The sequence below is a fragment of the Stutzerimonas tarimensis genome (assembly GCF_042648805.1).
GTDB lineage: Bacteria > Pseudomonadota > Gammaproteobacteria > Pseudomonadales > Pseudomonadaceae > Azomonas > Azomonas tarimensis.
The window spans coordinates 53,813-167,518 of the sequence record NZ_JBHRXZ010000001.1 but is presented as its reverse complement, the minus strand read 5'-3'; the positions used below and the strand labels follow the sequence as shown (position 1 = coordinate 167,518).

General features: G+C 63.6%; 103 protein-coding genes, 2 tRNA genes, 1 other RNA gene and 1 riboswitch (2 of these 107 only partly in view). Of the genes, 45 read left to right on the top strand and 61 right to left on the bottom strand.

Annotated features, from left to right (window positions below; genetic code table 11):
• The 10 genes from ACFOMF_RS00825 to ACFOMF_RS00780 all read right to left on the bottom strand — a co-directional run.
• Positions 1-80: the start of a helix-turn-helix domain-containing protein gene (locus ACFOMF_RS00825; protein ID WP_386360279.1), read on the bottom strand. 430 nt of this gene lie to the left of the window's left edge; the window shows 80 of its 510 coding nt (coding positions 1-80); its start codon is at positions 78-80; its stop codon lies off the left edge, out of view.
• Positions 81-132: 52 nt separating this feature from the next.
• Positions 133-372: a helix-turn-helix transcriptional regulator gene (locus ACFOMF_RS00820; protein ID WP_255865654.1), complete on the bottom strand. Its 240-nt coding sequence runs from the start codon at positions 370-372 to the stop codon at positions 133-135.
• A 458-nt stretch (positions 373-830) separates the two neighbouring features.
• The gene (locus ACFOMF_RS00815) at positions 831-2,036 is read right to left on the bottom strand and encodes a tyrosine-type recombinase/integrase (protein ID WP_386360277.1); all 1,206 of its coding nucleotides are present in this window, start codon (positions 2,034-2,036) and stop codon (positions 831-833) included.
• Between the two features lie 173 nt (positions 2,037-2,209).
• Positions 2,210-2,588, bottom strand: a transfer-messenger RNA (tmRNA) gene (gene ssrA / locus ACFOMF_RS00810).
• A 136-nt stretch (positions 2,589-2,724) separates the two neighbouring features.
• Positions 2,725-3,033, bottom strand: a complete 309-nt coding sequence (locus ACFOMF_RS00805; protein ID WP_386360275.1) for a hypothetical protein — start codon at positions 3,031-3,033, stop codon at positions 2,725-2,727.
• Between the two features lie 163 nt (positions 3,034-3,196).
• The gene (locus ACFOMF_RS00800) at positions 3,197-6,043 is read right to left on the bottom strand and encodes an FAD-binding and (Fe-S)-binding domain-containing protein (protein ID WP_386360273.1); all 2,847 of its coding nucleotides are present in this window, start codon (positions 6,041-6,043) and stop codon (positions 3,197-3,199) included.
• Entirely contained in the window at positions 6,040-6,711 is a 672-nt protein-coding gene (locus tag ACFOMF_RS00795) for a LutC/YkgG family protein (protein WP_386360272.1), read from the bottom strand. The genes ACFOMF_RS00800 and ACFOMF_RS00795 overlap by 4 nt, the downstream gene beginning before the upstream one ends.
• A 301-nt stretch (positions 6,712-7,012) precedes the next feature.
• Positions 7,013-8,473, bottom strand: a complete 1,461-nt coding sequence (locus tag ACFOMF_RS00790) for a LutB/LldF family L-lactate oxidation iron-sulfur protein (protein ID WP_386360270.1) — start codon at positions 8,471-8,473, stop codon at positions 7,013-7,015.
• Positions 8,470-9,303, bottom strand: a complete 834-nt coding sequence (locus ACFOMF_RS00785; protein WP_386360268.1) for a (Fe-S)-binding protein — start codon at positions 9,301-9,303, stop codon at positions 8,470-8,472. Before ACFOMF_RS00785 ends, ACFOMF_RS00790 begins: the two co-directional genes overlap by 4 nt.
• Positions 9,304-9,392: 89 nt before the next feature.
• Positions 9,393-11,087 (bottom strand): L-lactate permease, encoded by a 1,695-nt coding sequence (locus ACFOMF_RS00780; RefSeq protein WP_386360266.1) that lies wholly within the window; start codon positions 11,085-11,087, stop codon positions 9,393-9,395.
• 272 nt (positions 11,088-11,359) lie between these two features.
• On the opposite strand from ACFOMF_RS00780, the gene ACFOMF_RS00775 reads away from it, so the two are divergent.
• Complete coding sequence (locus tag ACFOMF_RS00775) at positions 11,360-12,142, top strand: GntR family transcriptional regulator (protein WP_386360264.1); 783 nt, start codon at positions 11,360-11,362, stop codon at positions 12,140-12,142.
• Positions 12,143-12,266: 124 nt separating this feature from the next.
• Here the strand turns inward: ACFOMF_RS00775 and smpB are convergent, their stop codons facing one another.
• A complete protein-coding gene (gene smpB / locus ACFOMF_RS00770; protein WP_386360262.1) occupies positions 12,267-12,749 on the bottom strand; it encodes an SsrA-binding protein SmpB in 483 nt (160 codons plus the stop codon).
• 144 nt (positions 12,750-12,893) lie between these two features.
• On the opposite strand from smpB, the gene ACFOMF_RS00765 reads away from it, so the two are divergent.
• The 3 genes from ACFOMF_RS00765 to ACFOMF_RS00755 all read left to right on the top strand — a co-directional run bounded on the left by ACFOMF_RS00765 (position 12,894) and on the right by ACFOMF_RS00755 (position 14,172).
• Entirely contained in the window at positions 12,894-13,328 is a 435-nt protein-coding gene (locus ACFOMF_RS00765) for a type II toxin-antitoxin system RatA family toxin (RefSeq protein WP_386360260.1), read from the top strand.
• Entirely contained in the window at positions 13,321-13,629 is a 309-nt protein-coding gene (locus ACFOMF_RS00760; RefSeq protein ID WP_386360258.1) for an RnfH family protein, read from the top strand. The genes ACFOMF_RS00765 and ACFOMF_RS00760 overlap by 8 nt, the downstream gene beginning before the upstream one ends.
• Positions 13,630-13,779: 150 nt before the next feature.
• Complete coding sequence (locus ACFOMF_RS00755; RefSeq protein WP_386360256.1) at positions 13,780-14,172, top strand: PilZ domain-containing protein; 393 nt, start codon at positions 13,780-13,782, stop codon at positions 14,170-14,172.
• 9 nt (positions 14,173-14,181) lie between these two features.
• Here the strand turns inward: ACFOMF_RS00755 and ACFOMF_RS00750 are convergent, their stop codons facing one another.
• The 6 genes from ACFOMF_RS00750 to ACFOMF_RS00725 are packed head-to-tail and all read right to left on the bottom strand — an operon-like array spanning position 14,182 to position 20,799.
• Positions 14,182-15,504, bottom strand: coding sequence for a DUF58 domain-containing protein (locus ACFOMF_RS00750; RefSeq protein WP_386360254.1), 1,323 nt, complete (start codon positions 15,502-15,504; stop codon positions 14,182-14,184).
• Positions 15,501-16,487, bottom strand: a complete 987-nt coding sequence (locus ACFOMF_RS00745) for an AAA family ATPase (RefSeq protein WP_386360253.1) — start codon at positions 16,485-16,487, stop codon at positions 15,501-15,503. The genes ACFOMF_RS00750 and ACFOMF_RS00745 overlap by 4 nt, the downstream gene beginning before the upstream one ends.
• Positions 16,484-17,638 (bottom strand): DUF4350 domain-containing protein, encoded by a 1,155-nt coding sequence (locus ACFOMF_RS00740; protein WP_386360251.1) that lies wholly within the window; start codon positions 17,636-17,638, stop codon positions 16,484-16,486. The genes ACFOMF_RS00745 and ACFOMF_RS00740 overlap by 4 nt, the downstream gene beginning before the upstream one ends.
• Entirely contained in the window at positions 17,635-19,128 is a 1,494-nt protein-coding gene (locus ACFOMF_RS00735; RefSeq protein WP_386360249.1) for a DUF4129 domain-containing protein, read from the bottom strand. The genes ACFOMF_RS00740 and ACFOMF_RS00735 overlap by 4 nt, the downstream gene beginning before the upstream one ends.
• Positions 19,118-20,095: a stage II sporulation protein M gene (locus ACFOMF_RS00730; protein ID WP_386360247.1), complete on the bottom strand. Its 978-nt coding sequence runs from the start codon at positions 20,093-20,095 to the stop codon at positions 19,118-19,120. The genes ACFOMF_RS00735 and ACFOMF_RS00730 overlap by 11 nt, the downstream gene beginning before the upstream one ends.
• Positions 20,092-20,799, bottom strand: coding sequence for an RDD family protein (locus tag ACFOMF_RS00725; RefSeq protein ID WP_386360245.1), 708 nt, complete (start codon positions 20,797-20,799; stop codon positions 20,092-20,094). The genes ACFOMF_RS00730 and ACFOMF_RS00725 overlap by 4 nt, the downstream gene beginning before the upstream one ends.
• A 125-nt stretch (positions 20,800-20,924) precedes the next feature.
• Between ACFOMF_RS00725 and sbcB the strand changes: the two genes are divergently transcribed.
• Positions 20,925-22,367 carry an exodeoxyribonuclease I gene (gene sbcB / locus ACFOMF_RS00720; RefSeq protein ID WP_386360243.1) on the top strand — a complete coding sequence of 481 codons (1,443 nt, stop codon included), beginning with the start codon at positions 20,925-20,927 and terminating at the stop codon, positions 22,365-22,367.
• Between the two features lie 134 nt (positions 22,368-22,501).
• Here sbcB and mvaT read toward each other — a convergent pair whose 3' ends face one another.
• The 4 genes from mvaT to yaaA all read right to left on the bottom strand — a co-directional run bounded on the left by mvaT (position 22,502) and on the right by yaaA (position 26,338).
• Positions 22,502-22,879 (bottom strand): histone-like nucleoid-structuring protein MvaT, encoded by a 378-nt coding sequence (mvaT, locus tag ACFOMF_RS00715; RefSeq protein ID WP_386360241.1) that lies wholly within the window; start codon positions 22,877-22,879, stop codon positions 22,502-22,504.
• Positions 22,880-23,290: 411 nt separating this feature from the next.
• On the bottom strand, positions 23,291-23,503 hold the full coding sequence (locus tag ACFOMF_RS00710; RefSeq protein WP_386360239.1) for a hypothetical protein: 213 nt from the start codon (positions 23,501-23,503) through the stop codon (positions 23,291-23,293).
• 132 nt (positions 23,504-23,635) lie between these two features.
• The gene (locus tag ACFOMF_RS00705; protein ID WP_386360237.1) at positions 23,636-25,081 is read right to left on the bottom strand and encodes a mannose-1-phosphate guanylyltransferase/mannose-6-phosphate isomerase; all 1,446 of its coding nucleotides are present in this window, start codon (positions 25,079-25,081) and stop codon (positions 23,636-23,638) included.
• A 480-nt stretch (positions 25,082-25,561) separates the two neighbouring features.
• A complete protein-coding gene (gene yaaA, locus ACFOMF_RS00700) occupies positions 25,562-26,338 on the bottom strand; it encodes a peroxide stress protein YaaA (RefSeq protein WP_386360235.1) in 777 nt (258 codons plus the stop codon).
• A 483-nt stretch (positions 26,339-26,821) separates the two neighbouring features.
• Between yaaA and ACFOMF_RS00695 the strand changes: the two genes are divergently transcribed.
• The 4 genes from ACFOMF_RS00695 to moaE all read left to right on the top strand — a co-directional run bounded on the left by ACFOMF_RS00695 (position 26,822) and on the right by moaE (position 29,607).
• Positions 26,822-28,207 carry a PhoH family protein gene (locus tag ACFOMF_RS00695; RefSeq protein WP_386360233.1) on the top strand — a complete coding sequence of 462 codons (1,386 nt, stop codon included), beginning with the start codon at positions 26,822-26,824 and terminating at the stop codon, positions 28,205-28,207.
• Between the two features lie 224 nt (positions 28,208-28,431).
• The gene (gene moaC, locus ACFOMF_RS00690) at positions 28,432-28,902 is read left to right on the top strand and encodes a cyclic pyranopterin monophosphate synthase MoaC (protein WP_386360231.1); all 471 of its coding nucleotides are present in this window, start codon (positions 28,432-28,434) and stop codon (positions 28,900-28,902) included.
• Complete coding sequence (locus tag ACFOMF_RS00685) at positions 28,899-29,147, top strand: MoaD/ThiS family protein (protein WP_386360229.1); 249 nt, start codon at positions 28,899-28,901, stop codon at positions 29,145-29,147. Before moaC ends, ACFOMF_RS00685 begins: the two co-directional genes overlap by 4 nt.
• Position 29,148: 1 nt before the next feature.
• Complete coding sequence (gene moaE, locus ACFOMF_RS00680) at positions 29,149-29,607, top strand: molybdopterin synthase catalytic subunit MoaE (protein ID WP_386360227.1); 459 nt, start codon at positions 29,149-29,151, stop codon at positions 29,605-29,607.
• A 1-nt stretch (position 29,608) separates the two neighbouring features.
• Here the strand turns inward: moaE and ACFOMF_RS00675 are convergent, their stop codons facing one another.
• From ACFOMF_RS00675 to ACFOMF_RS00665, 3 genes are all read right to left on the bottom strand, one after another.
• A complete protein-coding gene (locus ACFOMF_RS00675) occupies positions 29,609-29,779 on the bottom strand; it encodes a hypothetical protein (protein ID WP_386360225.1) in 171 nt (56 codons plus the stop codon).
• 19 nt (positions 29,780-29,798) lie between these two features.
• Positions 29,799-31,214: an ATP-dependent RNA helicase RhlB gene (gene rhlB, locus ACFOMF_RS00670; RefSeq protein WP_386360223.1), complete on the bottom strand. Its 1,416-nt coding sequence runs from the start codon at positions 31,212-31,214 to the stop codon at positions 29,799-29,801.
• A gap of 93 nt (positions 31,215-31,307) precedes the next feature.
• Positions 31,308-31,964 (bottom strand): alpha/beta hydrolase, encoded by a 657-nt coding sequence (locus tag ACFOMF_RS00665; protein WP_386360221.1) that lies wholly within the window; start codon positions 31,962-31,964, stop codon positions 31,308-31,310.
• 156 nt (positions 31,965-32,120) lie between these two features.
• Between ACFOMF_RS00665 and purL the strand changes: the two genes are divergently transcribed.
• Together purL and ACFOMF_RS00655 are read left to right on the top strand one after the other, a co-directional pair.
• Positions 32,121-36,017: a phosphoribosylformylglycinamidine synthase gene (gene purL / locus ACFOMF_RS00660; RefSeq protein ID WP_386360219.1), complete on the top strand. Its 3,897-nt coding sequence runs from the start codon at positions 32,121-32,123 to the stop codon at positions 36,015-36,017.
• Between the two features lie 75 nt (positions 36,018-36,092).
• The gene (locus ACFOMF_RS00655) at positions 36,093-36,410 is read left to right on the top strand and encodes an NGG1p interacting factor NIF3 (protein WP_386360218.1); all 318 of its coding nucleotides are present in this window, start codon (positions 36,093-36,095) and stop codon (positions 36,408-36,410) included.
• A gap of 37 nt (positions 36,411-36,447) precedes the next feature.
• Here the strand turns inward: ACFOMF_RS00655 and ACFOMF_RS00650 are convergent, their stop codons facing one another.
• Complete coding sequence (locus ACFOMF_RS00650) at positions 36,448-36,948, bottom strand: outer membrane protein assembly factor BamE (RefSeq protein WP_386360216.1); 501 nt, start codon at positions 36,946-36,948, stop codon at positions 36,448-36,450.
• 95 nt (positions 36,949-37,043) lie between these two features.
• Here ACFOMF_RS00650 and fur point away from each other — a divergent pair, with 95 nt between their 5' ends.
• Entirely contained in the window at positions 37,044-37,448 is a 405-nt protein-coding gene (gene fur, locus ACFOMF_RS00645; protein ID WP_386360215.1) for a ferric iron uptake transcriptional regulator, read from the top strand.
• 53 nt (positions 37,449-37,501) lie between these two features.
• Here fur and recN read toward each other — a convergent pair whose 3' ends face one another.
• The gene (gene recN / locus ACFOMF_RS00640; protein WP_386360213.1) at positions 37,502-39,175 is read right to left on the bottom strand and encodes a DNA repair protein RecN; all 1,674 of its coding nucleotides are present in this window, start codon (positions 39,173-39,175) and stop codon (positions 37,502-37,504) included.
• 56 nt (positions 39,176-39,231) lie between these two features.
• Here recN and grpE point away from each other — a divergent pair, with 56 nt between their 5' ends.
• The 8 genes from grpE to ACFOMF_RS00600 all read left to right on the top strand — a co-directional run bounded on the left by grpE (position 39,232) and on the right by ACFOMF_RS00600 (position 49,784).
• Positions 39,232-39,960, top strand: coding sequence for a nucleotide exchange factor GrpE (grpE, locus tag ACFOMF_RS00635; protein WP_386360211.1), 729 nt, complete (start codon positions 39,232-39,234; stop codon positions 39,958-39,960).
• A gap of 88 nt (positions 39,961-40,048) precedes the next feature.
• Positions 40,049-41,962, top strand: coding sequence for a molecular chaperone DnaK (dnaK, locus tag ACFOMF_RS00630; protein ID WP_386360209.1), 1,914 nt, complete (start codon positions 40,049-40,051; stop codon positions 41,960-41,962).
• 234 nt (positions 41,963-42,196) lie between these two features.
• The gene (gene dnaJ / locus ACFOMF_RS00625; protein WP_386360207.1) at positions 42,197-43,321 is read left to right on the top strand and encodes a molecular chaperone DnaJ; all 1,125 of its coding nucleotides are present in this window, start codon (positions 42,197-42,199) and stop codon (positions 43,319-43,321) included.
• A gap of 118 nt (positions 43,322-43,439) precedes the next feature.
• Positions 43,440-44,243 carry a 4-hydroxy-tetrahydrodipicolinate reductase gene (gene dapB, locus ACFOMF_RS00620; protein ID WP_386360206.1) on the top strand — a complete coding sequence of 268 codons (804 nt, stop codon included), beginning with the start codon at positions 43,440-43,442 and terminating at the stop codon, positions 44,241-44,243.
• A gap of 265 nt (positions 44,244-44,508) precedes the next feature.
• Entirely contained in the window at positions 44,509-45,645 is a 1,137-nt protein-coding gene (carA, locus tag ACFOMF_RS00615; protein WP_386360204.1) for a glutamine-hydrolyzing carbamoyl-phosphate synthase small subunit, read from the top strand.
• 32 nt (positions 45,646-45,677) lie between these two features.
• On the top strand, positions 45,678-48,899 hold the full coding sequence (gene carB / locus ACFOMF_RS00610) for a carbamoyl-phosphate synthase large subunit (RefSeq protein WP_386360203.1): 3,222 nt from the start codon (positions 45,678-45,680) through the stop codon (positions 48,897-48,899).
• Positions 48,896-49,372, top strand: coding sequence for a transcription elongation factor GreA (greA, locus tag ACFOMF_RS00605; RefSeq protein WP_386360201.1), 477 nt, complete (start codon positions 48,896-48,898; stop codon positions 49,370-49,372). Before carB ends, greA begins: the two co-directional genes overlap by 4 nt.
• Positions 49,353-49,784: a DUF4149 domain-containing protein gene (locus ACFOMF_RS00600; RefSeq protein WP_386360199.1), complete on the top strand. Its 432-nt coding sequence runs from the start codon at positions 49,353-49,355 to the stop codon at positions 49,782-49,784. Before greA ends, ACFOMF_RS00600 begins: the two co-directional genes overlap by 20 nt.
• A 51-nt stretch (positions 49,785-49,835) precedes the next feature.
• Here the strand turns inward: ACFOMF_RS00600 and ACFOMF_RS00595 are convergent, their stop codons facing one another.
• The gene (locus ACFOMF_RS00595) at positions 49,836-50,147 is read right to left on the bottom strand and encodes a YhbY family RNA-binding protein (RefSeq protein ID WP_386360198.1); all 312 of its coding nucleotides are present in this window, start codon (positions 50,145-50,147) and stop codon (positions 49,836-49,838) included.
• A 478-nt stretch (positions 50,148-50,625) separates the two neighbouring features.
• Here ACFOMF_RS00595 and ftsH point away from each other — a divergent pair, with 478 nt between their 5' ends.
• The 15 genes from ftsH to ACFOMF_RS00520 all read left to right on the top strand — a co-directional run bounded on the left by ftsH (position 50,626) and on the right by ACFOMF_RS00520 (position 65,481).
• The gene (gene ftsH, locus ACFOMF_RS00590) at positions 50,626-52,539 is read left to right on the top strand and encodes an ATP-dependent zinc metalloprotease FtsH (RefSeq protein ID WP_386360195.1); all 1,914 of its coding nucleotides are present in this window, start codon (positions 50,626-50,628) and stop codon (positions 52,537-52,539) included.
• A gap of 7 nt (positions 52,540-52,546) precedes the next feature.
• Positions 52,547-53,398, top strand: a complete 852-nt coding sequence (folP, locus tag ACFOMF_RS00585; RefSeq protein WP_386360192.1) for a dihydropteroate synthase — start codon at positions 52,547-52,549, stop codon at positions 53,396-53,398.
• A 6-nt stretch (positions 53,399-53,404) separates the two neighbouring features.
• Positions 53,405-54,745, top strand: coding sequence for a phosphoglucosamine mutase (gene glmM / locus ACFOMF_RS00580; protein WP_386360301.1), 1,341 nt, complete (start codon positions 53,405-53,407; stop codon positions 54,743-54,745).
• Positions 54,746-54,807: 62 nt separating this feature from the next.
• A complete protein-coding gene (gene tpiA / locus ACFOMF_RS00575) occupies positions 54,808-55,563 on the top strand; it encodes a triose-phosphate isomerase (protein WP_386360189.1) in 756 nt (251 codons plus the stop codon).
• Between the two features lie 3 nt (positions 55,564-55,566).
• Positions 55,567-55,947 carry a preprotein translocase subunit SecG gene (gene secG / locus ACFOMF_RS00570; protein WP_386360186.1) on the top strand — a complete coding sequence of 127 codons (381 nt, stop codon included), beginning with the start codon at positions 55,567-55,569 and terminating at the stop codon, positions 55,945-55,947.
• 8 nt (positions 55,948-55,955) lie between these two features.
• Positions 55,956-56,041, top strand: a tRNA-Leu gene (locus ACFOMF_RS00565).
• Positions 56,042-56,132: 91 nt separating this feature from the next.
• Positions 56,133-56,209, top strand: a tRNA-Met gene (locus ACFOMF_RS00560).
• A gap of 127 nt (positions 56,210-56,336) precedes the next feature.
• Positions 56,337-56,795, top strand: a complete 459-nt coding sequence (rimP, locus tag ACFOMF_RS00555; protein ID WP_386360183.1) for a ribosome maturation factor RimP — start codon at positions 56,337-56,339, stop codon at positions 56,793-56,795.
• Between the two features lie 40 nt (positions 56,796-56,835).
• Entirely contained in the window at positions 56,836-58,317 is a 1,482-nt protein-coding gene (gene nusA, locus ACFOMF_RS00550; protein ID WP_386360180.1) for a transcription termination factor NusA, read from the top strand.
• Positions 58,318-58,338: 21 nt separating this feature from the next.
• On the top strand, positions 58,339-60,825 hold the full coding sequence (infB, locus tag ACFOMF_RS00545; RefSeq protein ID WP_386360177.1) for a translation initiation factor IF-2: 2,487 nt from the start codon (positions 58,339-58,341) through the stop codon (positions 60,823-60,825).
• Between the two features lie 148 nt (positions 60,826-60,973).
• Entirely contained in the window at positions 60,974-61,351 is a 378-nt protein-coding gene (gene rbfA / locus ACFOMF_RS00540) for a 30S ribosome-binding factor RbfA (protein WP_386360175.1), read from the top strand.
• A 3-nt stretch (positions 61,352-61,354) separates the two neighbouring features.
• Positions 61,355-62,272 (top strand): tRNA pseudouridine(55) synthase TruB, encoded by a 918-nt coding sequence (truB, locus tag ACFOMF_RS00535; RefSeq protein WP_386360172.1) that lies wholly within the window; start codon positions 61,355-61,357, stop codon positions 62,270-62,272.
• Positions 62,273-62,383: 111 nt separating this feature from the next.
• Positions 62,384-62,653 (top strand): 30S ribosomal protein S15, encoded by a 270-nt coding sequence (gene rpsO, locus ACFOMF_RS00530; RefSeq protein ID WP_386360169.1) that lies wholly within the window; start codon positions 62,384-62,386, stop codon positions 62,651-62,653.
• A gap of 160 nt (positions 62,654-62,813) precedes the next feature.
• The gene (pnp, locus tag ACFOMF_RS00525) at positions 62,814-64,922 is read left to right on the top strand and encodes a polyribonucleotide nucleotidyltransferase (RefSeq protein ID WP_386360166.1); all 2,109 of its coding nucleotides are present in this window, start codon (positions 62,814-62,816) and stop codon (positions 64,920-64,922) included.
• A 250-nt stretch (positions 64,923-65,172) separates the two neighbouring features.
• A complete protein-coding gene (locus ACFOMF_RS00520) occupies positions 65,173-65,481 on the top strand; it encodes a BON domain-containing protein (protein ID WP_386360163.1) in 309 nt (102 codons plus the stop codon).
• 154 nt (positions 65,482-65,635) lie between these two features.
• Here the strand turns inward: ACFOMF_RS00520 and ACFOMF_RS00515 are convergent, their stop codons facing one another.
• From ACFOMF_RS00515 to dksA, 12 genes are all read right to left on the bottom strand, one after another.
• Complete coding sequence (locus ACFOMF_RS00515) at positions 65,636-66,526, bottom strand: oxygenase MpaB family protein (RefSeq protein ID WP_386360160.1); 891 nt, start codon at positions 66,524-66,526, stop codon at positions 65,636-65,638.
• A 68-nt stretch (positions 66,527-66,594) separates the two neighbouring features.
• Positions 66,595-68,268, bottom strand: a complete 1,674-nt coding sequence (gene pgi, locus ACFOMF_RS00510; protein ID WP_386360157.1) for a glucose-6-phosphate isomerase — start codon at positions 68,266-68,268, stop codon at positions 66,595-66,597.
• A 277-nt stretch (positions 68,269-68,545) separates the two neighbouring features.
• A complete protein-coding gene (gene panD, locus ACFOMF_RS00505) occupies positions 68,546-68,926 on the bottom strand; it encodes an aspartate 1-decarboxylase (RefSeq protein ID WP_386360154.1) in 381 nt (126 codons plus the stop codon).
• 84 nt (positions 68,927-69,010) lie between these two features.
• A complete protein-coding gene (gene panC / locus ACFOMF_RS00500) occupies positions 69,011-69,871 on the bottom strand; it encodes a pantoate--beta-alanine ligase (protein ID WP_386360151.1) in 861 nt (286 codons plus the stop codon).
• Entirely contained in the window at positions 69,868-70,668 is an 801-nt protein-coding gene (panB, locus tag ACFOMF_RS00495) for a 3-methyl-2-oxobutanoate hydroxymethyltransferase (protein ID WP_386360148.1), read from the bottom strand. The genes panC and panB overlap by 4 nt, the downstream gene beginning before the upstream one ends.
• A gap of 150 nt (positions 70,669-70,818) precedes the next feature.
• Positions 70,819-71,349 carry a 2-amino-4-hydroxy-6-hydroxymethyldihydropteridine diphosphokinase gene (gene folK, locus ACFOMF_RS00490; RefSeq protein ID WP_386360145.1) on the bottom strand — a complete coding sequence of 177 codons (531 nt, stop codon included), beginning with the start codon at positions 71,347-71,349 and terminating at the stop codon, positions 70,819-70,821.
• 2 nt (positions 71,350-71,351) lie between these two features.
• A complete protein-coding gene (locus tag ACFOMF_RS00485; protein WP_386360143.1) occupies positions 71,352-72,725 on the bottom strand; it encodes a polynucleotide adenylyltransferase PcnB in 1,374 nt (457 codons plus the stop codon).
• 615 nt (positions 72,726-73,340) lie between these two features.
• On the bottom strand, positions 73,341-74,741 hold the full coding sequence (locus ACFOMF_RS00480) for a sigma-54-dependent transcriptional regulator (protein ID WP_386360140.1): 1,401 nt from the start codon (positions 74,739-74,741) through the stop codon (positions 73,341-73,343).
• A gap of 45 nt (positions 74,742-74,786) precedes the next feature.
• The gene (locus tag ACFOMF_RS00475) at positions 74,787-77,738 is read right to left on the bottom strand and encodes a sensor histidine kinase (RefSeq protein WP_386360137.1); all 2,952 of its coding nucleotides are present in this window, start codon (positions 77,736-77,738) and stop codon (positions 74,787-74,789) included.
• Positions 77,722-77,898 (bottom strand): hypothetical protein, encoded by a 177-nt coding sequence (locus tag ACFOMF_RS00470; RefSeq protein ID WP_386360134.1) that lies wholly within the window; start codon positions 77,896-77,898, stop codon positions 77,722-77,724. The genes ACFOMF_RS00475 and ACFOMF_RS00470 overlap by 17 nt, the downstream gene beginning before the upstream one ends.
• A gap of 79 nt (positions 77,899-77,977) precedes the next feature.
• Positions 77,978-78,886: a tRNA glutamyl-Q(34) synthetase GluQRS gene (gene gluQRS / locus ACFOMF_RS00465; RefSeq protein ID WP_386360132.1), complete on the bottom strand. Its 909-nt coding sequence runs from the start codon at positions 78,884-78,886 to the stop codon at positions 77,978-77,980.
• Between the two features lie 47 nt (positions 78,887-78,933).
• A complete protein-coding gene (gene dksA, locus ACFOMF_RS00460) occupies positions 78,934-79,380 on the bottom strand; it encodes an RNA polymerase-binding protein DksA (protein WP_386360129.1) in 447 nt (148 codons plus the stop codon).
• A 186-nt stretch (positions 79,381-79,566) separates the two neighbouring features.
• On the opposite strand from dksA, the gene ACFOMF_RS00455 reads away from it, so the two are divergent.
• Entirely contained in the window at positions 79,567-80,748 is a 1,182-nt protein-coding gene (locus ACFOMF_RS00455; RefSeq protein ID WP_386360126.1) for a pyridoxal phosphate-dependent aminotransferase, read from the top strand.
• Positions 80,738-81,442: a DNA/RNA nuclease SfsA gene (gene sfsA, locus ACFOMF_RS00450; protein WP_386360124.1), complete on the top strand. Its 705-nt coding sequence runs from the start codon at positions 80,738-80,740 to the stop codon at positions 81,440-81,442. Before ACFOMF_RS00455 ends, sfsA begins: the two co-directional genes overlap by 11 nt.
• Here the strand turns inward: sfsA and ACFOMF_RS00445 are convergent.
• The 3 genes from ACFOMF_RS00445 to dauA form a co-directional block, all read right to left on the bottom strand.
• The gene (locus ACFOMF_RS00445) at positions 81,439-81,990 is read right to left on the bottom strand and encodes an MgtC/SapB family protein (RefSeq protein WP_386360121.1); all 552 of its coding nucleotides are present in this window, start codon (positions 81,988-81,990) and stop codon (positions 81,439-81,441) included. The two genes, sfsA and ACFOMF_RS00445, sit on opposite strands and share 4 nt — an antisense overlap.
• Before the next feature lie 32 nt (positions 81,991-82,022).
• Positions 82,023-82,535 carry a DUF2726 domain-containing protein gene (locus ACFOMF_RS00440; protein WP_386360118.1) on the bottom strand — a complete coding sequence of 171 codons (513 nt, stop codon included), beginning with the start codon at positions 82,533-82,535 and terminating at the stop codon, positions 82,023-82,025.
• Positions 82,536-83,223: 688 nt separating this feature from the next.
• Complete coding sequence (dauA, locus tag ACFOMF_RS00435; protein ID WP_386360115.1) at positions 83,224-84,939, bottom strand: C4-dicarboxylic acid transporter DauA; 1,716 nt, start codon at positions 84,937-84,939, stop codon at positions 83,224-83,226.
• A 251-nt stretch (positions 84,940-85,190) separates the two neighbouring features.
• On the opposite strand from dauA, the gene ACFOMF_RS00430 reads away from it, so the two are divergent.
• The 3 genes from ACFOMF_RS00430 to ACFOMF_RS00420 all read left to right on the top strand — a co-directional run bounded on the left by ACFOMF_RS00430 (position 85,191) and on the right by ACFOMF_RS00420 (position 87,953).
• Positions 85,191-85,478, top strand: coding sequence for a PA4642 family protein (locus tag ACFOMF_RS00430; protein WP_386360113.1), 288 nt, complete (start codon positions 85,191-85,193; stop codon positions 85,476-85,478).
• A 271-nt stretch (positions 85,479-85,749) separates the two neighbouring features.
• The gene (gene mqo / locus ACFOMF_RS00425; protein WP_386360110.1) at positions 85,750-87,237 is read left to right on the top strand and encodes a malate dehydrogenase (quinone); all 1,488 of its coding nucleotides are present in this window, start codon (positions 85,750-85,752) and stop codon (positions 87,235-87,237) included.
• Between the two features lie 131 nt (positions 87,238-87,368).
• Positions 87,369-87,953 (top strand): YajG family lipoprotein, encoded by a 585-nt coding sequence (locus tag ACFOMF_RS00420; RefSeq protein WP_386360107.1) that lies wholly within the window; start codon positions 87,369-87,371, stop codon positions 87,951-87,953.
• Positions 87,954-87,992: 39 nt separating this feature from the next.
• Here ACFOMF_RS00420 and ACFOMF_RS00415 read toward each other — a convergent pair whose 3' ends face one another.
• Positions 87,993-89,159 carry a 1-acyl-sn-glycerol-3-phosphate acyltransferase gene (locus tag ACFOMF_RS00415; RefSeq protein WP_386360104.1) on the bottom strand — a complete coding sequence of 389 codons (1,167 nt, stop codon included), beginning with the start codon at positions 89,157-89,159 and terminating at the stop codon, positions 87,993-87,995.
• 88 nt (positions 89,160-89,247) lie between these two features.
• Here ACFOMF_RS00415 and ACFOMF_RS00410 point away from each other — a divergent pair, with 88 nt between their 5' ends.
• The 4 genes from ACFOMF_RS00410 (at position 89,248) to ACFOMF_RS00395 (ending at position 91,242) form a co-directional block, all read left to right on the top strand.
• On the top strand, positions 89,248-89,430 hold the full coding sequence (locus tag ACFOMF_RS00410) for a CPXCG motif-containing cysteine-rich protein (RefSeq protein WP_386360299.1): 183 nt from the start codon (positions 89,248-89,250) through the stop codon (positions 89,428-89,430).
• Complete coding sequence (locus ACFOMF_RS00405; RefSeq protein WP_386360101.1) at positions 89,430-89,690, top strand: putative signal transducing protein; 261 nt, start codon at positions 89,430-89,432, stop codon at positions 89,688-89,690. The genes ACFOMF_RS00410 and ACFOMF_RS00405 overlap by 1 nt, the downstream gene beginning before the upstream one ends.
• Positions 89,691-89,732: 42 nt before the next feature.
• Complete coding sequence (locus tag ACFOMF_RS00400; protein ID WP_386360098.1) at positions 89,733-90,350, top strand: SOS response-associated peptidase; 618 nt, start codon at positions 89,733-89,735, stop codon at positions 90,348-90,350.
• A 76-nt stretch (positions 90,351-90,426) separates the two neighbouring features.
• Positions 90,427-91,242 carry a M48 family metallopeptidase gene (locus tag ACFOMF_RS00395; protein WP_386360095.1) on the top strand — a complete coding sequence of 272 codons (816 nt, stop codon included), beginning with the start codon at positions 90,427-90,429 and terminating at the stop codon, positions 91,240-91,242.
• Positions 91,243-91,290: 48 nt separating this feature from the next.
• Here the strand turns inward: ACFOMF_RS00395 and ACFOMF_RS00390 are convergent, their stop codons facing one another.
• The 14 genes from ACFOMF_RS00390 to ACFOMF_RS00325 all read right to left on the bottom strand — a co-directional run bounded on the left by ACFOMF_RS00390 (position 91,291) and on the right by ACFOMF_RS00325 (position 109,052).
• Complete coding sequence (locus tag ACFOMF_RS00390; protein ID WP_386360092.1) at positions 91,291-91,869, bottom strand: TMEM165/GDT1 family protein; 579 nt, start codon at positions 91,867-91,869, stop codon at positions 91,291-91,293.
• Positions 91,870-91,885: 16 nt separating this feature from the next.
• Positions 91,886-92,066: riboswitch (yybP-ykoY riboswitch) on the bottom strand.
• Positions 92,067-92,120: 54 nt separating this feature from the next.
• Positions 92,121-93,122: a methyltransferase gene (locus ACFOMF_RS00385; protein ID WP_386360089.1), complete on the bottom strand. Its 1,002-nt coding sequence runs from the start codon at positions 93,120-93,122 to the stop codon at positions 92,121-92,123.
• A 60-nt stretch (positions 93,123-93,182) separates the two neighbouring features.
• The gene (locus ACFOMF_RS00380; protein ID WP_386360086.1) at positions 93,183-94,145 is read right to left on the bottom strand and encodes a 2-hydroxyacid dehydrogenase; all 963 of its coding nucleotides are present in this window, start codon (positions 94,143-94,145) and stop codon (positions 93,183-93,185) included.
• A 163-nt stretch (positions 94,146-94,308) separates the two neighbouring features.
• Positions 94,309-95,613, bottom strand: coding sequence for a guanine deaminase (gene guaD / locus ACFOMF_RS00375; RefSeq protein ID WP_386360083.1), 1,305 nt, complete (start codon positions 95,611-95,613; stop codon positions 94,309-94,311).
• Between the two features lie 116 nt (positions 95,614-95,729).
• A complete protein-coding gene (gene xdhC, locus ACFOMF_RS00370) occupies positions 95,730-96,563 on the bottom strand; it encodes a xanthine dehydrogenase accessory protein XdhC (RefSeq protein ID WP_386360080.1) in 834 nt (277 codons plus the stop codon).
• A gap of 190 nt (positions 96,564-96,753) precedes the next feature.
• Positions 96,754-99,138, bottom strand: a complete 2,385-nt coding sequence (xdhB, locus tag ACFOMF_RS00365) for a xanthine dehydrogenase molybdopterin binding subunit (RefSeq protein WP_386360077.1) — start codon at positions 99,136-99,138, stop codon at positions 96,754-96,756.
• Positions 99,131-100,582 carry a xanthine dehydrogenase small subunit gene (gene xdhA, locus ACFOMF_RS00360; RefSeq protein WP_386360074.1) on the bottom strand — a complete coding sequence of 484 codons (1,452 nt, stop codon included), beginning with the start codon at positions 100,580-100,582 and terminating at the stop codon, positions 99,131-99,133. Before xdhA ends, xdhB begins: the two co-directional genes overlap by 8 nt.
• Before the next feature lie 69 nt (positions 100,583-100,651).
• On the bottom strand, positions 100,652-101,623 hold the full coding sequence (locus tag ACFOMF_RS00355) for a 2-oxoglutarate and iron-dependent oxygenase domain-containing protein (RefSeq protein WP_386360071.1): 972 nt from the start codon (positions 101,621-101,623) through the stop codon (positions 100,652-100,654).
• A gap of 107 nt (positions 101,624-101,730) precedes the next feature.
• A complete protein-coding gene (locus tag ACFOMF_RS00350) occupies positions 101,731-102,813 on the bottom strand; it encodes a BMP family ABC transporter substrate-binding protein (RefSeq protein ID WP_386360068.1) in 1,083 nt (360 codons plus the stop codon).
• Positions 102,814-103,109: 296 nt separating this feature from the next.
• Positions 103,110-104,465, bottom strand: a complete 1,356-nt coding sequence (locus ACFOMF_RS00345; RefSeq protein ID WP_386360065.1) for an 8-oxoguanine deaminase — start codon at positions 104,463-104,465, stop codon at positions 103,110-103,112.
• Between the two features lie 148 nt (positions 104,466-104,613).
• Positions 104,614-105,291, bottom strand: a complete 678-nt coding sequence (locus ACFOMF_RS00340; protein WP_386360062.1) for an SDR family oxidoreductase — start codon at positions 105,289-105,291, stop codon at positions 104,614-104,616.
• Positions 105,292-105,410: 119 nt separating this feature from the next.
• Positions 105,411-106,337 carry an ABC transporter permease gene (locus ACFOMF_RS00335; RefSeq protein ID WP_386360059.1) on the bottom strand — a complete coding sequence of 309 codons (927 nt, stop codon included), beginning with the start codon at positions 106,335-106,337 and terminating at the stop codon, positions 105,411-105,413.
• Between the two features lie 50 nt (positions 106,338-106,387).
• A complete protein-coding gene (locus ACFOMF_RS00330) occupies positions 106,388-107,491 on the bottom strand; it encodes an ABC transporter permease (RefSeq protein WP_386360056.1) in 1,104 nt (367 codons plus the stop codon).
• 10 nt (positions 107,492-107,501) lie between these two features.
• On the bottom strand, positions 107,502-109,052 hold the full coding sequence (locus ACFOMF_RS00325) for an ABC transporter ATP-binding protein (RefSeq protein ID WP_386360054.1): 1,551 nt from the start codon (positions 109,050-109,052) through the stop codon (positions 107,502-107,504).
• 246 nt (positions 109,053-109,298) lie between these two features.
• Here ACFOMF_RS00325 and ACFOMF_RS00320 point away from each other — a divergent pair, with 246 nt between their 5' ends.
• Entirely contained in the window at positions 109,299-111,071 is a 1,773-nt protein-coding gene (locus ACFOMF_RS00320) for an acyl-CoA dehydrogenase (RefSeq protein ID WP_386360051.1), read from the top strand.
• A gap of 5 nt (positions 111,072-111,076) precedes the next feature.
• On the opposite strand, the gene ACFOMF_RS00315 is transcribed toward ACFOMF_RS00320, so the two are convergent.
• The 4 genes in view from ACFOMF_RS00315 to ACFOMF_RS00300 are tightly spaced (at most 25 nt apart) and all read right to left on the bottom strand, a layout consistent with a single transcriptional unit that may run on beyond the window.
• Complete coding sequence (locus ACFOMF_RS00315; RefSeq protein ID WP_386360049.1) at positions 111,077-111,547, bottom strand: nucleoside deaminase; 471 nt, start codon at positions 111,545-111,547, stop codon at positions 111,077-111,079.
• Between the two features lie 25 nt (positions 111,548-111,572).
• Positions 111,573-112,340: an ABC transporter permease gene (locus tag ACFOMF_RS00310; protein WP_386360046.1), complete on the bottom strand. Its 768-nt coding sequence runs from the start codon at positions 112,338-112,340 to the stop codon at positions 111,573-111,575.
• On the bottom strand, positions 112,330-113,127 hold the full coding sequence (locus ACFOMF_RS00305; protein ID WP_386360043.1) for an ABC transporter ATP-binding protein: 798 nt from the start codon (positions 113,125-113,127) through the stop codon (positions 112,330-112,332). Before ACFOMF_RS00305 ends, ACFOMF_RS00310 begins: the two co-directional genes overlap by 11 nt.
• 4 nt (positions 113,128-113,131) lie before the next feature.
• Positions 113,132-113,706: the 3' portion of an ABC transporter substrate-binding protein gene (locus ACFOMF_RS00300; RefSeq protein WP_386360040.1), read on the bottom strand. Its footprint extends 406 nt past the window's final position; the window shows 575 of its 981 coding nt (coding positions 407-981); its start codon lies beyond the right edge, outside the window — the gene reads right to left on this strand; its stop codon occupies positions 113,132-113,134.

Here is a 113,706-nt window from a genome sequence, read left to right as displayed (position 1 = left end):
TAATTGGCGTGTGCCTTAATGACGGCATAAACCGTAAACGCATGGGGCCCAATTCGGGCGACGTCGCCCTGATCAATCATTGCCCTGAAAACATGGAACCACTGGGTCTGCGCTCGCAGTGGGGCTGAGACATTAGTCATTGTTATGCCCCCCGCGGAGCTGCACGCGCGGTCTACTCAGAATCCAGGCAGATATCTCCGTGCTGAGCCAGCCGACCGATCTGCTGCTGCCTAGATCATATGGAGCAGGAAACTTTCCTGCGGCTATGTCGCGATAGATCGTGGATCTTTTTTTCCCGACAACGAGCTCAACCTCAGGGAGGCGAAGGAAGCGTGGTTCCTCTGGGCTTGGTGCAATAGTTCGTGCTGACATTTGATTGGTGCTCTGGCGGTGGCGCTGCAGCAGTCCTCGTGTGCTGCAATACGCGTATGTGTTGAGAGTGGCGCTCGGATTTTTCCTGCTGCGATGCAGGGGGCGTGAGCCAGACCGTCATGTGACGGGCCTCCGAGTTTTATTGCCGGCGACAGCTGATGGATGACAGCTGAAGCTGAGTCGTTGGCGTGGGGAGAGGAGCCCTGCTGGTACGGAATAGGGGGCCGTACGATTCTTTAGCAGCCTTGCTGCAGGCGAGCAGGTGCAAAAGACTCTGCGAGATGCTGGTGATACCCCTATGAGGTAGCCAGGAATTCCATTTGCTAACAGCAAATGGAATTCGGATTCTTAACGCCGTAACCGGGGCAGCGTGACGATCCCACGGAATCCTATGGGATTCCAAGAGATGCCAGATTTTTACCAAGCGGATATCTGTACTGCAAGCCCAATCTATGAGCTCAAGCCTTGATAGCATCTAGGTAATCTGACCAGCGCTGCATCATGTCGCGTCGCTCTGGCAGAAATGAGGTTCGGTCGTATGCACGTCCCAGCGGATTTTTTACCGTGTGAGCAAGCTGATGCTCCAGGAGGTCTGGGCGAAACCCCAGTACCTCAGCACCTATGGTTCTCGCGGTCGCACGAAAGCCATGCCCCGTCATCTCGTCGCCGCTGATATCCATGCGGCGTAACGCACTAAGTACGGCATTGTTGGACATCGGCCGGTCGCCTCCTCGTGCCGAGGGGAAGGCGTACCGATGTCTGCTGGTGAGTGGTTTCAGCTCGCGCAGAACAGCAATTGCTTGCTGGCTTAGGGGAACCAAGTGATCCGGGCGATCCTGTTTGGTGACAGTGAGCCCTTTCATCTTATGGCCGGGAATCAGCCATTCGCCAGCATCCAGATTGACCTCCGACCATTCCATGTGACGAAGGTCTCCGGGTCGGCAGAACAGCAACGGAGCCAGTTTTAACGCACAACAAACAGGCATCGTTCCGCTGTAGCTATCCAGTGCTTTAAGCAGAGCGCCGAGCTTTTCAGGGTCGGTCACGGCAGCAAAGTGTTTCACCCGCTTGGCTGGGAGAGTGCGCGCGAGATTCCCGATCTGGTTGGGTGGGGTGATGCCGGCAGCTTCGGCGAACTCGAAAATCTGTTTGTAGATCTGGGCAACACGACGCGCCGTCTCGCGAGCGCCGCGCTTGATGATGCGCTGCAGGTTTTCGACCAGCATGGGCGTGCTGATGCTGCTGATCGGGAGTTTTCCCAGCCAGGGGTAGGCATTGAGCTCAAGGCGCTGCCGCACCGTGCGGGTGTACTCCGGATCCCAGGATGACTCGCGAATACTCAGCCACTGCGTGGCAACCGACTCAAAGGTGTGCTGGTGATCAAGCTGGCTGACCACCTTGGCCATACGCCGTTGCAGCGAAGGGTCTTGGCCGCCGGCAAGCTGAACACGAGCGTCATCACGCTTGCGCCGGGCCTCCTGCAGGCCGACCTCAGGATAAACACCAAGCGCCAGGCGCTTTTCCTTTCCCAGAAAGCGGTACTTCAAGCGCCAGTAACGGCCTCCGTTGGGCTGCACTTCAAGGTACAAACCTTGTTCGTCGTACAGGCGGTATGGCTTGTCCTGGGGCTTGGCGTTACGGCAGTTGGTGTCTTTCAGGGGCATTGGGGGCACATCCTCTCCGAGCGAGCTGATGAGCGTTTTATGCCCCCATATATGCCCCCGTCAACCGTGGGATGTCCTGGGATTAGGTGGGAAAACGCGGGCAATAAAAAAGCCGTAAAGCTTTGATTTCTCTAGGCTTTACGGCTTTTCTGGGTCTTCCTGGGAAGACAAAATGGTGGAGCCGGGGGGATTTGAACCCCCGTCCGCCAGCTCTCCGCTATCGGTTCTACATGCGTAGCCATCTCTATTACGTTAACTCCGCGCCGCCCGAGTGGCAGGGTGCTTGGAGCGAGCTGCATGAGTTTTAGCCGTTACGTCTGCAGCGAACTTGGCGGCGATCCTGTTCTATCTGACGGTCTTTTCGGGTTTACAGGCATCCCCTAGAGACCGCTGGCGCCGAAGCGACCAGATGAAGGTTAGGCGGCTAGCGCGTACCCTTCGTAGTTGTCATCGTTGGCAACTGTAGGTTTGCAACAGTTTATTTACGAGTACTGTTACCTACTCGGCATGCCCCTCAAGTTTTGTAACCGGCGTCGAATCCTAATCGGCCCCTTCAGCACGTAGAGAACCGTGCTGAGATGTCAGGCAGTGTACGCCAAAGGTTGCCTGGCGTCGATTGCCTGTTTGTCAGATGGGGGCGGTCTGTCGGGTATCAAGGGGCAAGGGCAGCGCCTCGCCCCTCGAGTGTTTATTGACCGCCGCCCGAGGCGCCGCCTGCGGCGGAGCCGGCATCGGAGCCGCCTGGTCCCTTGAGGATCTGCAGGGCCATGGTGCTCTGGGCGATGCAGGTGTCGGTGTCGCCTGTGGCCTGGGCTTCTTCGGCTGTTTCGATATAACCCTCGACCTTGGTTCGTGCCGGCTCGCCCATGGTCGCCATGCTGGTGGTCATGTGTTGATCGACTTCGGCCATGTTGAGTTCGCACAGGTCCTGGTCCTGGGCAAAGGCAGCGGGGCTGGCTAGAAGGGCGGCAGCAGCAAAGAGAGCAAGTCGTTTCATGTGAGTCCTCCAGGCATTTGAGTTTCCCGGCGGGCCGATGAAGCGCAACCTGTGGCTTCGCCGAGTGAAGAGGGAGCCTTCTTGCGTCGGGCTCAGTAGTAGGGACTCCGTTTACGCTTGAGCGTTCTATGCCGATGCCGGGCGAGAGGCCCGGCATTCGGGCTCAGGCGGCGCCGGACGCTCTGGGACGGCTGACCCGGTCGAGCAGGTAGACGAGGCTGTGATAGTCGATGCCGCCGTGTTGGCTGAGGCCGATTTCGCAGGTGCGGCTGGTGGAAATGCCTTCCTCGCAATGCTGGACCGCATCCTTGAGCGTGCGCAGTGCGTTGGCGTTGAGCTCGGGGGTGGTAAAGCCCTTGTCTCCCGCGAAACCGCAGCACTGGATGCCTTCGGGCACGATCACCGTTTTGGCGCAGCGCCTGGCGATCTCGAGCAGGGCTGGGCCTTCGCCCAGGTGCTGGGTGCTGCAGGTGACGTGGACGGCGATGGGGGCGCTCTGCGGAATGATGTCGAGACGATCCAGCAGGTGGGTGCGGATGAAGCGGACCGGATCATGCACGTCCAGCCTCTCGTCGGCGAGGCTCTGCACCAGCCGCAGGGTGCAGGGACTGGTGTCGCAGTAGACCGGGTCGAGGCCACCGCGGCTGGCCTTGAGCAGGGCGTCGAGAGCCTGCTGGCGCTTGCGGTCGCCCTGTTCCAGGTAGCCTTTGGAGGTAAAGGGCTGGCCGCAGCAGAGCTCGTTCAAGCCTTCTGGAAACACGACCTGGTAGCCGGCCTTCTCCAGTAGCGCACGGGTCTTGTCGATCAGCGGTGTCTGCTCGCGGTCGGTGGCAGCCGGGCCGGTGGCGCGGGAGATGCAGGAAGCCAGATAGACGACCCGCGGGCGACCATCGGTGCCCGGCTTGGGCAGGCTGAGCCGGTGCAGCGGCTGTGGCATGGCGGGCGTCCATGCCGGCACGCGACCCTTGCTGGCGCGGGTCAGTACGGCGGAGGTCTTGCCGAGCACCCGATCACCGAGGATCAGGCGCGCGCCGTTGGCGAAGTGCAGCATCGCGCGCGCGCCGCCAAGGGCTGTCGCGAAATGGCCGCTCAGCCAGTTGGCGCTGCGGGTGTGGCTGGCGCTTGTACTGCGCAGCTTGCGAACCAGATCGCCGGTATTGATGCCCACCGGGCAGCGCAGCGCGCACAGACCCGTGGCGGCGCAGGTGTCCACGCCGCGGTAGGCGTAGTCCTGTTCCAGCTCCCGGGTGTCGCTGCCGGCACGGCGGCGGGCCTGGATGTCGCGCCACATGACGATACGCTGGCGCGGGGTGAGGGTCAGTCCATTGGAGGGGCAGACCGGCTCGCAGAAGCCACATTCGATGCACTTGTCGACGATCTCGTCGGCGGCCGGCATGGGCTTGAGGTTCTTCAGGTGGATCTCCGGATCTTCCGAGAGCACCACGTCGGGGTTGAGCAGGCCGTTGGGGTCGAGCAGGCGCTTGATCTTCCACATCAGTCCGTAGGCGTCGGCACCCCATTCCAGTTCGACGAAGGGCGCCATGTTTCGGCCAGTGCCGTGTTCGGCCTTGAGCGAGCCGCCGAATTCCACGGCGACCAGGTGCGCCACGTCCTGCATGAAGGCCTCGTAGCGGGCGACCTGCACCGGGTCCTCGAAGCCCTGGGTAAAGACAAAATGGAGATTGCCCTCCAGTGCATGGCCAAAGATGATCGCCTCGTCGTAGCGGTGCTTCTCGAACAGCTGCAGCAGGCGATTCACGCCTTCAGCGAGCTGTTCGACGGGAAAGGTCACGTCTTCGATGATCACCGTGGTGCCGGTGGGGCGGACCGCGCCGACGGCAGGAAAGGTGCCCTTGCGGATGGCCCAGAGCTGGCCATATACCACCGGGTCCTCGCTGAAATCGACTTCCTGCTCGACGGCAAAGCCGTTCAGTGACTCGCGGATCTGCCGAAGCTGTTCGTGGAGTAGGGCCTGGGTCGCGGCGCGCGACTCGATCAGCAGTGCACAGGCGGTATCCGAAAGCCCCTTGACCCAGGCCGGCAGGCCCGGCTTGTCCTCCACAGAGCGCAAGCTGCGACGGTCGAGCAGCTCCACCGCATCCACCGGCTGCTTTTTCAGCACCGGCACGGCGCGGCAGCAGGTTTCCACGTCAGGGAAGACGATCAGCGCGCTGGCCTTGTGCGGGTGCTCGGGAACGGTGTTGTAGGTCACCGCGCTGATGAAGCCAAGGGTGCCCTCGGAGCCGACCATCAGGTGGGTGAGGATGTCCAGCGGTTCGTCGTGGTCGACCAGGGCGTTGAGCGAAAGACCGGTGGTGTTTTTCAGGCGGTACTTGTGGCGGATTTTCGTGGCGAGTTCAGTGTCTGCGCGGGTGTCGCGAGCGAGTTCGGCCAGTTGCTCCAGCAGTGGCGCGTGGCTGTCACGGAAGGCGGCCACGCTCGAGGCGTCCTCGGTGTCGAGCACGCTGCCATCGGCGAGGATCAGGCGCATGCCGGCCAGGGTGTTGTAGCTGTTCTGTGCGGTGCCGCAGCACATGCCGCTGGCGTTGTTGGCGACGATGCCGCCGATCTTGCAGGTGGCGATCGATGCCGGGTCCGGGCCGATCTTGCGGCCCAGCGGTGCCAGCCAGGCGTTGGCCTGAGCGCCGATGACGCCCGGCTGCAGGCGGATCTGATCACCCTTGCGGCGGATGTCGCGATCGTTCCATCCGTCGCCGAGGACGATCAGTACCGAGTCGCTGACGGCCTGGCCGGACAGGCTGGTGCCGGCGGCGCGGAAGGTCACCGGGACCTTTTCCGCCTGGGCCAGTTTCAGCAGGGCCACGACCTCTGCCTCGGATTCGACGCGCACCACCAGTTTCGGAATGAGTCGATAGAAGCTGGCGTCAGTGCCGAAAGCCAGGGTCGACAGCGGGTCGTCGAATCGCCTGGCCTCGGGGATCAGTCGCTGCACTTCGCTGACGAAACCTGCCGGCAGTGCCGTGCGGCCGGTACTGGCGGGGTGGTTCATGCATCCTCCAGGATCAATACGATCAGATCCTTCGGGCCGTGGGCGCCGTAGGCGAGGACCTGTTCGATGTCTGCGGTCTTCGACGGGCCGGAGACCAGCAGCGCGTTGGTGGGCATGCCGGCGGCCCACTGCTGCTGCTGCTGGATCTGGTGGAAGTTGTCGCGGATTTCGCTGGCCTTGAGCAGGGCGAAATGCACCGGCGGCACCAGGCTCATCAGGCGGGGCTCTTCGCGTGTCGGCCAGAGGATCAGGCTGCCGGTGGAGGCGATGGCGCCCAGGGTGCTGGTGAGGCTGGCCGGGGTATCGTTGAACAGCTCGTCCTTCCAGTCTTCCACCGGACGGTCGTAGGCCTTGAGCATCGGGGCGTCGTCGCGATTGCCGAAGTGCTCGGTCACCTGCTGGCCGTGGGGCGTGGTCGGTGCAATGAGCAGGCTGCCGATGTTGCGGTCACGCAGCAATTGTTCCAGCAGGGTCGGCCAGCCGTTGCGGGTGGTCAGGTGAAGCTCGGTGTGTACCGCTTCCATCAACTGGCGCAGGCGGTCGATGCGCTCGGTCGGGGCATAGCTCCAGGGGCGGGTCACCAGGTCCACGTCATAGTCGTCGGGCACTGGGGTGGTGCCTTCGAGACTCCGGCGCAGCTTGGCAAGAATGTTGGCTTTGGCGCTCATGGGGCGACTCCGAAACGGCGGGTGGTAGGAGCGACCTTGCTCGCGGATGGGAGGTGCACGGGTTCGCGAGCAAGCTCGCTCCTACGGTATTGAGGGTGGCGATGCAGCAGGTGGCCGGGCAAGGACCGGGATGCCGCGGCCGGGACGCGCAGAGTGCGTGAGGCGTTAACGAGCTCTCCTGTAGGAGCGAGCTTGCTCGCGAACGGGACGCGGACATGGCTTGAGGCGTTAACCAAACCCCGTGTAGGAGCGGGCTCGCTCCCACGGGAAAGCGGGCGGCGTTGCAGCGGCTGCCGGTGGCTCATCGCTTGCCCTCCAGGTGCTCCCGAGCCAGATCATGCAGCGAGCGGGCGGCCGGTTTCGGTGCCGTGTGGTTCTGCGTCCAGGGGCCGACGTTCTTTGGCGTGAGCCCCCGCAGGCGAGTGGCGAAAAAGCTGAAGCCGCGATACAGCGCCGGGGTGCTATAGAGCAGGCGCCAGCCCTTCCAGATCAAGCGTTCCTTTGTCGAATACTTGCTGCCCTGGCCGCGCATGACCCTCGGGCTGTCATCCGGGGCCTTGATGTTTTCTTCCCGCAGCCTGCGCAACAGCGAAGGGATCGGGATCTTAACCGGGCAGACTTCACCGCAGGCGCCGCACAGCGACGAGGCGCTGGGGTGATCCGGCACGCGGTCGAGGCCGACCATGTGCGGCGTGATGATCTTGCCGATGGGCCCGGGATAGACCTCGCCATAGGCGTGCCCGCCGACCCGGGTGTAGACCGGGCAGTGGTTCATGCAGGCGCCGCAGCGGATGCAATTGAGGGTCTGGCGCAGTTCGCTGTCGGCAAAGGCCTGGCTGCGGCCGTTGTCCAACAGGATCAGGTGCACTTCCTGCGGGCCGTCGAGTTCGCCTTCCTGGCGCGGCCCGGAGATCATGTTGACGTAGGTGGTGATCGGCTGGCCGAGCGCCGAGCGGGTCAGCAGGGACAGCAGCGGAACCACGTCGCGCAGGTTCTCCACCACCTTCTCGATGCCGGTCACTGCGATATGTACGGGCGGCACGCCGGTGGACATGCGGCCGTTGCCCTCGTTTTCCACCAGGAGCAGGGTGCCGGTCTCGGCCACCGCGAAATTGACGCCGGAGACGCCGATGTCGGCCTCGTAGAATTTCTGCCGGAGGGTCTTGCGACCGATCTGGATCAGTTGGTCGACGTCCTCGGTGTAGTCCACGCCGAGCTTGTCCTCGAACAGCGAGGCGACCTGGCGGGCGTTCTTGTGGATCGCCGGCATGATGATGTGCGAGGGCTTCTCGTGGTCGAGCTGGACGATGTATTCGCCCATGTCCGACTCCAGACATTCAACGCCGTGGCCTTGGAGGAAATGGTTCATCTCCATCTCCTCGCTGACCATGGACTTGCCCTTGATCACCTGCTTGGCCTCACGGCTGCGGGCGATGTCGAGGACGATGCGGTTGGCTTCCTCGACGGTCTCGGCCCAGTGCACCTTCACCCCGTTGCGGGTCAGGTTGGTCTCCAGGCGCTCGAGCAGCTCGGGCAGCTTCGACAGGGCTCGGGCACGAATGTGATTGCCCATCTCGCGCAGGCGCTCGCGCTCGTCGGCGTCGCTGAAAGCGATGGCCCGCTTGGTCATCAGCGAGTCCATCGCGGTGCGGAAATTGCGACGTAGCTGCTCGTCCTTCAGCGCGCCGCGGGCACGGGCGCGGAAATCCGGATCGCCGGCGTTTTCGATCGGGGTCGCGGGGATGCGTTGGGCTGCGGTCATCGTGAGCCTCCGGTGCGTTGCCAGAGAAAGGAAGCCAGATGCTGGCCACTGAAGCGCGCCTGTTGCTTATCCAGTGCGCCGTTGATGTTGAGCAGGCAGCCGGCGTCGGCGGTCACCATCTGCGCAGCGCCCGAGTCCTGCAGCGAGCGGGTCTTGTCGGCGACCATGGCACCGGCAATGTCGGGCATGCGCACGCTGAAGGTACCGCCAAAGCCGCAGCACTCGCTCTCGTGATCGTGCTCGACGCGCTCCACCTTGGCCAGTTGTCCGAGTAGCTGGCGGGCATGCAGGTGGGTATTCATCTCGCGTCGCGCCGAGCAGGAAGTGTGCAGGGCTATCTTCGCCTGGGGGCCCTGGTCATGCAGCTGGACCTCGCACACATGCAGCAGGAACTCGGTGAGCTCGAAGGTGCGTTCGGCCAGCAGCTCAGCCTGGCGCAGGCATTCGGGGTCATCCTTGAACAGGTCCAGGTAATGGTGGCGCATCATCCCGGCGCAGGAGCCCGACGGCACCACCACCGGCCAGTCGGCCTTGAACAGCGCCAGCTGGGCGCGTGCCACTTTACGGGCTTCTTCGGTATAGCCGGTGGTGTAGGCCGGCTGCCCGCAACAGCTCTGGTCCTGGGGAAAGTGCACGCGGATGCCTTCGCGCTCCAGCAGGCGGATGGCATCCATGCCGGCTTCCGGAAAGAACAGGTCCACCACGCAGGTGCCGAACAGATACACCTGGGCGGGTTTGGCGGGGTACTGCCGAGGTTTCGGCAGTGGCGGCGCGACGCGGGTGGCGTTCGGCTTGCCGTTCGGCGCGGCGTTGTAGAAGAGTTCGCTCATGGCTTCACTCCGGGTTGGCCCCGTTGTCCGTAGGTAGCGGTGGAAAACGACTTTGCCCCGCACGAGCGGGGCAAAGTACTCAGACCGGGTTACTGCCCGACGAGCGGGTCGGTGACGCCCAGCACGTAGATCGCGATCATGCCGACCAGGCCGGTGGCGAGTACGTAGTACATCGTCGGCCAGATGGTCTTGCGCAGGATGCTGCCTTCGCGGCCCAGCAGGCCCACCGTGGCAGAGGCTGCGACCACGTTGTGGATCGCCACCATGTTGCCGGCCGCTGCGCCCACTGCCTGGATCGCCACGACCATGGCACTGGAAATGCCGAGGTTGGTAGCCACGCCAAACTGGAACTGGGCGAACATCATGTTGCTGACGGTGTTCGAGCCGGCCAGGAAGGCGCCAAGCGCACCGACTGTCGGGGCCAGCAGCGGGTAGACGTCGCCGACGCTGTCAGCCACGAAGCGCGCCATGGTGATGGGCATGCTCGCCAGTTCCCCGGCATTGACTCCGGAGTTGATGAGGATCCGCACCATCGGCACGGTGAACAGCAGGACGAAGCCGGCGCTGATCAGCACGCTGCTCGATTCCTTGATCGCGGCGCCAAGCTCGCGGGGCTTCATGCCGTGCAGGAAGAAGGTAAGCAGGACCACGATCACCAGGATGCCACCCGGCAGATACAGGGGCTCGATCCCCGCGCTGATGCCGGCCTCGCCAAGAATATTGGCAAACGAGACAGAGACCGATTTCAACGCTGCACCGACCTGTGGGAACACCCGGCTGATCACCAGCAGCGCACCGACCAGAACATAGGGCAGCCAGGCGCGGAAAGCGCTCATCGGGCGTGCGGCGAGGTCCTCGAGCTTCATTTCGATGGTGCCCAGCCATTCGCTCGGCCAGTCCTTGCGGTCTGCAAAGTCCCAATGGGTCTTGGGTACCAGGAAGTTAAAGCGTGCCGCGGTGGTGACGATGCCCAGGCCGATCAGGCCGCCCAGCAGCGACGGGAATTCCGGGCCGAGGAAAATGCCTGTGGCAACGTATGGCACGACAAAGGCAACGCCCGCGAACAGCGCGAACGGCAGGACTTCCAGGCCGGCCTTCCAGCTTTTCTCCTTGCCGAAGAAGCGGGTCAGCATCATCGCCATGACGACAGGCATGATCACGCCGACGATGGCGTGAGTGATGGCTACGCTACTGGTGATCTGCTGCAGGAACAGGTCCCAGGTGGAGCCCTGAGCCGCCAGTTGCTCACCGATGGTGGCTGTGTCCAGGCCGCTGTTGAGGCCCACGATGATCGGGGTCCCGACCGCGCCGAAGGATACCGGCGTGCTTTGCACCAGCATACCCATCAGCACTGCAGCCATGGCCGGGAAGCCGATCGCCACCAGCAGTGGCGCGGCAATGGCGGCGGGGGTACCGAAGCCGGATGCGCCTTCGATGAAGCAGCCGAACAGCCAGGCGATGATGATGGCCTGGATGCGCCGGTCAGGGCTGATGGTGGTAAAGCCCGCACGGATAGCCGCGATGCCGCCCGAATGCTTTAGGGTGTTCAGCAGCAGGATGGCGCCAAAGATGATCCAGAGCAGGCCAATGGTGATCACCAGGCCCTGCAGGGTCGAGGCGATCACCCGGTTGAAGCTCATGTCCCAGATGAACAGGGCAATGCCCGCGGTCACCAGGTAGACGATGGGCATGGCGCGCCGGGCTGGCCAGCGTAGGCCGATCAGCAGGATGGCGGCGAGAAGAATGGGGGAGAAGGCGAAAAACGCCAGCAAACCGGTAGACATAGCTTAGACCTCCACTGGCCGAAAGGGCGACGTGGCGCGCGGCTTGTGGCCGGCGGTTGGATTTATCGTTGTGGTCGACATGACGGGCCTCTTGTTCTGGTAGGCTTAGGCTTTGTAAATTGGTCTTACCAGTGTAGCGACAGCGCACTCAGCCTAAGAGCTGGCCAGGTGCGGGTCAATTCATACCATAGTTGTAGTGGTCTGTCCTGGCCACTACCAGATGGGCAATAATGGCCTGGAATCCTAATTGGTCGGACCAATAGAGGCGCCGTATGGAAGTGAAAATCGTGCGTCAGCGTCGTCTCGCCGACGAGATCGTGCTGCAGCTCGAGGCGATGATTCTCGAGGGCACCTTGAGGATCGGCGAACGCTTGCCAGCCGAGCGGGCGCTGGCCGAGCGTTTCGGCGTTTCGCGCCCTTCGCTACGCGAGGCCATCCAGAAGCTGGTGGCCAAGGGCCTGCTCGTCAGTCGCCAGGGAGGCGGCACCTATGTCGCCGAAGCGCTGGGAGCCACCTTCAGCGATCCCTTGGTGCATCTGCTTGAAGGCAGCAGTGAGGCCCAGCGCGATCTGCTGGAGTTTCGCCACACACTCGAGGGCGCCTGCGCCTTTTACGCCGCGCAACGCGCAACCGAACTGGACCATCAACGCCTGACCGAGGCCTATGACGCCTTGCAGGCCTGCTATTCGCACAACGGCGAAGTCAGCCGTGCAGAAGAGGGTGCCGCGGACGCCCGCTTTCATCTGGCAATCGCCGAGGCCAGCCACAACACCGTGCTGTTGCATACCATCCGCGGGCTGTTCGACCTCTTGCGGCGCAACGTGACCACCAATATCGGTGGCATGTACGCGCTGCGCATTGAAACGCGGCAGATGCTGATGGCTCAGCACCAGGAGCTCTACAGGGCGATCATCGAACGCCGCGCCGCCGAGGCGCGAGAGATCTCCGATCGCCACATTCATTACGTGCAGGAAGTGCTTGCCGAGGGTCAGCAGGAAGCGCAACGCGTGGCGCGCGCCCAGCGGCGCACGACTACTAGCGTAAAGGTTAAATAGGAACGCTGGAGGCTGGACGAGGTGGGCTGAAATCGGGAGCGCGCAGGGCGAAAAGTGGAGCGGCGTCGATCAGCGACCATGCGAAAGCGGCTGGCGGCCTTGAATGCTTCCATTCCAGCCTGCTTTACTCGTCCTTCCCCTTGCTGCGAATGGCGCGCTGCATTTCACGGTTGGAGTCGCGCACGCGTTCGGTGTCGCGCTTGTCGTATTCCTTCTTGCCCTTGCCCAGCGCAATCTCGCATTTGACCAGATGCTTTTTCCAGTACAGCGACAGGGCGATGCAGGCGTAGCCCTTTTGCTGCACGGCGCCGAACAGCTTGCCCAGCTCGCGCTGGTTCAGGAGCAGCTTGCGGGTGCGGGTCGGGTCGGCGATAACGTGAGTGCTGGCGGTGGTCAGCGGGGTGATATGACAGCCAAGCAGCCAGGCCTCACCGTCCTTGAGCAGGACGTAGCTGTCGACCAGTTGCGCCTTGCCGGCGCGAAGGCTTTTCACTTCCCAGCCGGCGAGCGCCACGCCAGCTTCGAACTTCTGTTCGATGAAGTAGTCGTGTAGCGCCTTCTTGTTGAGCGCGATGGTCCCGGAGGGATGTTTCTTCTGTTTTGCCATAGGGGGCGCATTATAGGGGCTCGCCAGCCCAGGCGATACGGTCCGTGCAGCGAAACTTGAGGGGGGCGGTCGAATCCCTGACAATGCCCCCTGACGACGAGGCGCCTCGGCTGCCTGTCACTGCCAGTTATAAGCGATTACTCAATGACGACGCATATTCACCGCTCGGCGCTGTTGCCTTATCCGGCTCGGTCCCTGTTCGACATGGTCAACGATGTGGCCCGCTATCCGGAGTTCCTGCCCTGGTGTTCGACGAGTCAGGTGCTGGCGGTCAGCGACACCCAGATGCGCGCCAGCATGACGGTGGCCAAGGGCGGAATCAGCCAGCGATTCCTCACCCGCAATGAGCTCGTACCGGGCGAGCGGATCGAGATGAATCTGGAAGAAGGGCCGTTTCGCCATCTGCACGGGATCTGGGAATTCAAGGCGCTCAATGACCAGGCGGCCAAGATCAGCCTTGATCTGTCGTTCGATTACGCGGGCCCCCTGGTGAAAATCACTCTGGGCCCCTTGTTCAACCATGCGGCCAATACGCTGGTCGACGCCTTCTGCGAGCGGGCCAGGCAGCTTTATGGATGACCTTGTTCGGGTGGAGGTGGCCTACGCGCTGCCTGACAAGCAGAAGCTACTGAGCCTGGAGGTGCCGCGCGGGACTTCGGTACGCGAGACGGCGCTGCGCTCGGGGATGGAGCTACACTTTCCGGGGCTCGATCTGGCGATCGCGCCGCTGGGTATCTTCGGCAAGGCGGTGGCCAAGCCCGAGGAGCGCCCCATCGAGGCCGGCGAACGGGTGGAGATCTACCGGCCGCTCCTGGCCGACCCCAAGGAAGTGCGCAAGCAGCGGGCAGACAAGGCCGCCAGGGCCAAGGCCAAGACTTGAAGCGTCACGTCCGCGGACCTATCAGGCGCCCGCGATAGCGTGTCGTAATAGATACAGGGACGTCCCCTCGGCCAGGATCAGGCTGAACCCTTATGCGGCAACGGGGTTGCCATGAACAGCAAAACGAGTACGGCCAGCAGTAGTGGGACGATGTCCAATCAACGCAGAATCGAGCGGCACCAGTTGCCGTATTATTTGAAGGTGTTCAACCGGAACACCGACAAGCCCCTGGGCTTTATCGGCAACATCTCCGAGCAGGGCCTGATGCTCATCAGTCCGTATCCGATGCTCCTGCACGCCCGCTTCGAGATGCGTCTGAAAATTCCCGCGAAGGACGGCAGCGTCCATTACGTCGATCTCCAGGCCACCTGCCAGTGGACCCGCGAAGATGTGACCCCGGGAAGCTATGATTCAGGCTTCAAGCTGATCGAGCCGCCCGAGGACATCAGGGAAATGGTCGACGCGCTGCAGCAGTATTTCAGCTTCCAGCCCTTCCAGGCTTCGCCCGAGCCCCGCGGTCCGGGCCTGAATGATTGCCGCTGAATCGTTTGGCTAGAAGCTGCCGGCACGCTTGAGCGCCAGATAGCGTTCGATCAACAGGGGCGCGAGCTCCCTCGGGCGTGCATCCAGCAGCGGCAGCCCGCGGGCCGTTAGACGGCGGTGCAGACGCTGCCGGGCGGCGCGGTAATCCACCAGCCCGCAATAGTCCAGAGCCTCGTCCAGGCCTGTGATCGGGGTCTGCGCCAGGTGATCGACGAATTCCTCCCTGAGGCTTACCAGCAGTACCCGGTGGCGTTGGCTCAGGTGGGCGAGGGCGGCATCCAGTTCATCGTCGTCTTCGTCGCGCAGGTTGGTCAGCACGATGACCAGCGCCCGGCGCCGCTGGCGCGCGAGCAGGGTTGCCGCGGCGCTGCTGTAGTCCGCCTGGGCACGGCTGCTGCGCAGGTCGTACATGGCATCGAGCAGGCTGGTCAGCTGCGCCGGTCCCTTGCCCGGCGCGACGAATCGCGGCTGCTCGGTGGCAAAGGTGGACAGGCCCACCGCATCGCCCTGGCGCAGTGCGACATGGCTCAGAAGCAGGCAGGCTTCCAGGCTGTGGTCGAAGTGCGACTTGCCGCCGTCCTGGCTGCGCATGCGGCGGCCTCCATCGAGGAGGAACAGGATGCGCTGGTCGCGTTCGTCCTGGTATTCCCTGACGATGGGGTGACGTACCCGGGCGGTGGCCTTCCAGTCCACTTGGCGCAGGGTGTCGCCGTCACGGTATTCGCGCAGTTGGCGAAACTCCTGCCCCGGACCGCGACGCGGTCGCTGGCGGATGCCCAGGCCGCCGAGCCAGTTTTCGACCGCCATCAGGCGGGCCCCGTGAAGCCGTGAAAAGTCCGGGTAAATGCGTATGTCGCCGGGCAGCGTCAGCAGCCGCCGGCTGTGCCACAGCCGCCACGGGCTGGGCAGCTGCACCTCGCAGTGCTCGAAATGGAACAGTCCGCGCTCTGTGGCGCAGAATAGGTAGCTCAGCGTGGCTGTTTCGCCAGGGGCCAGGCGCACGGCAACGGGGAGGCTGTCGACCTGCAGCGAGGCTGGCGCATGATCGAATACCTGGACCCGGACGCGCGAGCCGTGGCGCAGTTCCAGCCGCACCTCCTGCCAGCGTCCGACCGGGGCTTCGCCGGGCAGTTGGCGCTTTATCTCGGGTGAGGGCTGCCGCCGCAGGCGCAGCGCGTCGAGCAGGGCAATGCCGGCAGCGCCCAGCAGCAGACTCCACCAGAGTGTGGCCAGCCAGTCGGCGGGTGCGTAAAGAAGCCGAGAGATGCCCAGCAGCAAGGCGGACAAGAGCAAGCCTCCTGCCACTGCCAACAGGGCGCGGCCGGGTGTCATGGTCGCGGCGCCGGGGTCTGGTCGATCAGTTGCTGCAGCAGGGTATCGACCGTCAGGCCCTCGATTTCCAGGTCGGCGTTCAGCCGTACACGGTGCCGCAGCACCGGCAGGGCACAACCTTTGACGTCATCGGGCAGCACGAACTCGCCCCCGCGCAGCAATGCGCGGGCACGGCCGCCGCGTACCAGGGCAATGGAGGCGCGCGGCCCTGCACCCAGGCTAAGCCCCGGCCAGTCCCGTGTCGCCCGGGCAAGGCGCACGGCGTAGTCGAGCACCTGTTCGTCCACCGGCAGCTCGCTGGCGATCCTCTGCAGCGCCAGGGCGTCCTGCGGACGCATCAGCTGACGTAGCGGGGTCACATCGAGCATGTCCGAATGGGCGGAGCGGCTCACGCTGCGCACCAGGTCCACTTCGGCTTCGGCGGGCGGATAGTCCATGCGCAGCATGAGCATGAAGCGGTCGAGCTCTGCCTCCGGCAGCGGGTAGGTGCCCTCCTGTTCGATGGAGTTCTGCGTGGCCATCACCAGGAAGGGTTGAGGGACCTTCAGCGCTCGGCCTTCGAGGGTCACCTGATGTTCCTGCATCACTTCGAGCAGCGCCGATTGGGTCTTTGCCGGCGCGCGATTGATCTCATCGGCGAGCAGGAGGTGGGTGAACACCGGTCCCTTGCGCAGCTTGAACTGTTCGCTGGCGAGGTCGTAGACGGCATGCCCGGTGATGTCGCTGGGCATCAGATCGGGAGTGAACTGGATGCGGGCGAAGTCGCCACCGAAGCAGCGCGCCAGGGCCCGGACGAGCAGGGTCTTGCCGAGGCCCGGTACGCCTTCGATGAGTACGTGGCCGCCGGCGATCAGGGCGGTGAGCAGGCCCTCGATGACGTCCGGCTGGCCGATAACGGCCTTGTTCAATTCCTGGCGCAGGGCGTGAGCCAACTGGCCGGCTCGCTGGCGTGGCTCCCCGCGCTCGGCGGTCTGTTCGCTCATAGGGCGTTCCTGAGTGATTGCAGTAGGCCGACCTGTTCGGTGAAGTCGGCAAGGCTGAGTCGCGCATCCGGGGTCTGCATGGCCTGGTCGACCTGCGCGACGGGTTGTAGCGACAGACGTGCGAGCAGTTCGCTGCGTTCCACCGGCTCGAGGCTGCTAATGCCTGGATGATGGCGCTGGACCTGCTGCAGGATGTCCGCCTGCAGGTCCTCGATCAGCCTGTGTCGTCCGAGGCGGCGCATCCGGAAATCGGCGCTGGCGCGCAGATGCGTCAGTAACTGTCGCCGGCTGCTGGGCGTTGCAGGCAGCAAGGGGCCCCGCCGCCGGCTGGCGCGCCAGAGCCAGAGCGCCAGCAGCAGCGCGAGGCTTGTCGCGGCTTCGGTGAAGTGTTCGGTCACCAGCTTGACCAGGCTCAGCTGGCTTTCACGAAAGACCAGGGTGACGTCACGGTCCTGGCTGAGATACCAGAGCAGCCAGGCGTGATCGAGCTGGCCGATGCGCGAGTTCTGCCAGAGCCAGGCATCGGTCAGCACCGTCACCAGCCCCTCGCCGTGGCGCAGCTGCAGCATATGGGTGGCATGGCTGCTGTTGGCCCGGGCGTGGGCTTTCTGCTCCGGGTCATAGAGATGATAGCGGGTATCGAAGGCCAGGTAGGCGGGGGCGGACTCGTTTTCGACGAACAACCGGGTGAGTTCCGGGTGTGGGGCCGGGACCATGGGCGATTGCAGCGCGGGATGCTCGTCGCCGGTTTCGTGCTGCTGCAGGCCAAGTGCGTCGAGCAGCAGGTCGCCGCTTTGGCCGCGGGCTTCGTCCCACAGCCGTTCGGCGACGAACAGCAGGTGGCCGCCGGCCTGCGCCCACTCCAGCACCCGGCGGGTCTGGCCGGCCGACCAGCCGCCGCGATCTGCCAGCAGCATCAGGGTATGACCGCTCCCTGGCAACGCGGCCAGTCGCAGATCTTCGCTGCGCACCACAGACGAGCCGAGCCCCTTGAGAAACAGCTGCGCCGCCAGGTAGGGGTCGGCCTGGGCTTCAGGCGACGGGCCATGGTCCAGGGTTACCTGCTGACGCTCCAGTTGCCCGGCGACATAGAAGGCGATCGTCAGCGCCAGCAGCGCGGCGAATAGCAGAGGCCAGCGGGCGCGATTCATGCCGGACCTCTGGCATCGAACAAGCGCCGGTAGCCATCGACAAGTGTCGGCCCGGCCGCCTCGGGCGGGTGGCGGTGGCCGTAGGCATGGGCCTGCCAGTGCCGGGTCAGCTGTTCAGCGTAACGGCTCAGGTCCTCCTGCTGCAGGCTGGCGACGCGCTGCAGCACCTCGCTTTCGGTGAGCGAGGACTGCAGCGCGAGTCGGTCCTCGAGCTGGTTCAGCATGGCTCGGTAGAGCAGGCCCAGCGCCTGGCCCGGGTCACGTTGCCAGAGTTGTTCGGCTGTGGCGGCGATATCCTCGGGCAAGGGGGGCGGCTCGGGGTCGGGGATGGACGAGGCTGGCAGGAAAGAGCGTCGGCGCCGTCTGCGTTTGCGCCGCCTACCGAAGGTAGGCAGCCATTGGCGGTAGCGCCAGGCCAGGCTCAGCAGCAGCCCCAGCAGGCCGCTCCAGAGCAGTGCTTTCATGACTTGCGCTGGGCCTTCGGCGTGGCCCAGGGTGTCGCCAAGTGCTTCCAGCCAGCTCGACAGCCTGCTATCGGCCGCATCGGCGTCGCGCAGGCGCCAGCGGGTCACGGTTTCCTGATGGGTGAACGGCGGCTGCTGCAGCAGCGACTCGATCCGCTCGCGGGCCTCGCTGCCTGTCAATGGCTGGCTGCCCGATGGCTGTTCCGCGGTAGTTGAGGCCCAGCTGTGCTCGACGCCAAGCGGCGCCATCAGGAACAGTCCGGCGACCAGTAGCACACCGGCAAGGCGCGACAGGCGCTGGCCCAGCTGGCGGAAGCCGAGTTCGATATCCCAACCTTCGAGCCGGGTACGTCGATTCAGGTAGAGGCTGAAGCCGCAGGCGACATAGATGGGCTCCCAGAGGATCAGAACCAGCACGTATAGCGAATTGCTCAGGTGCTCCAGCCATAACCAGCCGTCGGCATCGTTTACCAGTTCGTACCAGGTCCAGTCTTCCAGGACCTGTTGCGGCAGCAGAAAATAGAAAAGCGCAATCAGGCCCAGTAACAGGGCCAGCTCCAGGTGAAACCCGACCACCGTGAGCCAGGACGCGGTGCCGCTGTCGCGCTGGCCCAGCAGGCCCAGGCGCTGCCGCCGGGCCTCCCCGCTGAGTCCTTCCAGCTGGACCACCGGCAGGTCGAAGCTGCGGGTCGGGCTGAGGCGACGCCAGGTCAGGCTGGCGAGCCACTGATGGCGGAGCTGGGCTGGAAACGCACGCAAGGCCTGCTGCGTGCTTGGCGTGGCACCGAACAGCGCTCGCGAGAGGATATACAGCGGCAGGCGCTCGTAGAGGGGCTTGAGCCACCAGAACAGGACCAGCGCCAGGCCAGGGTGGCGCCAGCACAGCAGGCTCAGCAGCAGGAACAAGGGCACCGTCAGCAGCGCCCAGGCGGCCATCAGTTGGGGCAGGTGCCGACGCGCCAGCAGGGTGCCCAGATCCAGCGCTTCCCAGGCGCTGCGCGGGCGCACGTCGAGTTCAGGAAGCATCGTGCTGGCGTCCGCCCAAGGTCAGGTAGAGCGCCACCAGCAACCACAGGGCAGCACCGACCAGATACTTCGCCAGGGGTGTAGCGAAGGTCATCGACGACCAGTAGGCCTCGACGAATGCCGCGATCAGCAACAGTAGCAGGGCGCCGCTCACCAGTTGCACCCCGACCGAGGAGGCCTGGCGCAGGGCATCGGCGCGGCGCAGTTGACCTGGTGCGATCAGTGCCCAGCCGATCCGCAGGCCCGCCGCCCCCGCCAGGCTGATGCCGGTCAGCTCGAAGGCGCCATGGCCGATGACGAAAGAATAGAACGGGTGGTGGTAGCCGATACCGGTCAGGTGGCCGGCGACCGCCCCGATGGTGAGCCCGTTGAACAGCAGGAAAAACAGCGTGCCAAGGCCGGCCAGAAGACCGCCGGCAAAGGTCTGAAAGGCGATGCCGACATTGTTCATGATGTAGTAGCCGAACATCATCCAGTCGGCAGCGGCCGTGCGCTCGCCGAAGCGACCCAGGCGCGCCCTGTCCGGATCGTACATCTGTTCCATCTGGGCGATCTGAGTCGCGCTGAGCAGCGCGCGGGCGAGTTCCGGTACGCCGAAGACCAGCAGGCCGGCCAGCAGCAGGCTGCCATAGAACAGCAGGCTGGCCACCAGCACGAAGCGCCATTCCTGGCGCACCAGCAGTGGCAGCCCGCCGAGCGTGAAGGCGATTATCCGCGCCAGCAGCAGGCTGCGGTGGCGGTAGAGCTGCAGGTGCCCTCGCTGCACCAGGTATTGCAGGTGATCGACCAGACCCTGGCTGTAGCCTCTGGACTGGGCCAGGGACAGGTGCTGGCACAGCCGGCGATAGGCGGCAGGAAAGCTGGCTGGGTCGACTGGCTGCCCGCGCGCCTGCTCGAGGGCTTCGAGCTGGATGCTGAACGCCTGCCAGGTATGCCGATGGCGCTGTTCGAAGGCCTGCTGCTTCATCCGCTCCTCAGCAGGCCGCGAGCGATGGCGAGCAGTGTTTGTTCCGCTTGCGCCGGAGCGGCTCCGATAGGTTCGGCGAGCAATGAGGCAAGTTCGCTCCGGCGTGCCGGCGAAAGGCTGTCGTGACGCTCGGCAAAGGCGATCAATGCCCGGCGCTCGACTTCGGCCAGGCCCTCTGGTGCCGCCTGGGCCGGTCCCTCGAGGGGCAGGGTACCGGGGCTGGCGGGTCGGAAACGATAGACCACCAGGGTGCCGGCGGCCAGGTCGCCGAGTCGCTTGAAGCCAGGATGCAGGAGGCAGCTCAGCGCGCCCAGAAAATAGGCGAAGGGCAGCAGGTCGACCACCCGCAGCAGGTTGCGAATCAGGGATGAGGCCCAGCCTACCGGTGTGCCGTCGTCATGCAGCACCTGCAGGCCAAGCCATTGTTTGCCAGGGGTACGTCCCTGGTTGAGCACCTCGAACAGCACCATGTACCACCACTGCACAAGGAACAGCAGAATCGCCGCCAGTCCCAGGCCGAACAGGCCCAGCAGACTGAAGGCGAACAGCAGAGTGGCAAACAGCGCACCACGAATCGCCAGGTCGATGGCGAAGGCCAGCGCGCGCGGCACCAGCCCCGCAGGCTGGAGGACAAGGTCTATGCCCTCGGGTGTCTCGACCCGGTAGCGGTTATCCAGCGGCGGGTAGGAAGTGGAGCTGGGCACCGGGCGGCCTCATGTGGGATGCGTCCTGCAGGTAGCCGATGCTATGCGCGTGACGCGGGCTGATCAACAAGGGTTGATGACTGTCGCTGGGGTAGACTGCGGCGACGAACAGCAAGGACCCATCCGTGACCGCGAGCATCTTCTGGTACGACTTCGAAACCACTGGTATCTCTCCCCGCTGCGATCGCCCCATGCAGGTCGCCGGCATCCGCACCAACGAGGCGCTGGAAGAGATCGGCACCCCGCTGAACCTCTATTGCAGGTTGTCCGATGACATCCTGCCGCATCCGGCGGCGTGCCTGGTGACTGGCATCACTCCCGCCCGGCTCGCAGAGAAGGGCCTGTGCGAGGCGGAGTTCATGACCCGGCTACATGCCGAGATGGCACTTCCCGGCACCTGCAGTGCGGGCTACAACAGCCTGCGCTTTGATGATGAGGTGACCCGCTACAGCCTGTACCGCAATTTCTTCGATCCCTATGCGCGCGAGTGGCAGGGCGGCAACAGCCGCTGGGACCTCATCGACCTGGTGCGCACCGCCTATGCCCTGCGGCCCGAGGGCATCTGCTGGCCGGAAGAGGATGGCCGGGTCAGTCTGAAGCTCGAGCGCCTGAGCGCCGCCAATGGGCTCGACCACCTGCAGGCTCATGATGCGCTTTCCGACGTGCGTGCGACCATCGGACTGGCGCGGCTGATCCGCGAGCGCCAGCCACGGCTCTATCAGTTTCTCTATGGGCTCAGACGCAAGTCACAGGTGCTGGACCAGGTACGCCTGCTGCAACCGTTGGTGCATGTCTCGGGGCGCTTCTCGGCCCAGCGTCACTTCCTTTCGCTAGTCCTGCCGTTGGGCTGGCATCCGGTCAACCGCAACGCGCTTATTGTGTGCGACCTGCGCAGTGACTGTTCGCCCTTGCTCGAGGAAGACGCGCAAACCTTGCGCGACAGGTTGTATACCCGGCACGACGACCTGAAGGGGGCCTTGCCTGTTCCCCTGAAGTTGGTGCATGTCAATCGTTGTCCGGTACTGGCGCCGATGAGTGTCCTCAGAGCCGAAGATGTTCAGCGTATCGGCCTTTCCCTGGACGATTGCCTGGCGCAGGCCGAACAGTTGCGCCTACAGCGCCCGCGATGGCAGGACAAACTTGCGCTGTTATATGCACAAGACCCGAGACCCGAGGAAGTAGAGGATCCCGAACAGCAACTCTACGCGGGCTTTATTGGCGATCGCGACCGTGCCATGTGCGAACGTTTCAGGACGGCCGATCCCATGGAAAGGCAGGTGAGCCCGTGGCCATTCGATGACAGCCGGCTCGCGCAACTCATGTTCCGTTATAGAGCGCGCAATTGCCCGGAATCTCTGACGGCCCAGGAGAAGCAGGATTGGCGAATCTTTTGCCAACAGCGCCTGACCGACCCGGCTTGCGGTGCGCCCAATACTTTGGCGCAGTTCGATGCGGAAGTGGCTCGCCTGCTCGCCGAACATTCCGGCCCGCAAGCACAACTGTTACAAGCCTGGAAGGCCCACGCCGATTCATTACGACACCGCTATGCGCTTGATCGATTCGATTGAGCCATGGGAACAACAGGTAGAAACAGCGAAGCTTCATGTCGTTTAAACGACATGAAGCCTCATGGTGCGGTGGCGAATCATGCAGGGGATTTCGCCGGCGGCTTCAGGCAGAGCGCTGAAGCTGTAAGGGGAGATCAGCCGAGCACGGTCGACCAGCTCTCTACCTCGTCCGATCCCCACTTGGCTTTCCACTCTTTCAGCGTCTTGTGATTGCCGCCCTTGGTTTCAATCACTTCGCCGGTATGCGGGTTCTTGTACTGCTTGACCCGGCGTGCGCGCTTGGTGGGAGCGGGCGCCTTGGCGGCGCGGGCCGGTTTGGCGGGGCGTGCGTCGGGGTCGAGAACCGCGATGATGTCGCGCAGCGACTTCTGGTATTCACCCATGAGTTCGCGCAACTTGCCTTCGAACTCAAGCTCTTTTTGCAGCTTGCCGTCTTCGGACAGGCTCTTGAGGCGCTCCTGAAGTTCTTTGATGGCTTCTTCAGTGGCGCGGTATTCGCTGATGAGGGACATATTATTACCTGGAATTCGGGGGTTCTGAGTGTGGGGGATGATAGTCAGGCATAATGGACAAGTAAATATAAATGAACATTCCAGCGAAAGATCTGCAGTGTGACTCTGTTCAAGTTATTTCAGGTGGTCTGCCAGGCGGCCAGTACGGCGTCGCGAACTGCAAGTCGCCGTGGGCGGTGCGCGGGAAGGCTCAATGGGCGTAGGGGTTTCGGTTGTTCCAGTTGCAAACTTCAATTCAAAGAAGCCCGGCACCGGAAGCGCGAAAGGGCGCAGGGAAACCAGCGTATGGCAAGTCGAGGAGTTTTCGAGGGCGGTGCGGTCTGCAGGGCTGGCGGCGCGAAGCCTTGTACATTGGCTTGGCTGTAAAGTGAAAGGCTCGCCAGTGGCGAGCCTTTTGAACAAGCCTGAAAGTCAGTCAGTTGCTGACGCTTCCCGCTTTTCTCGTTCTTTTTCTATTTTTTCCAGTTCCTTCTGGAAGGCCTGATCATGCACGCTGGCCTTTTTGCGCCAGGGTTTGCGTTCGGGGTCCGGTTGTGCGGCGTAAGTCACGACTTCGCCCCCATAAAGGTTCTGGAAACGCTGCGCTTGTCGCTCCAGTTCGCGACGCATCTCGTCTTTTGTCACTGCAAAGACCCGTGATTGAAAAAAATAACACCGGCGCCGGGAGGCGCAGGGTCCTCTATTGAAAGGCGCAGTCCGGTGTTTTTCAAGCTGCATTGAGAGTGCCCGCCCCCTGACGAAGGCGGGGTTAGCCGATCAGCGTGCGCTGCTGGTAGCGCTGGCGGCCTCGGCGCGACCATAGACGTCATCGTAACGCTCGATGTCGTCCTCGCCGAGGTAGCTGCCCGACTGTACCTCGATCAGCTCCAGCGGAATCTTGCCGGGGTTGGCGAGGCGGTGGACCGAAGTCACCGGAATATAGGTGGACTGGTTCTCGGTGAGCAGGAAGGTCTTGTCGTTGCAGGTCACCTGGGCAGTGCCGGATACCACGATCCAGTGCTCGGCCCGGTGGTGGTGCATCTGCAGCGACAGGCTGGCGCCCGGGTTCACGCAAATACGCTTGACCTGGAAGCGTCCGCCCATGTCCACCGAGTCGTACCAGCCCCAGGGGCGGTAGACAGCGCAATGGTTCTGGGTTTCCGAGCGGTTCTGGGCATCCATCCTGGCGACCAGCTTCTTGACGTCCTGCACCTTGTCCTTGTGAGCCACCATCATTGCGTCCTTGGTTTCGACCACGACGATGTCGTCCAGACCCAGGACGGTCACCAGCTTGCCGTTGCCGTGGACCAGGCAGTTACGGGAGTCCTCGGCGATCACGTCGCCCTTGATCACGTTGCCGTTCTCGTCCTTGTCATGCACTTCCCAGATCGAGGACCAGGAGCCGACGTCGTTCCAGCCGGCGCTCAGGGGCACCACGCAGGCGAGGCGGGTTTTTTCCATGACCGCATAGTCGATCGAGTCGTCCGGGCAGCAGGCAAAGGTAGCCGGGTCGATGAGCACTTCGTCACCGTTGCGATGGCTGCGCTCCAGCGTGGCCTGGCAGGTGTCGAAGATATCCAGGTCGTGCTTTTTCAGCTCTTCGAGGAAAACACTGGCGCGAAACAGGAACATTCCGCTGTTCCAGAAATAGTCGCCCGATTCTACGAACTGCTGGGCGCGCACCTCGTCGGGCTTCTCGACGAACTGCACGACGCGGTTGGCACCCTCTGGCAGATTGCCGCCGCCGCTCATGTCGCATCGGATGTAGCCGTAGCCGGTCTCCGGCCGGGTAGCGGGTATGCCGAACAGCACCATTTCGCCGCGTTCGGCCGCGTTGGTGGCCAGTGCCAGCGAGCGCTGGAAGGCTTTCTGGTCTTCGATGACGTGGTCCGCCGGCAGGATCAGCATCAGCTCGTCACGCCCTTCCTCGACCAGCTTCATTGCTGCCAGCGCCACCGCCGGTGCGGTGTTGCGCCCGAAGGGTTCGAGCAGCATGCCCTGCACGGCCAGTTTGCGTGCAGTCAGTTGCTCCTTGACGATGAAGCGATGTTCCTTGTTGCACACCAGCAGCGGCTGTTGCATGCCTTCGAAGGCCAGTCGCTCGACGGTCTGCTGGAACAGCGTCTGCTCCCCGGTCAGGGCGAGAAACTGTTTCGGGAACAGCTTGCGCGAGAGAGGCCAGAGCCGAGAGCCACTGCCGCCTGAAAGAATGACCGGAATCATCGAAGTTCTCCTGAATGCGTAGAGGTAAATTCCGCTCGGGCCATGTCGGGCCGGGCGCATTGATTCGTTGTTGCCATCCAGCCCCGCCTGAAAAAAAAACGAGGCCGCCGCGCCAGAGATCCTTCTGGTGCAGCATTGAAATCACGGTGCGGTTTTTTTTTCTTGAGGTCCGCTCGGGGCGGCTATCCGGTATCGCTTGCCGGTGGTCCCAGGGGCTGGAAAGACGCAACATCCTCAGATGGCATCGCCTGGGCGAGTACGGGCACTTCCGGTGGGCGTGATGGCACTGACCAAGCAGTGTTTGACAGGCTGTAGCGAGACGCTTCGCTTGGTCGCGTGGCCCGATGCACTTTCATGTGCCTTCCCTTTCCGATCCGGAATTGACATTACGGGCTTATGATTGCCGGGATCGGGGGATAGTTCCCCGCTCGACCACGACGGGGATCGGATCTGCCTCGCCCCTTGCGGGCGAGGCAGTTGTCAGGCCTGGGCGTCGCGTAGAAAGACCAGGCGATCTTCGGAAGAGCGTTCGGCGCTGAAGCGATAGCCCTCGGCATCGAACTGCCGGAGCGCCTGGAGATCGCGCACGCGATGTTTGATCACATGACGAGCCATGAGGCCGCGTGCCTTCTTGGCGTAAAAGCTGATGATCCTGTATTCACCGTTTTTCAGGTCGCGAAACTCGGTATCGATGACCCGTGCGCTCAGCGCCTGGCGCTTGACTGATCCAAAGTACTCATTGGAAGCCAGGTTGAGCAGCAGGTCGTCGCCCTGCGCCTGCAAGGCCGCGTTGAGCCATTTGCTGATGCGATCTCCCCAGAAGGCATAGAGGTCCTTGCCGCGGGAAGTCCGCAGTTTGGTACCCATCTCCAGCCGATAGGCCTGCATCAGGTCCAGCGGACGCAGCACTCCGTAGAGGCCTGACAGAATGCGCAGGTGCTGCTGGGCAAAGGTGAAATCTCCTTCGTCGAAGTCTTCCGCGGCAAGGCCGGTATAAACGTCGCCCTTGAACGCGAGCAGTGCCTGCTTGGCCTTGCCGGGCGAGCAGTTGGGGGTCCAGCCCGCGTAGCGTGCCATGTTGAGCCCCGCGAGCTTGTCGGATAGATGCATCAGCTCGGCGATCTGCTGGGGAGAATATTCGCGCAGTACTTCGATCAGTTGCTCGGCATGCTCGAGATGCTCGGGAAGGGTGTAGTGGGGCGTGACCGGCGGGGTGTCGTAATCCAGGGTCTTGGCCGGTGAAATCACCAACAGCATGGGCGGCTCTCCAATAAGGCTGCGCAATTCTAGTGGGGATCGCTTGCAGAGCTCCAGCCGAACGCTGTGCAACCTCTGGCCGTCCTCGCCGATACGCCTAAAATCCTTTACAGGATGAACCTGGCGCGCACTCTTCAGGTGCGGTCCGATTCTGGCAAGGGTTCATTATCATGCACTTTCTCGTGGGATCCCCAAGTTGGTGCGCTTAGCTTGGTTGGCCGGCTCTCAGCTGTGCGCTTGTTCATCGCTTCAGCGCCGCTGCTACTTCGTCAGGGATCTTCCGCTCAGCAGAAACTGTCCAACTGTCATGATTTTTGCTGTATTAAAAGTGACAGACCGCCGAACCCTGCAACACAGGTGGCGGCCTCGGGATGCTCCGAACCCACCAGCTTCCCAGCCCGCTCACGTGTTTTGCCAGGCGGTTTCAACGGTGCAAGCGCAGCTCGCTTCTACCGTCCGGCCCCAGCAGAAAGGTGATCGCGTATGGATGACTTCGGCAGCCGTAGTACCCAGCCCACCCTGTATGTCCTCGATACCAACGTCCTGATTCACGATCCCAACGCCCTCCTCAATTTCCAGGAGCATCACGTCGCCATCCCCATGCCGGTTCTGGAGGAACTGGACAAGCTCAAGGGCGGCAAGCTCACTGTTGCTGCAGAGTGTCGCCAGGCGATCCGCCTGATCGATCGGCTGCTGGGCGATGCGACGCCCGAGCAGGTGGAGCGGGGGGTGCCGATCCAGCGCGGGAAGAGTGGCGCTTGCGGTTGGCTTTCGATCCTGATGAGCAAGCGTCCCGAATCCCTGACATGGCTGTCGGAAGACCAGAACGACAACAAGATCATCAATCAGATGGTCGAGCTGAAAAGCTCGCGTGGAGGGAACGTCGTGCTGGTGACCAAGGACATCAATATGCGCCTGAAGGCGCGCGCCTGTGGCATTGCCACCGAGGATTACCAGACCGATCAGCTGGTCGACGACGTCGGCATGCTCTCGCGCGGGTATCACAACGTGGCAGGCTCGTTCTGGGACCGGGTCAGCAAGGTCGACACCCGCCAGGGGCATGGCCGCACCTGGCATCGCGTGCAGCTCACCGAGGATCTGCCTTCGGTCCATGTCAACGAATTCATTCTCGACGAGCAGGGTTTCGTGGGTTGGGTCAAGGGCATCAAGGAAGGCGAGTTGCTGGTGCTGGACATGCACCAGGAGCCGCTTCTCCATCAGGAGGCCTGGGGTCTGAATCCGCGCGACATCTACCAGGCGCTGGCGCTCTTCGCCTTGATGGAGCCTGACATCCATCTGGTCAACCTGTCCGGCGCGGCCGGCTCGGGCAAGACCATTCTGGCTCTGGCGGCAGCCATCGAGCAGACCATGGTCAGCAAGCGCTACCGTCGCATCATCGCTACACGCAGTGTTCAGGGGCTGGACGAGGATATCGGCTTTCTACCGGGCACCGAGGCGGAAAAGATGGAGCCCTGGCTTGGCGCCATTACCGACAACCTCGAAGCCCTGCACATGGATGACGAGAGCACCCACGGCAGTGTCGACTACATCCTGCAAAAGGTCCCGCTGCAATTCAAATCACTGAATTACATTCGCGGGCGCAGCTTCCAGCAGAGCCTGATCCTGATCGACGAGTGTCAGAACCTGACACCTCACCAGATGAAAACCATCATCACCCGAGCCGGTGCTGGATCCAAGGTGGTCTGCCTCGGCAACCTGGCGCAGATCGACACCCCCTACCTGTCGGCTACCAGTTCCGGGCTGACCTACCTGACCGAACGCTTCAAGGACTTCCCGCACGGCGTGCACATCACCCTGCAGGGTGTACCTCGCTCGGTGCTTGCCGAATATGCCGAAGCCAATATGTGAGGCCTCTGGAGCCGAGGGGTCGCTGGAGGCTGGCGCCCCGTTGGGGCGTTCGGCCTCCAGGTGTTTGTTTTCGAACGCCTTGGTTGTAAAAACCGGAGAGCGTTGTAGGCTGACGGCCGGACCAGAAAGGCAGCTTTTCTGTCCAGCCTTCAGTCTCTAGCCTTCCACGATGGGCTACCGGCCCATACACCTCCCATGCCTTCCAGTCCCGCGGAGTCGCCTGCATGCTCACTCACCTCGATACCCAGGGTCGCGCCAGTATGGTGGACGTCACCGACAAGGCAGTGACCTCGCGGGAGGCCGTTGCCGAGGCACGGGTGCGGATGCAGCCCGAAACCCTGAAGATGATTCAGGACGGAGGGCATCCCAAGGGCGACGTGTTCGCAGTGGCCAGGATTGCAGGGATCCAGGCCGCCAAAAAGACCCATGATCTGATACCTCTTTGTCATCCGCTGTTGCTTACCAGCATCAAGGTCGAGCTGGAGGCGCAAGGGCCTGATTGCGTGGTGATCCGCGCCCGCTGCAAGCTGGCCGGGCAGACCGGTGTCGAGATGGAGGCCTTGACGGCCGCCGCCGTCGCCGGGTTGACGCTGTACGACATGTGCAAGGCTGTCGATCGCGGGATGGTGATCGAGTCGGTGCGCCTTCTGGAAAAGCAGGGTGGCAAGACCGGACGCTGGGAGGCACCGCTGTGATCCGTATTCAGTTTTTCGCACGTTACCGCGAAGCGCTCGGCACCGATGGTGAGAGCCTGGAATGGTCCGCCGATCTGTCACGGGTGGAAGACATCCGCCAACGGTTGTCATCGCGCGGCGGCGTCTGGCTGGTGCTCGGCGATACCGGCCTGATGTGTGCGCGCAATGACGAGCTGTGCGGTCTGGACGAGCCGATCGCCGATGGCGACCAGGTCGCGTTTTTCCCCACCGTCACCGGGGGTTGAGATGAGGGTTCGTGTACAGCCGCAGCCGTTCGATCCGGGCGCAGAGCTCAACGCCCTGCATGCTGCCGATCGCGGCGTCGGTGCGGTGGCGAGCTTTGTCGGCTATGTTCGCGATTTCAATGAGGGTCGTGAAGTTTCCGGAATGTTTCTGGAGCACGCCCCGGGCATGACGGAAAAGGCCCTGTCGCGCATTGTCGACGAAGCCGCGCGGCGTTGGCCCCTGCTGCACATCGAATTGCTGCACCGGGTCGGGCGACTCGAGCCAGGCGAGCCCATCGTGTTCGTCGGGGTTACCAGCGCGCACCGTGAAGCTGCCTTCGAGGCTTGCCGCTTCGTGATGGATTACCTGAAGACCCGGGCGCCTTTCTGGAAGAAAGAGGATACCCCGGAGGGGTCGCGCTGGGTCGAGGGGCGCGACAGCGACCAGGAGGCCGCGGCGCGCTGGCGGCTGGAGCCCTGAATCAGTCGATGCTGAAAGTGATGTACATCTTGTAGGCAATCGACGACAGCATCACGGCACTGCCCAGCGCCAGCAGGCCGACTCCCCAGTTGTTGTCGCGGAAGCTGAAGCCTACGCCCATCAGGGCGAAGCCGGTGAAGATGAGCGTGATCATCCAGTTCAGGCTACTCAAGGGGGTTCTCCTTGTATCGTTAGCGCCGGACCGGCTTGAGCAGCTCGGCCGGAGGCATTTCGCAACTGATCTTGCGGCCGAGCAGCTCCTCGATGGGCGGCAGGGCGAAGGCGTCGTCCTCGCTGGCAAAGCTGACGGAGGTGCCCGACGTACCGGCCCGGCCGGTGCGTCCGATGCGGTGCACGTAATCGTCCGGGTCCTCCGGCAGGGTGTAGTTGACCACATGGCTGACGGCATCGACGTGGATGCCGCGACCGGCCACATCTGTTGCCACCAGAACCCGGATCTTACCTTCACGGAAGCCCTCGAGTACTCGGATGCGCTTTTGCTGAGGAACGTCACCGGACATCTGCGCAGCGCTGATGCCGTCCTTGGTCAGACGCTCTTCGATCCGGCGCACTTCGTCCTTGCGGTTGGCGAACACCATCACCCGTTCCCAGTCGTTCTGGCTGACCAGGTTGTAGAGCAGCCTGTACTTGTCGCTGCTGGCGACCGCATAGACATGCTGCTCGACCGTTTCGCTGGCGACGTTTTCCGGTTCGATTTCCACCACGGCGGGGTCGACCGTCCACTGCCTGGCCAGGTTCATCACGTCGTCCGTGAAGGTGGCGGAGAATAGCAGGGTCTGGCGCTCGCTCTTGGGTGGGGTCTGCCGGATGATCTGGCGAACCTGCGGAATGAAGCCCATGTCGAGCATGCGGTCGGCTTCGTCGAGCACCATTACCTCGACCATGTCCAGGTGCACTTCGCCGCGCTGGTTGAAGTCCAGCAGACGCCCGGGGGTCGCCACCAGGATGTCGCAGAAACGCGACTCGAGCGCCTTGAGTTGTTTGTCGAAGTCCATGCCGCCGACAAAGCTCATCACGTTGAGCGGTGCGTACTTGGTCAGTTCCTGGGCATCCTTGGCGATCTGCACCACCAACTCGCGGGTCGGGGCGATGATCAGCGCCCGCGGCTCACCCATGTAGCGTTCCTTTGGCGGCGGGGTCTGCAGCAACTGGGTGATGATGGAGATCAGGAATGCGGCGGTCTTGCCGGTGCCGGTCTGCGCGCGACCGATGGCGTCCTGGCCCTTGAGGGTGAAACCCATCACCTGGGCCTGGATCGGCGTGCAGTAGGTGAAGCCCAGGTCGTGTATGGCGTGCATCAGCTCCGGGGCCAGGTTGAAGTCGTGGAACCGGGTCTTGCCCTCCATCGGTTCGATGGCGAAGTCCTCGGGCTTCCAGCGGGGCGCCTCGGTGCGGGGTTTACGCGGCTTGCGGGGCCGCGATTCGCGTGTGGGAACGGGATCACGCTCTGAGGCCGTGTCGGGCTCGGGTCGCGGCTCTTGCGCATTTCGCTGCGCTTGCACCTCCGGTGCGGTGGGCTGGGGAGTCGCAGGAGTGTTCTGCTCGGCCGGGTCCAGGCCGAAAATCTTCTTGAGTGCCTTCAGCACGGTAATCTCATCGTCGTCAAGTGGGTATCACCGGAAGTGTAAAGCAAGTTAACGGTGCGGCGTAGTCTCGGCGTGGCGCCCGTGCCCGGCGGCTCAGCCGAGCCGCTTGCCTAGCCACTGGGCGATGTCCTGGATCTGCTCGGGCCTGACCTCATGGCGCATCGGGTAATCCTTCCAGGTGACATCGGCACCGCTTGCGGCCAGACATTCATAAGCGGCACGGCCCATGGCCGGAAGCACCACGTCGTCGTCGCGGCCGTGCAGGCAGAGGACGGGGCAGGCGCGCTGGTCATCGGAAAGGCTGAGCTGATCGGGGAAGGTTGGTGCGTAGGTGGACAGCGCCAGTACACCGCCGAGTGGGCCGCGCCAGCGCAGGAACGCGCTATGCAGTACCACCGCGCCGCCCTGGGAAAATCCTGCCAGAACGATGCGCCCAGGGTCGATGCCGAGCGCTCGCTGCGCTTCGATGAGGGCCACTACCGTCTGCGACGAACGCTCCAGCTGATTTTCGTCGATGTCGCGCTTGGCCGTCAGAGCGATGATGTCGTACCAGCTCGGCATCGCCCAGCCGCCATTGATGGTGACGGGCTGGGTCGGCGCCTGGGGCAGCACGAAGCGGGTGCTCGGCAGGCGCTGCTGCAGATATTCTGCGACCGATTGGAAGTCGTAGCGGTTGGCTCCCAATCCGTGCAGCCAGATCACGCAGGCATCGGCGGGGTGGGCTGGTTCCAGGATCAACGGCTCGGTCATGGCGGGCTCCGGCGAAATAGCCGAGGGTAGCGACAAGCCGGGCAGAAGAACAGGCCGGGGTGCGCCTGGTGTCCCGCTCATCGGCCTTAGCCTCGTCGCTTCCGATGGGCTAGAATGCTGGCCCCGAAAGCTCCCCTCCCAGAGGCTGTCCCGACGATGTTGATCCTGCGCGGCGCTCCCGCTCTTTCTGCCTTCCGTCATGCCAGGTTGCTGGCCCAACTGACCCAGAAGGTCTCCGCCGTCAGTGGGCTGTATGCCGAGTTCGCCCATTTCGCCGAGCTGAGCGAAACCCTGGAAGACCGGGAGCTGCAGGTGCTCGATCGTCTGCTCAGGTACGGTCCGAGTGTGCCGGTGCAAGAGCCCGCAGGCCGCCTGCTGCTGGTGGTGCCGCGCTTCGGCACCATATCGCCCTGGTCGAGCAAGGCCAGCGACATCGCGCATAACTGCGGCCTGGCCAAGGTCCAGCGGCTCGAGCGTGGCATCGCCTATTACGTGGCGGGCGAGCTCAGCGATGCCGAGGCGGAGCAGGTTGCCGCTTTCCTCCATGACCGCATGACCCAGGTGGTGCTCGGTGGTTTCGAGGAGGCCCAGGGGCTGTTCAGTCACGCGCAACCCAAGCCGCTGCAGGTGGTGGATGTGCTGGGCGGCGGGCGCGAGGCGCTGGTTCGGGCGAACCTGGAACTGGGCCTGGCCCTGGCCGAGGACGAGATCGACTATCTGGTGAGCAGCTTCACCGACCTGGGGCGCAACCCCCACGACGTCGAGCTGATGATGTTCGCCCAGGCCAACTCCGAACATTGTCGACACAAGATCTTCAACGCGACCTGGGACGTTGACGGCCAGGCTCGGGAGAAGTCCCTGTTCGGCATGATCAAGAACACCTATGAGATGCATCGCGAGGGCGTCCTGTCGGCCTACAAGGACAACGCCGCGGTCATCGAAGGTTTCACTGGCGGCCGCTTCTTTCCGCAGCCCGATACCGGTGAGTATGCCGCCAGCCAGGAGCCGATCCACATCCTGATGAAGGTGGAAACCCACAACCACCCCACCGCGATCGCCCCGTTCCCCGGTGCCTCCACCGGCTCGGGCGGCGAGATTCGCGATGAGGGCGCCACTGGCCGGGGCGGCAAGCCCAAGGCCGGTCTCACCGGATTCACCGTTTCCAACCTGAATATCCCGGGCTTCGAGCAGCCCTGGGAGCAGCCCTACGGCAAGCCGGAACGGATCGTCACCGCACTGGACATCATGATCGAGGGCCCGCTCGGGGGAGCGGCCTTCAACAACGAGTTCGGCCGCCCGGCCCTGACGGGCTATTTCCGTACCTTCGAGCAGCGGATCGATACCCCTCGTGGCGCGGAAGTGCGCGGTTACCACAAGCCGATCATGCTTGCCGGTGGCATGGGCAACATCCGCGCCGAGCACGTGCAGAAGGCTGAGATCAGCGTGGGCGCCAAGCTTATTGCGCTGGGTGGCCCGGCCATGCTGATCGGCCTCGGTGGGGGCGCGGCCTCGTCGATGGCCACCGGCGCCAGTTCGGCTGACCTCGATTTCGCCTCGGTGCAGCGCGACAACCCCGAGATGGAGCGTCGCTGCCAGGAAGTGATCGACCGCTGCTGGCAGCTTGGCGAGCGCAACCCGATCAAGTTCATCCATGACGTCGGTGCGGGAGGCCTGTCCAACGCTTTTCCCGAACTCATCAACGACGGTGGTCGCGGTGGGCGCTTCGAGCTGCGCAACGTGCCCAACGACGAACCGGGCATGAGTCCGCTGGAGATCTGGTGCAACGAGTCCCAGGAGCGCTACGTGCTATCGGTCGACGCGGCCGATTTCGAGCGTTTTAAGGCCATCTGCGAACGCGAGCGCTGTCCTTTTGCGGTAGTCGGCGAGGCGACCGAGGAGCGTCACCTGACCGTCAGCGACAGTCATTTCGGCAATGATCCGGTGGACATGCCGCTCGAGGTATTGCTGGGCAAGGCGCCGCGCATGCATCGCTCGGCTACCAGCGAGGCCGCCCTGGGGGACGATTTCGACGCCGCCACGGTGGCCCTTGATGACGCGGTCGCGCGGGTGCTCCGGCATCCGGCGGTGGCCAGCAAGAGCTTTCTAATCACCATCGGTGATCGCAGCATTACCGGCCTGGTGGCGCGTGACCAGATGGTCGGTCCCTGGCAGGTGCCGGTCGCCGATTGCGCCGTGACCGCCTCCAGCTTCGACGTCTACACCGGTGAAGCCATGGCGATGGGCGAGCGTACCCCGCTGGCGCTGCTGGACGCGCCGGCCTCGGGCCGCATGGCGATCGGTGAAACGCTCACCAACCTGGCGGCGGCGAGCATCGCGCGCATTTCCGACATCAAGCTGTCAGCCAACTGGATGGCCGCCGCCGGTCACCCCGGCGAAGACGCGCGGCTCTATGAAACGGTCGAGGCCGTCGGCATGGAGCTGTGCCCGGCGCTCGGCATCACCATTCCGGTGGGCAAGGACTCGATGTCCATGAAGACCCGCTGGACCGAGGGCAAGGAGGACAAGGCGGTCACCTCGCCGCTGTCCTTGATCGTCTCCGGTTTCGCCCCGGTTCAGGACGTGCGCCGCACCCTGACTCCGCAGTTGCGGCTCGACCAGGGGGACAGCGATCTGGTGCTGGTGGATCTGGGCCGTGGCCAGAGCCGCATGGGTGCTTCGATCCTCGCCCAGGTGTACGGTCGGATCGGCCGTGCGGCGCCGGACGTGGACGATGCCCGGGACCTCGCCGCGTTTTTCGATGTGATCCAGCAATTGAATGCCGACGGGCTGTTGCTCGCCTATCATGACCGTTCCGATGGCGGTCTCCTGGCAGCGGCGGCGGAGATGGTCTTTGCCGGGCATTGCGGCCTGTCACTGGATCTCGCGCCGCTCGTCGATGGGGCTTCCGATGTGGCGGGCGCCTTGTTCAACGAAGAGCTGGGTGCGCTGCTGCAGGTGCGTCGCGCCGACAGCGGCGAACTGCTCGCCCGTTTCGAGGCCGCGGGCCTGGCCGATTGCGTCGCGGTCGTGGGTGAGCCCCATGATGGCCATGAGCTGGTCATCCGGCTGGGCGAGCAGCATCTGTTCAAGGCTGCCCGCAGCGAATTGCAGCGCCTGTGGAGCGAGACGAGCTATCAGATCCAGCGCCTGCGCGACAACGCCGAGTGTGCCGATCAGGAATTTGCGACGTTGCTCGATGACAATGACCCCGGGCTGGGCGCGCGGCTGAGCTTCGACGTCGACGAAGACATCGCCGCGCCCTTCATCCAGACCGGCAAGCGTCCTCGGGTAGCCATCCTTCGCGAGCAGGGCGTCAATGGCCAGAGCGAAATGGCGGCTGCATTCGATCGCGCCGGTTTCGCCGCGGTGGATGTCCACATGAGCGACATTCTCGCGGGTCGCCTGACCCTCGATGAGTTCAAGGGCATGGTTGCCTGTGGCGGGTTCTCCTACGGTGACGTGCTCGGCGCCGGCGAAGGCTGGGCCAAGTCGATCCTGTTCAACAGCCGTGCCCGTGAAGCGTTCAGCCGCTTCTTCGAGCGCGACGACAGTTTCTCCCTGGGGATCTGCAACGGTTGCCAGATGCTCTCGAATTTGCACGAGCTGATTCCGGGAAGCGAGCTTTGGCCACATTTCGTCCGCAACCGCTCCGAGCAGTTCGAGGCGCGCGTGGCCATGGTCGAGGTACAGGACTCACCGTCGATCTTCCTGCAGGGGATGGCGGGCTCGCGCCTGCCCATCGCCATCGCCCATGGTGAAGGCCATGCCGAGTTCGCCAGCGCGCAGGCGTTGCAGGCGGCGGATGGCTCCGGCACGGTCGCCCTGCGTTACGTCGACAACCATGGCCGGGTGACCGAGAGCTACCCGGCCAACCCGAGCAGCTCACCGCGGGGCATCACCGGCCTGACCAGCCAGGACGGGCGCGTCACCATCATGATGCCGCACCCTGAGCGGGTGTTCCGCGCGGTACAGAACTCCTGGCACCCTGATGCGTGGAAGGAAGACGGCGGCTGGATGCGCATGTTCCGCAACGCCAGGGCCTGGATCGCCTGACATTCACGGGTGCTGGCGCTGCGCCGGCACCCCCTCGATCAGCCACTGTCGGGCTGCCTGCAGCCGGAGGCTCTGATGTACAAGCTGTGTTTCTATGTCCCGGAGAGTCATCTCGAGGCGGTCAAGCAGGCGTTGTTCGCGGTGGGGGCCGGGCGTATCGGGCGCTACGACCAGTGTTGCTGGCAGAGTCTGGGCAAGGGTCAGTTCCGTCCGCTCGAAGGTAGCCAGCCGCACGTGGGAGAAGTAGATCGCGTGGAGCGGCTCGCCGAATGGAAGGTGGAGCTGGTGGTGTCCGACGAGTTGATCCATGACAGCGTCAAGGCGCTGAAGGCGTCACACCCTTACGAAACGCCGGCATTCGACGTCTGGCGGCTCTCGGACATGGTGTTCTAAAAGCGCAGGGCGGCTCAGAGGGCCGCCCGGGGTGAAATCAGTTCGTATCCAGCGGACGGGGTGTCGGTACTACGTGGGGCTCTACCGCATCGATGTCGCGCTGGATCTCATCGAGCAGCGAACCCGGAGCTGGAGCGCTGGCAGGCACTTCGGCAGGGGTGCTCTGCGCGCGCGGGGCACCGAGGATGGCCTCGTCGCGGCTGACGCCAGGCATGAAGTCCCCGGATAGTCCGACCAACAGCTCGTTGTCGTCAAAGACCAGCGTCATGCGTTCCTGAACCCGCTGATGGCCGCCGGCCTGGAAGCTGTAGAGGTAGTCCCAGCGGTTGGGGTGAAAGGTGTCGGTAACGAGCGGGCTGCCCATGATAAACCGTACTTGTCGGTGGGTCATTCCAGGGCGCAGCTGGTCTATCATGTCTTGCGTAACGACATTGCCTTGCTGGATGTCTACCTTGTAGACCCCGGGGAAAGAACAACCGGCGAGCGCTGCCAGGCCTGTGAATGTCAGGCCGGCCAGCAGTAGCTTGGTGTTTTGCATCGGTGGGTGACTTCCACTATCTTGGCTGGGCAAATTAGTCCCGGATCATACCGCATCAAGGAGGCTGCGAAACAGCAGCAGCGAGAAACCCGACAATGGTTGAAAATCACGAACTTCGCAAAGCTGGCCTGAAAGTCACTTTGCCCCGTATCAAGATCCTGCAGATGCTGGATACCGCCGAGAACCGGCACATGAGTGCCGAGGAGGTATACAAGGCGCTGATGGATGCGGGCGAGGACGTCGGTCTGGCGACGGTATATCGCGTGTTGACGCAGTTCGAGTCAGCCGGTCTGGTGGTGCGGCACAATTTCGACAGCGGTCATGCGGTGTTCGAGCTGGCCGACAGCGGACATCACGATCACATGGTCTGCGTGGATTCGGGTGACGTGATCGAGTTTTTCGATCCTGAGATCGAAAAGCTGCAGCGCGAGATCGTGCGCCGTCATGGGTTCGAACTGGTGGAGCACAATCTGGTGCTCTACGTGCGCAAGAAGACCTGAGCTGCCGCACGTGCAACAGTAGAAGGGCGACCCGAGGGTCGCCCTTTCACGTTCTAGTCCTGGGCAGAATGGATCATCTGCTGCGCGTGGGCCAGGGACTGCTCGGTCAGGTCGACGCCGCCCAGCATCCGAGCGATTTCCTCCACGCGTGATGATCCCGCCAGCATCGCCACCGCCGTGCGGGTTTCGTCGCTGCCACGCGCTTTGTGCACGAACAGGTGATGATGGCCCTGGGCGGCGACCTGGGGAAGATGGGTCACCGTGAGCACCTGGCCACGGTCGCCGAGCCGGCGCAGCAACTGCCCGACGATCTCCGCGGTCGGGCCGCCGATGCCGACATCCACTTCGTCGAAGACCAGGGTCGGGACCCGCGATGTCTGTGCGGTGATCACCTGTATCGCCAGGCTGATGCGTGACAATTCACCGCCAGAAGCTACCTTGGCCAGCGGGCGCAGCGGTTGACCCGGGTTGGCGCTGACGAGAAACTCCACCTGCTCGAAACCCTGGGGCTGGGGGTCGCCGCTGCTGCCTGGTTTGAGAACGACGCTGAAACGGCCTCCGGGCATGCCCAGGCGCTGGATCTCGTGTTCCACCGCCCTGGCCAGATCGCCCGCTGCCTGCTGCCGGGCCTTGCTGAGTGCCTGGGCCTTGTCCTGATAATGGCGGGCGAAGGCAGCCAGTTCCTCGGTGAGCTTGTCGATGGCTTCGTCATCGGCGTTGAGGTTGTCCAGTTCGTGGGCTAGCTGCCGTTGCAGGTTGCCCAGCTCCTCGGGTTGCACGCGGTGTTTGCGGGCCAGGGTATAGAGCGTGTCCAGCCGTTCCTCGACCCTCTGCAGGCGGGCTGGGTCAGCGTCGAACTGGTCCATGAAGCGATTGAGTCCGCTCATGGCTTCCTCGACCTGGATCTGTGCGCTGGACAGGAGTTCGATGGCTTCCTCGAGGATGCCTGGCCCGCCTTGAAACGCTGTGAGCCGCTGGAGGCTGCCGGACAGCGCAGAAACCACGTTGCCCTGATCGCCCTCGCTGCAAAGGTCGACCACCTGGCGGCAAGCGCCAAGCAGCTGGGTGGCGTTGGCCAGCGTGCGCTGCTCCTGCTCGAGCTCGGCGAGTTCGTTCTCGCCCAGGGCGAGGTTGTCGAGCTCCTCGAGCTGATAGCTAAGCAACTGATGGCGGGCGCGCTGCTCGTCACCGTTGTTGCTCAATCGCTCGAGAGTCTGGCGAGTCTGCCGCCAGCGCTGCGCGGCCAGTTGAACCTGGCGCGCCAGCTCCTGGCAGTTGCCGAACTCGTCGAGCAGACGACGGTGGGTGTCCGGCTTGAGCAGCGATTGGTGCTCGTGCTGGCTATGGATGTCGATCAGCAGGCCGCCCAGGGTCTTGAGGTCGCCCAGCGGGCAGGGTGTTCCATTGATGTAGGCGCGCGAGCGGCCTTCAGCAGTGATGACTCGCCGAAGAATGCAGGGGCCGTCGTGGTCCAGATCCCGCTCGGTCAGCCAGCTGCGTGCGTCCGGGATTTCCTGGAGGTCGAAGCTTGCGAGGATGTCGGCCCGGCTTGCACCCGGGCGAACCACGCCGCTGTCGGCCCGGTCACCCAGCGCGAGGCTGAGTGCGCCCAGCATGATGGACTTGCCGGCGCCGGTTTCGCCTGTGATGACGCTCATGCCGCGGCGCAGCTCGAGATCGAGGTGGTCGACGATGGCAAAGTTGCGAATGGAGAGTTGAACCAGCATGAGCGGGTCTCCGCGACGAGATATGCTGTGTATTTATACAGTTGTCGCAAGGTGCGGTGCAAGAGATCGGCGAGGGACGGTGCGGCGGACCAGCCGGCGCCGACGACTCGCGCGTTGCAGGTAAATGGTCCCTGCCCTTGAAGCTTGCGCCAGCGTCCCCATATTGGCGGTCAAGCGAGGGCGAGCGCCCGCAAACCGATCCACAGGAGGAACCCATGGCTGACGAGCAGAACCTTGATAACCAGAACCTGGATGCCAGTGAAGAGGGCGGCGTCGAGCGCGGCGAGGATCTGGCTGCACGTGTCGAGGCTCTGGAGGAGCAATTGGCGACCGCCCAGGATCAGTCGCTGCGCATGGCGGCCGAGCTGCAGAACATACGCCGCCGCGCCGAGCAGGATATCGAGAAGGCACACAAGTTCGCGCTGGAGAAATTCGCTGGCGACCTGCTGGCGGTGGTCGACAGTCTCGAGCGCGGACTGGAGCTCTCCAATCCTGACGACGAGTCGATCAAGCCCATGCGCGAAGGTGTCGAGCTGACCCTCAAGCTGCTCCACGACACCCTGGGTCGCCATCAGCTGCAGGCGGTAGACCCGGTGGGCGAGCCCTTCAACCCCGAACATCATCAGGCCATGGCGATGGAAGAGAGCCATCAGGTCGAGCCCAACAGCGTGCTCAAGGTGTTTCAGAAAGGCTACCTGCTGAGCGGTCGCCTGTTGCGACCGGCTATGGTCGTGGTCAGCAAGGCGCCTTCGCAGCCTCAGCCTTCAATTGACGAGAAGGCTTGAAATTTTTCGCAACCCCCCCATCTGGTTGTCAAGCATTCGAATGATTCGCCAGTGCCTACGCGGCACGGCATGTTTTGGAGAGAGATAAATGGGCAAGATCATCGGTATCGACCTGGGCACCACCAATAGCTGTGTGGCGATCCTGGAGAACGGTAACGTCAAGGTGCTGGAAAACGCCGAAGGCGCGCGTACCACGCCTTCCATCATCGCCTACACCAACGACGGCGAGACCCTGGTGGGCCAGTCGGCCAAGCGCCAGGCGGTCACCAACCCGCAGAACACCCTCTACGCGGTCAAGCGCCTGATTGGCCGTCGCTTCGAGGAAGATGTGGTACAGAAGGACATCCAGATGGTGCCCTACACCATCGCCAAGGCCGGCAACGGTGACGCCTGGGTCGAGGTGAAGGGCGAAAAGATGGCCCCGCCGCAGATCAGCGCCGAAGTGTTGAAGAAGATGAAGAAGACCGCCGAGGATTATCTGGGTGAGTCCGTCACCGAGGCGGTGATCACCGTACCGGCCTATTTCAATGACAGCCAGCGCCAGGCCACCAAGGACGCCGGCCGCATCGCCGGCCTGGACGTCAAGCGGATCATCAACGAGCCGACCGCTGCGGCGCTGGCCTATGGCATGGACAAGGCCAAGGGCGACCACACCATCATCGTCTATGACCTGGGTGGCGGTACCTTCGACGTCTCTGTGATCGAGATCGCCGAAGTCGACGGTGAGCACCAGTTCGAAGTGCTGGCCACCAATGGCGACACCTTCCTTGGCGGCGAGGACTTCGACATTCGCCTGATCGACTACCTCGTCGACGAGTTCAAGAAGGAGAGCGGCATCAACCTCAAGGGCGATCCGCTGGCCATGCAGCGCCTGAAGGAAGCCGCCGAAAAGGCCAAGATCGAGCTGTCGTCCGCCCAGCAGACCGACGTCAACCTGCCGTACATCACCGCAGACGCGTCCGGTCCGAAGCACCTGAACGTGAAGATCTCCCGCGCCAAGCTGGAGTCGCTGGTCGAGGACCTGGTTGAGCGCACCATCGAGCCGTGCCGCATCGCGCTGAAGGATGCCGGCATCGACGTGGGCAAGATCGACGACGTGATCCTGGTCGGCGGCCAGACCCGCATGCCGCTGGTGCAGAAGCGCGTGGCCGAGTTCTTCGGCAAGGAGCCGCGCAAGGACGTCAACCCGGACGAAGCCGTGGCCATGGGTGCCGCCATCCAGGGCGCCGTGCTGGCCGGTGACGTCAAGGACGTGCTGCTGTTGGACGTCAGCCCGCTGACCCTGGGCATCGAGACCCTTGGTGGGGTGATGACCCCGCTGATCGAGAAGAACACCACCATCCCGACCAAGAAATCGCAGGTGTTCTCGACCGCCGACGACAACCAGGGCGCGGTGACCATCCACGTGCTGCAAGGCGAGCGCAAGCAGGCCGCGCAGAACAAGTCGCTGGGCCGCTTCGACCTGGCCGACATCCCGCCGGCGCCGCGCGGGGTGCCGCAGATCGAGGTCACCTTCGACATCGACGCCAACGGCATCCTGCACGTGTCCGCCAAGGACAAGGCCACCGGCAAGCAGCAGTCCATCGTCATCAAGGCCAACTCGGGTCTGTCCGAGGAGGAAATCCAGCAGATGGTGCGTGACGCCGAGGCCAATGCCGAGGAAGACCGCAAGTTCGAGGAGCTGGCTTCGGCTCGCAACCAGGGCGATCAGCTGGTGCATGCTTCGCGCAAGATGCTGACCGAGGCGGGCGACAAGGCCAGCGCCGACGAGAAGTCGGCCATCGAGGCGGCCATCGCTGCCTTGGAAGTGGCCATCAAAGGCGACGACAAGGAAGAAATCGATGCCAAGATGGCGGCTCTGTCCCAGGCCACCACGCCGCTGGCGCAGAAGATGTACGCCGAGCAGCCGCAGGGCGCCGAGGGTCAGGAAGCTGGCAAGAACGGGCAGGCCGGTGACGACGTGGTCGATGCCGAGTTCGAGGAAGTGAAGGACAACAAGTAAGGCTGTCCGGGAAGCCCTTGGCTTCCGCTCCCGTTCGTCACCCTGGTGGTGGCGGACCCGATACCTGACGCGGGGGCCTGCTCCCGCGTTGGCGTGTCTGGAGGGCTGATCTGGTAGGATTGCCGGCTTTTGAGCGCGGGCTGCTCCCATTCGATGTCTGGGGTGCGGCCTGCAGCGTTGGGAACGGGCAGCCTGTCGTCCCCGGGAGGCGACCAAACGAGGTTCAGGAAAGTTATGGCCAAACGCGATTATTACGAAGTGCTGGGTGTTGAGCGCGGCGCCAGCGAAGCGGAGCTGAAAAAGGCTTACCGCCGCCTCGCGATGAAATACCATCCCGATCGTAATCCTGGGGATAAGGAGGCGGAGGACAACTTCAAGGAAGCCAACGAGGCCTACGAAGTGCTCTCCGACGCTAGCAAGCGTACTGCGTACGATCAGTACGGCCACGCCGGAGTCGATCCGAGCATGGGCGGAGGCGGTGCCGGCTACGGCAATGCAAATTTTTCCGATATCTTCGGCGACGTATTCAGCGACTTCTTCGGCGGCGCTCGGGGCAATGCGCGTGGCGGTTCCCATCGGGGCAGCGACCTTCGTTACACCCTCGAGCTCGATCTGGAGGAAGCGGTTCGCGGCACCACCGTGACCATACGCGTACCTACCCTGGCCGAGTGCAAGACCTGCGATGGCACAGGCGCCAAGAAGGGCACGACGCCGGTCACCTGCACCACTTGCGGAGGTATTGGTCAGGTTCGCATGCAGCAGGGATTCTTCTCCGTGCAGCAGACCTGCCCGCGCTGCCAGGGTAGCGGCAAGATGATCACCGACCCCTGCGGGAGCTGCCATGGTCACGGCCGGGTCGAGGAGCAGAAGACGCTGTCGGTCAAGGTGCCCCCGGGTGTCGACACGGGTGACCGCATCCGGCTGTCGGGCGAGGGCGAGGCGGGCAGTCTGGGTGGGCCGGCCGGCGATCTGTATGTCGTGGTCAGCGTGCGTGAGCACCCCATTTTCCAGCGCGACGGCAAGCATTTGTATTGCGATGTGCCGATCTGTTTTACCGATGCGGCGCTGGGCGGAGAGCTGGAGGTGCCAACGCTCGATGGGCGGGTCAAGCTGAAAATCCCCGAGGGCACCCAGACCGGCAAGCTGTTCCGCTTGCGTGGCAAGGGTGTGGCGCCGGTTCGTGGCGGTGCGCCGGGTGATCTGATGTGTCGCGTCGCGGTCGAAACCCCAGTGAACCTGGACAAGCGCCAGCGGGACCTGCTCGAGGACTTCCGCAAGACCCTGCGCGACGATACCTCGCATTCACCCAAGGCCAGCGGTTGGTTTGAGGGTGTGAAGCGGTTTTTCGGCGATCTTTAATTCAGCGGCAAGCAGCAAGTTGGAAGCTGCGGGCTTCAGGCTACGGACCCGGCATGGGCTCTGGCTTGAGGCCTGGGCTTGTGCTTGAGGCTTGAGGCTTGAGGCTTGAGGCTGTTTGATGAGAAGAGTTGCAGTAATGGGCGCCGCTGGACGGATGGGCAAGACGCTGATCGAGGCGGTATGCCAGGCGGAAGGTGCGGGCTTGACCGCCGCGGTTGACCGGCCGGACAGTACCCTCGTGGGTGCCGACGCGGGCGAGCTGGCGGCACTTGGCCGCATCGGCGTACCGCTGATCGGCGACCTGGAGCGGGTGGTCGAGGATTTCGATGTGGTGATCGACTTCACCCATCCCAGCGTGACCCTCAGGAATGTGGAAGTCTGCCGCCGTGCCGGGCGCGCGATGGTGATCGGCACCACGGGATTCAGCGCCGAAGAGCGGCAGCGCCTCGCCGATGCGGCGCAGGACATCCCGATTGTCTTTGCGGCCAATTTCAGCGTTGGCGTCAATCTCTGCTTGAAGTTGCTGGATACCGCTGCGCGAGTGCTGGGTGACGAGGTGGATATCGAGATCATCGAGGCCCATCACCGGCACAAGGTGGATGCACCTTCGGGTACGGCGTTGCGCATGGGCGAGGTGGTCGCGCAGGCGCTCGGGCGCGACCTGCAGAAGGTGGCGGTCTATGGGCGTGAGGGTCAGACCGGCGCGCGCGCGCGTGAAACCATCGGTTTTGCCACCGTGCGCGCGGGCGACGTGGTGGGCGACCACACCGTACTGTTCGCCGCCGAAGGCGAGCGCGTCGAAATTACCCACAAGGCGTCCAGCCGCATGACCTTTGCCAGGGGCGCCGTTCGCGCCGCGCTGTGGTTGCAGGACCGGCCAGCGGGCCTGTACGACATGCAGGATGTGCTGGGTTTGAGGTAAGTCCGAGCGCGCTGGAAGGCTGAAGGTTGAACGGGCTGGTTTGCACTGGTCCGGCCTTGGGCCTCCAGCGGCTTTCTTGCTCGACGAGCCTTTTGTCCTGCCTTGCTGGCGGCCCGTTGAGGTTTTCTGTATATTGCCCGCTTTAGTGTGTCCACTAAAAGTTACGCAGAAATGGCTCTGATCAAACAAAAGCGGGATGACCTTCATACGTCATCCCGCTTTTTTACACTCTGCGTCTGCTTCAGCCTTGATCTACGGAGGTCTCTTGACTAAGCCAGCCATTCTCGCCCTTGCCGATGGCAGTATCTTTCGCGGCGAATCCATCGGCGCCGATGGGCATACCATTGGGGAGGTGGTGTTCAATACCGCCATGACCGGCTATCAGGAAATCCTCACTGATCCGTCGTATGCCAAGCAGATCGTCACCCTCACTTATCCGCACATCGGCAACACCGGTGTCAATCCGGACGACGCCGAGTCCTTCCAGGTGTGGGCGGCCGGCCTCATCATCCGCGACCTGCCGCTGCTGGCCAGTTCCTGGCGAAATCAGCAGTCGCTGCCGGATTACCTGAAGGAGAACGGCACGGTCGCCATCGCCGATATCGACACCCGTCGACTGACCCGCATTCTTCGCGAAAAGGGTTCGCAGAACGGTTGCATCCTGGTTGGTGACGACGCCACCGAGGAGAAGGCGCTGGAGCTGGCGCGTAGCTTCCCGGGGCTCAAGGGCATGGACCTGGCCAGGGAAGTCTCGGTCAAGGAGCGTTATGAGTGGCGCTCCAGCGTCTGGTGCCTCGAAACCAATCGCCACGACGAAGTGCCGGCCGAGCAGTTGCCGTATCACGTGGTCGTCTTCGACTATGGCGTCAAGTACAACATCCTGCGGATGCTGGTGGCTCGCGGCTGCCGTCTGACCGTCGTTCCGGCGCAGACCTCCGCCAGCGAAGTGCTGGCACTGAACCCTGACGGCGTGCTGCTCGCCAACGGCCCTGGCGACCCTGCACCCTGCGACTACGCGATCCGGGCAATCCAGGAGCTGCTGGAAACCGAGGTCCCGGTGTTCGGCATTTGCCTGGGACACCAGCTGCTTGCCCTGGCCTGCGGCGCGCGGACGGTGAAGATGAGCCACGGCCATCACGGCGCCAACCATCCCGTGCAGGACCTGGATACCGGCGTGGTGATGATCACCAGCCAGAACCATGGCTTTGCGGTGGAAGAAGACTCGCTGCCGGGCAACGTCCGGGCGACGCACAAGTCGCTGTTCGACGGCAGCCTGCAGGGCATCGAGCGTACCGACAAGGCGGCGTTCAGTTTCCAGGGACATCCCGAAGCCAGTCCCGGGCCCCATGATGTGGCGCCCCTGTTCGACCGCTTCATCGATGCCATGGCCAAGCGCCGCTAAGCCTGCAGCCGAATACAGAATTCGAGAGAACCATGCCAAAACGTACTGACATTCAAAGCATCCTCATTCTTGGCGCCGGTCCCATCGTCATCGGCCAGGCGTGCGAGTTCGATTACTCGGGCGCCCAGGCGTGCAAGGCCCTGCGCGAAGAAGGCTTCCGGGTGATCCTGGTGAACTCCAACCCGGCCACCATCATGACCGACCCGTCGATGGCCGACGCGACCTACATCGAGCCGATCAAATGGCAGACCGTGGCCAAGATCATCGAGAAGGAGCGCCCCGATGCGCTGCTGCCGACCATGGGCGGCCAGACTGCGCTGAACTGTGCGCTGGATCTCGAGCGGCACGGCGTCCTGCAGAAGTTCGGCGTCGAGATGATCGGTGCCAACGCCGATACCATCGACAAGGCCGAGGATCGTTCACGCTTCGACAGGGCCATGCGCGACATCGGCCTGGAATGCCCGCGCTCGGGCATCGCCCACAGCATGGACGAGGCCTACGGTGTACTCGACAAGGTCGGCTACCCCTGCATCATCCGGCCGTCCTTCACCATGGGCGGCACCGGTGGCGGCATCGCCTACAACCGCGAGGAGTTCGAGGAGATCTGCTCGCGCGGCCTCGATCTGTCTCCGACCAGCGAACTGCTGATCGATGAGTCGCTGATCGGCTGGAAGGAATACGAGATGGAGGTTGTCCGCGATAAGAAGGACAACTGCATCATCGTCTGCGCCATTGAAAACTTCGATCCGATGGGCGTGCACACCGGTGACTCCATCACCGTTGCACCGGCCCAGACGCTGACCGACAAGGAATACCAGATCATGCGTAACGCCTCGCTGGCGGTACTGCGTGAGATCGGCGTCGAAACCGGCGGATCGAACGTCCAGTTCGGTATCAATCCGGAAGACGGCCGGATGGTTGTCATCGAGATGAACCCGCGGGTGTCGCGCTCCTCGGCGCTGGCTTCGAAGGCAACGGGTTTCCCTATCGCCAAGATCGCCGCCAAGCTGGCCGTGGGTTATACCCTGGATGAGTTGTCCAACGACATCACCGGCGGACAGACACCGGCCTCATTCGAGCCGTCCATCGATTATGTCGTCACCAAGATCCCGCGTTTCGCCTTCGAGAAGTTCCCCAAGGCTGATGCCCGCCTGACCACGCAGATGAAGTCTGTCGGCGAAGTCATGGCCATCGGGCGCACCTTCCAGGAGTCGGTGCAAAAGGCGCTTCGCGGGCTCGAGGTTGGTGCGACGGGGTTCGACCCGAAGCTGAGTTTCGACGACAGCGAAGCGCAGAGCACCCTCAAGCGCGAGCTGACCGTGCCTGGCGCCGAGCGTATCTGGTACGTGGCGGACGCATTCCGTGCCGGCAAGACCATCGACGAAGTCTTCGCGCTGACCAAGATCGACCCCTGGTTCCTTGTCCAGATCGAAGACCTGGTGAAGGAGGAGGAGAAGGTCAAGACCCTGGGTCTGTCCTCCATCGATACGCGCCTGATGCGCAAACTCAAGCGCAAGGGGTTCTCTGACGCACGCCTGGCCAAGCTGCTTGGCGTAACGGAAAAGAACCTGCGCAGCCATCGCTACAAGCTCAAGGTGCTGCCGGTCTACAAGCGGGTGGATACCTGCGCGGCGGAGTTTGCCACCGATACCGCCTACATGTACTCGACCTATGAAGAAGAGTGCGAGGCCAACCCGTCCAGCCGTGAAAAGATCATGATTCTCGGCGGGGGCCCGAACCGGATCGGCCAGGGCATCGAGTTCGACTACTGCTGCGTGCATGCGGCGCTGGCGATGCGCGAAGATGGCTACGAAACCATCATGGTCAACTGCAACCCGGAGACCGTTTCCACCGACTATGACACCTCCGACCGCCTGTATTTCGAGCCGGTGACCCTGGAAGATGTGCTGGAAATCGTGCGCGTAGAACAGCCCAGGGGCGTGATCGTGCAGTACGGCGGCCAGACGCCGCTGAAGATCTGCCGCGCGCTGGAAGAGGCGGGCGTGCCGATTATCGGCACCAGTCCCGACGCCATCGACCGCGCCGAAGACCGTGAGCGCTTCCAGCAGATGGTCCAGCGCCTCGGCCTGCGTCAGCCTGAGAACGCGACCGCGCGTAGCGAAGACGAGGCCATCGCCGCCTCCAAGGCCATCGGCTACCCGCTGGTGGTTCGCCCTTCCTACGTGCTGGGTGGGCGGGCCATGGAAATCGTCTACGACGAGGAAGAGCTCCGGCGCTACATGCGCGAGGCGGTTCAGGTCTCCAATGACAGCCCGGTTCTGCTCGACCACTTCCTCAATTGCGCCATCGAGGTGGATGTCGATGCCATCAGCGACGGCGAAACCGTGGTCATCGGCGGGATCATGCAGCACATCGAACAGGCCGGCGTCCACTCCGGGGACTCGGCGTGCTCGCTGCCGGCCTACTCGCTGCCGCAGAACATTCAGGACGTGATTCGTGACCAGGTCATAAAGATGGCCCTGGAGCTCAACGTGGTCGGCCTGATGAACGTGCAGATGGCGGTTCAGGGCGAAGACATCTACGTCCTCGAGGTCAACCCGCGTGCCTCCCGTACGGTGCCCTTCGTCTCCAAGTGCGTCGGTGAGTCGCTGGCCAAGGTTGCCGCCCGGGTGATGGCCGGCAAGACCCTGGCAGAAGCCGGCTTTACCCGCGAACTGATCCCGGCTTATTTCAGCGTCAAGGAAGCAGTCTTCCCCTTTGCCAAGTTCCCTGGCGTGGACCCCATCCTTGGCCCGGAAATGAAGTCGACCGGCGAAGTCATGGGCATCGGCGACAGTTTTGCCGAGGCGTACGCCAAGGCGCAGCTGGGTGCCAGCGAAATCATGCCGACCAGTGGCGCAGCCTTCATCAGCGTGCGTGACGATGACAAGCCCATGGTGGCCGACGTCGCCAGGAGCCTGGTCGAACTCGGCTTCGATGTAGTCGCCACCAGCGGTACTGCGCGCCTGATCGAGGCGGCCGGTCTCCCTGTTCGTCGCGTGAACAAGGTGACCGAAGGTCGGCCGCACGTCGTCGACATGATCAAGAACGACGAAGTCAGCCTGATCATCAACACCACCGAAGGCCGGCAGTCCATCGCCGATTCCTACTCTATTCGTCGCAACGCCCTGCAGCACAAGATTCCCTGCACCACGACCATCGCAGGTGCTCAGGCAATCTGTGAGGCGATCAAATTCGGCCCCGAAAGGACCGTGCGCCGCCTGCAGGATCTTCATGCAGGAGTCACTACATGACCAAGTTCCCGATGACGGTCCAGGGCGCCCAGGCCCTGGAGGAAGAGCTCAAGCACCTCAAGTCGGTGCTCCGTCCGCAGATCACCCAGGCGATCGCCGAGGCGCGCGAACTGGGCGACCTGAAGGAGAATGCCGAATACCATGCGGCTCGCGAACAGCAGGGCATGGTCGAGGCGCGTATCCGCGATATCGAAGGCCGGCTGCAAAATGCCCAGGTCATCGATATCGCCTCGATTCCTCATACCGGCAAGGTCATCTTTGGTACCACGGTGGACATTGCCAACGTGGAAACCGATGAGACCGTCACCTATCAGATCGTCGGGGATGACGAATCGGACATCAAGCAGGGCAAGCTTTCCGTGAGCTCGCCCATCGCTCGGGCCCTGGTGGGCAAGGAAGAGGGTGATGTCGTGACAGTCAAGACGCCGAGTGGTGTGGTCGAGTACGAGATCGTTGAAGTCCGGCACGTTTGACTCGCCGCGCCCGGGAGCGGGTGCGATCAGCTGGCAGCTCGCGCAGACCTTCTGGGTCGGCGGGCTGTGGCTGCTGCAGTTCGTGATGCTTCCGGCGATCACTCAGCGGACCGGCCTGGCTCCGCTGCTGGTGGAGGACATCGCCAGCAGCCTGCGGCCCCTCATGGTGGGGCTGGCCGCCGCCTGCGCCGCGCTGCAGGCGATGGTGCTGGTACGGTCTCAGGGCGTGACGTCCTTGTGGAAGGATTTGCGTGGGCAGATCCTCGTGGCGGTGTCGGCGCTGGCCGCCCTCTATCTGCTGGCTGACGGCCTGCTACCCGGATACTGGACGTTGTTCAGCTATATGGCCATTGCCGTGCTCGGCCTGATGCTGGTCATCCAGCCGATACCCGGGACTGGGCGCGACGTCTAGAGGAACGCCTCTGGACGTTGTCGCGCCTGATGCAGGACGTGCCCGCAGGGGTCAGGCCTGGTGACGATGGACGTTGGACAGCTGCTTGTTGGGCTTGGCGTTGCGGCGATACACCAGCGCCACCTTGCCGATCGCCTGTACCAGTTCACAGCGGCCAGCCTGGCAGAGCTCTGCCATCAGCGCACGACGATCATCCCGTTCCGGCAGACGGAACTGAACCTTGATCAGCTCGTGATCGCTGAGCGCACGCTCGAGCTCGCCCAGCACGCCTTCGCTCAGGCCGTTTTCGGCCACTATCAGCACGGGCTTCAGATGATGGCCGATGGCGCGGTATTTCTTTTTCTGCTCCGTAGTGAGCGGCATAATTGACCCTTGCGTCGCAATTTCAAAAAAGTCGGCTAGTGTAACCGAGAGGTCGCGGGCCGCACAGGTAAGGAGTTGCGCATCGGACATTCTGGTGGCGTACAGCATTCCGGATGTGGCCCTTCGTACTGGACGATTTTACCGGCGGTGAGGTGTTGCCGCAGCTTCTCGAGGCAATCGGCGACGAGCCGGAGCCTTGTGATTTCAGATTTGGCACCCATGTAGGTAAACAGGGCTGACGTCGATCAGGTTGAGGCGATGGTCGCGAGGAGGCGAAGGGCGAATCGGAACTCGACGGCTGAGATCGAATCAGCCTTTTGTAGGGTCGAAGGGTTGGTCGTGACGATTGATGTAAGCTAATAAAGCGTTACAGACGATATATGAGCCGGGTGCCGGCAGCTGTAGTAACGTAGATTGCAAGTATGGCTGGCCGTAAAGCGGTTCGCCGCGCGCTCGAGAGGGTAGTTAATTGAACGATATGGCAAAGAATCTGATTTTATGGTTGATCATCGCCGCGGTGCTTGTCACGGTGATGAACAACTTCTCAAGCCCCGCCGAGCCGCAGAACCTGTTTTACTCGGATTTCATCGAGCAGGTGAAGGAAGGGCGCGTCGAGCGGGTAACCGTGGACGGCTTCGTGATAACCGGTCGCCGAACCGATGGCGAGTCGTTCCGTACCATTCGGCCCGCGATTCAGGATGGCGGGCTAATCGGCGACCTGATCAATAGCAACGTGCAGATCGAGGGCAAACAGCCTGAGCAGCAGAGCATCTGGACCCAGTTGCTGGTGGCGAGCTTCCCGATTTTGGTCATCATCGCGGTGTTCATGTTCTTCATGCGCCAGATGCAGGGCGGTATGGGCGGCAAGGGTGGTCCGATGAGCTTTGGCAAGAGCAAGGCACGCCTGCTCTCTGAAGACCAGGTCAAAACGACCTTCGCTGATGTCGCAGGTTGCGACGAAGCGAAGGAGGACGTGACAGAGCTCGTCGAATTCCTGCGTGATCCGGGCAAGTTCCAGCGTCTGGGTGGTCGCATCCCCCGGGGCGTTCTCATGGTCGGCCCGCCCGGCACCGGTAAGACGCTGCTGGCCAAGGCGGTGGCGGGTGAAGCGAAGGTGCCTTTCTTCACCATTTCCGGCTCCGACTTCGTCGAGATGTTCGTGGGCGTGGGCGCCTCCCGTGTGCGTGACATGTTCGATCAGGCCAAGAAGCATGCGCCCTGCATCATCTTCATCGACGAAATCGACGCCGTCGGTCGTCATCGCGGCGCGGGCATGGGGGGTGGCCATGACGAACGGGAGCAAACGCTGAACCAGTTGCTCGTCGAGATGGATGGATTCGAGATGAATGACGGCGTCATCGTCGTCGCTGCGACCAACCGCCCTGACGTGCTCGACCCGGCGCTGCTGCGTCCCGGTCGGTTTGATCGTCAGGTAGTGGTAGGGCTGCCGGACATTCGCGGTCGCGAGCAGATCCTCAAGGTGCACATGCGCAAGGTGCCGCTGGGTGACAACGTCAATCCCGCGCTGATTGCCCGGGGCACGCCCGGTTTTTCCGGGGCGGATCTGGCGAACCTGGTCAACGAGGCGTCGCTTTTCTCGGCCCGGTCCGGCAAGCGTATCGTCGACATGCGCGAGTTCGAACTGGCGAAGGACAAGATCATGATGGGCGCTGAGCGCAAGTCGATGGTCATGTCCGAGAAGGAAAAGTTGAACACCGCCTATCACGAAGCGGGCCATGCAATCATCGGTCGTCTGGTGCCTGAGCATGACCCGGTCTACAAGGTGTCGATCATTCCGCGTGGTCGAGCTCTCGGGGTCACCATGTTCCTCCCCGAAGAGGACCGCTACAGCCTGTCCAAGCGCGCACTTACCAGCCAGATCTGTTCGTTGTTCGGCGGTCGTATCGCCGAAGAGATGACGCTCGGCTTCGAGGGCGTCACCACCGGCGCTTCCAACGACATCATGCGTGCTACCCAGTTGGCTCGGAATATGGTGACCAAGTGGGGGCTTTCGGAAAAGCTCGGTCCGCTGATGTATGCCGAGGAAGAGAATGAAGTCTTCCTTGGTCGCGGCTCTGGCTCGCAGCATGGAAATGTTTCCGCTGAAACCGCTCGGGTCATCGACGAGGAAGTGAGGAGCATCATCGATCATTGCTACGGCACAGCCAAGCGCCTGCTGACTGAAAATCGCGACAAGCTGGACGTGATGGCGCAGGCCCTCATGAAGTACGAGACCATCGATGCCGATCAGATCGAGGACATCATGTCTGGGCGCGTGCCGCGAGAGCCGCGCGATTGGGAAGGTGGTACAGGCGCTTCCGGAACTTCGGCTCAGTCCGAAGGCGGAGAGCGTCCTGAGTCGCCTATCGGAGGCCCCGCGGGCGAGCATTGAATTGAACATGAGTGATGCGCTTCACCAGACCCGGTTGCCTTGCGGCAACCGGGTTCTTGATTTGTCCCGTCCGCAGGTGATGGGGATTCTCAACGTCACGCCAGACTCCTTCTCGGACGGCGGTCGCTTCTTTCAGCGCGATGCCGCGCTGCGTCATGCCGAGGCGATGCTTGCCGCCGGGGCGACACTCATAGACGTGGGGGGGGAGTCGACTCGCCCGGGCGCGCCTCCGGTTTCGGTGGACGAAGAGCTCGATCGGGTACTGCCCATCGTCGAAGCGATCAGCGCAGAGCTGGACGTCATAGTTTCAGTAGATACCTCCAGTCCGCAGGTCATGCTCGACAGTGCCCGTTGCGGCGCTGGACTGATCAATGACGTCCGTGCGCTGCGCCGGGACGGCGCGATCGAGGCTGCAGCACAGACAGGCCTGCCGGTCTGCCTGATGCACATGCTCGGGGAGCCTGGCGATATGCAAGAGGACCCTCGCTATGGCGATCTGATCAATGACGTGGTCGGGTTTCTGCAGGCGCGCATGGAGGCCTGCCAGGCAGGTGGTATCGCCCTGGAGCGTATCCTCATCGATCCCGGGTTCGGCTTTGCCAAGACGCTCGAGCACAACCTGAGTCTGTTCAAGCATCTCGAACGCTTGAGCGTGCTCGGTCGACCACTGCTTGTCGGCGTGTCGCGCAAAAGCATGATCGGCAGGGTCCTGGAGCGGGACGTTGGCGGTCGGCTCAGCGGCAGCCTTGCCCTGGCGACATTGGCCGTGGCCAAGGGGGCAAGGATAGTAAGAGTTCACGACGTCGCTGAAACGGTTGACGTGGTTCGAATGGTGGCTGCGATTGAGGCAGCGGACTAGGATGTTCTGATGACACGAAAGTATTTTGGTACCGACGGCATTCGCGGACGCGTCGGTCAGCATCCGATCACTCCGGAGTTCATGCTCAAATTGGGTTGGGCAGCTGGCAAAGCCTTCGCCGGCCAGGGCAAGTGCCGCATTCTGGTGGGCAAGGACACCCGTATCTCCGGCTACATGTTCGAATCCGCGCTCCAGGCTGGACTGTCAGCGGCCGGCGCCGACGTGCTGCTGCTGGGTCCAATGCCAACGCCTGCGGTGGCCTATCTCACCAGAACCTTCCACGCCAATGCCGGGATCGTGATCAGTGCGTCGCACAATCCCCATTACGACAATGGCATCAAGTTCTTCTCTGGCAAGGGCACCAAGCTTCCGGACGATATCGAGCTTCGCATCGAGGAGCTCATCGATACGCCCATGGAGGTCGTGGAGTCCGAGATGCTCGGCAAGGCATCGCGGATCAACGATGCGGCCGGACGCTATATCGAGTATTGCAAAAGCAGCGTGCCGACCAGTACGGACCTGGCGGGTCTCAAGCTGGTGCTCGACTGCGCCCACGGTGCGACCTACAAGGTGGCGCCAAGTGTCTTTCGCGAGCTTGGGGCCCAGGTGGTCACCATTGCCGCACAGCCCGATGGCCTCAACATCAACGCCGAGGTGGGTTCGACGCATGTCGTGCAGCTGCAGAAGGCGGTCCTCGAGCACGGTGCAGACATGGGTATCGCCTTTGATGGGGACGGCGATCGGGTAATGATGGTCGACCATGCCGGCTCCGTGGTCGATGGCGACGAGTTACTGTTCATCATCGCGGCGGACCTGCAGGAACGTGGTCTGCTCGAAGGTGGGGTGGTCGGGACTCTGATGAGTAACCTGGGGCTGGAGCTCGCACTCAAGGCGCGCGATATCCCTTTCGTCCGGGCGAAAGTCGGCGACCGTTACGTCATGTCCGAGATGCTCAAACGCAACTGGAGCCTGGGTGGCGAGAATTCCGGGCACATCGTCTGCGCCCAGCATGCCACCACGGGCGACGCCATCATCGCAGCGCTGCAGGTGGTCAGGGCGCTGCGACGTCGCGGTCAGACCCTGGCCGAAGAGCGCATGGCGCTGAAGAAGTGCCCTCAGGTGCTCATCAATGTGCGCTTGGAGGGAGGGGAAGACCCAGTGTCGCATCCGGATGTACAGGCTGCCAGTGATCAAATCACCGCTCAAATGGCCGGTCGCGGGCGGGTTTTGTTGCGTAAATCGGGTACCGAACCGCTGGTGCGTGTCATGGTCGAGGGCGACGATGCGGTCCTGGTGCGTGGCTATGCCGAGCAGCTCGCTGAAGTCGTAGCGAGAAGTTGCGTTTGAGGCTTGCCAGTCGAGATTTTGCAGATTAACATCTGCGCCCACTTTGACGGACGAGGTGATTCATGCGCCGACCACTGGTGGCTGGTAACTGGAAGATGAACGGTACCCGCTCAAGTGTCGCCGGGCTGGTTCAGGACCTCGCCGCGATGGATGTCCCGGAGGCTGTTCAGCTCGCTGTTTTCCCGAGCGCTGTGCACCTTGGGCAGGTCCATGAAGGATTGTTTCGCAGTACGATCGAGCTCGGCGCCCAGGACTGTGCTTTTGACGCGGGTTTCGGTGCGTTGACCGGCGAGGTTTCGCCGAAGCAGCTGGCAGACCTGGGTTGTGAGTGGGTTCTCGTCGGGCATTCCGAGCGGCGGTTGCTGCTCGGGGAGAGTGACGAGATTGTTCGGCGCAAGTTCGAAGCTGCACTTTCCTGTGGTCTCAAGCCGATACTCTGTGTAGGGGAAACGCTTGAGCAGCGCGAAAGCGGTAAGGCGTTCGAAGTTGTCGAGGCGCAGCTGACGGCGATATTGGGGCCGCTGGGTATTGGCGTGTTCGAGAAGGCTGTTGTCGCGTACGAGCCGGTCTGGGCCATTGGGACCGGGCTGACAGCTTCGCCGGAGCAGGCTCAGGAAGTGCACGCTGCCATTCGGGCGCGCCTGAACAAGGCGAACTCGCTGGTCGCGGCTGGCACCAGGATTCTTTACGGCGGTAGTGTCAAGCCGCAGAATGCGGCAGAGCTGTTTGCCATGCCGGATATTGATGGGGGCCTGATTGGAGGTGCCTCGTTGAGTGCAGAAGATTTCGGTGCGATCTGTCGTGCCGTTGGGAAATAACAGATGTTGCAGACCGTTATTATCGTAGTGCACTTGCTGGTCGCTCTTGCGGTGATCGGGTTGGTGCTGCTGCAGCAGGGTAAAGGGGCGGACGCTGGTGCCTCCTTTGGCGCGGGGGCTTCGGCCACCGTGTTTGGGAGCCAAGGTAGTGCTACCTTTCTGAGTCGCTTTACTGGTATACTGACGGCCGTTTTTTTCGTCACCAGTCTGGGTCTGGCCTACTTTGCCACGCGGCAAGCGGATCAGGTCTCCCGGGCTGGCTTGCCGGATCCTGCGGTGTTGGAGATTCCCGTCAGCCAGCCTGTCGAGGATGATGTTCCGGTGCTAGAATCTCGCGGTCCCGCAGGTTCGGGCGGAGATGTTCCGCAAGCCCCGGTACAGTAAGGGTTTTTGCCGAGGTGGTGGAATTGGTAGACACGCTACCTTGAGGTGGTAGTGGCCATAGGCTGTAGGGGTTCGAGTCCCCTCCTCGGTACCAAACAGGCAGGCCCGCGAAAGCGGGCTTTCTTGTTTTCAGGCATTGATTGACCTCGGCTTGAGGTTGCTTTATTATTCGTGCCCTACTTTGACGCGGGGTGGAGCAGTCTGGTAGCTCGTCGGGCTCATAACCCGAAGGTCGTTGGTTCAAATCCAGCCCCCGCAACCAGTTTTTCGAGAAGCCCCTACTACAGGGGCTTTTTGTTAGCTAAGCCAGGTCGCCGGCATTGACGGGTGACCCAAGGGATGGGCGTTTCGCCCATTTTTCGTTTCTAGATCAAGCGCGAGGAACTCCATTGTCCAGCAAGCTAGAACAGTTGCAGGCTTTACTGTCGCCAGTTGTCGAAGCCCTCGGGTATCAGTGCTGGGGCATCGAGTTTCTTCCCCAGGGACGGCATTCCCTGTTGCGTGTCTACATCGACCATGAGAACGGGATCCTCATCGAGGATTGCGAGAAGGTCAGCCGGCAACTCAGCGGCGTGCTCGATGTAGAGGATCCCATCAGTGCCGAATACACCCTGGAAGTGTCATCCCCGGGGATGGATCGGCCCTTGTTCACCCTCGAGCAGTTCGCGGCTCATGCCGGCGAGCAGGTGAAGATCAAGCTGCGCATGCCTTTCGAGGGGCGACGCAATTTTCAGGGCCTGCTTCGCGGGGTAGAGGAGCAGGAAGTGGTGGTGCTCGTTGAGGATCACGAATATCTCCTGCCGATCGATGCGATCGACAAGGCCAACATCATTCCCCGGTTTGAGTGAATTGCGGGTCTTAAAGGGACTGCAATAGGCGAGGCGTTCGATGAGCAAAGAAGTACTGCTGGTAGTTGAGTCGGTTTCCAATGAGAAAGGCGTGCCGCCTGGAGTAATATTCGAAGCGCTGGAAACCGCGCTGGCCACGGCAACCAAGAAACGTTACGACGACGAGGTCGACCTGCGGGTCGAGATCAATCGCGTCAGTGGCAGCTACGAGACCTTCCGCCGCTGGACCGTGGTTGAAGACATCATGTATCAGAATCCGTCGGCGGAGATCACTGTCGAGGATGCCCAGGAGCAGCACCCCGGCATCGAAGTGGGCGCGGTGATCGAAGAAAAGATCGAGTCCATCGAATTCGGTCGCATCGCGGCACAAACCGCCAAGCAGGTCATCGTGCAGAAAGTCCGCGAGGCCGAGCGCGCGCAGGTGGTTGATGCTTACCGCGATCGCGTCGGCGAGATCATCTCCGGCACAGTGAAGAAAGTGACCCGGGACAATGTGATCGTCGATCTGGGCAACAATGCCGAGGCGCTGCTGGCTCGCGAAGACATCATTCCTCGCGAGACTTTCCGGGTGGGTACCCGCATGCGCGCCCTGCTCAAGGAAATTCGCAGCGAGAACCGCGGTCCGCAACTGATCCTGTCGCGCACCGCGCCACAGATGCTCATCGAACTGTTCCGCATCGAGGTCCCGGAGATTGCCGAGGGTCTTATCGAAGTCATGGCGGCTTCGCGTGATCCCGGTTCGCGGGCCAAGATTGGCGTGCGCTCGAAAGACAAGCGAATCGATCCGCAGGGTGCGTGCATCGGCATGCGTGGTTCGCGAGTCCAAGCTGTATCGGGCGAGATCGGCGGTGAACGAGTGGATATCGTCCTGTGGGACGATAACCCGGCGCAGTTCGTCATCAACGCCATGGCACCGGCGGAGGTTGCGGCGATCATCGTCGACGAAGACGCTCACGCCATGGATATCGCCGTCGCCGAAGACAACCTGGCCCAGGCCATCGGTCGTGGTGGCCAGAACGTTCGCCTGGCCAGCCAGCTGACCGGCTGGACGCTGAACGTCATGACCGAGTCCGACATCCAGGCCAAGCAGGAAAAGGAAACCGGCGACATCATGCAGCGCTTCGTCGAGGAGCTGGAGGTCGACGAGGAGTTGGCCGAGGCCCTGGTCGACGAGGGCTTCACGACGCTGGAGGAAATTGCCTACGTCCCGATGGAGGAAATGCTCGGCATCGAAGGTTTCGACGAGGACATCGTCAACGAACTCAGAGCGCGGGCCAAGGACCGTCTGTTGACCAAGGCGATCGCAACCGAAGAAAAATTGGCCGACGCCCAGCCGGCAGAAGACCTGCTCGCGCTGGAAGGCATGGACAAGGAGCTGGCGGTCGAACTGGCGATACGCGGTGTCGTCACCCGCGAAGACCTGGCGGAGCAGTCGATCGACGACCTGCTTGAAGTGGATGGCATCGACGAAGAACGTGCCGGCAAGTTGATCATGGCTGCCCGAGCCCATTGGTTCGAGTAAGCGGCCCGAGGAGAAGAATGCATGACGCAAGTCACGGTGAAAGAACTGGCCCAGGTGGTCGACACACCGGTCGAGCGACTGCTGCAGCAGATGCGTGAGGCAGGACTGCCGCACAGCAACGCTGATCAAGTAGTGACCGATAGTGAAAAACAGGCGTTGCTGACGCACCTCAAGAGCAGTCATGGCGACCGTCACGAGGAGCCGCGCAAGATTACTTTGCAGCGCAAGACCACCACCAAGCTGAAGGTGGCAGGTAGCAAGACCATCAGCGTTGAGGTCCGCAAGAAGAAGACCTACATCAAGCGCAGCCCCGATGAGCTCGAGGCTGAAAAGCAGCGCGAGGCTGAAGCCCAGCGGGCGGCCGAAGAGGCTGCGCGCGCCAAGGCGGAAGAAGAGGCTCGTCAACGCGCCGAGGAAGAGGCGCGCCGCGCGGCCGAATCCCGGGCGGCGAGTGCTCCTGCGGCCGAGCCAGCTGTGGCGAAGGTGGAGCTTGCTCCAGCAGCGCCGCCGCCTCCGGCTGACGAGCGCAAGCGCGAAGAGCCCCGCCGGCTCCCGGAGAAGCGCACCGACGACGATGAGCGGCGTGATCGCAAGCACGCCCAGCATCGGCCGTCGCTCAAGGCCAAGGCTCCGGTTGGACGTACCACCCGTAGTGCCGACGACGACGCGGATGGTTTCGGTCGTCGTGGCGGTCGGGGCAAGGGCAAGTCGAAAAAGCGCAACCAGCATGGCTTCCAGAGCCCGACCGGCCCTGTGGTGCGTGAAGTTGCGCTCGGCGAGACCATCACTGTGGCCGAGCTGGCCCAGCAGATGTCGATCAAGGCTGCCGAAGTCATCAAGTTCATGTTCAAGATGGGCTCTCCGGTAACCATCAACCAGGTCCTGGATCAGGACACGGCTCTGCTGGTGGCTGAAGAGTTCGGTCACAAGGTGAAGCTGGTCAGCGACAACGCGCTGGAAGAACAGCTCGCCGAGCTGCTGAAGTTCGAGGGTGAATCCTTCACCCGCGCCCCCGTGGTAACGGTCATGGGTCACGTCGATCACGGCAAGACCTCGCTGCTGGACTACATCCGTCGTGCCAAGGTGGCCGCCGGCGAGGCCGGTGGCATTACCCAGCACATCGGTGCCTATCACGTGGACACCGATCGAGGTATGGTCACTTTCCTCGATACTCCCGGACACGCGGCCTTTACCGCGATGCGGGCACGGGGTGCCAAGGCGACCGACATCGTCATCCTGGTGGTGGCAGCGGACGACGGCGTGATGCCGCAGACCGAGGAAGCCGTGCAGCATGCCAAGGCGGCCGGGGTTCCGATCGTCGTTGCGGTGAACAAGATCGACAAGCCGGATGCTGATCCTGATCGCATCAAGCATGATCTCGCCGCACGTCAGGTAATCCCTGAAGAGTGGGGCGGCGATACCCAGTTCGTCCATGTTTCCGCCAAGGCGGGTTCGGGGGTCGAGGAGCTGCTCGAGGCGGTGCTGCTGCAGGCCGAAGTCCTGGAGCTCAAGGCTGTACCGGATGCACCCGGTCGTGGGGTGGTGGTCGAGTCGCGCCTGGACAAGGGGCGTGGACCTGTTGCTACCGTGCTGGTTCAGAACGGTACCCTGCGCCAGGGCGACATGGTGCTGTGCGGCGCCAACTTTGGTCGTGTCCGGGCGATGCTCGACGAGAACGGCAAGCCAGTGAAGAGCGCTGGTCCGTCCATCCCGGTCGAGATCCTCGGTCTCGATGGCACGCCGGAAGCGGGCGATGAACTCACCGTGGTCGCCGACGAGAAGAAGGCTCGTGAAGTCGCCTTGTTCCGCCAGGGCAAATTCCGCGAGGTCAAGCTGGCCCGACAGCAGTCGGCCAAGCTGGAGAACATCTTCGAGACCATGGGCCAGGATGAGAAGAAGACCCTCAACGTGGTCCTCAAATCCGATGTTCGCGGTTCGCTTGAAGCTCTTCAGGGTGCCCTGGGTGACCTGGGCAACGACGAAGTCCAGGTTCGTGTCATCGGCGGTGGCGTCGGTGGCATCACCGAAAGCGATGCCAACCTGGCCCTGGCTTCCAACGCGGTACTGTTCGGCTTCAACGTCCGTGCCGACGCTGGCGCACGCAAGATCGTCGAGCAGGAAGGCCTGGATCTGCGTTACTACAACGTGATCTATGACATCATCGATGACGTCAAGAAGGCCCTGTCGGGCATGCTCGGCAGCGATGTTCGCGAGAACATCCTGGGTGTCGCCGAGGTTCGCGATGTGTTCCGCTCGCCGAAATTCGGTGCGGTCGCTGGCTGTATGGTGATCGAGGGCAACGTCTATCGGAACCGCCCGATTCGCGTACTGCGCGATGACGTGGTGATCTTCGAGGGCGAACTGGAGTCGCTGCGTCGCTTCAAGGACGACGTCGCCGAGGTCCGTGCCGGCATGGAGTGCGGGATTGCCGTGAAGAGCTACAACGACGTCAAGGTCGGCGACAAGATCGAAGTCTTCGAGAAAGTCCAGGTCGCGCGTTCGCTTTAATCGCAGCGGCAAGGCGTCAACGGCAAGTTCGACAGGCGATTCGTCGCTGATCGAACTTGCCGTTTAGCTTTGCGGCCGCCCGAATTTCAAGCTTGCAGCTTGCAGCTTGCAGCTTGCAGCTTGCAGCTTGCAGCTTTGAGGCAGATCTATGGCCAAAGAATACAGCCGTACCCAACGTATCGGTGACCAGATCCAGCGCGAGTTGGCGATGCTGATCCAGCGTGAGATCAAGGATCCGCGGCTGGGCATGGTCACCATCACCTCGGTGGATGTCAGTCGTGACCTGTCCCATGCGAAGGTCTATCTGACTGTCATGGGGCAGGATGATTTCCAGCGCAGCCTGGATGTATTGCAGGACGCCGCCGGTTTCCTGCGCATGCAGTTGGGCAAGGGGATGAAGGTGCGCACCGTGCCGCAACTGCATTTTCTCTATGACGCCAGCGTGCGGCGCGGTGCTGAACTGACCGCGCTGATCGAGCGTGCCGTGGCCGAAGACCGCAAGCACCAGGACCCTTCCGAGGAGTAACGCGTGGCACAAGTGAAGCGTATTCGCCGCAAGGTGGACGGCATCCTGGTGCTGGACAAGCCCCGTGGGTTGACGTCCAACGCCGCCCTGCAGAAGGTGCGCTGGCTGCTCAACGCCGAAAAGGCCGGGCATACCGGTAGCCTCGATCCGTTGGCTACGGGTGTGCTGCCGCTGTGTTTTGGCGAGGCGACCAAGTTTTCCCAGTATCTGCTCGATGCCGACAAGGGCTATGAGACCTGTGCTCAGCTTGGTGTCACCACCACCACCGGCGATGCCGAAGGCGAGGTGATCGAGCGTCGGCCTGTCGCTGTCGGTGAGGAGCAGTTGAGCGATGCGCTTGGCCGTTTCCGAGGGAACATCCAGCAGATCCCTCCGATGTATTCGGCGCTCAAGCGCGATGGGCAGCCGCTGTACAAGTTGGCCCGGGCCGGAGAAGTAGTGGAGCGCGAGGCGCGTTCTGTTACCATTGCGCGCCTGGATCTGCTCGAGCTCGAGGGTGACCGCGCGCGGCTCGCAGTGGCCTGCAGCAAGGGCACCTATGTGCGGACCCTGGTGGAGGACATCGGCCAGACGCTTGGCTGCGGTGCCCATGTGGCGGAACTGCGGCGAACCCAGGCCGGTCCCTTCGGATTGGGCCAGGCGGTGTCTCTCGAAGCACTCGAGCAGGCCCATGCCGAGGGTGGTGCAGAGGCGCTGGATCGCTTTCTACAGCCAGTCGACAGTGGGCTGGAGCATTGGCCGCTGATCCGGCTGTCGGAGCACACCGCCTATTACTGGCTGCACGGACAGCCGGTATGGGCACCAGAGGCTCCAAAGTTCGGCATGTTGCGGGTCATTGATCACAACGGTCGCTTCATTGGTATCGGTGAAGTGAGCGATGACGGGCGGGTCGCTCCGCGTCGTCTGATTCGGTCGGAATGACCGATGGCGCCGTGCCCTGGTACGGCGTTTCGAGGGTGGCTGTTGGCAGGCACGGTCATACCTCCTTACTTACACGGGATTATCCCGGCCTGTTCATTGAAGGAGCCCATCATGGCACTCAGCGTTGAAGAAAAAGCCCAGATCGTTAACGAGTACAAGCAGGCCGAAGGCGACACCGGTTCGCCCGAAGTGCAGGTTGCGCTGTTGACCCACAACATCAACAAGCTGCAAGGCCACTTCAAGGCCAACGGCAAGGATCACCATTCCCGCCGCGGCCTGATCCGCATGGTCAACCAGCGCCGCAAGCTGCTGGACTACCTGAAAGGCAAGGACACCACTCGTTACAGCACCCTGATCGGTCGTCTGGGGCTGCGTCGCTAAGACGCAAGCTAGCTGGAAGCCAGAAGCTGGAAGTCCGAAGCGGAGAACCTCAGGGTTTTCTGCTTTGGCTTCCAGCTTTTAGCTTTGTGAAGGATCGGTTCGGGTCCGAGTCCCGCCGGTTCATCCGATTTCCCAAAGGCAACAAAGAGAAGGAAAAACCGTGAATCCGGTAATCAAGCAATTCAAGTTCGGTCAGTCGACCATCACCCTCGAGACGGGGCGCATCGCACGCCAGGCTTCGGGTGCCGTACTGGTCTCCGTCGATGACGACGTGAGCGTGCTGGTCACCGTCGTTGGTGCCAAGCAGGCCGACCCGGGCAAGGGCTTCTTCCCGCTGTCAGTGCACTACCAGGAAAAGACCTACGCCGCCGGACGCATCCCGGGTGGCTTCTTCAAGCGTGAGGGCCGTCCTTCGGAGAAGGAAACCCTGACCTCGCGTCTGATCGACCGGCCGATCCGCCCGTTGTTCGCCGAAGGCTTCATGAATGAAGTCCAGGTCGTCTGCACCGTGGTTTCCACCAGCAAGAAGACCGACCCGGACATCGCTGCGATGATCGGCACCTCGGCCGCGCTGGCCGTGTCCGGCATCCCGTTCAGCGGCCCGATCGGCGCGGCCCGTGTCGGCTTCCACGAGGAAACCGGTTACCTGCTGAACCCCACCTACGAGCAGCTCAAGGCATCGCGCCTGGACATGGTGGTAGCCGGCACCGAATCGGCCGTGTTGATGGTCGAGTCGGAAGCCGAAGAGCTCACCGAAGACCAGATGCTCGGCGGCGTGCTCTTCGCCCATGAAGAGTTCCAGACCGTTATCCAGGCCATCAAGGAATTCGCTGCCGAAGCAGGCAAGCCGGCCTGGAACTGGGAGCCGGCCCCGGAAAACACCTCGCTGCTCGAAGCCATCCGTGGCGAATTCGGCGAGGCGATGTCCGACGCCTATACCATCACTATCAAGCAGGATCGCTATGCGCGCCTGGACGAGCTCCGCGAGCAGGTGGTAGCTAAGCTCGCTGGTGAAGGCGAGGGTCAGCCGTCTGCCAGTGAGGTGAAGGATGCCTTTGGCGAGATCGAATACCGCATCGTTCGCGAGAACATCGTCAACGGCAAGCCGCGCATCGATGGTCGCGACACCCGCACCGTGCGCCCGCTTAAGATCGAAGTGGGTGTGCTGCCCAAGACTCACGGTTCGGCGCTGTTCACCCGTGGTGAAACCCAGGCGCTGGTAGTGGCTACTCTGGGTACTGCGCGCGACGCCCAGTTGCTCGATACCCTCGAAGGCGAACGCAAGGACAGCTTCATGCTGCACTACAACTTCCCGCCGTTCTCGGTGGGTGAGTGCGGTCGCATGGGCGGTGCCGGTCGTCGCGAGATCGGTCATGGACGCCTGGCGCGTCGTGGCGTGCAGGCCATGCTGCCGAAGGATGATGCCTTCCCCTATAGCATCCGCGTGGTCTCGGAAATCACCGAATCCAACGGCTCGAGCTCCATGGCCTCGGTTTGTGGCGCCTCGCTGGCTCTGATGGACGCCGGTGTTCCCATGAGGGCACCGGTGGCAGGTATCGCCATGGGCCTGGTCAAGGAAGGCGACAAGTTCGCGGTCCTGACCGACATCCTGGGTGACGAGGACCACCTGGGTGACATGGACTTCAAGGTGGCCGGCACCGCCGGTGGCATCACTGCCCTGCAGATGGATATCAAGATCCAAGGCATCACCGAAGAAATCATGGAGATTGCCCTGGATCAGGCGCTCGAAGCGCGCATGAACATCCTGGGTCAGATGAATGCCGTGATCGGGCAGTCGCGCGCTGAACTGTCGGCCAACGCGCCGACCATGCTGGCGATGAAGATCGACTCCGACAAGATCCGCGACGTCATTGGCAAGGGCGGCGCTACCATCCGTTCGATCTGTGAAGAGACCAAGGCTTCGATCGACATCGATGACAGCGGCGCGGTGAAAATCTTCGGCGAAACCAAGGAAGCCGCCGAAGCAGCCAAGCAGCGGGTACTGGCGATCACCGCCGAGGCGGAGATCGGCAAGATCTACCTGGGTCGGGTCGAGCGGATCGTGGATTTCGGTGCCTTCGTCAACATCCTGCCGGGCAAGGACGGCCTGGTGCACATTTCGCAGATCAGCGAACAGCGCATCGAGAAGGTCACCGATGTGCTCAAGGAAGGCGAAGAGGTCAAGGTACTGGTGCTGGACGTGGATAACCGCGGCCGCATCAAGCTGTCGATCAAGGACGTTGCGGCGGCTGAAGCCTCGGGCGTCTGAACACCGCAATGAAGAAAGGGGCCCGTTCGGGCCCTTTTTTTGCCTCTCTCCAAGCAGGGGCAGGTTATGCAACTTGCATACTACTTCTTCCGCCACTCATGCAGAACGCATTGCCCCGAGGTGGGGTTTTTGTCATAACTTCCTGATTTTTAATGGTTTTAAGATCTTGTAGAAGTTGGCATCCGAGTTGCTCTGAATTAGTAAATCGACCAGTGGTCTATTTTGAAGAGAAAATGAAGAGGAGCTCACCATGAAAATGCGCAAATCCATGACTGCCGCCGTAATCACCGCTGCACTGAGCCTGCCCCTGGCTGGTGCCGCTTTCGCTGATGCCGGTGACGCCGGCTCCGACACCTGGATCACCACCAAGGTCAAGACCGCCCTGCTGACTGAAGGCTCGACTCCGGGCATGGACATCACCGTAGAGACAGTCGACGGTGTGGTATCGCTGTCTGGCACCGTGGCCAGCGAAGCTGAAAAGGAAGCTGCAATTGCCGAGGCCCGCTCGGTAGATGGGGTTCGCGATGTGATGGCTGACGGTCTCGAAACCCTCAACTGACCAAGGCGTTGTACGAGCCCCCGTCCGGCCGGTCCGGGCGGGGGTTTTTTTGGCCTTGTCATGCTCCAGGGGGTGGGGCTCAGCGGTGCATTGCCTGTCTCCGGGACTCATCGGGCTCAGCCAGTCCTGACGCATGTCCGGTTGGTGTTCGCTCTCAATCGAGCGGCTGTCTCTCCGGTAATCCCATGCGGCGTCTGGCGCGGTGCACCGAGCCGTTGCGCACGGCCCAGCGCAGCACCGGCGTGCAACTCCTGACGCCGGCGCGGATCAGGCGCGACTCCAGTGCGCTCTTGCTCAGGTCCAGCTCCCGAGCGGCCCAGTCGGGTAACAGGTCGACGCCGGCGTGGCGCAACAGCATCCCGAATGGACGGGTTTGCGGGGAAGGCGCAGGCGCCTCCATGAGGATGCACACCAGTTCGCGGGTGCGCTCGTCACAGCACAGCGCCGGGCGCATGCCCTCGAAATACTCGGCCACTTCCCGACGGCTGCGCGGAATGTCGCGGGCACCCAGGCGTTCGGCAACCCGGGCGGTTTCCTCAAAGTAGCGATCCTGGTCAGGCTCCGGCAGGCGTGGATTGAGGTAACGCAGATGGGCGTTGAGAAAACTGCTCACCTCGGCCACGTGGATCCAGGTCAGCAGTGCAGGGTCGGAGGCCGCGTAAGGTCGGCCATCCGGGGCAAACCCCGTCACATGACAGTGGATCAGTTTGACTCGTTCGATCAGCCGTGCGGCGTCGGCTTCGGTTCCGTAGGTGGTGGCGGCTATGAACTGGCCGGTGCGGCGCAACCTGCCGAGCAGGTCTTCGCGGAAGTTGGAGTGATCCCAGACGCCTGCCAGCGCGAGCGGGTGCATCGCTTGCAGCAGCAAGGCCGAGATGCCGCCGATCATCATGCAGCTGAAATCGCCATGCACCTTCCAGCAGACCGAGTCCGGACCGAACAGGCCGGGCTCACCACGGGGATTTTCATAATCGATGCCGCCCAAGGCCAGGCCGGTCAGGCCCAGCACCTGGGATTCGATGTAGCGGCGGGGGGAAGGAAGCATGCGGCCACGCTAAGACGGTGCGCGGCGGCTTGCAAGCGGAAAGCTGAGGCTTCGCTTGCAAGCGAGCCTCAGCCGCGGTGACGGCCGCGGAAATAGTCGATCAGGCCCTGGGTGGAGGAGTCGTCGGCCGGTGGTGCGTCGTAGCTGACCAACCGGTTGTAGACGTTCTTGCCCAGCTCCTTGCCCAGCTCCACGCCCCACTGGTCGAAGGAATTGATACCCCAGATCACGCCTTGCACGAAGACCTTGTGTTCGTAGAGGGCGATCAGGGCGCCAAGTCGGCCGGGGCTGATGCTCTCCATCACGAGGGTGTTGCACGGACGATTCCCGGGAATGACCTTGTGTGGGGCCAGTCGCCTGACCTCGTCCTCGGGCAAGCCCTTGGCGCGGAGTTCGGCTTCGGCTTCCTCCCCGGTCTTGCCGCGCATCAGCGCCTGGCTCTGGGAGAGGCAGTTGGCATACAGCCACTCGTGATGATCGGAAACAGGATTGTGGCTGACCACGGGCACGATGAAGTCGACCGGAATCACCGGGGTGCCCTGGTGCAGCAACTGATGATAGGCATGCTGACCGTTGGCGCCAACGCCTCCCCAGATCACCGGGCCGGTGGTGCAGGACACTGGCGTACCGTCCTGGCGCACGCTTTTGCCGTTGGACTCCATGTCCATCTGCTGCAGGTGTTTGACGAAGTTGCGCAGGTAATGGTCGTAGGGCAGGAAAGCGTAGGTCTGGGCATCCCAGAAGTTGTGGTACCAGACTCCCAACATCGCCAGCAACACCGGCATGTTTCGCTCGAACGGCTCGTGCAGGAAATGACAATCCATGCTGTAAGCGCCTGACAGCAGGTCCTTGAAGTTGGACATGCCGATGGCAAGGGCGATGGGCAGACCGATCGCCGACCACAGCGAGTAACGACCGCCTACCCAGTCCCACATCGGGAAGATGTTCTTTTCCCGGATGCCAAATTCGATCGCTGCCTGCTTGTTGCTGGTGACTGCGATGAAATGCCGGTACAGCTTCTCCTCGGTGCCGCCCTTGCCCAGATACCAGGTGCGAGCTGCCTGGGCGTTCTTCAGGGTTTCCAGTGTGCCGAAGGTCTTGCTGGAGATGATGAACAGGGTGGTCTCGACGTTCAGCTTGGCGGTGACTTCGCGAAACTCGCTGCCGTCGATGTTGGCCAAGTAGTGGGTGCGTACGCCGCCCTGCTGCTGGGTGAAGGGCAGTAGCGCTTCGGAAACCAGCTGCGGGCCGAGAAAGGACCCACCGATGCCGATGTTCACCACGTCGGTGATGGTCTTGTCGCTGAAGCCGCGCCACAGATTGTTATGGATGCGCGAGACGATATCGGTCATCTGGGCCAGCGCGCCGTGGACATCACGCAGGATGTTGCGGCCGTCAATCTCCAGGCAATCGCCCATGGGCCGACGCAGGGCGGTATGCAAGGCGGGCCGGTGCTCGGATACGTTGACCGCTTCGCCGTTGAACATCGCGTGGGCCGCCTGCTCGACGCCGGCCTCGCGCGCAAGGTTCATCAGTAGCTGCAGGGTGTCCTTGTTGATCAGGTTCTTGGAATAGTCGAGAAACAGCCCGCAGCAGGCCGTGGAGAATTCGTCGAAGCGCTTGGGATCGGCCTCGAACGCCTCGCGCATGTGGAAATTCTGCATGCCCAGGCGATGTTCTTTTAGGGCCTTCCAAGAGGGCAGGGCCGTTACGTCGAGAGGTTGCTGGTAGTAAGAGGTCATGGGAATGCGGCTTCCTTTGCGTAGCGGGCCAGGGCCTGTTCCTATCGATGTCGATGGTGCCTGCCCGGATCGTGCTGAAACGTCCTGCGGTCGGTCCTGACCACAGGGAGCGTGGATCGCTCCGGTTTCACCAGAGGCGAAGACGGCGCCGTCCCGGCGCCGTCGACCTTGCTCAGACCGAGAACCGGTGCTCCGCGTTCCACGTTACCAACTATTTCACTGAACGCCGATATGAAAAAGCCCGGAAACCGGTCCGGGCTTCATCGGCGAGGGGCACTCAGGCGACCTGCACCGGGATGGCATTGCTCGTGTGGCTGAGCCCGCCATCTTCGCCCATGTAAAGGACATGCGGCTTGAAGCTTGCCAGCTCGGCTTCGCTGTAATGGGCATAAGCGCAGATGATCAGGCGATGCCCGACGCCGGCCTTGTGCGCGGCAGCACCATTGACCGAGATGATCCTCGAGCCTTCTTCACCGCGGATGGCGTAGGTGGTGAAGCGCTCACCGTTATCCACATTGTAGATCTGGATCTGCTCGTATTCGCGGATCCCGGCCAGGTCCAGCCAGTCGCCATCGATGGCACAGGAGCCTTCGTAGTCGAGGACCGCGTGGGTCACCTGGGCGCGGTGCAGTTTGGCCTTGAGCATGATGGCGTGCATGGCGGGTTATTCCTCTTCGGTGGCGCAAGCGCGCGAAGTGTGCCCGAAGCCTGCTGGGCTAGCAAGGCGATGGGCGACAAGGTGTCACTCGAGGCTGTCGAGGTCCAGCTGAAGGTTGTCTATCAGGCGCGTGCGGCCGATAAAGGCCGCCACCAGCAGCACCAGTTGGCGGCTCTCGGCGGTGGCCGTCTCCAGGCTCAGGGCATCGCGCAACTCTAGGTAATCCACCTGGAGGCCGGCGGCCTCGATCGAAGCCCGGCCCTCGGCCAGCAGGGCGGCGTGGTCGCGGCGACCCTGACGGATCTGGTCGGCCAGGGTCGTCAGTACTCGATAGAGGATCGGGGCGAGGTCGCGCTCGGCGGCGCTGAGATAGCCATTGCGTGATGAGAGCGCAAGGCCGTTCGCGGCACGCACGGTAGGCTCGCCGATGAGGCGTACCGGGATGTCGAGATCGCGGACCATGCGACGAATCACCGCTAACTGCTGGAAATCCTTCTGACCGAACACGGCGACATCCGGCTGCACCAGGTTGAACAGCTTGCAGACCACCGTGGCGACCCCTGTGAAATGACCGGGACGGCTCCCGCCACAGAGGCCTTCGGAAACTTGCGGCACACTGACACGGGTGAGCTGCTGCTGACCGTGGGGATACATCTGCTCGACTGTCGGAGCGAACAGCAGGTCACACCCGGCTGACTGGAGCTTTTCCTGGTCGGCCGCCAGCGTACGCGGATAACTGTCCAGATCCTCGTTGGCACCGAATTGCAGGGGATTGACGAAGACACTGGCCACCACCAGCCCGGCCTCGTCGCGAGCTCGCTTCACCAGGGCGATATGGCCGCTGTGCAGATTGCCCATGGTCGGTACCAGGGCAACGGATCGCCCTTTACCCCGAGCCGTTTCCAGCGCTGCGCGCAGCTCGGCAACGGTGGTCACTGTTCTCATGCGGTAAACTCATGTTCTTTGGCCGGGAAGGCACGGCTCTTGACCGCGCGGCTGTAGGCGGCGATGGCGGAGGATATGTCGTTCTGCCCCTGCATGAAGTCGCGCACGAACTTCGGCGTTCGGCCGCTGAGGGACAGGCCCAGCATATCGTGCATCACCAGCACCTGACCGTCGGTGCCGGCGCCGGCACCAATGCCGATCACCGGAATCTCCACGGCCTGGGCGATGCGCGCCCCGAGGTCGCTGGGCACGCATTCCACGAGCAGCATGGCCGCCCCGGCGGCTTCCAGCGCGCGGGCGTCGTCGAGCAATTGCTGCGCGGCCTCCTGTTGCCGGCCCTGGACCTTGTAACCGCCGAACAGATTGACCGACTGGGGTGTCAGGCCCAGGTGAGCACAAACGGGAATCCCGCGCTCGGTCAGCAGCCGAGTCGATTCGGCCAGCCAGGCCGCACCTTCGAGCTTGACCATCTGGGCTCCGGCCTGCATCAGGCGTGCGGCGCTGTGCAGGCACTGTTCCGTGGTGGCGTTAGCCATAAAGGGCATGTCGGCGACGATCATGGCGCCCCGGTTGCCGCGCTTCACGCAGGCCGTATGGTAGGCCATGTCGTCCAGGCTGACCGGCAGGGTGCTGTCGTGGCCCTGGAGTACCATTCCCAGCGAATCTCCCACCAACAGCATTTCGACGCCGGCCTCGCAGGCGGTCCTGGCGAAGATCGCGTCATAGCAGGTGAGCATGACGATCTTGCTGCCTTCACGCTTTTGCGCCTGCAGCGTGGTCAGGGTTACTTCGGACATGATGTCGTCCTCTCGTCACGGTGGCGCGGCGTAGCGCACTCTTTTTATGGTGATGGGCCGGAGCCCGTCTATCGGTGCGAAAAGCAGCGCAATGCCCCTGAGCATGCATTCGGGCAGGGGCGCTTATAGTCCCGATGGGTCGGATAGAAGTCAATCGCCGCGTGTTACCGGCGCTGTTACCAAGGCCGTTACCGGCTCGCTCAGACGCTCGAGGCCCTCGAAAGGGCAGGCTTTGAGCAGGTCGGGCAGTGTTCGGCCGTCAGCGAGGCGCAGGCTGGTCGGGGCGATATCTGCCAGTGGATAGAGCACGAAAGGCCGGGCCTGCAAGTGGTAGTGCGGCACCTTGAGCCCGGGTTCGTCGATGAGCTGGTCGCCGAACAGGAGTATGTCGAGGTCGAGGGTGCGTGGGCCCCAGCGCTCGGCCTTGCGCTCCCGGCCCTGGTCGCGCTCGATGGTCTGCAGGGCGTCGAGCAACTCCAGCGCGGCAAGGCTGGTGTCGAGCGCGGCGACCGCATTGACGTAGCGTGGCTGGTCGGGCGGACCCAGCGGGTCACTGATATAGAAGCTGGATACGGCGACCAGCCTGGAGGCGGGTATGCCTTCGAGAGCAGTCAGAGCGCTGCGCAGTTGCGCGAGCGGTTCGGCGAGATTGCTGCCGAGGCCGATGTAGGCGCGCTGCATGGCTATTCCGCCGCGCCGTCGCTGCGCCGCCGGCCACTGCGGCGGCGCTTGCGTGGCGCGCCTGCCGCTCCTTTATCGCCGCTGAGCTCGCGAATCATGGTGCGTCGGGTGCTCTCGTTGACCTCCTGATAGCGGGTCCACCAATCGCCAAGGCCGCCGGTCTGCTCGCCCGCGCTTTCGCGCAGCAGGAGGAAGTCGTAGCCAGCGCGGAAGCGCGGATTTTCCATCAGCTGGTCAGCGCGTCGACCCTGACGGCGCGGAAGCCGCTCCTGCATGTCCCAGATTTCCCGCATAGGAATCGAGAAGCGCTTGGGCAGGGCGGTGCGCTGGCACTGTTCCCAGAGAATGTCGTGGGCAGCCTCCTGCATCGCAGGAATCGGCGGCATGCCACTGTCCTGCAGTTCCTGTACCCGGGCGGGCAGGGCGGGCCAGAGAAGCGCGGCGTAGAGAAACGCCGGGGTGACCGGCTTGCCCTGTTCGATGCGCAGATCGGTGTTGATCATCGCCTGGCGAATCAATCGGTCGGTGTACTCGGGGTTGTCCTCGAGCGCCTCGGCCGTGGCGGGAAACAGGGGCGCGAACAGGTCGTAGTGACGCAAAAGGTCATAGGTGTGCTCGGCATTGCCGCCCAGGAACAGCTTGAGCGTCTCATCGAAAAGACGCGCCGCGGGAATGCCTTCGAGCAGAGGCGCCAGCTCCCGGATGGGTTCGGCACTGTGCCGCTCGACGTCGAAATCCAGCTTGGCTGCGAAACGCACCGCGCGCAGCATCCGGACCGGGTCTTCCTGATAACGCTGCTCGGGGTCGCCGATCAGGCGAATCAGCCGATTGCGGATATCCTGCATACCGTGGGTGTGATCGACGATGCGTTCGCTGCTCGGATCGTAGTACAGCGCGTTGATGGTGAAGTCACGGCGCTGGGCGTCATCGTCCAGGGTGCCGTAGATGTTGTCGCGTAACAGTCGACCACTTTCGTTGCGCGACGCAAGGTGATCATCCTCGTCGTCGACGGGATGCTCGGCGCGAAAGGTGGCGACTTCGATGATCTCCCGTCCGAAGTGGACATGCACGAGCTTGAAGCGCCGGCCGATCACGCGAGCGTTGCGGAACACCGCCCGCACCTGCTCAGGCGTGGCGCTGGTGGCCACGTCGTAATCCTTGGGCTCGATCTCCAGCAGCAAGTCCCGTACGCAGCCGCCAACGACATAGGCCTCGTACCCGGCCTGTTGCAATCGCTCCACCACGCTGACTGCGTTACGACTGATGTCCTGCCGGCGCAGGCTGTGCTGGCGGGCAGTGAGGGTTTCCGGCGCATGACGCTGGTGCGGCAGGCGACGCAGGGGCAAACGAAAGGACTGGAACAGCTTCTTCAGCATGAGGGATTCTGTGCAACGGAATGGGAGGCAGCCCGGACCGGTCGACATTGCTTCGATGCTTGCCAAGACGGTCCGGTTGTGCTGCAGGGCTCGATTCTAGCACTGCTGCGCAGGGATGTGGCGGGCAATGGCCCAGACGCAGCGAAGGGAGCCGAGGCTCCCTTCAAGTCTGTTGCGTGTCGTCTTCGAGTCTGTTGTTGTTATTGTCACTCGCCCTCGGGCCGGAGCCTCCGGGTCACCCCATATCGGGGCAAGAGCAAACGGATACCTTTGGACGCTGATGTTTCCTCATTCAACCAGATCAAGTGCTGCTCATGCAGTTTCTTGTTCTTCTCGGCCTGGCTGGAGGATGCTTCCTCTCCAAAAGAATCAGTTAGCCTCGTCTCCGCATTCTTGTCGTTATTGTGCTGGAGCCGTTACGTGTAGTTCTTATTATGTCTTCTGCTTTTATTGTTGTTGTTCCAGTTATAAGCAGGCACCGTGCCAACAGCAGATAATCCTTTTAAATCAATGCGTTGTGACTTTTTGACGGTATCCGGATCCGGCAGAGGCGGGATTTCTGTTACCGATGGCCCCGGCGTCGTTACGCTTCGGTAACAGAATGCGTGCGTTGCGTTACTCGCCAGTGCCGGTCTTGCGCCTCGGAATACCCAATCGCTGACGGCGCTCCCAGAGGCATTTGCGGCTGATGCCGAGCTTGCGGGCAAGCTCGGTTTCAGTCATGTGATCCTGGTGTTCAAGGACGAAGTGCTGAAAGTAATCTTCCAGCGACAGGTCCTCGGTCGGCTCGTTGCTGCTGCTGTCGCTGGTTGCCGGATGGCGCCCGCTGTCTTCGTAGGAGGCGTCCATTTCCTCCAGTTCGACATCGATGCCCAGGTGCTCGGCGGTGATCTCCGGCTTCTCGCAGAGGATGGCCGCCCGCTCGATGGCATTTTCCAGCTCGCGCACGTTACCGGGCCAGGAATAGCGGAGGATGGCCATCTGTGCATCCCGGGCGAAGCTGAGACGCTCCAGGCCGAGGCGTTCAGCCTGGCGGACCAGGAAGGCATCGGCGATTTCCAGGACATCGCTCTCGCGCTCGCGCAGCGCAGGCAGGCGTAGGGCGATGACGTTGAGGCGATAGTAGAGGTCTTCACGGAACTGCCCGGTCTTGGCCAGCGTCTTGAGGTCGCGGTGGGTCGCGGCGATCAGGCGGACATCGACCTTCTGCGACTGGATCGAGCCGACACGGCGGATCTCGCCTTCCTGAAGCACCCGTAGCAATCTTGCCTGGGCTTCGAGTGGCAGCTCACCGATCTCGTCGAGAAACAGCGTACCGCCGTGGGCGGCCTCGACCAGTCCGGTGCGTCCGGCGGTGGCGCCGGTGAAGGCACCCTTTTCATGGCCGAACAGTTCCGATTCGATGAGCGTATCGGGGATCGCAGCGCAGTTGACCGATACCATTGGAGACTTCGCCCGCCGCGACAGGTTGTGCAGCGCCCGCGCGACCAGTTCCTTGCCGGTGCCGGACTCACCGAGGATGAGCACGTTGGAGTCGGTCGGGGCCACCTTGCGAATCTTCACGAACAGATCCTGCATCGGCGCGCAGCGACCGATGATGCCCAGGTCCGTCTGCCCGGCGGTCGCGCTCTGCGGCACGGCGCTGGCGGTGGGCGCCTGGCCGCTGGGCTGTTCGCTGAGGATCCGCTCGATCGCCTGAAGCATCTCGTCGTGGTCGAACGGTTTGGCTATGTAATCCACCGCGCCCATGCGCATGGAGTCCACCGCCGAGCGCAGGCTGGCGTAACTGGTCATGATCAGCACCGGCCGCTCGCCAGCGTGCTGGATGAGCTCGGTGCCGGGTGCCCCGGGCAGGCGCAGGTCGCTGATGATCAGGTCGAACTCGGCCGGGGTGTGGCGCTCCAGCGCTTCCTGCACCGAACCGGCTTCGCTGACCTGATACTGGTGGCGCTCGAGCAGCCGGCGCAGGGCCGAGCGGATGATGGTTTCGTCTTCGACTATCAGGATATGGGACATCAGAACCTTCTCTCGACGATCTTCAGGAGCGGGCGCCAGGCGGCGTCATCCCTCAGCGGGTGTCGCGTCGACATACCGTGGGAGACTGATCCGGAAACGGGTGCCGCGCTGGCTGGCCGGGTCGGTCGGGCTGTCGATATCGATCCGGCCATAATGCTCTTCCACGATCGAATAGACCAGAGCCAGGCCCAGCCCGGTGCCTTTGCCCGGGTCCTTGGTGGTGAAGAACGGCTCGAACAGGCGGTCCTGGATCTCGCGGGAAATGCCGCTTCCCTCGTCCTCTACGCAAAGGAACACGCTCTGTTCGCCGGCTTCGCTGAGAACGCGGATGGTGCCGCCCGGAGGCGAGGCGTCGCGCGCATTCGACAGCAAATTGATCAGCACCTGGGCCAGGCGCTGGGAGTCGCCCTCGGCCAGATGAGCAGGGTCGCACAGGTTTACGAAGTGGACATCCGGACCCTGGCGATTCAGCGACAGCAGGGCGATGGCGTCCCGGGCCGCCTCGGCGAGGCTCACCGGATAGAGCTGACGCTGATGCGCCCCGGCATGAGCGAAGGTCATCAATGACTGAACGATGCGTGAGATCCGCTTGGTCTGCTCGACGATCTGGCTGCTGATTTCAGCGATGTCCTGATCGTCTTCGCGCTCCTCGCGCAGGTTCTGCGCCAGGCAGGCGATGCCGGTGACCGGATTGCCGATCTCGTGGGCCACACCCGCGGCCAGGCGGCCGATGCTGGCCAGGCGTTCGGAGTGGATCAGGCGGTCTTCGAGCAACTGGGTCTCGGTGCCGTCCTCGATCAGCAGGACCAGCCCGGTATTGCCGGGGCTCATGGGTTCATCAATGACTGCCTTGTGAAGGTTCAGCCAGCGCGTGGTGCCGTCCGGCGTCAGGCGCTGCTTGTGCGCATGTTCGTCGGGCTGCTCGATGAAACCTTCGAGCAGCCCGCGCCAGGGCTCTGGCAGGATCGTGATGCGCGAGCCGACCACCTGTTGCGCGGTAATGCCCGTCAGTTCCTCCATGGCGCGGTTCCACATCAGTACTTCGCGATCCTTGGCCAGCGAGCAGACGCCCATGGGCAGTTCCTGCAGGGTCTGGCGATGATAGCGCCGCAGGGCGTCAAGCTCGGCCGCCAGGCCGGTCAGACGGGAGCGGTATTCTTCCAGGCGGACTTCGATGAAGTGGATGTCCTCGCTGACGAATCCCTCGGTGCTGTCCTTGTAGGGCAGGAAATTCTTCATGATATCCTGCGCCACGCTGGGTCCCATCAGTCCCGACAGGTTCGCCTCGATGCGGTCGCGCAACCGTCGCAGCGCGTAGGGTCGGTACTCATCGAACGGCAGGTGCAACTCGCGCAGCGCCTGCTCGACCTCCTTCTGCGCGGTCCGGGCGCCGAGGGGTTTGGCCAGTTGAGCGGCAAACTCCTGCGGCGAGACGGCGACCAGTTCGCGGCGCTGGGTGGGGCGGATGTTTTCCACCGCGCAGGCTTCGGCTGCACGCACTTCTTCCGGGGTCGCCTGGGTGAACAGCGAAACGAGCGAGAAGACCAGCACGTTGATCGCCAGGGAGGCCACGGCGGTCAGGTGCCAGGTGGTTTCGTCGAGCACGTAGAGACTCTCGATCCACGGCAGATGGAGCATGTTGGTGTTGAACAACGGGATCAGCATGGTGAACAGCCAGACTCCGGTGCCCGCGCTGAGGCCGGCGATGTAGCCACGGCGGTTGGCTGTCGGCCAGTAGAGGGTGCAGAGCACGCCGGGCAGGAACTGCAGCATGCCGACGTAGGCCACGCTGCCCAGGTTGGTCAGGCTCTGCCGGCTGGCGAGCAGCAGGTAGAAGGCGTACCCGGCCACGATGATCGCCACGATCAGCCAACGGCGTGTCCATTTCAGCCAGCGGTAGATATTGCCTTCGGTCGGGGGCTGGTAGACCGGCAGGACGATGTGGTTGAGCACCATTCCAGAAAGCGCCAGGGTGCTGACGATGATCAGGCCGCTGGAGGCCGACAGCCCGCCGATGTAGGCCAGCAGCACCAGGGTTTCGCTCTGCACCCTCATGCCGATGCCGAGGCTGAAATATTCCGGTGAGGTGTTCACCCCGAGCTCCAGCCCGCTCCACAGGATCAAGGGCACCGCCAGGCTCATCAGCAGGAGGAAAAGTGGCAGGCTCCAGCTGGCTGTGAGCATGGTGCGTGGTTCGATGTTCTCGGTAAAGGTCATGTGGTACATGTGCGGCGTGACCAGCGCGGCGGCAAAGAACACCAGCAGCATGGTTCGCCAGGGCCCTTCCTGCAGCGGCGTGTGCAGTGCGTTGAGCACGGTCTGGTTGGTGGTCAGCCAGGTCTCCAGCCCGGAAGGCCCTTCAAAGACCACGAACAGGGCATAGAGGCCGATCGCGCCCAGGGCCAGCAATTTGACCAGCGACTCGAAAGCGATGGCGAACACGAGTCCTTCGTGTTTCTCCCGCGAGGCCACATGCCGGGCGCCAAACAGGACGGTGAACAGCATCACCATGACGCAGTACATCAGCGCCACCCGCTCGGGCTGAGGCTCCAGCGTAAGGATCCCGATGGAGTCGGCCACCGCCTGGATCTGCAGCGCCAGGAGCGGCAGCATGCCAAGCAGCATTACCACCGTGGTGAGGGTGCCGCTCCAGGTGCTGCGAAAGCGAAAGGCGAACAGATCCGCCAGGGACGACAGCTGGTAGGTGCGTGTCAGCCGCAGTATCGGCGCCAGTAGCACTGGCGCCAGCAGAAAGGCTCCGCTGACGCCGAGATAGGTAGCCAGGTAGCCATAGCCGTACTGGTAAGCCAGACCGACGGTGCCATAGAAGGCCCAGGCGCTGGCGTAGACGCCGATCGACAGGGTGTAGGTGAGCGGATGGCGGATCAGGCCGCGTGGGATCAGGCCGTGCTCGGCGCACCAGGCGATGCCAAACAGCAGGAAAAGGTAGGCGGCACTGATCAGAAGCAGGTCGCTGAGGTTAAAGCTGGTCAGCATCGCTTCTGCTCTGCAGGATGAAGGTGACGACGATGAGAATCAGCCACAACAGGTAGGGTCGATACCAGGCCGCGTCCGAAGTGATCCACCAATCCATGATCGCGGGAGAAAACAGGTAGATTCCCACCACCAGGATCAGCACCAGTCGATAGATATACATGGGGCACCCGTTGGCTCAGTGGCAGGATGGTAACGGAAAGCGCTTGTCGGCGGCAGGCGCAATGCGAGCCTGGGTCGGCTCAGGACAGCCGGGCTTCTTCCAGGGTCATGCACCGGGGGGTCAGCCCGGCGTCCCAGTGGCGGCTTGCCCAGGCGAGGATTTCCCTGGCTGATGCCTCGTCCAGTTCAATGGGTGTGGGCTGGCCCAGCGCGCGCAGCGCCCGCAGAAGCATCGGCGGCGCCTGGTCGGGACGTAACGGAGGCGAGCGATAGCGCTTGCCCAGCTTGTGCCCGTCCGGCTGGGTGATCAGGGGGACGTGCAGGTACCTGGGGCGCGGCAGGCCGAGGAGGTCCTGCAGATAGCACTGGCGTGGGGTGGAGTCGAGCAGGTCGGCGCCGCGCACCACATCGGTCACGCCTTGCCAGGCATCGTCGAGCACCACCGCCAACTGGTAGGCATGCAGCCCGTCACGCCGACGAATGACGAAGTCGCCCGCCTCCCGGCCGAGGTGCTGGGCGTAACGGCCCTGCACCCGGTCGATGAACCCATACTCAACGTCCGGTACGCGCAGGCGGATCGCGGCATTCTCCGGACTATGGTGCTGCTCCCGGCAAATTCCCGGATAGGCGCCGGGATAGGCCGCCAATTGCTTGCGCGAGCAGGTGCAGGAGTAGGCCAGCCCGCGCTCCAGCAAACTGTCGACCACGGCCGCGTAGGCCTCGTGGCGCCCGCTCTGGCAGAGGATCTCTGCGTCCCATTCGAAGCCATAGTTCTCCAGGCTGCGCAGGATTGCATCCTGGGCGCCGGGCATTTCCCGCGGGGGATCGAGGTCCTCCATCCGCACCAGCCAGGTTCCGCCGGCTGCACGGGCATCGAGGTAGGAGGCGAGTGCCGCCACCAGCGATCCGAAATGCAGATAGCCGCTCGGGGTTGGGGCGAAGCGGCCGAGGTAGCCGGACGAAGCAAGTGAGGAGGGAAGGGAGGGCATGGGCTGGCAACAAGCGAACGGGGCGCTCTCGCGCCCCGTGCGGAGGGTCAGGAACCGATCTGCTTTTCCTTGATCTCCGCCAGGGTCTTGCAGTCGATGCACAGGCTGGCGGTGGGGCGGGCTTCGAGGCGGCGGATGCCGATCTCGACGCCGCAGGAGTCGCACCAGCCGTATTCGTTATCTTCGATCAGCTGCAGCGTCTCGTCGATCTTCTTGATCAACTTGCGCTCGCGATCGCGCGCACGAAGTTCAAGGCTGAATTCCTCTTCCTGGCTGGCACGGTCGGCCGGGTCCGGGAAGTTGGCCGCTTCGTCCTGCATGTGGTGGACGGTGCGGTCTACCTCTTCCATCAGTTCCTGCTTCCATTCGTTGAGAATGGCAGTGAAGTGAGCGCGCATGGCGTCGCTCATGTATTCCTCACCCGCATTTTCCTTGTAGGGCTGGAAGCCGCGAACCAACTGTTTGCTCGTCTGAGTTTCTTTTGTGATGGGCATGGTGGCCGCCTCTTGCTAAATCCATGGCGCAGTTGGGAAATCTACCGCCAGCACGGCTGGCCCTGCGACCGCAAGCGCCCGAAATTACCAGAACCGATACGGACGCGCCACTACCGGATGTTCCACGGCTGCGGTGCCCGTGAAAGCTTCGGTAGAATCCGCCTTTTGGACTCCCGGAAGGCTTTTATGATCCCTCGTTACAGCGCGCGGAGCCGCGAGATCGAGCCATTCCATGTTATGGCGCTGCTGGCCAGGGCTCAGGCACTGCAGGCGCAGGGTCGCGATGTGATCCATCTGGAGATCGGAGAGCCGGATTTCCCCACCGCGGCGCCCATCATCGCCGCCGGGCAGGCCGCCCTGGCCGCGGGTCATACACGCTACACGGCGGCCTGTGGCCTGCCCGCGTTGCGCGAAAAGCTGGCAGGATTCTACGCACAGCGATACGGCGTTTCGCTGGACCCGCGCCGGATCCTGCTGACTCCGGGTGGGTCGGGAGCCCTGCTGCTCGCCAGCAGCCTGCTGGTCGACCCCGGCAGGCACTGGCTGCTGGCCGATCCAGGCTATCCCTGCAACCGGCACTTCCTGCGTCTGGTGGAGGGCGCGGCGAAGCTGGTACCGGTCGGGCCGGCCGAGCGTTATCAGCTCGGCGCCGAAGCGGTAGCGCATCACTGGGACGCCGACAGCGTCGGCGCGCTGGTCGCCTCACCATCGAACCCCACCGGCACGCTGCTCTCGCGCAAGGAGCTGGCGGGACTGTCGCAGGCAATCTGCAGCCGTGGCGGCCACTTGGTGGTCGACGAGATCTATCACGGCCTGACCTATGGGGTGCAGGCCACCAGCGCGCTGGAAGTGGATGACGGCGCTTTCGTGCTCAACAGCTTCTCCAAGTACTTCGGCATGACCGGGTGGCGGCTGGGCTGGCTGGTCGCGCCCCTGGACGCGGTGGGAGAGCTGGAGAAGCTTGCCCAGAATCTCTACATCAGTGCGCCGACCCTGGCCCAGCATGCGGCGCTGGCCTGCTTCGAGCCCGCCACCCTGGACATCCTGGAGGCGCGTCGTGCCGATTTTGCCAGGCGGCGGGATTTTCTGCTGCCGGCGCTTCGCGAACTGGGCTTTGTCATAGAGGTGGAGCCCGAGGGCGCCTTCTACCTCTACGCCGACATGTCTGCCTTTGGCGGGGATGCCTACGCCCTGTGCAACCACCTGCTGGAAACCCAGGCCGTTGCCATCACCCCGGGAGTCGACTTCGGCAGGCATCTGGCCAATCGTCATGTCCGTTTCGCCTATACCCAGGATCTGCCCCGTCTCGAGCAAGCGGTGGAGCGCCTGGCGGTGGGCTTGCGGCAGTGGGGTGGCGATGCGCTTTAGTCCAGCGCTTGAGGAGGGGCGGTTGGTGCGCCGCTACAAGAGGTTCCTGGCCGACATCATCACTGCCGACGGCGAGCCACTGTGTATCCACTGCCCGAATACCGGTTCGATGCACAATTGCATGGTCGAAGGCGGTCGCGTGTGGTTCCAGCGCTCGAGCGATCCGCGACGCAAGCTGCCGGGCACCTGGGAGCTGGCGGAAACCCCGCAGGGTCGCATCGCCTGCATCAATACCGCGCGCGCCAATCCATTGGTAGAAGAGGCTTTGCGGGCGGGAGTGATAGCCGAGCTGTCAGGCTTTACCGCGCTTAAACGGGAGGTGGCCTATGGCAGCGAACGCAGTCGGGTGGATTTTCGCCTTGAGTATCCAGGCGGCCCTGCCTACGTCGAGGTGAAAAGCGTGACCCTCGGATTCGATGGCTCGCCCATCGCGGCCTTTCCCGACGCCACTACCAGTCGCGGTGCCCGGCACTTGCGCGAGTTGGCCGCGCTGGCTCGCTCGGGGATCCGGGCGGTGCAGCTCTACTGCGTGGGGCTTTCGGGGGTCGAGGCGGTGCGTGCGGCGGCCGAAATCGATCCTGCCTATGCAAAGGCACTGTCCGCGGCGCGGCTCGCCGGGGTAGAGGTGCTGGCCTATGCAGCCGAGCTCTCCACTGATGAAATCCGCCTCCTGAAGCCTCTCGAGGTGATCTAGGCGTCTCGCGAGGCCTGCGCCTGCGCTTGTGCCTGTTTGCGGCGCTGGCGTTTGCGGTGTCGCGCGGCGCTTGCAGCGGCGTGCCGCTCCAGCGGCCGCATCACCATGAGCACCATCAGTGCCAGCAGCGTAGTGAGTACTGCGGTGGTTTCGTGGCCGAGCCCGGAGGCCACGCCGACAGCGGCCGTCAGCCAGATGCCGGCAGCGGTGGTCAGCCCTTGCACTTCGCGCCTTTCACCGCCCTTGAGAATCGTCCCGGCACCCAGAAAGCCGACACCGGTCACGACGCCCTGGATCACCCGGGACACATCGTCCTGCACGATACCTGCCTTGAGCGGCACCAGCACGAAGAGCGCTGCGCCAACGCATACCAGCATATGCGTGCGCAGCCCGGCGGCCTTGCCCTTGTACTCGCGTTCATAACCAAGCAGGCCACCTAGAATCATGGCAAGCGTCAGGCGAATGGCGACGCTGAACGCTTCCTCCAGGTCCGAGATATCGGAAAACTCGGTGGCCAGCGTACGGGTGAAGATGTCCCACCACTCCATTCAGCTCTCCCAAGGGCCTGACTCGGCTCGAATCAGGCGGTGAGTTTCGGTCCGTCGGTATCGCGCAGGGAAATGGCTCGCTCGATGAAGTCCTGTACCTCGCCAAAGGAGTTGGCCGCCTGCGCGGGCAGTCGTGCCAGCGGTAGGCCAACGATGCGGCAAAGTTCGTCCATGAAGGGGTCGCGGGCCACCTCGTCGCGATCCAGGATGACCGCGCAGGCGGGCGTCAGGTCACGTTTGCGGCAGAGGAGGAAATCGAAATGCTCGGAGGCGATGCGGTTGTAGGCGTGGTGCCAGTACGAGCGTCGCGGTACGGCGGTGATGTTCACGGCGTCAGGCAGCCGGATCTTGCTGAGAACATAGTATTCGTGTCCCACGGAGCGTTGCAGTTCTTCCAGCAACTGGCGTTCCTCCTCATCCATCAGCGGCGCCTTGAGCTGATAGGGGTACTTCAGGGTCGGGTGGCTGTATTGCTTCTGCTTGATGAAAAAAACCAGGGCAAAGCAGATGAAGGTGGCAATAACGGTCAGCAGTAACAGCTCCATCGGATTCCTCCTGCCCAAGCGGGCGGGTTCATGATCGGGGCCGCATGCCGCCGGCGCGAATCACCTGGCGCCACTGCTCCAATGGCACGCTTCGGTTATCGCTATGACCTGCTCGAGCCGCAGAAATCTCCCCGTGTAGCGGCTGCGGGTCAGCTGTCAGCCTCTGCGCGACCATCTGGCGAACAGGCGAGAGGCTCTCAAGGGCCCGTTCGTGAAGAATGCCGGAGCCGGCGGACTATTCCCATGAGCAGGGCATCGGCTGGAAAGCGCGGTCCGGTCATAACCTTGAGCAAAGCAGCGATGCGCCGATCGTGCTGCAGGAAATTACGACAAATCGCGTAACCGCTGACATGGCCGGGGAGACGAGTCGCCTGCTGCACGGGGCGGGAGCTCGTAGCTCAGTTATGCACGAAGACTGTGCGGCGATCTGTGGATAACCCGGGGAAACAAGCCTGGGAGCCAGGCAGGGCAAGGCTTGATGTCTTCTGATTGTTTTTTGATCAAACGATTTGTTGTTGTTTTTCTGATACTTGTCGCGTCGTGAATGATCAATCGGGCACTCTGAAGCACGAAGGGTTCTCCGAGATATCCACGGATGCTGTGGACTGCGCTGTGGATAAGCTGAGCAAGGCTGGCCAGACGCCCGGTCAGTCGGGGCACCTGGCTGTTCTGTTCAGAAAATGACCAGTCAGGCGGCGCGCTCGGCAAGCAGTTGCATGGCTCTTTCGCTGGCGCGCTGCAGGCTGGACACATGGATGAGGTGTCCCGGTTGCTGTCCCAGGCCGGCGCGACGCAGTTTCAGTCGCAGGCGCGGATTGACCCCGGAAAAGATCAACACCATGTCCCGCTTGCGGTAGTCCCTGGCCAGGCTTTCGAGAATTGCCAGGGCGGTCATGTCCAGCAATGGGACGGCGCTGAAGTCGACAATGACCACCCGGACTTCCGGGTTGAAACGGCGCAGCGTGTCCAGCGCCTTGTCGGCGGCACCAAAGAACAGCGGGCCGCGGATCGCGAAGGCAGCGGCCCCGGTGGGCACCGCGGGGAAGTCCACCCCCCTGGGGGACAGCGGGGCGGTATCGGTCAGCTCGCTCATGCGCTTGATGAACAGGCCGGCCGCCAGCAGCAGGCCGACGCCCACCGCCAGTACCATGTCGAACAGCACGGTCAGGGTCAGGCAGGTGAGCAGGACCAGCACGTCGCCACGAGGCGCAATGCGCAGGGTGTGCACCACATGCGGGGCCTCGCTCATGTTCCACGCCACCATCAGCAGCAGCGCGGCCAGCGCGGCCATGGGCAGGTAGCTGAACAGGGGGGCCAGCCAGAGAATGGCGGCCAGCACCACGCCGGCGTGGATCATGGCGGCGGCCGGTGAAAAGGCGCCGGCGCGAACATTGGCGGCGCTACGCGCGATAGCGGCGGTGGCCGTGATTCCGCCGAAGAGCGGCGCTACCAGGTTGCCGATGCCCTGGCCCATGAGTTCGGCATTGGGATCGTGATTGGTACCGGCCATGCCATCGGCTACCACGGCACAGAGCAGCGACTCGATGGCACCGAGCATGGCGATGGCGAAGGCAGGCGCCAGCAACTGGCGCAACAGGGCGAAGTTCAGCTCGAGCGGCTGACCGTCTGCGCCCGGCAGTCGCCAGGGCCAGGCGAACTCGGGAAGCATCGGCGGAATCCCGGGGCGCAGCTCGCCATCGAGTTCGTAGCTGAAACGTTCGCCCAGGGTCGCCACGGAAAGGCCCGCGCGCTCCAGCAGCATCGCCAGGCCTACCCCCACCAGCAGGGCGACCAGATGCCCCGGGACGCGAGGTACCCACCGTGGCCAGAGAATCAGCACCGCCAGGCAGGCCGCTGCCACCAGGGCGTCGCCGGGACTGAAGGCGGGAAGTGCGCGGGCCAGCAGCCCAAGCTGATCGAAGTAATGGCTCGGCGCTTCGCTCAGCGTCAATCCGAAGGCGTCCTTGATCTGCAAGGTGGCGATGACGATGCCAATGCCGGCGGTGAAGCCGAGGATGACAGGGTAGGGCACGAACGCAATCAGGCGGCCGGCGCGCAACAGACCCAGGGCAATGAGGATGAGCCCGGCCAGCATGGTACAGAGCAGTAGCCCGCCGAGACCGTGTTGCTGGGTAATGGGCAGCAGTATGACCACGAAGGCAGCCGTCGGGCCGGACACATTGAAGCGAGATCCGCCGAACAGGGCGATCAGCGGGGCGGCGATCAGCACCGTGTACAGACCGTTCTGCGGGGGCGCGCCGACCGCGATGGCTAGCGCCATGGCCAGGGGGATGGCGATGATCCCCACAGTCAGGCCGGCACTGATGTCGCCGCGCAGGGCCTGGCGGTCATAGCCCTGGCGCAGCGCCTGGCGCCAGCCAGCGAACAGGGGCGGGAGAGACATCCTTTTGCTCCAACCGTGGGTGTGACAGGCATTCTAACCAGTCCGGCGCGGCCTCCGGGGCCGGACTTTCGGAGGGGCGGCCTATGATCAGGCCTTCGATTGCGCTGCGGCGCGGTTTTCCTGCCTTCGGTAGAATTCCTGCTCGCTTTATGGCTCTACTACCTTGGTCGCAAGCGGCTCCGGCGCGTTGAGCCGATGGCGCCCCCGGAGTACACTTCCGGCCCCGTAAGTAGCCGTCATAAGGGACAATCATGCGCAAAGAGAAGAAACAAGTGATCGGCGGAGAGGTTTCCGATGAGTCGATCAAGCTGTTTCTCCTGCCCGAGCCGGCCGATGACACCCCGCCCGCACTGCACAAGCTGATCAAGGCTTACCGGGGTTTGCGCGTGGATGATTTCAAGCGCTTTCTCGAGTGCTTCGTCGAGGCTGGTCACGACCTTGGTGTCCGGAATGCAAAAGGTGAAGACTTTGTCGACCTGATCCGCGATCAGCGTCAGGCAGAGCCCTACATCGAAGCCGTGGAAGCGGCGCGTCGTTGAAAAGTTTCGCCCGCTGACGTGAGTCGGCGGCCCTGGCGACGGGGTAACTCGCGCCACAGTTTGGTATCACAGCGCATTTTGACCGAGGGCCATGGGCAAGGGCTCGCCTGCGGACAAAAGCGGCGTTGTGACAGGGGGGCCAAAAGCCGCCCAGCAGCTGAATCGGGGCTTGCCCCCCGACCGTCATGGCTTCGCACGCCGTGTCGACAGTTTCGCGCGTGCCGCGTATTGCGGCCGTGAAGTCTTTTGCTGCGTTCTGGAGAAGCGTTAAATGACGCAACATAGCGAAGCGCCGGATATGGTGCTGGTTGGCGCCGGTATCATGAGCGCCACACTTGCGGTACTGCTCAAGGAGCTCGATCCCAGCCTCAAGCTGGAAATCGTGGAGTTGCAGGAGGCCGGAGCAATTGAAAGCTCCAACCCCTGGAACAACGCGGGTACCGGACATGCCGGGCTATGCGAGTTGAACTACACACCGCAGGCCCAGGACGGCTCGATCGACATCAAGAAAGCGATCACCATCAACACCCAGTTCGAGGTCTCCAAGCAGTTCTGGGCCTACATGACGAGTCGTGAAGATTTCGGCAACACGCGCTCCTTCATCAGTCCGGTCCCGCACCTGAGTTTTCTGCGCGGCGACAAGGACATCGCCTTCCTGAAGAAGCGTCATGAACTGCTCAGTGCGCACCACACCTTCGAGCGCATGGTCTACAGTGAAGACCGTGCCACGCTGAACCAGTGGATGCCGCTGATGATGGACGGCCGCCCGGCCGACGAGCGCATCGCCGCGACCTATGCCGACAACGGCACCGACGTCAACTTCGGCGCCCTGACCAACCAGTTGCTCAAGTACCTCGCCGCGCAGCCCAGCGTGACGATCAGCTATTGCCAGAGGGTTACGGGTCTCAAGCGTCACGGCAAGGGCTGGCTGGTCGACGTGAAGAACGTGACCTCCCACCAGAGCCGTCAGCTCGAGGCCGGTTTCGTATTTCTTGGCGCGGGCGGCGCGGCACTCCCGCTGCTGCAGCTCTCGGGGATCGAGGAAGGCAAGGGCTACGGCGGTTTCCCGGTCAGCGGCCAGTGGCTGCGTTGCGACAATCCCGCGGTTGTCGAGCGCCATCAGGCCAAGGTCTACAGCCAGGCTGAAGTCGGTGCGCCGCCGATGTCGGTTCCGCACCTGGACACCCGCGTCGTCAATGGCAACAAGTCGCTGCTGTTCGGACCCTATGCGGGTTTCACCACCAAGTTTCTCAAGCACGGCTCGCTGTTCGACCTGCCCATGTCGATCCGACTTGGCAACATCATCCCGATGCTTGCCGTGGCCCGCGACAACATGGACCTGACCCGCTACCTGATCAAGGAAGTGCGTCAGTCCATGGACGAGCGGCTGCAGAGCCTGCGTCGCTTCTACCCGCAGGCGCGGGCAGAGGACTGGCGTCTCGAAATTGCCGGCCAGCGCGTGCAGATCATCAAGAAGGACACGAAGAAACGCGGCATCCTGCAGTTTGGCACCGAGCTGGTCGCCGCCCGAGATGGCAGCATCGCTGCCTTGCTTGGTGCTTCCCCGGGCGCATCGGTGACCGTCTCCATCATGCTCGAGCTGATCGAGCGCTGCTTCCCCGAGCAGGCCGCCTCCCAGGCCTGGGCAAGCAAGCTGGGTGATATCTTCCCGGCACGGGAAAAGCTGCTGCAGACCGACGCCGAGGTCTATCGTCGGGTCAGCACCGAGAGCGACAAGCGACTCGGCCTGGCAGGCTGATACGCCGCGTACCGTCACCGCCCCGTCCGGCCTTGCCGAGGCGGGGCGGTTTCGTTATGGGTGTCCGCCCCGCCAGCGGCCCGTTATACTGCGGGCCGTTTCATCCCCTCATGATCGTGGAGAAAGGCAGCATGCTGCAGCGCTTGTCGTTTGGTCTCGTCGTGGCCCTTTCGCTGGGCCTCGCCGGATGTGTCCATAGCCCCCAGCAACTCGATCCGACCCCCCGCCTGAACGAAACCGTGGCCCCTGTCGGTCAGGGCCAGCCGGTGGTGGTTCGGGTGGTCGACGGTCGACCGTCGCAGACGCTGGGGACCCGTGGTGGTCTCTACGCCGAAACGAGCGCGGTGAACGTGCCCGGCGCGCGGCTGATGCCCAAGTTGCAGGAGCAGGTGGAAGCCGGGGTGCGGCTGATGGGCTTTACCCCTTCGCCGAATGCCTACAACGCGCCGCAAATGACCGTCACCCTGGCGGAGCTCAAGTACCAGTCGCCCAAGGAAGGTCTCTACGTGACCGAGGCGGACATCGCCGCGACTTTCCGCGTCGAAGTGCAGGGCCCGACGCAGCGCTACACTGGCCGCTATGGCGCCTCGCTCAACCAGCGCTTCGGCATGGCGCCAAACGAGCAGACCAACACGCAGTTGGTCAGCGACGTGCTCAGCGATGCGCTGACCCGGATGTTCCGCGATCAGGCCATCGGCCAGACCCTGGCCCGCTGAAGCGCCCGCCCACTGGCGGGCCTTTCATGTGGATGAAAGTCAGAGCGGCAAGCCGGCCTTGATCCGGTACTGATTGCGCACCGGCATCGCGTACTGCAGGACCAGCCAGGGCTGCTGCACCGCCGGGCAGGCCGCCAGGCGCTTGCTCCACTCGGCTTCGGCGGTGGCGATCTCCTGGCGATCGAACATCGCCCGGGCATCGGGGACCTGCAGTTGCGGGTCGCGATCGGCCCACATGGCATACGCCAGGTAATGCACGGGGAACAACCGGTAACCCGCGAGGATGCGGCGGTCCAGCTCGGCTGCCAGCTGCTTGGCATCCTCGGAGGCCTGGCTGATCGGCTGGCCGAACTGGACGTGCACCCGGCCCTTGTAGCCGGTGATGCCCAGCGCGATGCTGGTATCGTCTTCTCCCGGTGCCTTGGTGTAGCTGCCGGTGCTGGCGCGGGTATAGAGTTCCCGCGCCTTGGCCTGGTCACAGGGGTCGTATTCATAGCTGATCGACACCGGCACCGGCCGCAGCGCGCTCAAAGCTTCGGCGAAGCTTTCGTCCTTGCGGCTCATGTGCATCATCTTGAGGATGGCCGAATCGGTCCGATCGTCGCCGTCCTTGGCCCGGCCTTCGGCCTGGGCGATCCATACCGACTCGTTGTCCTGGCGAATCGAGTGGTTGATGTAGGCCGACAGGACCTGGTAGGCCGCCAGTTTCTCTCGACGGCCGCTGATCGAGCGGTGCACGATGAAGCTCTTGTTCAGGCGCATCAGATCGCTGACAAAGGGCCGTTGCAGCAGGTTGTCGCCAATGGCGATGCGTGGGGTGCGCATGCCTGCGTGGTACACCGCATAGTTGACGAAGGCCGGATCCATCACGATGTCGCGGTGATTGGCGAGGAACAGGTAGGCGCGGTTTCGCTCCAATCGTTCAAGGCCTGCATAGGTAATGCCATCGGTGGCGCGCTCGACGGTCCGATCGACGTAGGGTTCGATCTTGTCCTGCAAGGCATCGACGCTGTTGATGCCGGAAAACTCCAGACGCAGGCGCTTGGCGATGATCGGCTTGAGCAGCCAGCCCATCGGTTCGGCGAGGCGCGGAAAACGGAAACGCGCCAGCACGTCCAGGAAAGCCTGGTCGCTGAGAAGGCGGGACATCACGGCAGGGACTTCAGCATCGGAATAAGGTCGGATGGCTTCGAATTCGTCCATCATGCTCTCTGGTAGGGAAACGGGCCCGAGCAGCCGGGCCGGAACAGGCGCAGATTATAGCGGTAAGTCCGAACAGGAGATGGGATCGATGATGTTGGAGACGGATGGCTACAACTGCCCCTATTGCGGGAAGCCGGGCGAGGCGTTGCTCGACCTGTCCGGCGGTGATCAATCCTATATCGAGGATTGCGCCGTATGCTGCCGGCCGATTCTGTTCGAGCTGCGCACCGACGGCGCCGAGTGGACGCTGGATGTGCGACGGGAGGACGACTGATGCGCAGGATCTACGAGCCACGTGATCTGCTTGAGGCCGAGATGCTGGTCGGCATGCTGGCGGCCGAACACATCGATTGCCACCTGCTGGGCGCCCATCTGATCGGTGCGCTGGGCGAGTTGCCGGTGGCGGGGCTGCTGGCGCTGGTGGTGGCCGACGAGGATGCTGATCGGGCGCGCTGGCTGATCGGCGAGTACAATGGCGCCGAACCCATGCCGGGCGACGAGCCGGAAAGCTACCCCGGTGACCTGATCTGCTGATGCGGGACGCTGGTCCAGCGCCCCTTGCCGAGTACGCAACCCATGTGTGGCCGCTTCGCCCTGTTTCGCTGGACGCCGGATTTCGCCGCGTTACCTGGATTCCCCGCTGACCAGGCGCCACACTGGAGCGTGGCACCCGGCGCCCAGGTGCTGCTGCTGCGCCAGCATGAAGGTGCGCAGCGCATCGATCGGGTGCGCTGGGGCCTTACCCCGGCCTGGCTCAAGGATCTGGCGCGAACGCCGGCCCATGCCCGCGCCGAGACTGTCGCCGAGCAGCCGATGTTTCGCGAGGCCTTTCAGCTGCGCCGCGGCCTGGTGGTCGCCAACGGCTTCTATGAGTGGCGAGGAAGTGCGCGCAAGCGGCCGCTGTGGATGAGTGGCGAGTCTGCCCTGATGTACTTCGCCGCGCTCTGGGAACCTTATCCGGTCCAGGGGTACACTTATCTCAGCACCGCGCTCATTACCCTGCCTGCTGCCGATCAGCGCCGTCCGCTGATTCTTGACGAGGCGAGTACGCAGGATTGGCTTTCGGCCGGGACTTCTGGCGATCAGCTGGCGGCGCTACTGCAGACACCGCAGCCGCAGTTGCGCGAGCGGCGCCTGGCGACCCTGGTCAACGATCCGCGCCTCGATGCTCCGGAATGCCTGACGCCCGCCTGAAAGTACGCTCACATCCGGCAGTTGCTGTGCCCGCGCGGCGCGCCTAGCATACGGGCTCGTTTTAAGGAGATTCGGCATGAGCAAAGTCGTCCACCTTGGTGCCCTTGCCGCAGCGCTGCTGCTGGCCGGCTGCCAGGCTGTCAACACCACCACCGGTGGGGCCGTAGGCGTCGAGCGCAGGCAGTACATGTTCAGCATGCTGTCCACCGACCAGGTCAATCAGATGTACGCGCAGTCCTACCAGCAGACGTTGGCTGCCGCTGCCGAGCAGGGCGTGCTGGAAAAGAACACGGCGATCTACACGCGCGTCAACGGCGTGGCCCAGCGATTGATTCCTCATGTGGGCGTATTCCGGCCCGACGCTACGCAATGGAACTGGGAGGTCAACGTCATCGACAGCCCGGACCTGAATGCCAATTGCGGCCCTGGCGGCAAGATCATCTTTTTCACCGGCTTGATCGAAAAGCTCAACCTGACCGATGCAGAGATCGCCGCGGTGATGGGGCACGAGATCGCGCATGCGTTGCGCGAGCACGGCCGCGAGGCCATGTCCAAGGCCTACGGCGTGGAAATGGCCAGCCAGGTGGGTTCGGTATTGGGAGTAGGCGCGGGCAGCATGAGCGTGGCCAACATGGGCGTGCAATATCTTATGACCCTGCCGAATAGCCGCAGCAACGAAGTCGAGGCGGATCTGATCGGCCTGGAGCTGGCGGCGCGCGCTGGATATGACCCCAACGCGGCCATTACCCTCTGGCAGAAGATGGGCCAGGCCGGCGGCGCGGCTCCGCCGGAATTCCTGAGCACTCATCCCTCTCCGGCCAATCGCATGCAGGTATTGCACGACACCATTCCCAAGGTGATGCCGCTCTACGAGCAGGCCCGCCAGCGCTAGCTAGGCCTGTTGAAGGCGGGCCGCTGGCCTGCCATTCAGGTTGGGAGCCTAGAGGCTTCCGATCTGCCAGGCCTGATAGCCGGCATAGAGCGCCATCAGCAGAAACGAGAGGGCCGCCAGGCGACGAATCAGCGTCAGAGGCAGTCGGTTGGCAGCAAAGTTGCCGGCAAGGACCACTGGGATGTTGGCCAACAGCATGCCCAGGGTGGTGCCCAGGATCACCAGCACGAAGGCGTCATACTGGGCTGCCAGCATCACCGTGGCGATCTGCGTCTTGTCGCCAATCTCGGCGATGAAGAATGCGATCAGCGTGGCCACGAAGGGACCATAGCGACGGCCAAGCCTGGCCTCGTCCTCGTCGAGCTTGTCGGGTATGAGCGCCCAGGCGGCTACCGCGACGAAACTGGCGGCCAGTATCCAGGCGAGCGTGGCGGGGGAGAGCAGTTCCGAAACGAGATGACCAAGAAAACCTGCGGCGAGGTGGTTGGCGAGGGTGGCAACCGTGATGCCGAGAATGATCGGCCAGGGTTTTCGGTAACGGGCGGCCAGTACCAATGCCAGCAGTTGCGTCTTGTCGCCAATCTCGGCGAGCGCGACGATCAGGGTGGGAACGACGAAAGCTTCCAAGCAGCATCCTGTAAGGGCGGGTCTGAGCAAGCATGACACGTACCGCCTGCCCGCCCCGGGTCAGGTGATGCGTGTCATGGGTCTTGTCAAACCAGCGGTGGTCGCCTGCGCCAGGATCTACCGATCCAGTATGTTGACGCATGCCTGATGAGCTTATCGCTCATCGGAGACTACTCCCCCAGGACGCGCGCAGTTTGCCGAACCGGTCGCCAGGGCGCAAGCCCGGCAGGCAAAGCGACCGGTCCGGCAGCTCAGCTGCGGCGTTGGGCTGAATAGACGCGAAAGCCGCCACCCTCGGCAAGCGTGGCGCAGGGTCCGAGGTGCCTCTCGATCAAGGCCGGATAGCGGAGGAAGGCATTGGCGACCAGACGCAGTTCACCGCCGGCGCGCAGGTGGTGGCGAGCCTGGGCAATGAGATGTTCGCTGGCCTGGTAGTCGGTGCGGACACCCTGGTGGAACGGCGGATTGCTGAGAATTCCATCCAGCGAACCAGGTGCGGCGTCGATGCCGTCCCCGGCCAGCACCTCGGCCTGCAGACCATTGGCCTCGAGGGTCAGCTGGCTGCTCTGCAGGGCGAAGGCATCCACGTCGAGCAGAAACACCTCGGCGGCGGCGTAGCGACGTTTCAAGGTGGCGCCGATCACCCCGGCGCCGCAACCAAAGTCCAGCAGGCGACCCGGTGTCAGGCCGTCGAGGTGCGAGAGAAGAAGTTCGCTGCCAGCGTCCAGGCGACCATGGCTGAACACGCCAGGCAGGCTGACCACGGTCAGCGGACCCTCGGCCAGATCCAGGCTGAAGCGCTGCGCGAGCGCCAGGAGGTCCGGCCGTTTGGGCACCTTGTCGATCGCTACCTGCCAGAGCTGGCTGTGCCGGGCACTGTCGAGCTTGCGCGGCGTGCCGTACAGGCTCAACTGGCGGGCGGCGCGCTCGATGCCGCCGCGCTTTTCGCCGACGAGGTAGAGCGGCAGACCGGGCAGCCGAGCGGCCAGGCTCTGCAGCAGGTAGTCGGCCAGTTCCCGCGATTTGGGCAGAAACAGCACGGCGGCGTCGAAGCGGCGTTCGGGCGGCTCGGTGCCGAAGTGGCTGCGCTGGGGAAAGCGTGCCGCAAGGCGTTGCTGTTCGCCCTGATGCCAGGACCAGCCGTGGGCGGCGGGCAACTGGCCGAGCAGGTCGTCCGCTGGCAGACCGGCAAGCAGCAGCTCACCATGGAACAGCTCGGCCTGACGCAGCAGGACTTGGCTTCGAGGGTCCATGGCGTGCTCCTTGAAAAAGCGCGGAGCTTAGCAAAAGCCCGCGGTCAGCGGGATGCCCGACTAGTTCGCCTGGCGCATGGGCTGGCCGGCAAAGAAGGCCCGGGCGTTTTCGGCGACCTGATTGACGATCCGCTGCCGGGCCTCGCGGCTGCCCCAGGCGCTGTGCGGCGTGACGATCAGGCGTGGTATGTCACCGGCGAGCAGCGGATTGCCATGCACTGGCGGCTCTTCGATCAGTACGTCGGTGGCCGCGCCGCCCAGATGACCGCTGCGCAGCGCATCGGCCAGCGCCTGTTCGTCGATCAGCCCGCCCCGGGCGGCATTGATGACGAACGCACCAGGCTTCATCAGGGCCAGTTGCCTGGCGCCGATCAGGTTGCGCGTCGCCTCGGTGAGCGGGCAGTGCAGGGTCAGGGCGTCCACCTGCGGCAACAATTCCTCCAGCGGCAGGCGACCTTCCTGCGCCGGACGGCCGGGCAGTTCGCCGACCAGTATGCGCATGCCGAGGGCTTCGGCCAGTTTTGCCACGGCGCTGCCCAGGGTTCCCAGGCCGAGCACCCCGAGGGTCTTGCCGTCGAGTTCGACGATGGGGAAGTCAAGCAGGCAGAAGTGCGGGGTCAGGCCCCATTTGCCTTCGTTCACTGCTGTCTGGTAGTCCACCAGGCGGGTCGCCAGCGCCAGCAGCAGGGCGAGGGTGTGCTGGGCCACCGATGCGGTGCCGTAGCCCTGGCAGTTGCAGACCAGGATGCCATGCCGGCGTGCAGCTTCGAGGTCGACATTGTTCAAACCGGTGGCCGAGACCAGGACGAGCGCAAGGTCGGGACAGGCCTGGAACACCTGCTCGGTCAGCCGGACCTTGTTGATGATGGCGACCTGGGCGCCCTGCAGGCGCTCGATGACCTGTTCGGGCAGGCTGTGAGAATGCACGACAAGCTCATCGAAGGCCTGCTCCAGCGGGTTCAGGTCGAGGTCGCCCTGGTCCAGCGGAACCAGGTCGAGAAAGACAGCGCGGCGGGAGGGCATAAGGGTTTTACCTGTTCGAGTCTGAATGAATGAGGCCAGGAGAGTGTACTGGACCGAGGGTAAGACCGTGGCGCTGGTGCATTTGCTGGCGGGCCGGGTGCTGATCGGCTCGGGCAGGCCTGCGGCTGCCGGGAGCGGTCAGCCGCAGGCAGGAACGCGCATGTCAGGCGGCGCGGTGGTGGACGCGGTTGCCGGCCGCATAGGTCGCCTTCACCGTACGGTCGTCGCCGAGGATCATCAGGGCGAAGAGCTTTTCCCGGAGACTGCTGGCGCCTGCCAGACGGCGGGCGATAAGCGGGGTTGCCTGGTAGTCGAGGACGACGAAATCGGCATCCTTGCCCGGTTGCAGATTGCCGATGCGGTCCTCCAGGTAGAGCGCCCGCGCGCCGCCCAGGGTCGCCAGATACAAGGCCTTGAACGGGTCCAGCTTCTGGCCCTGCAATTGCAGGATCTTGTAGGCCTCGTTCAGGGATTGCAGTTGCGAGAAGCTGGTGCCGCCGCCGACGTCGGTACCCAGGCCGACCCGCACCCCATGGCCTTCCAGCTTGGCCAGATCGAACAGGCCACTGCCGAGGAACAGGTTGGAGGTCGGACAGAAGGCCACCGCCGAGCCGGTCTCGCCCAGGCGTCGGCATTCGTCGTCGCAGAGGTGGATGCCGTGGGCGAACACCGAGCGAGCGCCGATCAGGCCGTGGTGGTCGTAGACGTCCAGATAGTTTTTTCGCTCCGGGAATAGCGACTTGACCCAGGCCACTTCGTCGCGGTTCTCGGAAATGTGGGTGTGCATGTACAGCCCGGAGAACTCCTGAAACAGCTTGCCGGCCAGGGCGAGCTGTTCCGGTGTACTGGTCGGGGCGAACCGCGGGGTGACGGCGTAGTGCAGCCGCCCGCGGCCATGCCAGCGCTCGATCAGCGCGCGGCTTTCGGCGTAGCCGGAGTCGGCAGTGTCGGTGAGGTAGTCCGGCGCGTTACGGTCCATCAGCACCTTGCCGGCGATCATCCGCAGGTTCAGGGACAGGGCTTCCTCGAAGAAGGCATCCACCGACTGCGGATGCACGGTGCCGAACACCAGGGCGGTTGTGGTGCCGTTGCGCAGCAGCTCCCCCAGGAAGAAGCGGGCCTGCTCGCGGGCGTGCTCGGCATCAGCGAAGCGGCCTTCGGCCGGGAAAGTGTAGGTTTCCAGCCAGTCCAGCAACTGGGTGCCGTAGGAACCGATCACCCCCACCTGGGGATAGTGGATGTGGGTGTCGATGAAGCCGGGGGTGATCAAGGCATCGGGGTAGTGGGTCACCTCGGTGTCGGGCGAAAGCCGACCGAGCAAGGCGTCGGCAGCGCCGATCCGCACGATGCGGCCGTCCTCGACGACCAGCAAGCCGTCTTCGAAGAATTCGTAGGATGCCTCTTCGCCGACTTCTCGAGGGTCGGCCAGGCAATGGAGGAGGGCGGCACGGTAGGCTTTTGCAGGCATGTTCGACTCAGGACAAAGGGGTTGGGCCCGTAGGAGCGAGCTTGCTCGCGAACGGGGCAAGGGCTTCGCGAGCAAGCTCGCTCCTACGGGGCGGGGTGTGTTCGGTTGATCTCGCGTCAGCTCCGGCGCGAGGTCGGCAGCAGCTGGCTGACCGGCTGCTCGCCCACCTTCTCGCCAAAGCGGGCGTTGTAGATGGCGATGATTTCGGCGGCCACCGACACAGCGATCTCCATCGGCAATTTGCCTTTCACTTCTGGCAAACCCATGGGGCAGCGCATGCGGGCGATGATCTCAGGGGCGAAGCCGCGGTCGCGTAGGCGATGCTCGAACCGGGCGCGCTTGCTCTTCGAGCCGATCAGGCCGAACCAGGCGAAATCGCCGCGGGAGAGGATCCCCCGGCTCAGCTGCAAATCCAGCGCATGGTCATGGGTCATGACGATGAACCAGCTGCCGGCGGGCATGCGCCCGACTTCTTCGACCGGATCGTCGTTGACGACCTGCTCCACGCCGGCCGGTAGCCTCTCGGGAAACTCCGCCTCACGCGCGTCGATCCAGCGCACCCGGCAGGGCAGCGCGGCCAGCAGGGGGACCAGCGCACGGCCTACATGGCCGGCGCCAAACACCGCTATATGGGCCTGTGGCTGGCCCATGGGCTCGAACAGCACCACCGTCGCCCCGCCGCAGCACTGGCCGAGGCTGGCGCCAAGCGAGAAGCGCTCCAGCCGCGATTCACGGGTGCGGCTTTCCAGCATCTCGCGGGCGATCTGCATGGACTTGAACTCCAGGTGGCCGCCGCCGATGGTGTCGAACAGCCTGTCGGGGCTGACCACCATCTTCGAGCCGGCATTGCGCGGTGTGGAGCCGCGCTCCTCGATGATGGTCACCAGCACACAGGGCTCGCCCTGTTGCTTGAGAGTGGCGAGGGCGTCGATCCAGGTGGTGGGTGTCATCTTGGTTTCCGCTCTATTTGTAGGAGCGAGCTTGCTCGCGAACGGGGTGGGTGTCATGAAAGGCTTCGCGAGCAAGCTCGCTCCTACGGGTTCGGGTCGGGTTCGGCCATGTGGATGTTCGCTCTAGTCGTAGGAGCGAGCTTGCTCGCGAATGGGGCGGACGTCATAAAGCTCGCGAGCGAGCTCGTTGCTACAGCGGTGGGCTTTCGGGTGGCGGCGGGTCGGTCTCTAGCCACGCCTTCATCTGCTCCACCCCCCACAACACCCGTTCCGGCGTGGCCGGGGCATCGATCTCTGGTTGCACGCGATAATCCGCCACGCTCGCCACCGCATCCTTGATGGCGCACCACACCGAGATGCCGAGCATGAACGGTGGTTCGCCCACGGCCTTGGAGTGGAACACTGTGTCTTCGGGGTTCTTGCGGTTCTCCACCAGCTTCACGCGCAGGTCCAGTGGCACGTCGGCCACCGCCGGGATCTTGTAGCTGGCCGGGCCGGCGGTCATCAACTTGCCGCCATCGTTCCACACCAGCTCCTCGGTGGTGAGCCAGCCCATGCCCTGGACAAAGCCGCCTTCCACCTGGCCGATGTCGATGGCCGGGTTCAGCGAGGCGCCCACGTCGTGGAGGATATCGGCACGCAGCAATCTGTACTCTCCGGTGAGAGTGTCGACCACCACTTCGGAGCAGGCCACGCCAAAGGCGAAATAATAGAACGGCCGGCCGCGCGCCCGGCTGCGGTCGTAATGGATCTTCGGCGTCTTGTAGAAGCCGGTGGCCGAAAGCGATACCTGGCCGACGTAGGCCAGGGTGATCAGTTGCTCGAAGGTGATGTACTTGTCACCGGCGCGTACCTGGCCGTTGCGGAACTGTATGTCGCTTTCCGCTACGTCGAAGTGTCCGGCGGCAAAGCTCACCAGCCTGTCCTTGATCTTCTCGGCGGCGTTCTGCGCCGCCTTGCCGTTGAGGTCGGTGCCGCTGGATGCCGCCGTGGGCGAGGTGTTGGGCACCTTGTCGGTGTTGGTCGCGGTGATCTGGATGCGACCGATGTCGACCTGGAACACCTCGGCTACCACTTGCGCCACCTTGGTATTCAGGCCCTGGCCCATCTCGGTGCCGCCATGGTTCAGGTGGATACTGCCGTCGGTATAGATGTGTACCAGCGCGCCGCCCTGGTTGAGAAAGCTGGAAGTGAAGCTGATGCCGAACTTCACCGGTGTCAGCGCCAGGCCGCGCTTGAGGATCGGGCTGGAGGCGTTGAACCTGCGGATCTCCTCGCGACGACCTGTGTATTCACTGCTGGCCTCGAGCTCGGCGGTCATTTCCTCGAGCAGGTTGTGTTCGACGGTCTGGTAGTAGTGGGTCTCGTTGCGCTCGGTCTTGCCGTAGTAGTTGAGCTTGCGGATTTCCAGCGGGTCCTTGCCCAGGGACCGGGCGATGGCGTCCATGATTTCCTCGATGGCCATCATCCCCTGGGGACCGCCGAAGCCGCGGAAGGCGGTGTTGGAGGCGGTGTTGGTCTTGCAGCGGTGACCTTCGATCAGCGCATCGCCCAGATAGTAGGCATTGTCGGCATGGAACATGGCGCGGTCGACGATGGCCCCGGAAAGATCCGGCGAGTAGCCGCAATTACCGGCGTAGACGATGTGCACACCCTGAAGGCGGCCTTCGTCGTCATGGCCCACGTCATAATCGATGAGAAAGGGGTGGCGCTTGCCGGTGATGGCCATGTCGTCGGCGCGGGCCAGGCGCATCTTGGTCGGGCGCCCGGTCAGGCGCGCGACCACCGCGCACAGGCAGGCGGGAAAGGACGCCTGGGTCTCCTTGCCGCCAAAGCCACCGCCCATCCGGCGCATGTCGACGACGATGCGGTTCATCGGCACGCCTAGCACTTCACCGACCAGCTTCTGAATCTCGGTGGGGTTCTGCGTCGAGCAGTAGACAATCATCCCCCCGTCCTCGGTGGGCAGCACGGCCGACACCTGGGTCTCGAGATAGAAATGCTCCTGACCGCCCACTTCGAGGCTGCCCTTGAGGCGATGGCGGGCATGACCATGGGCGTTGGCCAGGTTGCCGCGCTGTTGCACATGGCTGTCGAGCACGAAGTGCTTGCGCCTGAGCGCTTCTCTTACATCCAGCACGGGCTCCAGATCCTCGTACTCGATGATTGCGGCCATGGCCGCCCGACGCGCCGCCTCGGGTGTATTCGCGGCGACCGCCAGCACCGGCTGGCCCACATACTGCACGGTTTCGTCGGCCAGCAGCGGGTCGCCGGCGAACACCGGGCCGATATCCAGTTGGCCGGGCACGTCGGCGGCGGTGACGGCGATGGCTACGCCGGCAATGGCGTAGCAGGGCGTGGTATCGATTCTCAAAATCCGTGCATGGGCGCGCTCGGACAGTCGTGCGTGAACATGGAGCTGGTTGGGAAATTCCAGTCGGTCGTCGATGTACTGTGCTTCGCCGGTGACGTGTTTGGCCGCGCTTTCATGCTTTACGCTGCGTCCGACACCGGTGACCAGATCCTGCCGATACAGCTCGGCAACTTCTTCCTCGGTCATGCGTGGTTTAAGCATAGGCGGTCACCCGGGTCGCCAGATCAGGCGTGGTCAGTTCGATGAAGCACTTGCGCAGCAGGTTCTGCGCGGTGAGCAGGCGGTACTCGCGGCTGGCGCGAAAATCCGTCAGTGGGGTGAAGTCGTTGGCCAGCGCGGCGCAAGCGCTCTCGACGCAGGCCTCGCTGAACGGCTGGCCTATCAATGCGGCCTCGCAGGAGGCGGCCCGCTTCGGAATCGCCGCCATGCCGCCGAAGGCGATGCGGGCATCGGTCACCGTGCCGCTCTCAAGGGTCAGGTTGAAGGCGGCGCAGACGGCCGAGATGTCATCGTCGAGGCGCTTGGAAATCTTGTAGGCACGGAAGGCGCCGTTGCCGGCAGGGCGCGGGACGCGGATGCGCTCGATGAACTCGCCGCTCTGCCGGGCGGTGACGCGATAGTCGACGAAATAGTCCTCGAGCGGCAGTGTCCGGGTGTCCTTGCCCTTGCGCAGGACGATTTCGCTGCCCAGGGCGATCAGCAGTGGCGGCGCGTCGCCGATGGGCGAGGCGTTGCCGATATTGCCGCCGAGGGTGCCCTGGTTGCGGATCTGCTGGGAGGCGAAGCGGTGCAGCAGTTCGCCGAAATCCGGATACTCGGCGCTGAGGGCGGCGTAGCAGTCGGTCAGCGAGGTGGCGGAGCCGATCTCCAGGTGCGTGTCGGTGGTGGTGATGCCCTTCATGTCAGCGACATGGCCGACATAGATCATCAGCGGCAGCGGGCGATGGAACTGAGTCACCTCGAGCGCCAGGTCGGTGCCGCCAGCCAGCAGCCGGGCGTCAGGATGCGCGGCGTAGAGGTCGGCCAGATCGGCCACGGTCATCGGCAGATGGCACTGATTTGCGCCAGCGCCTAAAGCGGTGGACTCGCGCGGCAGAATCTCCTTCAGCCGCGTCACCGTCTCGGCCTCGAATGCATCGAAGGCGTCGCTTTCGCGTCGGCCGCAGGCCTGCTCGGCTGCCTCCATGATCGGCCGGTAGCCGGTGCAGCGACACAGGTTGCCGGCCAGCGCTTCCAGGGTGCGCTCACGGTCGTAGCCATCGACATTCTTTTGCAGGGCGAACAGGCTCATCACGAAGCCGGGCGTGCAGAAGCCGCATTGCGAGCCGTGGCAGTCGACCATGGCGCTCTGCACGCTGTGCAGGCGGCCCTGGTGAGAGAGGTCTTCGACGCTAATGAGCTGCCGGCCATGCAGGGCGGCGACAAAGGTGAGGCAGCTATTCAGCGTGCGATAGCGCACCCGTTCGGCGCCGTCACGCACTTCCAGCTCGCCAAGTACCACAGTACAGGCGCCGCAGTCGCCCGAGGCGCAACCTTCCTTGGTGCCGGTACGGCCCAGATGGCGGCGCAGGTACTCCAGTACCGTCAGGTTGGGGTCGAGGTCACGCTCGGTGCGCAGCTCGCGGTTCAGGAGAAACTGGATCAAGGAGCCTCCGCAGTCTCGTATTGTCTGGTCCGAACGGCCCTTTCAGCATAACCGTCCGCTGATGTCGGGTCAGCCGGCGGTGGCCTGCTCTGCCCGGCGGTAGGCATAGGTGTCGGCGAAGCGCGACAGCAGATAATCGCTGGCGGTCACCGGGGCGTATTTCGGTGGATTGTCGGGGGTGTGGCAGCCGGGCAGGCAGCTGATCAGGGTATCCGGGTGCGGTTCGGCGAAGAACGGCATCGAGTAGCGATCCACGCCCAGCGGACTGATGACCCGATGCGGCGTCGACTTGTAACGGTCGTTGCTCCAGCGTGCCATCATGTCGCCGATGTTCACCACGAAGGTGCCCTCGAGAGGCGGCGCGTCGATCCATTCGCCGCGCACATTCTGCACTTGCAGGCCGCCGGCCGCGTCCTGGTGCAGCAACGTCACGCAACCATAGTCGGTATGGGCGCCGGCGCCCTTCTGGTCGATGCTGCTGGCGGTGCTGCGCGGCGGGTAGTGGATCATGCGGAACACACTGATGGGCTCGACGAAGCGCTTGTCGAAAAAGTCGCGCTCGATGCCCAAAGCCAGGGTGACGGCCCGCAGCAGGGTGCAGGCCAGCTCGTGCATGTCGCGGTAATGGGTTTCCATCAGCTCGGCCCAGCCGTCCAGATCGGGGTGCCGGTTCGGCCCGCGCAGGGGCTGGCCGGCGAGTACCTGCGGATGATCGGCGCTCATGTGAAAACCCATGTCGAAGGTTTCCTTGAGGTCGCAGGGCTCGTTGGGGTCGAGTTGTTCTGTGGCGACCGCGCCGTAGCCGCGATGATGGGCACTGCGGGTGATGTCGATCGCCAGCTTGCGCTCGGCAGGCTGGCCGAAAAAGCGTCGGGCGTAGTCGCTCAGCTGCGCGAGTCGTTCGGCGCTGATCGAATGCCCTTGAATGTAGAAAAAACCCCACTCGCGACAGGCCGCATCGATTTGCCGCGCCACTTCGAGGTGGCCGGCTTCGTCGGTCTGGTAGAGCGGGGCGATGTCGATGAGAGGGAGAGTGGTCATTCTGCGGGCTCGTGCATTTGGTTTTCGATAACAGCGCCGGAGGCTGGAGGCTGTACGAACAAGGTTCCGTTCAGCTTTCCGGCCTTCAGCCTCCAGCGGTTCTTGCCTTATCTGGGCAGCTCGGCTTTCACGTTCTGCACGTAGTAGTCCATTGAGGCCAGTTCGGCGTTGGTGGCCGAGACGCCCTCGGCGAGGCGCTCTTGCCCGCTCTGGTCAACAATGGGGCCGGTGAAGGGGTGGAACTCGCCGCTGCGGATGCTGGCGATGATCTCTTCGGCTTCGGCTTTCACCTCAGCCGGGACCAGGTTGCTGATCGGCAGCTGCACGGTGTCTTCAGCGATGCCACCCCAGTAGTCCTGCGGCTCCCAGTTGCCGTCGATTACCGCCTGGGTGGACTTGACGTAGTGCGGCCCCCAGTTGTTGACGATGGAGGTGAGCACCGACTTCGGCCCGAAATGCTGCATGTCGGAGGCGTAACCCACCGCATAGACGCCACGGCGCTCGGCGGTCTGGATCGGCGCGGGACTGTCGGTGTGCTGGAAGATCACGTCCACGCCCTGGTCGATCAGCGCGTTGGCGGCATCGGATTCCTTGCCCGGATCGAACCAGGAGTTGACCCACACCACACGCATCTCGGTGCCCGGGTTGTACTTGTCCAGGGCCAGCTGGATGGCGTTGATATCGCGGATCACTTCCGGAATCGGGAAAGAAGCGACATAGCCGACCTTCTTGCTCTTGGTCATCTTCGCCGCGAGGAAGCCGCCGACGTAGCGGCCTTCATAGGTACGCGACAGGTAGGTGCCGACATTGTCGGTCTGCTTGTAGCCGGTGGCGTGCTCGAAGGTCACCTCGGGAAACTGGCTGGCGACCTTGACGGTGGGGTTCATGTAGCCAAAGGAGGTGGTGAAGATCAGCTCGTGGCCACCTCGGGCCATGTTGCGAATCACCCGCTCGGCATCTGCACCCTCGGCCACGTTCTCGACAAAGCTGGTCTGGATCTTGTCACCCAGCTCCTTTTCCAGCATCAGCCGGCCCTGGTCGTGCTGGTAGGTCCAGCCATGGTCGCCTATCGGCCCGACGTAGACGAAGCCGACCTTGAGCGGATCGGCGGCGACGGCGGTCAGGGCAGTGCTCAGGCCGATGGCGGCGGCCAGGGTACGCAGCAGCATATTGCGAGGTTTCTTCTGCATTTCGGGTGACGCTCCAGTTGTCGGTTATACGGGGCCGTGTCGGCTGCCCTGATTCTGCAAAAAGCTGACCAACTGGACAGAATCTACAGAAACTGCGGAAAACGTGCCAGCGCCCATGTTGTGTGGCTTCGGCAGGGGCCCGCGGCTGGTGCGCGAAGGGGTGAGCGTGCCTGATTCTGGTGCGCACAAAGAGCCGCTGGAGGCTGAACGGGGATGGGAACGCCCTCATCGCTGCTTGGAAGTTGCGCCAAGCCCGGATTGCCTTTCGTTCAGCCTCGAGCTGCCAGCCGCTGGCGTCAGACTCCGAGTAAGGTGCGTGCCGCCTGGCTGTGATCGGCGATCAAGCCCTGCAGGTCCAGCCCCTCGATCTGCCCATCCACCACCCGCCAGCGTCCGCCTATCATCACTCGGTCGGCCTTGTCCGCGCCGCAGAGCAGCAGCGCCGAGAGCGGGTCGTGGCTGCCGGAGAAGCGCAGCTCGTCGAGCTTGAACAGAGCGAGATCCGCCTGCTTGCCCACCGCCAGCTCGCCCAGGTCGGAGCGGCCCAGCAAGTGCGCCGAGCCGCGAGTGGCCCAGCCCAGCGCCCGCTGTGGCGTGATTTCCCGGGCGCCGTAGCGCAGGCGCTGCAGGTACAGGGCCTGGCGCGCTTCGAGGATCAGGTTCGAGCCGTCGTTCGACGCCGAGCCGTCGACGCCCAGCCCGATGGGCGCGCCGGCGAGCTCCAGGTCGACCGTGGGGCAAATGCCCGAGGCCAGGCGCATGTTGGAGCTGGGACAGTGGCAGATGCCGGTGCCGGCAGCGCCGAGCCGGGCGATTTCCGCTTCGTCGAAATGGATGCCATGGGCCAGCCAGGTACGCGGGCCAAGCCAGCCGACGCTTTCGAGATAGTCCACGGTGCGCATGCCGAAGCGCTGAAGGCAGAAGGCTTCCTCGTCGAGGGTTTCGGCCAGATGGGTATGCAGACGCACGTCCAGCTGCTCGGCCAGCTGCGCACTGGCGCGCATGATGTCCGGCGTCACTGAGAAGGGCGAGCAGGGTGCCAGGGCGATCTGGATCCTTGCGCCCTCGCCGCGCTGGTGATAACGCTCGATCAGGCGCCGGCTGTCTTCGAGAATGGCCTCGCCGCTCTGCACCGTCTGCTGGGGTGGCAAGCCGCCGTCGGCTTCGCCCAGGCTCATGGAGCCGCGCGTCAGCAGGGCGCGCATGCCCAGCGCCTGGACTTCCTCTACCTGCACATCAATGGCCTGCTCCATGCCACCGGGGAACAGGTAGTGGTGGTCCGCCGCCGTGGTACAGCCCGAAAGCAGCAGTTCGGCCAGGGCGACCCGGGTGGCCAGCGCCAGCTGTTCAGGGGTCAGCCGTGCCCAGACCGGGTAAAGTGTCGTCAGCCAGGGAAACAGCGGCTCGTTCACCACCGGCGCCCAGGCGCGGGTGAGGGTCTGGTAGAAATGATGGTGGGTGTTGATCAGCCCCGGCAGGACGACATGCTCCCGCGCATCGAAGCTGTGATCGACCGGGCTGGCCGGCGACTGTCCGACGCCGAGCAGCTCGACGATACGGTCGTTTTCGATGACCAGCCCGCCGGCGGCGTCTTGATCGTTGGCGGTGAAAAGGGCGAGCGGATTCTTGATCCAGAGGCGGGACGCGGGCATGGCCGGCTCTCCTAAGGTTATGGAAGAAAAGCCAGCTCAGTTATGCCCTGTCTGCTGATCCAGGGGCGCCGAAGCGCGGCGGAAAGATAGCGAAGCCAGGCGCGGCTGTCATGGCTTTTTCAGGCCGGGGCCGCGCCTGCAAGGCGCTTTACAGGGGCAACGTCTGGCCTTGCCAGTCGACGAAGCGCACGCCGCCTCCGGATGCCTGGCTCACCTGGTCGACTAAACCGCGGCAACTGGTCTGCACATCCAGCGGGGCTTCGGCGCCGCCCATATTGGTTTTCACCCAGCCCGGGTGCATGAGCAGGACGGTGAGCGGGGTGCCTTCCAGGCCGCGCGCGAAGTTGCGGGCCAGATGGTTGAGAGCGGCCTTGCTCGCCCCGTACAGCGGCATGCCCATGCCAGGGCCAAGCTCGACGCTGCCCATCACCGAACTCATGAAGACGATCACGCCCGTCTGCGGATCCACCAGCGGCAAGAGCTGTTCGGCGGTCTGGATCGGCGCCACGGCATTGGTGAGAAACAGCTCGCCGAGCTCGTCACGGGTGGCCTGGGCGGGCTGGTGATGGCCGGGGCCGGAGATGCCTGCATTGATGTAGAGCAGGTCGAAACGACGACCCGCCAGGCGTCCCGCCAGTGCTTCGCGGCTGGCCGGGTCGGTGATGTCCAGCGTCTCCACTATAACGCCCGGCAATGCACGCAGTTCGTCGGCGTGGGCGGGGTTGCGCACGGTCGCGGTCAGCTCCCAGCCCTGGGCGTGAAACTCCTTCGCCAGGCCGAGACCGAGACCCCGCGAGGCGCCGATGATCAGTGCGGTTCGTGTCATGGATGCGCTCCGATGAGGATGGTTGGGGCGCTAGCATAGCGCGCCAGAGACGGGCAGGCGGATCTGCCCTGCCTCATGGCGGAACAGACGCACCGGCACCCGCTTGCCTGCTGGGAACTTCAATGCCCGGCCTTCCATGGCTGGCCCAGCGATACCGGGGCGTACAGCCGGGTGCGGACCGCGTCGCGCGAGAGCAGCACCAGCACCAGGATGGTTGCCGCATAGGGCAGCATAGCCATCAGGTTGCCCGGGATCGCCAGGCCGATGCCCTGGGAAACCAGATGCAGGATGCTGGCGAGGCCGAACAGCCAGGCGCCGAGCAGCACCCGGCCGACCCGCCAACTGGCGAAAACCACCAGCGCGAGGGCAATCCAGCCGCGACCGGCAGTCATGTTCTCCGCCCACATCGGCGTGTAGGCCAGCGACAGATAGCCCCCGGCCAGCCCGGCCATGGCCCCGCCGAACATCACCGCCAGGGTACGCACCCGCATCACCGGCAGGCCCATGGCGCTGGCGGCGTTGGGGTTTTCCCCGACCGCCTGAATGATCAGGCCGATGCGGCTCTTGAGCAGCACCCAGGCCACCAGGCCGAAGAGGATGAACGACAGGTAGACCAGCAGATCCTGGCCGAACAGCATGCGGCCGATCAGCGGAATGTCGCTGAGCAGTGGGATGGCCACCGGCTCGAAGCCGTTCAGCGGCCGGCCGACCCAACTGGCACCGACAAAGGACGACAGCCCCACGCCAAAGATAGTCAGCGCCAGCCCGGTGGCCACCTGGTTGGCGGTGAAACCCAGCGCCACCAGGGCGAACAGCAGTGACAGTGCCATGCCTGCCAGGCAGGCCATCAGCACGCCGAGCCAGAGGTTGCCGGTGGCGAAGGCGGCGATGAAGCCGATCACCGCGCCGAACAGCATCATGCCTTCCTGGCCGAGGTTGAGTACGCCGGTCTTCTCGCAGACCAGCTCGCCCAGCGCGACCAGCAGCAAGGGTGTGCCGGTACGGACCATGGCGAAGAGGATGTTGGTTAAGAGGTCGAGGTCCATGGGAATCCCTTAGCTGGAAGCCAGAAGCTGGAAGCTGGAAGAAAAGACGTTCATGGCTGCACCACCGGCTTCAAGCTTCCGGCTTTCAGCTTCAGGCTCCGCGCAAGGCGCGGCCGATAATGGATCAGCACATCGCACGCCAGCAGGAAGAACAGCACCATCCCCTGGAACAGCTGGGTGATGGACTGGGGCAGGTTGGCGGCCATTTGGGCGTTTTCACCGCCGAGGTAGAGCAGGGCCATGAGCAGGCTGGCGAAGACGATGCCGATGGGGTTGAGGCGACCGAGAAAGGCCACGGTGATGGCGGCATAGCCATAGCCCGGCGAGACCTGGGGCACCAGCTGGCCGATCGGCCCGGTGACTTCGGCGACACCGGCCAGGCCGGCCAGGGCGCCGCTGATCAGCAGGGCGATCCAGGTCAGGCGCTTTTCGCGGAAGCCGACGAAGCCGGCGGCCTTCTTGTCCAGGCCCAGTACCTTCACCTGAAAGCCGAGAAAGCTGCGCTGCAGGATCACCCAGACTGCCACCAGGGCGAACAGGGCGAAGTAGAAGCCCGCATGCACCCGCAGTTCGCCGAGGATTTCCGGCAGCCGGGTGGCGTCGCCGAACATCGCCGACTGCGGGAAGTTGAAGCCCATCGGGTCCTTCAGTGGACCGTGTACCGCATAGAGCAGCAGGTTCAGCGCGATGTAGTTCAGCATGATGCTGGTGAGGATCACGTTGGCGTTGAACTGGGTGCGCAGCCAGGCGCAGAGCCCAGCCCAGGCGGCGCCGCCCAGGGTGCCCGCCATCAACGTCAGCACCAGCGCCCAGCGCGACTCCCAGTCGATGAGGTTGATCGCCAGGGCGCTGCCTACAAGCGCGCCCATCAGCAACTGGCCTTCGGCGCCGATGTTCCAGATGCGGGCGTTGTAGACCACCGCCAGGCCCAGGGCACAGAGCAGGATCGGCAACGCCTTCACCAGCAGTTCGGAGACGCCATAGAGGTCGCGCACCGGGTCTATGAGCAGCACCCGCAGGGTTTCCAGCGGTGGGTGGCCGAGCAGGGCGAACAGCAGCGCGCCGCTGGCCAGGGTGAGCAGGGCGGCCAGCAGCGGCGAGAGCCAGAGCATGGCGCGGGATTCCTGCCCGCGGGGTTCAAGGGAAAGCAGCATGTCGGGGCTCTCAGGCGTCGGACGGGGTGGGGTGGGCGTCGAACTGGCCGGCCATCCAGCGGCCGACATCGCTCGGGGTGCATTCGGTGGTGCGGCGCGGCGAAGACAACCGGCCGTCGCTGAGCGCGGCGAGCCGGTCGCTGATATGGAACAGCTCTTCCAGGTCTTCGGAAATCACCAGGATTGCCGCGCCGGCATCGCGCAGTTCGATCAGGGCCCGGTGGATGGCCGCGGCGGCGCCCACGTCGACGCCCCAGGTGGGGTGCGCGGCGATCAGCAGCTTCGGCCGTTGCAGGATTTCCCGGCCGAGGATGAACTTCTGCAGGTTGCCGCCCGAAAGGCTCCGGGCCGCGGCATGGGGGCCGGGGGTTTTTACCGCGAACTCGCGGATCACCCGCTCGGCGAACTGCCGGACCTTGCCGCCCCGGACCATGCCGTTGCCCACCAAATCCTCGTGCAGGTAACCCGTGAGCAGCCCGTTGTCAGCCAGTGACATGTCCGGCACTGCGCCATGGCCGAGGCGTTCGGCCGGGACGAAAGCCAGTCCACGGCGACGGCGGGCGTCCGGGCGAAGATGGGCGACCGGCTCGTCCTGATAACGGATGCAGGCGGCCTCGGCGCTGCGCAGTCTCTGTTCGCCCGAGAGCAGGGCGAGCAGTTCGTCCTGGCCGTTGCCGGCGACGCCCGCGACGCCAAGGATTTCGCCGGCACGTACCCTGAGATCCACCTCCTTGAGCGAGACGCCAAAGGGGTCGGCGTTGTGCCAGGACAGCCCCTTCACCTGCAGAAAGGGCGCACCGCCCTCGGCCTTGGGATAGTCGGCCTCCAGGCCTTCGGCGTCGCCCACCATCAATCGCGCCAGCTCCAGGTCGCTGCATTCGGCGGGAATGCAGTCCCCGGACACCTTGCCGTGACGCAGCACCGTGGCGGTCTCGCAGAGCGCGCGCACTTCGTTCAGCTTGTGGCTGATGAACAGGATGCTGCAGCCCTCGCTCGCCAGGCGCCGCAGTACTACGAACAGATCGTCCGCTTCCTGCGGGGTCAGTACCGAGGTGGGCTCGTCGAGGATCAGCAACTTGATGTCCTGCATCAGGCAACGAACGATCTCCACCCGCTGGCGCTCGCCGATGGACAGGCTGTGCACCAGTCGCCGGGGCTCAAGAGGCATGCCGTAGCGTTGCGAAACTTCGCGGATCTTCGCCTCCAGCTGCTTTGGTGTGCCGGCGGCGACACCCAGCGCCAGGGCGATGTTTTCCGCCACGTCGAGGGTTTCGAACAGCGAAAAGTGCTGGAACACCATGCCGATGCCGCGATCCCTCGCCTGGGCCGGGTCACGCATGGCCACCTGTTCGCCCTCCCAGGTGATGCTGCCTTCGTCCGGCTGGGTCACCCCGTAGATGATCTTCATCAGGGTACTCTTGCCGGCCCCGTTCTCGCCCAGCAGCGCATGGATCTCGCCTGGGGCGATGGCAAGATCGATGCGGTCGTTGGCGACAGTACCGGGGTAGCGTTTGGTAATACCGCGCAGCTGAAGGCGTGCGGGCTGGCGAGGCTCGGACATGAAAAGGCATCCGGTTGGTTTGCGGTGGACCGGATTAAAGCAAAAAGCTGGCCAAGTGGTCAGGAAAATATCGAAGCTCCGGCGTTTGGGCCGATGCGGCCGGGCATCGGAGCCGAACCCTGCTGCCGGTGCGTTGAGATGGTGCGCCTTTGGCGGGCTGGGAACCAGTATGGAGCAGCCGCGCCAACCCGGCTGGGCTACAGTTACAGTAAGGCTAAGCCGCTTTCGCCACCCGAGGTTGCAGCCATGAGCGAGTACCTGCCCCCGCTGTCCGACACCCGCTTCGTGCTCGAGGAAGTGGTCTGCCTCGAGGACCTCTGCCAGGGGTTGGACCTGGGCGAGTTCGATCTGGAGATGGCCACGCAGATTCTCGCCGAGGCCGGCAGGCTGGCGGCCGATGTTCTTGCTCCGCTGAACGCGGCGGGTGACCGCGACGGCGCGCGACTTGGCGAAGCGGGGGTGCAGGAAACGCCGGGCTTCGCCAAGGCCTACCGACTGTTTTGCGCGGGCGGCTGGAGCGCCTTGAGTGCACAGCCCGAGATCGGTGGCCAGGGTCTGCCGCAGGTGCTCGCGACGGCGGTAAACGAGCTTTGGCATTCAGCGAACATGGCCTTTGCGCTCTGTCCGTTGCTGAGCCTGGGCGCCATCGAGGCGTTGCGTCACCACGCTTCGCCCGCCTTGCAGGCGCGTTACCTGCCAAAGCTGGTCAGCGGCGAATGGACCGGCACGATGAACCTTACCGAACCGGATGCCGGTTCCGACCTGGCCGCGGTGAAGACCCGGGCCGTGCCCGAGGGCGAGCACTATCGGCTCAGCGGGCAGAAGATCTTCATCACCTGGGGCGAGCACGGCATGAGCGACAATATCCTGCACCTGGTCCTGGCCAGGCTGCCGGAGGCGCCGGCCGGGGTGAAGGGCCTGTCGCTGTTTCTGGTGCCGCGCTTCATTCCTGGTGACGAAGGCACCCCGGGACCCAACGAGGTGCGCTGCCTGTCGCTGGAGCACAAGCTCGGCATCCACGGCAGCCCCACCTGCGTGATGAATCTTGGGGGCGACAGGGGGGCGCTGGGCTATCTGATCGGCGAGCCACATGCCGGGCTGGCCTGCATGTTCACCATGATGAACCACGCCCGCCAGGCGGTGGGCATGCAGGGCCTGGCCATCGCCGAGCGGGCCTACCAGGCAGCGCGCGGTTACGCCCGCCAGCGCCTGCAAGGCACGGCGCGCGACGGTAGCCGTTTTGCGATCATTCGCTTTCCCGATGTGCGCCGCATGCTGATGCAGATGAAGGCAGCGGTGGAGGCTATGCGCGCCCTGGCGCTGATCGCGGCGGCAGAAGTGGACCGCGCAGAGCATGGCGACCAGGCCAGCGCCCGCGCCCACCAGCGCCGGGTGGATCTCTACACGCCCATCGTCAAGGGGTGGATGACCGAGCTGGCGCAGGAGGTGACTTCGTTGGCGGTTCAGGTTCACGGCGGCGCCGGTTATATCGAGGAGACCGGTGTGGCGCGGCATTTTCGCGATGCCCGGATCCTGCCGATCTACGAGGGCACCAATGGCATCCAGGCGCTGGACCTGGTGGGGCGCAAGACGCTGGCCGATGGCGGCGAAACCCTCGCAGCCTTGTTCGACGAGATCGAGGGCACGCTCGGCGCGCTTGTTTGCGAGCCACGCTGTGGTGTGTTGGCCGAGGCGTTGGGTGCCGCGCTGGAGGCCGCTCGCGCCGCCTGGCAGCGGCTATTGAAAGGCGCCGGGGATGACCCGGCGCTGGCCGGCAGCGTCAGCTTCAATTTCATGCAGCTGATGGGCTATCTCTGCGGCGGCTGGGCAATTGCCCGATCGGCGCTGGCCGCGGCGCTGATGCTCGGTGCCGGGCGTGGCGATCCGGCGTTCCTCGAAGCCAAGCTCATCACTGCTCGCTTCTATGCCGAGCATCTTCTGCCGCGCACCCAGGCCCTGCTGCTGTCGGTGCAGGCGGGCAGCGGCAGCATCATGGCGCTGCCGGAAGACGCCTTCTGATCCTGTCACCAGATGCCCTGATGCAACTCGGCCGCTTCGTCTTCCAGCAGTGGGCCGACCACCTCGACCTGACGCTGGCCGGCAGCGAAGACGACGCGGCAAGGCAGGTCGAGGGTGGGGTTTTCCGGGTGGTTGCCGGTCAGCTCGCCAAGGCGCTTCTCCGACAGCCCATAGACCACCCGGCCGACGCCCGCCCAGTAGGCCGCGCCGGCGCACATGGCGCAGGGCTCGGCGGAGGTGTACAGGGTGCAGCGGGAGAGGAATTCCGGGGTGTAGCGGGTCGAGGAGCGGGTCATCAGCACCCGCTCGGCGTGGCCGGTCATATCGTGGTCGGGCAGGTAGGCATTGCCCTGTTCCAGTAGTACCTCGCCGTCCGGGCCAACGAGGATGGCGCCGAACGGATGGGTGCCGGTGTCCCGGGCGCGGGCCGCAACGGCAAAGCTCTGGCGGAGAAAGGCATGGTCATCGAGAGGCATCGGGGTCGCTCCGGGGAGGATGTCTTCAGTGCTCGCCTTTCGGCAGGCTCCAGGGAAACAGCAGCTTCTGCAGCAGGCCGACCAGGTGGAACAGCACCAGGCTGATCACCACCAGCAACAGCAGTGCGGCAAAGGCCTGGGGCACCTGGAACATCGAGGTGGAGAAGTTGATGAAGTAGCCCAGGCCCTTTTCCGCGGCGACGAACTCGGCTACCACCGCGCCGATCACCGCCAGGGTGATGGAGATGCGCAGTGCCGAGAAAAGGTGCGGGATGGCGAACGGCAGTCTGATGTTGCGGTATTCCCGCGAGCGTGAGGCGCCGAGGGAGCGGGACAGTTCGATCAGCTCGCCCGGGGTCGCCAAAAGCCCGGTCACGGTGGAGACCACAATGGGAAAGAACGCGATCAGGAAGGTGATGAACACCCGTGGCAGGTCGCCGGCGCCCATTACCACCACGATGATCGGTGCTACTGCGACGATGGGCGTCGATTGCACAATCACCAGCAGCGGATAGAGGGTGCGCGACAGCAATTTGGACGAGGCCAGGGCAATGGCCAGCGGCACGCCGATGAGGATCGACAGGCCATAACCCATCAAGGTGACCCGCAGCGTCGCCCAGGTGTGGTCGAGCCAGACGCCGGGACCCAGGCGCATCGCCGCCGTCACGATGGCCGACGGCGAGGGCAGTACGAACGAGGGCAGGCTGAAGCCCCGGCACACGCCTTCCCAGATCAGCAGCAGGACCACCAGGGCCAGCCAGGGGGCGAGACGTTCGCTCAGCTTAGTGGCCATGGCGCGAGAAGACCTGGCGGCGGATGTGGTTGGCGAGCTCATTGAAGCGCGGCTCCGTAAGGGTTTCCATGGACCGCGGGCGCGGCAGGTCGACATCGATGATTTCCGAGATGCGCCCCGGCCGGGCCGACATCACCAGGATGCGGTCGGCCAGCAGCAATGCCTCGGGAATCGAGTGGGTGATGAACAGCACGGTCTTGGGTCGGCTGGTCCAGATGTTCAGCAGCTCCAGGCTCAGCTCGTCGCGGGTCAGCGCGTCGAGGGCCGAGAAGGGCTCGTCCATCAGCAGAATCTCGGGATCGTGCAGCAGCGCCCGGGCGATGCCGGCGCGCTGCTGCATGCCGCCGGATAGCTCGTCCGGCCGCTTGCCGCCGAATTCCTTCAGCCCCACCAGCTCCAGGAGCTCCTCGCCACGCTCGCGTTCGGCCGGCGTGACCCGCCCGTACTTGTGCTTCATCGGGAAGGTCAGGTTGTCGCGGATCGACAGCCAGGGCAGCAGGGTCGGCTTCTGAAACACGATGCCAATCTCATCCCGCGGGCCGGTCACCGCCTTGTCGTAGATGCTCACCTGGCCACTGGTGGGCCTGATCAGCCCGGCCAGGATGCGCAGCAGGGTCGACTTGCCGCAGCCGGACGGGCCGATCACTGCGATGAACTCGTGGCGGCCGATGTTGAAGCTGGTGTTGTCGAGGGCGATCACCTCGCTCCCGTCGGAGGAGGTGAACACCTGGCGCACCCCGTCGAAGACGATGCTCGGGCGGGACGCAGCCTGGGTTTCGGCGGTCATGGCATCACTCGACATATTGAGAGGTGACGGCGGTCTTCGGGTCCAGGGCGTTCAGCTCCAGGTTCTGCGCACGGGCCACCCACTGCCAGGTGATCTGCAGGCGCGCCGGGTTGAACGCGCGGGTGCCTTCGCTCTCGCTGATCTCGTTGGCCATCAGTGGGATGGACGCCTCGAACTGCTCGACGGCCTGCTGCTCATCCACTTCCGGCACCATCTTCTTCAGCGCGGCCGCCGCGGCTGCCGGGTTGGCAATGGCCATTTCCTGAGCCTTGCGGTAGGCGGAGACAAACTTTTTCGCGACCTCGGGATTGCGTTGTAGGAAGCGCTCGGAGGCCACCAGCGACAGGCCGTAGCCGTCGAAGCCGTATTCCGACCAGGGTATTACCTCCAGTTCCTTGCCGGCCTCGCCCAGCGAGCGGACAAAGCCCGGCGCCACGGTTACCCAGTTGATGGTGGCGTCCACCTTGCCGGTGGCCAGCATTGGCGCCAGGGCGCCCGGGTCCAGCTTCAGCAGCTTGACGCTGTTAGGGTCGATGCCGTTGTTTTCCAGCAGCAGTGGCCAAACCACGTTGGAGGCGG

Coding starts and splice junctions, on each gene's coding strand:
- ACFOMF_RS00595 (WP_386360198.1), bottom strand. CDS start 50,147: ATGCCGCTCACTACGGAGCAGAAAAAGAAATACCGCGCCATCGGCCAT.
- ACFOMF_RS00705 (WP_386360237.1), bottom strand. CDS start 25,081: ATGATTCCGGTCATTCTTTCAGGCGGCAGTGGCTCTCGGCTCTGGCCT.
- ftsH (WP_386360195.1), top strand. CDS start 50,626: ATGGCAAAGAATCTGATTTTATGGTTGATCATCGCCGCGGTGCTTGTC.
- ACFOMF_RS00455 (WP_386360126.1), top strand. CDS start 79,567: ATGATCCCTCGTTACAGCGCGCGGAGCCGCGAGATCGAGCCATTCCAT.
- ACFOMF_RS00515 (WP_386360160.1), bottom strand. CDS start 66,526: ATGCTTCCTTCCCCCCGCCGCTACATCGAATCCCAGGTGCTGGGCCTG.
- ACFOMF_RS00520 (WP_386360163.1), top strand. CDS start 65,173: ATGAAAATGCGCAAATCCATGACTGCCGCCGTAATCACCGCTGCACTG.
- ACFOMF_RS00815 (WP_386360277.1), bottom strand. CDS start 2,036: ATGCCCCTGAAAGACACCAACTGCCGTAACGCCAAGCCCCAGGACAAG.
- ACFOMF_RS00485 (WP_386360143.1), bottom strand. CDS start 72,725: ATGCTGAAGAAGCTGTTCCAGTCCTTTCGTTTGCCCCTGCGTCGCCTG.
- ACFOMF_RS00355 (WP_386360071.1), bottom strand. CDS start 101,623: ATGACCACTCTCCCTCTCATCGACATCGCCCCGCTCTACCAGACCGAC.
- fur (WP_386360215.1), top strand. CDS start 37,044: ATGGTTGAAAATCACGAACTTCGCAAAGCTGGCCTGAAAGTCACTTTG.
- greA (WP_386360201.1), top strand. CDS start 48,896: ATGACCAAGTTCCCGATGACGGTCCAGGGCGCCCAGGCCCTGGAGGAA.
- infB (WP_386360177.1), top strand. CDS start 58,339: ATGACGCAAGTCACGGTGAAAGAACTGGCCCAGGTGGTCGACACACCG.
- ACFOMF_RS00805 (WP_386360275.1), bottom strand. CDS start 3,033: ATGAAACGACTTGCTCTCTTTGCTGCTGCCGCCCTTCTAGCCAGCCCC.
- ACFOMF_RS00440 (WP_386360118.1), bottom strand. CDS start 82,535: ATGGAGCTGTTACTGCTGACCGTTATTGCCACCTTCATCTGCTTTGCC.
- ACFOMF_RS00735 (WP_386360249.1), bottom strand. CDS start 19,128: ATGCTTCCTGAACTCGACGTGCGCCCGCGCAGCGCCTGGGAAGCGCTG.
- secG (WP_386360186.1), top strand. CDS start 55,567: ATGTTGCAGACCGTTATTATCGTAGTGCACTTGCTGGTCGCTCTTGCG.
- smpB (WP_386360262.1), bottom strand. CDS start 12,749: ATGGCAAAACAGAAGAAACATCCCTCCGGGACCATCGCGCTCAACAAG.
- dauA (WP_386360115.1), bottom strand. CDS start 84,939: ATGTCTCTCCCGCCCCTGTTCGCTGGCTGGCGCCAGGCGCTGCGCCAG.
- ACFOMF_RS00335 (WP_386360059.1), bottom strand. CDS start 106,337: ATGGACCTCGACCTCTTAACCAACATCCTCTTCGCCATGGTCCGTACC.
- mvaT (WP_386360241.1), bottom strand. CDS start 22,879: ATGTCCCTCATCAGCGAATACCGCGCCACTGAAGAAGCCATCAAAGAA.
- ACFOMF_RS00475 (WP_386360137.1), bottom strand. CDS start 77,738: ATGCTGACCAGCTTTAACCTCAGCGACCTGCTTCTGATCAGTGCCGCC.
- dapB (WP_386360206.1), top strand. CDS start 43,440: ATGAGAAGAGTTGCAGTAATGGGCGCCGCTGGACGGATGGGCAAGACG.
- ACFOMF_RS00325 (WP_386360054.1), bottom strand. CDS start 109,052: ATGTCCGAGCCTCGCCAGCCCGCACGCCTTCAGCTGCGCGGTATTACC.
- ACFOMF_RS00730 (WP_386360247.1), bottom strand. CDS start 20,095: ATGAAGCAGCAGGCCTTCGAACAGCGCCATCGGCATACCTGGCAGGCG.
- ACFOMF_RS00395 (WP_386360095.1), top strand. CDS start 90,427: ATGAGCAAAGTCGTCCACCTTGGTGCCCTTGCCGCAGCGCTGCTGCTG.
- dnaK (WP_386360209.1), top strand. CDS start 40,049: ATGGGCAAGATCATCGGTATCGACCTGGGCACCACCAATAGCTGTGTG.
- ACFOMF_RS00380 (WP_386360086.1), bottom strand. CDS start 94,145: ATGCCCTCCCGCCGCGCTGTCTTTCTCGACCTGGTTCCGCTGGACCAG.
- pgi (WP_386360157.1), bottom strand. CDS start 68,268: ATGACCTCTTACTACCAGCAACCTCTCGACGTAACGGCCCTGCCCTCT.
- panB (WP_386360148.1), bottom strand. CDS start 70,668: ATGTCCGAAGTAACCCTGACCACGCTGCAGGCGCAAAAGCGTGAAGGC.
- ACFOMF_RS00740 (WP_386360251.1), bottom strand. CDS start 17,638: ATGAATCGCGCCCGCTGGCCTCTGCTATTCGCCGCGCTGCTGGCGCTG.
- dksA (WP_386360129.1), bottom strand. CDS start 79,380: ATGCCCATCACAAAAGAAACTCAGACGAGCAAACAGTTGGTTCGCGGC.
- ACFOMF_RS00800 (WP_386360273.1), bottom strand. CDS start 6,043: ATGAACCACCCCGCCAGTACCGGCCGCACGGCACTGCCGGCAGGTTTC.
- ACFOMF_RS00780 (WP_386360266.1), bottom strand. CDS start 11,087: ATGTCTACCGGTTTGCTGGCGTTTTTCGCCTTCTCCCCCATTCTTCTC.
- ACFOMF_RS00695 (WP_386360233.1), top strand. CDS start 26,822: ATGGATGACTTCGGCAGCCGTAGTACCCAGCCCACCCTGTATGTCCTC.
- ACFOMF_RS00655 (WP_386360218.1), top strand. CDS start 36,093: ATGTACAAGCTGTGTTTCTATGTCCCGGAGAGTCATCTCGAGGCGGTC.
- ACFOMF_RS00445 (WP_386360121.1), bottom strand. CDS start 81,990: ATGGAGTGGTGGGACATCTTCACCCGTACGCTGGCCACCGAGTTTTCC.
- ACFOMF_RS00350 (WP_386360068.1), bottom strand. CDS start 102,813: ATGCAGAAGAAACCTCGCAATATGCTGCTGCGTACCCTGGCCGCCGCC.
- guaD (WP_386360083.1), bottom strand. CDS start 95,613: ATGCCTGCAAAAGCCTACCGTGCCGCCCTCCTCCATTGCCTGGCCGAC.
- ACFOMF_RS00765 (WP_386360260.1), top strand. CDS start 12,894: ATGACGACGCATATTCACCGCTCGGCGCTGTTGCCTTATCCGGCTCGG.
- ACFOMF_RS00385 (WP_386360089.1), bottom strand. CDS start 93,122: ATGGACCCTCGAAGCCAAGTCCTGCTGCGTCAGGCCGAGCTGTTCCAT.
- ACFOMF_RS00320 (WP_386360051.1), top strand. CDS start 109,299: ATGAGCGAGTACCTGCCCCCGCTGTCCGACACCCGCTTCGTGCTCGAG.
- moaE (WP_386360227.1), top strand. CDS start 29,149: ATGAGGGTTCGTGTACAGCCGCAGCCGTTCGATCCGGGCGCAGAGCTC.
- carB (WP_386360203.1), top strand. CDS start 45,678: ATGCCAAAACGTACTGACATTCAAAGCATCCTCATTCTTGGCGCCGGT.
- panD (WP_386360154.1), bottom strand. CDS start 68,926: ATGCACGCCATCATGCTCAAGGCCAAACTGCACCGCGCCCAGGTGACC.
- purL (WP_386360219.1), top strand. CDS start 32,121: ATGTTGATCCTGCGCGGCGCTCCCGCTCTTTCTGCCTTCCGTCATGCC.
- xdhC (WP_386360080.1), bottom strand. CDS start 96,563: ATGACACCCACCACCTGGATCGACGCCCTCGCCACTCTCAAGCAACAG.
- ACFOMF_RS00315 (WP_386360049.1), bottom strand. CDS start 111,547: ATGCCTCTCGATGACCATGCCTTTCTCCGCCAGAGCTTTGCCGTTGCG.
- ACFOMF_RS00755 (WP_386360256.1), top strand. CDS start 13,780: ATGTCCAATCAACGCAGAATCGAGCGGCACCAGTTGCCGTATTATTTG.
- ACFOMF_RS00775 (WP_386360264.1), top strand. CDS start 11,360: ATGGAAGTGAAAATCGTGCGTCAGCGTCGTCTCGCCGACGAGATCGTG.
- ACFOMF_RS00340 (WP_386360062.1), bottom strand. CDS start 105,291: ATGACACGAACCGCACTGATCATCGGCGCCTCGCGGGGTCTCGGTCTC.
- moaC (WP_386360231.1), top strand. CDS start 28,432: ATGCTCACTCACCTCGATACCCAGGGTCGCGCCAGTATGGTGGACGTC.
- panC (WP_386360151.1), bottom strand. CDS start 69,871: ATGAGAACAGTGACCACCGTTGCCGAGCTGCGCGCAGCGCTGGAAACG.
- recN (WP_386360213.1), bottom strand. CDS start 39,175: ATGCTGGTTCAACTCTCCATTCGCAACTTTGCCATCGTCGACCACCTC.
- ACFOMF_RS00405 (WP_386360101.1), top strand. CDS start 89,430: ATGCGCAGGATCTACGAGCCACGTGATCTGCTTGAGGCCGAGATGCTG.
- rpsO (WP_386360169.1), top strand. CDS start 62,384: ATGGCACTCAGCGTTGAAGAAAAAGCCCAGATCGTTAACGAGTACAAG.
- ACFOMF_RS00310 (WP_386360046.1), bottom strand. CDS start 112,340: ATGGCCACTAAGCTGAGCGAACGTCTCGCCCCCTGGCTGGCCCTGGTG.
- ACFOMF_RS00330 (WP_386360056.1), bottom strand. CDS start 107,491: ATGCTGCTTTCCCTTGAACCCCGCGGGCAGGAATCCCGCGCCATGCTC.
- ACFOMF_RS00750 (WP_386360254.1), bottom strand. CDS start 15,504: ATGACACCCGGCCGCGCCCTGTTGGCAGTGGCAGGAGGCTTGCTCTTG.
- ACFOMF_RS00480 (WP_386360140.1), bottom strand. CDS start 74,741: ATGTCCCATATCCTGATAGTCGAAGACGAAACCATCATCCGCTCGGCC.
- ACFOMF_RS00415 (WP_386360104.1), bottom strand. CDS start 89,159: ATGATGGACGAATTCGAAGCCATCCGACCTTATTCCGATGCTGAAGTC.
- nusA (WP_386360180.1), top strand. CDS start 56,836: ATGAGCAAAGAAGTACTGCTGGTAGTTGAGTCGGTTTCCAATGAGAAA.
- ACFOMF_RS00430 (WP_386360113.1), top strand. CDS start 85,191: ATGCGCAAAGAGAAGAAACAAGTGATCGGCGGAGAGGTTTCCGATGAG.
- ACFOMF_RS00650 (WP_386360216.1), bottom strand. CDS start 36,948: ATGCAAAACACCAAGCTACTGCTGGCCGGCCTGACATTCACAGGCCTG.
- ACFOMF_RS00785 (WP_386360268.1), bottom strand. CDS start 9,303: ATGAGCGAACTCTTCTACAACGCCGCGCCGAACGGCAAGCCGAACGCC.
- ACFOMF_RS00345 (WP_386360065.1), bottom strand. CDS start 104,465: ATGCCCGCGTCCCGCCTCTGGATCAAGAATCCGCTCGCCCTTTTCACC.
- ACFOMF_RS00790 (WP_386360270.1), bottom strand. CDS start 8,473: ATGACCGCAGCCCAACGCATCCCCGCGACCCCGATCGAAAACGCCGGC.
- sfsA (WP_386360124.1), top strand. CDS start 80,738: ATGCGCTTTAGTCCAGCGCTTGAGGAGGGGCGGTTGGTGCGCCGCTAC.
- yaaA (WP_386360235.1), bottom strand. CDS start 26,338: ATGCTGTTGGTGATTTCACCGGCCAAGACCCTGGATTACGACACCCCG.
- ACFOMF_RS00400 (WP_386360098.1), top strand. CDS start 89,733: ATGTGTGGCCGCTTCGCCCTGTTTCGCTGGACGCCGGATTTCGCCGCG.
- ACFOMF_RS00420 (WP_386360107.1), top strand. CDS start 87,369: ATGCTGCAGCGCTTGTCGTTTGGTCTCGTCGTGGCCCTTTCGCTGGGC.
- ACFOMF_RS00760 (WP_386360258.1), top strand. CDS start 13,321: ATGGATGACCTTGTTCGGGTGGAGGTGGCCTACGCGCTGCCTGACAAG.
- ACFOMF_RS00470 (WP_386360134.1), bottom strand. CDS start 77,898: ATGTATATCTATCGACTGGTGCTGATCCTGGTGGTGGGAATCTACCTG.
- ACFOMF_RS00665 (WP_386360221.1), bottom strand. CDS start 31,964: ATGACCGAGCCGTTGATCCTGGAACCAGCCCACCCCGCCGATGCCTGC.
- folP (WP_386360192.1), top strand. CDS start 52,547: ATGAGTGATGCGCTTCACCAGACCCGGTTGCCTTGCGGCAACCGGGTT.
- ACFOMF_RS00795 (WP_386360272.1), bottom strand. CDS start 6,711: ATGAGCGCCAAAGCCAACATTCTTGCCAAGCTGCGCCGGAGTCTCGAA.
- ACFOMF_RS00305 (WP_386360043.1), bottom strand. CDS start 113,127: ATGACCGCCGAAACCCAGGCTGCGTCCCGCCCGAGCATCGTCTTCGAC.
- rbfA (WP_386360175.1), top strand. CDS start 60,974: ATGGCCAAAGAATACAGCCGTACCCAACGTATCGGTGACCAGATCCAG.
- ACFOMF_RS00820 (WP_255865654.1), bottom strand. CDS start 372: ATGTCAGCACGAACTATTGCACCAAGCCCAGAGGAACCACGCTTCCTT.
- mqo (WP_386360110.1), top strand. CDS start 85,750: ATGACGCAACATAGCGAAGCGCCGGATATGGTGCTGGTTGGCGCCGGT.
- folK (WP_386360145.1), bottom strand. CDS start 71,349: ATGCAGCGCGCCTACATCGGCCTCGGCAGCAATCTCGCCGAACCGCTC.
- ACFOMF_RS00745 (WP_386360253.1), bottom strand. CDS start 16,487: ATGAGCGAACAGACCGCCGAGCGCGGGGAGCCACGCCAGCGAGCCGGC.
- xdhB (WP_386360077.1), bottom strand. CDS start 99,138: ATGCTTAAACCACGCATGACCGAGGAAGAAGTTGCCGAGCTGTATCGG.
- ACFOMF_RS00410 (WP_386360299.1), top strand. CDS start 89,248: ATGTTGGAGACGGATGGCTACAACTGCCCCTATTGCGGGAAGCCGGGC.
- dnaJ (WP_386360207.1), top strand. CDS start 42,197: ATGGCCAAACGCGATTATTACGAAGTGCTGGGTGTTGAGCGCGGCGCC.
- gluQRS (WP_386360132.1), bottom strand. CDS start 78,886: ATGCCCTCCCTTCCCTCCTCACTTGCTTCGTCCGGCTACCTCGGCCGC.
- tpiA (WP_386360189.1), top strand. CDS start 54,808: ATGCGCCGACCACTGGTGGCTGGTAACTGGAAGATGAACGGTACCCGC.